General features: G+C 66.5%; 71 protein-coding genes and 5 rRNA genes (2 of these 76 running past the window's edge). 46 read left to right on the top strand and 30 right to left on the bottom strand.

Annotated elements, in window-relative coordinates; all coding sequences use genetic code 11:
• The 6 genes from DX03_RS18040 to DX03_RS18015 form a co-directional block, all read left to right on the top strand.
• Positions 1-1285 (top strand): 23S ribosomal RNA (locus tag DX03_RS18040) (it extends 1594 nt beyond the left edge of the window).
• Positions 1286-1454: 169 nt separating this feature from the next.
• Positions 1455-1569 (top strand): 5S ribosomal RNA (gene rrf / locus DX03_RS18035).
• Between the two features lie 128 nt (positions 1570-1697).
• Positions 1698-1812: ribosomal RNA gene (rrf, locus tag DX03_RS18030) — 5S ribosomal RNA — on the top strand.
• 131 nt (positions 1813-1943) lie between these two features.
• Positions 1944-2058 (top strand): 5S ribosomal RNA (gene rrf / locus DX03_RS18025).
• Between the two features lie 131 nt (positions 2059-2189).
• Positions 2190-2304: ribosomal RNA gene (rrf, locus tag DX03_RS18020) — 5S ribosomal RNA — on the top strand.
• 271 nt (positions 2305-2575) lie between these two features.
• Complete coding sequence (locus DX03_RS18015) at positions 2576-3064, top strand: REP-associated tyrosine transposase (protein ID WP_051598915.1); 489 nt, start codon at positions 2576-2578, stop codon at positions 3062-3064.
• Positions 3065-3778: 714 nt separating this feature from the next.
• On the opposite strand, the gene DX03_RS18010 is transcribed toward DX03_RS18015, so the two are convergent.
• Together DX03_RS18010 and DX03_RS18005 are read right to left on the bottom strand one after the other, a co-directional pair.
• Complete coding sequence (locus DX03_RS18010) at positions 3779-5518, bottom strand: M28 family metallopeptidase (protein ID WP_038692593.1); 1740 nt, start codon at positions 5516-5518, stop codon at positions 3779-3781.
• Between the two features lie 52 nt (positions 5519-5570).
• On the bottom strand, positions 5571-6233 hold the full coding sequence (locus tag DX03_RS18005) for a DUF4097 family beta strand repeat-containing protein (protein WP_038690946.1): 663 nt from the start codon (positions 6231-6233) through the stop codon (positions 5571-5573).
• Positions 6234-6330: 97 nt separating this feature from the next.
• Here DX03_RS18005 and DX03_RS18000 point away from each other — a divergent pair, with 97 nt between their 5' ends.
• Positions 6331-7656, top strand: a complete 1326-nt coding sequence (locus tag DX03_RS18000) for a murein hydrolase activator EnvC family protein (RefSeq protein ID WP_038690944.1) — start codon at positions 6331-6333, stop codon at positions 7654-7656.
• Between the two features lie 124 nt (positions 7657-7780).
• The gene (locus DX03_RS17995) at positions 7781-9229 is read left to right on the top strand and encodes a S41 family peptidase (protein WP_038690942.1); all 1449 of its coding nucleotides are present in this window, start codon (positions 7781-7783) and stop codon (positions 9227-9229) included.
• A 132-nt stretch (positions 9230-9361) separates the two neighbouring features.
• Here DX03_RS17995 and DX03_RS17990 read toward each other — a convergent pair whose 3' ends face one another.
• Positions 9362-10054 carry a rhomboid family intramembrane serine protease gene (locus DX03_RS17990; protein ID WP_038690939.1) on the bottom strand — a complete coding sequence of 231 codons (693 nt, stop codon included), beginning with the start codon at positions 10052-10054 and terminating at the stop codon, positions 9362-9364.
• Between the two features lie 226 nt (positions 10055-10280).
• On the opposite strand from DX03_RS17990, the gene DX03_RS17985 reads away from it, so the two are divergent.
• Complete coding sequence (locus tag DX03_RS17985; RefSeq protein WP_038690937.1) at positions 10281-11639, top strand: outer membrane protein transport protein; 1359 nt, start codon at positions 10281-10283, stop codon at positions 11637-11639.
• 192 nt (positions 11640-11831) lie between these two features.
• Here the strand turns inward: DX03_RS17985 and DX03_RS17980 are convergent, their stop codons facing one another.
• The gene (locus DX03_RS17980) at positions 11832-12563 is read right to left on the bottom strand and encodes a ThuA domain-containing protein (protein WP_038690935.1); all 732 of its coding nucleotides are present in this window, start codon (positions 12561-12563) and stop codon (positions 11832-11834) included.
• Positions 12564-12653: 90 nt separating this feature from the next.
• Positions 12654-15878 carry a bifunctional proline dehydrogenase/L-glutamate gamma-semialdehyde dehydrogenase PutA gene (putA, locus tag DX03_RS17975; RefSeq protein WP_038690933.1) on the bottom strand — a complete coding sequence of 1075 codons (3225 nt, stop codon included), beginning with the start codon at positions 15876-15878 and terminating at the stop codon, positions 12654-12656.
• Positions 15879-16384: 506 nt separating this feature from the next.
• On the opposite strand from putA, the gene coxB reads away from it, so the two are divergent.
• From coxB to DX03_RS17955, 5 genes are all read left to right on the top strand, one after another.
• Positions 16385-17338, top strand: a complete 954-nt coding sequence (gene coxB, locus DX03_RS17970) for a cytochrome c oxidase subunit II (protein ID WP_038690931.1) — start codon at positions 16385-16387, stop codon at positions 17336-17338.
• Positions 17339-17402: 64 nt separating this feature from the next.
• On the top strand, positions 17403-19013 hold the full coding sequence (ctaD, locus tag DX03_RS17965) for a cytochrome c oxidase subunit I (protein ID WP_038690929.1): 1611 nt from the start codon (positions 17403-17405) through the stop codon (positions 19011-19013).
• A 7-nt stretch (positions 19014-19020) separates the two neighbouring features.
• Positions 19021-19155: a hypothetical protein gene (locus DX03_RS21505; protein ID WP_275133788.1), complete on the top strand. Its 135-nt coding sequence runs from the start codon at positions 19021-19023 to the stop codon at positions 19153-19155.
• Entirely contained in the window at positions 19152-19745 is a 594-nt protein-coding gene (locus tag DX03_RS17960) for a cytochrome c oxidase assembly protein (protein ID WP_038690927.1), read from the top strand. The genes DX03_RS21505 and DX03_RS17960 overlap by 4 nt, the downstream gene beginning before the upstream one ends.
• A gap of 22 nt (positions 19746-19767) precedes the next feature.
• Positions 19768-20643, top strand: coding sequence for a cytochrome c oxidase subunit 3 (locus DX03_RS17955; RefSeq protein WP_038690925.1), 876 nt, complete (start codon positions 19768-19770; stop codon positions 20641-20643).
• A 53-nt stretch (positions 20644-20696) separates the two neighbouring features.
• Here the strand turns inward: DX03_RS17955 and DX03_RS17950 are convergent, their stop codons facing one another.
• Positions 20697-20915 carry a twin transmembrane helix small protein gene (locus DX03_RS17950; RefSeq protein ID WP_038690924.1) on the bottom strand — a complete coding sequence of 73 codons (219 nt, stop codon included), beginning with the start codon at positions 20913-20915 and terminating at the stop codon, positions 20697-20699.
• 57 nt (positions 20916-20972) lie between these two features.
• Between DX03_RS17950 and DX03_RS17945 the strand changes: the two genes are divergently transcribed.
• The 7 genes from DX03_RS17945 (at position 20973) to DX03_RS17915 (ending at position 26744) form a co-directional block, all read left to right on the top strand.
• Positions 20973-21707 (top strand): SURF1 family protein, encoded by a 735-nt coding sequence (locus tag DX03_RS17945; protein WP_038690922.1) that lies wholly within the window; start codon positions 20973-20975, stop codon positions 21705-21707.
• 27 nt (positions 21708-21734) lie between these two features.
• Positions 21735-22310, top strand: coding sequence for an SCO family protein (locus DX03_RS17940; protein WP_038690920.1), 576 nt, complete (start codon positions 21735-21737; stop codon positions 22308-22310).
• Positions 22311-22321: 11 nt separating this feature from the next.
• A complete protein-coding gene (locus DX03_RS17935) occupies positions 22322-23530 on the top strand; it encodes a COX15/CtaA family protein (protein ID WP_038690918.1) in 1209 nt (402 codons plus the stop codon).
• A gap of 4 nt (positions 23531-23534) precedes the next feature.
• Positions 23535-24425 (top strand): heme o synthase, encoded by an 891-nt coding sequence (cyoE, locus tag DX03_RS17930; RefSeq protein WP_038690917.1) that lies wholly within the window; start codon positions 23535-23537, stop codon positions 24423-24425.
• Positions 24426-24606: 181 nt separating this feature from the next.
• Complete coding sequence (locus tag DX03_RS17925; protein WP_244880144.1) at positions 24607-25413, top strand: TraB/GumN family protein; 807 nt, start codon at positions 24607-24609, stop codon at positions 25411-25413.
• Positions 25414-25629: 216 nt separating this feature from the next.
• Positions 25630-26004 (top strand): hypothetical protein, encoded by a 375-nt coding sequence (locus tag DX03_RS17920; RefSeq protein ID WP_038690913.1) that lies wholly within the window; start codon positions 25630-25632, stop codon positions 26002-26004.
• Between the two features lie 5 nt (positions 26005-26009).
• Positions 26010-26744, top strand: coding sequence for a hypothetical protein (locus tag DX03_RS17915; RefSeq protein WP_185753391.1), 735 nt, complete (start codon positions 26010-26012; stop codon positions 26742-26744).
• Positions 26745-26795: 51 nt separating this feature from the next.
• Here the strand turns inward: DX03_RS17915 and DX03_RS17910 are convergent, their stop codons facing one another.
• The 6 genes from DX03_RS17910 to rpsU all read right to left on the bottom strand — a co-directional run bounded on the left by DX03_RS17910 (position 26796) and on the right by rpsU (position 32108).
• A complete protein-coding gene (locus DX03_RS17910; RefSeq protein ID WP_038690908.1) occupies positions 26796-27794 on the bottom strand; it encodes a bile acid:sodium symporter family protein in 999 nt (332 codons plus the stop codon).
• A gap of 52 nt (positions 27795-27846) precedes the next feature.
• Positions 27847-28299 carry a protein tyrosine phosphatase family protein gene (locus DX03_RS17905; protein WP_051599013.1) on the bottom strand — a complete coding sequence of 151 codons (453 nt, stop codon included), beginning with the start codon at positions 28297-28299 and terminating at the stop codon, positions 27847-27849.
• 92 nt (positions 28300-28391) lie between these two features.
• Positions 28392-30122: a DNA primase gene (dnaG, locus tag DX03_RS17900; protein WP_038690904.1), complete on the bottom strand. Its 1731-nt coding sequence runs from the start codon at positions 30120-30122 to the stop codon at positions 28392-28394.
• Positions 30123-30187: 65 nt separating this feature from the next.
• Complete coding sequence (locus DX03_RS17895; RefSeq protein WP_051598914.1) at positions 30188-31144, bottom strand: YihY/virulence factor BrkB family protein; 957 nt, start codon at positions 31142-31144, stop codon at positions 30188-30190.
• A 162-nt stretch (positions 31145-31306) separates the two neighbouring features.
• A complete protein-coding gene (locus DX03_RS17890) occupies positions 31307-31753 on the bottom strand; it encodes a GatB/YqeY domain-containing protein (protein ID WP_038690903.1) in 447 nt (148 codons plus the stop codon).
• A gap of 139 nt (positions 31754-31892) precedes the next feature.
• Positions 31893-32108: a 30S ribosomal protein S21 gene (gene rpsU, locus DX03_RS17885; protein ID WP_002808376.1), complete on the bottom strand. Its 216-nt coding sequence runs from the start codon at positions 32106-32108 to the stop codon at positions 31893-31895.
• A gap of 166 nt (positions 32109-32274) precedes the next feature.
• On the opposite strand from rpsU, the gene tsaD reads away from it, so the two are divergent.
• The 5 genes from tsaD to DX03_RS21290 all read left to right on the top strand — a co-directional run bounded on the left by tsaD (position 32275) and on the right by DX03_RS21290 (position 38574).
• A complete protein-coding gene (tsaD, locus tag DX03_RS17880) occupies positions 32275-33300 on the top strand; it encodes a tRNA (adenosine(37)-N6)-threonylcarbamoyltransferase complex transferase subunit TsaD (RefSeq protein ID WP_038690893.1) in 1026 nt (341 codons plus the stop codon).
• A gap of 306 nt (positions 33301-33606) precedes the next feature.
• On the top strand, positions 33607-33960 hold the full coding sequence (gene folB, locus DX03_RS17875; RefSeq protein WP_038690891.1) for a dihydroneopterin aldolase: 354 nt from the start codon (positions 33607-33609) through the stop codon (positions 33958-33960).
• A gap of 101 nt (positions 33961-34061) precedes the next feature.
• Complete coding sequence (locus DX03_RS17870) at positions 34062-35339, top strand: mechanosensitive ion channel family protein (RefSeq protein WP_038690890.1); 1278 nt, start codon at positions 34062-34064, stop codon at positions 35337-35339.
• A gap of 137 nt (positions 35340-35476) precedes the next feature.
• A complete protein-coding gene (gene bglX / locus DX03_RS17865; RefSeq protein ID WP_038690888.1) occupies positions 35477-37651 on the top strand; it encodes a beta-glucosidase BglX in 2175 nt (724 codons plus the stop codon).
• Between the two features lie 314 nt (positions 37652-37965).
• Positions 37966-38574, top strand: coding sequence for a hypothetical protein (locus tag DX03_RS21290; protein ID WP_038690885.1), 609 nt, complete (start codon positions 37966-37968; stop codon positions 38572-38574).
• A gap of 160 nt (positions 38575-38734) precedes the next feature.
• Here DX03_RS21290 and DX03_RS17855 read toward each other — a convergent pair whose 3' ends face one another.
• Positions 38735-39883 (bottom strand): PQQ-dependent sugar dehydrogenase, encoded by a 1149-nt coding sequence (locus DX03_RS17855; RefSeq protein ID WP_038690884.1) that lies wholly within the window; start codon positions 39881-39883, stop codon positions 38735-38737.
• A 177-nt stretch (positions 39884-40060) separates the two neighbouring features.
• Between DX03_RS17855 and yiaA the strand changes: the two genes are divergently transcribed.
• Positions 40061-40498 carry an inner membrane protein YiaA gene (gene yiaA / locus DX03_RS17850; protein WP_038690881.1) on the top strand — a complete coding sequence of 146 codons (438 nt, stop codon included), beginning with the start codon at positions 40061-40063 and terminating at the stop codon, positions 40496-40498.
• Between the two features lie 25 nt (positions 40499-40523).
• On the opposite strand, the gene DX03_RS17845 is transcribed toward yiaA, so the two are convergent.
• The 7 genes from DX03_RS17845 to DX03_RS17815 form a co-directional block, all read right to left on the bottom strand.
• On the bottom strand, positions 40524-40871 hold the full coding sequence (locus tag DX03_RS17845; RefSeq protein WP_038690880.1) for a hypothetical protein: 348 nt from the start codon (positions 40869-40871) through the stop codon (positions 40524-40526).
• A 107-nt stretch (positions 40872-40978) separates the two neighbouring features.
• Positions 40979-42277, bottom strand: coding sequence for an APC family permease (locus DX03_RS17840; protein ID WP_038690877.1), 1299 nt, complete (start codon positions 42275-42277; stop codon positions 40979-40981).
• Positions 42274-43083: a L,D-transpeptidase family protein gene (locus DX03_RS17835; RefSeq protein ID WP_038690875.1), complete on the bottom strand. Its 810-nt coding sequence runs from the start codon at positions 43081-43083 to the stop codon at positions 42274-42276. The genes DX03_RS17840 and DX03_RS17835 overlap by 4 nt, the downstream gene beginning before the upstream one ends.
• Positions 43084-43102: 19 nt before the next feature.
• Positions 43103-43951 carry a MurR/RpiR family transcriptional regulator gene (locus DX03_RS17830; RefSeq protein ID WP_038690872.1) on the bottom strand — a complete coding sequence of 283 codons (849 nt, stop codon included), beginning with the start codon at positions 43949-43951 and terminating at the stop codon, positions 43103-43105.
• 139 nt (positions 43952-44090) lie between these two features.
• Positions 44091-45197: a dipeptide epimerase gene (locus DX03_RS17825; protein WP_038690871.1), complete on the bottom strand. Its 1107-nt coding sequence runs from the start codon at positions 45195-45197 to the stop codon at positions 44091-44093.
• The gene (locus tag DX03_RS17820) at positions 45194-46645 is read right to left on the bottom strand and encodes a C40 family peptidase (protein ID WP_051599012.1); all 1452 of its coding nucleotides are present in this window, start codon (positions 46643-46645) and stop codon (positions 45194-45196) included. Before DX03_RS17820 ends, DX03_RS17825 begins: the two co-directional genes overlap by 4 nt.
• 44 nt (positions 46646-46689) lie before the next feature.
• A complete protein-coding gene (locus DX03_RS17815; RefSeq protein WP_038690868.1) occupies positions 46690-47136 on the bottom strand; it encodes a hypothetical protein in 447 nt (148 codons plus the stop codon).
• A gap of 135 nt (positions 47137-47271) precedes the next feature.
• Here DX03_RS17815 and DX03_RS17810 point away from each other — a divergent pair, with 135 nt between their 5' ends.
• The 10 genes from DX03_RS17810 (at position 47272) to hglS (ending at position 58608) form a co-directional block, all read left to right on the top strand.
• Complete coding sequence (locus tag DX03_RS17810) at positions 47272-48774, top strand: transglutaminase-like domain-containing protein (RefSeq protein WP_038690866.1); 1503 nt, start codon at positions 47272-47274, stop codon at positions 48772-48774.
• Between the two features lie 43 nt (positions 48775-48817).
• On the top strand, positions 48818-51817 hold the full coding sequence (locus DX03_RS17805) for a TonB-dependent receptor (RefSeq protein WP_038690864.1): 3000 nt from the start codon (positions 48818-48820) through the stop codon (positions 51815-51817).
• A gap of 4 nt (positions 51818-51821) precedes the next feature.
• A complete protein-coding gene (locus DX03_RS17800) occupies positions 51822-53378 on the top strand; it encodes a serine hydrolase (protein WP_244880142.1) in 1557 nt (518 codons plus the stop codon).
• Entirely contained in the window at positions 53332-54063 is a 732-nt protein-coding gene (locus DX03_RS17795; RefSeq protein WP_081797278.1) for a M15 family metallopeptidase, read from the top strand. The genes DX03_RS17800 and DX03_RS17795 overlap by 47 nt, the downstream gene beginning before the upstream one ends.
• A gap of 58 nt (positions 54064-54121) precedes the next feature.
• Positions 54122-54499 carry a hypothetical protein gene (locus DX03_RS17790; protein WP_038690862.1) on the top strand — a complete coding sequence of 126 codons (378 nt, stop codon included), beginning with the start codon at positions 54122-54124 and terminating at the stop codon, positions 54497-54499.
• Positions 54500-54722: 223 nt separating this feature from the next.
• Complete coding sequence (locus tag DX03_RS17785) at positions 54723-55139, top strand: EF-hand domain-containing protein (RefSeq protein ID WP_038690861.1); 417 nt, start codon at positions 54723-54725, stop codon at positions 55137-55139.
• A gap of 112 nt (positions 55140-55251) precedes the next feature.
• Positions 55252-55665: a hypothetical protein gene (locus DX03_RS17780; protein WP_185753390.1), complete on the top strand. Its 414-nt coding sequence runs from the start codon at positions 55252-55254 to the stop codon at positions 55663-55665.
• Between the two features lie 48 nt (positions 55666-55713).
• The gene (locus DX03_RS17775; protein ID WP_038690857.1) at positions 55714-56463 is read left to right on the top strand and encodes an HAD family hydrolase; all 750 of its coding nucleotides are present in this window, start codon (positions 55714-55716) and stop codon (positions 56461-56463) included.
• A gap of 31 nt (positions 56464-56494) precedes the next feature.
• Positions 56495-57043 (top strand): hypothetical protein, encoded by a 549-nt coding sequence (locus DX03_RS17770; RefSeq protein WP_038690856.1) that lies wholly within the window; start codon positions 56495-56497, stop codon positions 57041-57043.
• A gap of 197 nt (positions 57044-57240) precedes the next feature.
• Entirely contained in the window at positions 57241-58608 is a 1368-nt protein-coding gene (hglS, locus tag DX03_RS17765; RefSeq protein WP_038690854.1) for a 2-oxoadipate dioxygenase/decarboxylase HglS, read from the top strand.
• Positions 58609-58660: 52 nt separating this feature from the next.
• Here hglS and scpC read toward each other — a convergent pair whose 3' ends face one another.
• Positions 58661-60175, bottom strand: coding sequence for a succinyl-CoA:acetate CoA-transferase ScpC (gene scpC, locus DX03_RS17760; protein WP_038690851.1), 1515 nt, complete (start codon positions 60173-60175; stop codon positions 58661-58663).
• A gap of 581 nt (positions 60176-60756) precedes the next feature.
• Between scpC and glnE the strand changes: the two genes are divergently transcribed.
• Positions 60757-63579, top strand: coding sequence for a bifunctional [glutamate--ammonia ligase]-adenylyl-L-tyrosine phosphorylase/[glutamate--ammonia-ligase] adenylyltransferase (gene glnE / locus DX03_RS17755; RefSeq protein ID WP_038690849.1), 2823 nt, complete (start codon positions 60757-60759; stop codon positions 63577-63579).
• A gap of 134 nt (positions 63580-63713) precedes the next feature.
• On the opposite strand, the gene DX03_RS17750 is transcribed toward glnE, so the two are convergent.
• The 6 genes from DX03_RS17750 to DX03_RS17725 all read right to left on the bottom strand — a co-directional run bounded on the left by DX03_RS17750 (position 63714) and on the right by DX03_RS17725 (position 68039).
• Positions 63714-64340, bottom strand: coding sequence for a hypothetical protein (locus DX03_RS17750; protein WP_038690847.1), 627 nt, complete (start codon positions 64338-64340; stop codon positions 63714-63716).
• Between the two features lie 59 nt (positions 64341-64399).
• Complete coding sequence (locus tag DX03_RS17745) at positions 64400-64954, bottom strand: queuosine precursor transporter (protein ID WP_038690846.1); 555 nt, start codon at positions 64952-64954, stop codon at positions 64400-64402.
• 75 nt (positions 64955-65029) lie between these two features.
• Positions 65030-65545, bottom strand: coding sequence for a hypothetical protein (locus tag DX03_RS17740; RefSeq protein WP_038690844.1), 516 nt, complete (start codon positions 65543-65545; stop codon positions 65030-65032).
• A gap of 37 nt (positions 65546-65582) precedes the next feature.
• Entirely contained in the window at positions 65583-66101 is a 519-nt protein-coding gene (locus DX03_RS17735; protein WP_038690842.1) for a hypothetical protein, read from the bottom strand.
• A gap of 68 nt (positions 66102-66169) precedes the next feature.
• Positions 66170-67033: a DUF2145 domain-containing protein gene (locus DX03_RS17730; protein WP_081797277.1), complete on the bottom strand. Its 864-nt coding sequence runs from the start codon at positions 67031-67033 to the stop codon at positions 66170-66172.
• Between the two features lie 37 nt (positions 67034-67070).
• A complete protein-coding gene (locus tag DX03_RS17725) occupies positions 67071-68039 on the bottom strand; it encodes a mitochondrial fission ELM1 family protein (RefSeq protein WP_038690841.1) in 969 nt (322 codons plus the stop codon).
• Positions 68040-68169: 130 nt separating this feature from the next.
• On the opposite strand from DX03_RS17725, the gene DX03_RS17720 reads away from it, so the two are divergent.
• The 3 genes from DX03_RS17720 to DX03_RS17710 all read left to right on the top strand — a co-directional run bounded on the left by DX03_RS17720 (position 68170) and on the right by DX03_RS17710 (position 70670).
• A complete protein-coding gene (locus tag DX03_RS17720) occupies positions 68170-68760 on the top strand; it encodes a malonic semialdehyde reductase (protein WP_038690839.1) in 591 nt (196 codons plus the stop codon).
• Positions 68761-68849: 89 nt separating this feature from the next.
• On the top strand, positions 68850-69560 hold the full coding sequence (locus DX03_RS17715; protein ID WP_081797276.1) for a YceI family protein: 711 nt from the start codon (positions 68850-68852) through the stop codon (positions 69558-69560).
• A 306-nt stretch (positions 69561-69866) separates the two neighbouring features.
• Positions 69867-70670 carry a hypothetical protein gene (locus tag DX03_RS17710; protein WP_038690837.1) on the top strand — a complete coding sequence of 268 codons (804 nt, stop codon included), beginning with the start codon at positions 69867-69869 and terminating at the stop codon, positions 70668-70670.
• Between the two features lie 153 nt (positions 70671-70823).
• On the opposite strand, the gene DX03_RS17705 is transcribed toward DX03_RS17710, so the two are convergent.
• Complete coding sequence (locus tag DX03_RS17705; RefSeq protein ID WP_051598912.1) at positions 70824-71261, bottom strand: hypothetical protein; 438 nt, start codon at positions 71259-71261, stop codon at positions 70824-70826.
• 353 nt (positions 71262-71614) lie between these two features.
• Here DX03_RS17705 and DX03_RS17700 point away from each other — a divergent pair, with 353 nt between their 5' ends.
• On the top strand, positions 71615-72094 hold the full coding sequence (locus tag DX03_RS17700) for a hypothetical protein (protein WP_185753389.1): 480 nt from the start codon (positions 71615-71617) through the stop codon (positions 72092-72094).
• Positions 72095-72174: 80 nt separating this feature from the next.
• Here DX03_RS17700 and DX03_RS17695 read toward each other — a convergent pair whose 3' ends face one another.
• Positions 72175-72972, bottom strand: a complete 798-nt coding sequence (locus DX03_RS17695; protein WP_038690833.1) for a siderophore-interacting protein — start codon at positions 72970-72972, stop codon at positions 72175-72177.
• Positions 72973-73074: 102 nt separating this feature from the next.
• On the bottom strand, positions 73075-73578 hold the full coding sequence (locus tag DX03_RS17690) for a PadR family transcriptional regulator (RefSeq protein WP_038690831.1): 504 nt from the start codon (positions 73576-73578) through the stop codon (positions 73075-73077).
• A 459-nt stretch (positions 73579-74037) separates the two neighbouring features.
• Between DX03_RS17690 and aceE the strand changes: the two genes are divergently transcribed.
• The 4 genes from aceE to DX03_RS20475 all read left to right on the top strand — a co-directional run.
• Positions 74038-76725, top strand: coding sequence for a pyruvate dehydrogenase (acetyl-transferring), homodimeric type (aceE, locus tag DX03_RS17685; protein WP_038690829.1), 2688 nt, complete (start codon positions 74038-74040; stop codon positions 76723-76725).
• A gap of 54 nt (positions 76726-76779) precedes the next feature.
• Positions 76780-78072, top strand: coding sequence for a DUF262 domain-containing protein (locus DX03_RS17680; protein ID WP_081797275.1), 1293 nt, complete (start codon positions 76780-76782; stop codon positions 78070-78072).
• A 41-nt stretch (positions 78073-78113) separates the two neighbouring features.
• Positions 78114-78791 carry an MAE_28990/MAE_18760 family HEPN-like nuclease gene (locus DX03_RS21285; RefSeq protein ID WP_185753388.1) on the top strand — a complete coding sequence of 226 codons (678 nt, stop codon included), beginning with the start codon at positions 78114-78116 and terminating at the stop codon, positions 78789-78791.
• Positions 78792-79416: 625 nt separating this feature from the next.
• Positions 79417-80979: the 5' portion of an MrcB family domain-containing protein gene (locus DX03_RS20475; protein ID WP_219335234.1), read on the top strand. Its footprint extends 417 nt past the window's final position; the window shows 1563 of its 1980 coding nt (coding positions 1-1563); the start codon lies at positions 79417-79419; its stop codon lies off the right edge, out of view.

The following is an 80979-nucleotide window of genomic DNA, read 5'->3' as shown; positions in this document are numbered from 1 at the left end:
ACAGGTGGGTAGGATGAGAATTCTCAGGCGCTTGAGAGAACTCGGGTGAAGGAACTAGGCAACATGGCACCGTAACTTCGGGAGAAGGTGCGCCCTTTTTGGTGGCTCATGCGAGCTATAGCTGAAGAGGGCCGCAGAAACCAGGCCGCTGCGACTGTTTATCAAAAACACAGCACTCTGCAAACACGAAAGTGGACGTATAGGGTGTGACGCCTGCCCGGTGCTGGAAGGTTAATTGATGGGGTCAGCCGCAAGGCGAAGCTCTTGATCGAAGCCCCAGTAAACGGCGGCCGTAACTATAACGGTCCTAAGGTAGCGAAATTCCTTGTCGGGTAAGTTCCGACCTGCACGAATGGCGTAACGACAGCGGCGCTGTCTCCACCCGAGACTCAGTGAAATTGAAATCGCTGTGAAGATGCAGCGTTCCCGTGGCAAGACGGAAAGACCCCGTGAACCTTTACTATAGCTTTACACTGAACGTTGAGTTCGTCTGTGTAGGATAGGTGGGAGGCTATGAAACTGTGGCGCTAGCTGCAGTGGAGCCATCCTTGAAATACCACCCTGTCGTGCTTGACGTTCTAACCTGGGTCCATAATCTGGATCGGGGACCGTGTATGGTGGGTAGTTTGACTGGGGCGGTCTCCTCCTAAAGAGTAACGGAGGAGCTCGAAGGTACGCTCAGCGCGGTCGGACATCGCGCACTGTGTGCAAAGGCATAAGCGTGCTTGACTGCAAGATCGACGGATCAAGCAGGTAGGAAACTAGGACTTAGTGATCCGGTGGTTCTGTATGGAAGGGCCATCGCTCAACGGATAAAAGGTACTCCGGGGATAACAGGCTGATACCGCCCAAGAGTTCATATCGACGGCGGTGTTTGGCACCTCGATGTCGGCTCATCACATCCTGGGGCTGTAGTCGGTCCCAAGGGTATGGCTGTTCGCCATTTAAAGTGGTACGCGAGCTGGGTTCAGAACGTCGTGAGACAGTTCGGTCCCTATCTGCCATGGGCGTTGGAGATTTGAGAGGGGCTGCTCCTAGTACGAGAGGACCGGAGTGGACGAACCTCTGGTGTTCCGGTTGTCACGCCAGTGGCATTGCCGGGTAGCTATGTTCGGAAGCGATAACCGCTGAAAGCATCTAAGCGGGAAGCGCGCCTCAAGATGAGATCTCCCGGGGCACAAGCCCCCTGAAGGAACCATATAGACTATGTGGTTGATAGGTCAGGTGTGTAAGTACAGCAATGTATTGAGCTAACTGATACTAATGATCCGTGTGGCTTGACCATATAACCTCAAGTTGCCTTGGCCGACATGACATGTCGATAGAGCCCAAGTGCACGCTACGTCACAAGACCAAACGAGAGGCAGGCGCTCAGGCGCGTCTCTTTGTAAAGCCGGCACATCCGTGCCCGCTCCCTGCAAAGACACGCTCTGCGGCGACACTCCAAAAGCCTCCCTGGTGAAATTAGCGCTGTGGAACCACCCGATCCCATCCCGAACTCGGAAGTGAAACGCAGCTGCGCCGATGGTAGTGTGGCTCAAGCCATGCGAGAGTAGGTCATCGCCAGGGTTTATACCCAAAACCCCGCTGCTCACGCAGCGGGGTTTTCTTTTTTGCAGGCACCCGGTTTTCGAAGGTGTCTGTTTCTCGGAAGAGACCCATGCCGAGCTGGCGCAACGCGCTGCTCCAACCGTCTCCCTGGTGAAATTAGCGCTGTGGAACCACCCGATCCCATCCCGAACTCGGAAGTGAAACGCAGCTGCGCCGATGGTAGTGTGGCTCAAGCCATGCGAGAGTAGGTCATCGCCAGGGTTTATACCCAAAAACCCCGCTGCTCACGCAGCGGGGTTTTTCTTTTTTTGCAGGCACCCGGTTTTCGAAGGTGTCTGTTTCTCGGAAGAGACCCATGCCGAGCTGGCGCAACGCGCTGCTCCAACCGTCTCCCTGGTGAAATTAGCGCTGTGGAACCACCCGATCCCATCCCGAACTCGGAAGTGAAACGCAGCTGCGCCGATGGTAGTGTGGCTCAAGCCATGCGAGAGTAGGTCATCGCCAGGGTTTATACCCAAAAACCCCGCTGCTCACGCAGCGGGGTTTTTCTTTTTTTGCAGGCACCCGGTTTTCGAAGGTGTCTGTTTCTCGGAAGAGACCCATGCCGAGCTGGCGCAACGCGCTGCTCCAACCGTCTCCCTGGTGAAATTAGCGCTGTGGAACCACCCGATCCCATCCCGAACTCGGAAGTGAAACGCAGCTGCGCCGATGGTAGTGTGGCTCAAGCCATGCGAGAGTAGGTCATCGCCAGGGTTTACACCCAAAACCCCGCTGCTCACGCAGCGGGGTTTTTTCTTTGCCCCAGAGAAAGGCGAAAGGCAAGGACGACGCCGGTAGGGTCGGTTCCCAAACGAGCGCCGACCTCGCCTGCAATCGCATTGACGCATGGACCCACGCTCAAAGGCTGCTGGCTCTCGGCAGCGTATGGCGGGACTCCCCCTGACACGCCAAATACCCTCCCTCCGACAGGGCCCACATTCAATACCGGATACCAGAGCGACCCCGTCGGCGCGAACCTGACGGCATGTCCAGCCCACGCCTTCTCATCGGTCGCCGCTCTGTCCGAGGCGCCTATTACATGCTCACATCCACCGTTGCAGATCGACGCAAGCTGTTCGTCGATGCCGCACGCGTTGAATGTGTCGTTGAGGCCTTACGTTGCTCCGATCGCGAGGCACGCTCACGAACACTCGCCTGGGTGGTGATGCCAGATCACGTGCACTGGCTGATGCAGCTGCGCGACGGCAACATCAGCCGCTGCATGCAGGCATTCAAATCCCGCGCGTCGCGTGCCTTCAACCTGCACACAGGTGCGCAAGGCAGCGTCTGGCAGCGAGGTTTCTACGATCACTGCGTGCGGTCGGACGAATCCCTGGAAAGGCAGGCGAGATACCTGATCGAGAACCCCGTCCGCGCAGGCTTGGCCGCCAGCGTAGGCGAGTACCCGTATTTCTGGTCACGCTGGCCGATGACGCCAGAAACGTCACCCGCCGCGGATAGCCAACCAAGGTAGGGTCGGTTCCCAAACGACCGCCGACCACCTCTGCGACCGCATTGGCGCATGGACGTCTGATGTCGCGCACCTGCTACCGCACGCGTTTCGCCGATCATTGTCATGCCATCACCGGCCGCGGTGGCCGCACCGGCGGTCGATTGGGATGCGACCCTACCAACATTTCTGCGCATCGCCATACCGGGATGCCTCATCACCGGAACATGCACGCGCCGCCGATACACCGGTAGGGTCGGTTCCCAAACGACCGCCGACCGCGTCTGCGATTGTATTGGCGCATGGACCTTTGATACCGGGCGCCTGCCACCGCACGCGTTTTGCCGATCACGGTCATGCCATCACCGGGCGCGGCGGCCGCAACGGCGGTCGATTGGGATGCGACCCTACCACCCACATTTCTGCGCATCGCCACGCCGGGATGCCTCATCACCGGAACATGCACGCGCCGCCGATACACCGGTAGGGTCGGTTCCCAAACGACCGCCGACCACGTCCGCAATCGCATTGGCGCATGGACGTCTCATGTCGCGCACCTGACACCGCACGCGTTCCGCCGATCATTGTCATGCCATTACCGGGCGCGGCAGCCGCAACGGCAGTCGATCGGGATGCGACCCTACCAGGCCACATTTCCGATGCCCCATTGGCGACATCCATCCACAAAAAAACGGCGCCCCGTAGGGCGCCGTTTCTGGTTCAAGCACTGACTGAGGCTTACTTGCTGGCCGGTGCCGGTGCCGGTGCACCTGCCGCCCCAGCCTTCGGCGCCATCATCGCGTCGCGGGCCGCCTTGAACGGGTTGCCCTCGTACCAGTTCGGCCAACGGTCGCCGCCGGCCAGTTCCTTGCCTACGCCGTACAGCAGCTGCAGGTCTTCCACCGTGCCGTCCAGCTTCCAGGTGGCCGCGTCGAACTCATCCTTCGGCCCGTGATAGCGGTCGCGGCCGTAGGCCTCGGCGGCCTTGCGGCCGGCCTCGACGCCACCGTCGCGCAGGTCTTCGCCGCCGTCGGCATACAGGGCCGGCACGCCGGCCTTGGCGAAGTTGAAGTGGTCCGAACGGAAGTAGAAGCCGCTCTGCACCGCGGTCTCGCCGTGCAGGGTGCGGCCCTGGTTGGCGGCCAGCGGCTTGAGGATGTCTTCCAGCTCCGAGCTGCCGAAGCCGGTCACCGTGAGATCCTTGGCACGGCCAGCCACCGACATCGCGTCGATGTTGATCACCCCGGCAATCTTGTCCAGCGGGAAGGTCGGGTGGCTCACGTAGTACTTGGAGCCCAGCAGGCCCGACTCCTCCAGCGTCACCGCCAGGAACACTACCGAACGCTCCGGCGGCGGCTGCTGGTGTGCCATCGCATCGGCCACTTCCAGGATGCCGGCCACGCCGGTGGCGTTGTCTACCGCACCGTTGTAGATGTTGTCGCCCTGCTCACCCTCGTGCTTGCCCAGGTGGTCCCAATGGGCCATGTACAGCACCGCTTCGTCGGCCCGCTTGCTGCCCGGCAGCACGCCAACCACGTTGCGCGACTTCTTCTCGGCGATGGTGCTCTTCAGGTCGAAGGACACCTTGGCCTTCAGCGACACCGGCTTGAAGCCGCGCTTGCTGGCGTCCTTGTAGGCCTTGTCCAGATCCAGACCGGCATCGGCGAACAGCTGGCGGGCCGCTTCTGCACTCAACCAACCCTGTGCGGGGATGCGGGCTTCCGGGTCATCCTTGGCCGGCAGGTCGTACTGCGGGCCGGCCCAGGAGTTCTTCACCACGTCCCAGCCGTAGGAAGCACCGGCGGTGTCGTGCACGATCAGCGCCGCGGCGGCGCCCTTGCGGGCGGCTTCTTCGAACTTGTAGGTCCAGCGCCCGTAATAGGTCATGCGCTTGCCGTCGAACAGCTTGGCATCGTCGACGTGGAAGCCCGGGTCGTTGACGAACATCACCACCGTCTTGCCCTTCCAGTCCTGCCCGGCGTAGTCGTTCCACTTCTGCTCCGGCGCATCCACGCCGTAGCCGACGAACACCAGCTCACTGTTCTCGACCTTCACTTCGGGCTGGCCGCTGCGGGTGCCGATCACCATGTCGGTGCCGAACGTCAGGTCGCGCTGCTTGCCCGCCTGGACCAGCTTCAGCACCGTCGATTCGTCGGCGCTGGTTTCGGTCATGGCCACGTCCTGGAACCAGCTGTCGCCGTTGCCCGGCTGCAGGCCGATGCGCTGCATCTGGTCGCGGATGTAGTTGACGGTCAGTTCTTCGCCCTTGCTGCCGGGGGCACGCCCCTCGAACGCGTCGGAGGAGAGGGTTTTGACCAGCTCGCCGAAATCGGCGGCGTTGATGTCGGGCGAGAACGCGTGGCCAGTGGCGGCCACCGGCGCCGGCGCGGCGGCCGTGTCGACAGGTGCGGTGGCTTCGCCCTTGCACGCGGTCAACGCGGCGGTGGCAGCAAGGCACAACAGAAGTTTGCGGGGCATCATCGATTCCTGGGTACAAGGGGCCGGTGCCGACAGGCACCGGAAGAGGGTATCAATCCTGGGGCGCGGCGTCGGTATCGAACGTCTGCGGCTGGGCGCCGCTGACCGGACCGATGTGCGCGCTGCGGTGGACATACAGGGTGACGTCACGGTCGAACTGCAGGCTGCCGCTGACACTGGCATTGGGGCCGACGATCACGCGGGGCTTGCGGTTGCCGGTCAACGACAGGCTGAAGTTGGGCTTCTTGACCCGGATGCCGCCCTGGACCTCCGAGCCGACGCCGACGGTGATGTCGCCGTTGACCGTTTCGATGTTGCCGTTCAAGCGCGTCTCCACCAGCCCGATGCCGCCATTGACGGTTTCCATGTTGCCTTCCACCACGCTGCCACGGTCGACGAAAATGCTGCCGTTCACCGTTTCCACGTTGCCGGCGGCGACCACGTCGCGGCCGATCCGCACGTTGCCGTTGACGGTGGACACGCCGGTGGTGCGGGCGCGGTCGTCGATCCGGATGCTGCCGTTGACCGTCTCGATCTCACGGGTGACCACACCCTCTTCGACCGTCACACCGCCATTGACGGTCTCCAGGTCGCCGTAGGTCTGGCCGGCCGACGCACGGATGCTGCCGTTGACCTTGCTGATGTCTTCGCTGGCGAAGGCAGGTGCGCACGGCAGCACCAGGGCCAACAGCAGCGCGAGTGGAATATGTTTCATGGTGACCTCATGTCCGGTGTGCGGCTGGCAGGCCGCCTGTTGGGATGTCACCATGCATCGCTACAATCCGCATCTGCCTGAAGTCACTGGAAAGCCCTTGCGCCACAACGCTTTGTCCTCACGCCGGAATAACAAACCGACGCCCGGTCGCCGCGGGGCCGTCGTCCTGCGCGCGTGGGCGCACGGGCTGGTGCTGGCGCTGGCGGTCCTGGCAATGGGGCCGGTGTCGGCACAGAGTTCAAAGGAAGCCGAGCGCAAGCTGCAGAAGCTGCGGTCGGAGTTGAAGGGCGTGGCGCAGGAGCGCCGCACGCTGGAAGGCCAGCGCGGCCAGGCCTCGCGCCAGTTGCGCGACGCCGACGAGAAAGTGGCCCGAACCGGCCGCGTGCTGGCCCAGACCGAAACCGCCCTGCAGCGCGAAACCCGCGCCATGGAAGAGCTGCAGCGCAAGCGCAGCGACCTGCAGGCCGGCATGACCAAGCAGCGCGAAGAACTGGCCTCGCTGCTGCGGTCGGCCTACCGCATCGGCAACAACGCGCCGTTGAAGCTGCTGCTGTCGCAGGACCGCGTGGCCGACGCCAACCGCAGCCTGGCCTACCACCGCTACCTGCAGCGCGAGCGTGCCCGCCGCATCCAGCTGCTCACCCACGATCTGGCCGAACTGCAGGCCGTGGAAGCGCAGATCGTCGAACGCCGGCAGGCGCTGGAAGGCACCCGCCAGCAGCAGAAGCAGCAGGTGGCGACCCTGGCCGACGACCGCCGCAACCGCGCGGCCACCGTGGCCAGTCTGGACGAGCGCTACAAGGACCGCAGCGAGCGCGAAAAGGCGCTGGGCCAGGATGCCAAGGCGCTGGAAACGCTGCTGGCCAACCTGCGTGCCGCCGCTGCCCGTGCCGAGGCCGAGCGCCGGGCGGCTGCCCGCCGCGCGGCTGCCGAAAAGGCCGCCGCCGAGAAAGCGGAGAAGGCCGCGGCCGCCAACGGCACCCGCCCACCGCCGCGACCGGGCAAGACCCCGCCGGCAGTGGCCTCGGCGCCGCCGCCCAAGGTGGGCGGGCTGGGCTGGCCGTTGTCGGGCAACCTGCTGGCGCGCTATGGCGGCAAGCTGCCCGATGGCCGTACCAGCAGCGGCGTGCTGATCGGTGCCGCGGCCGGCAGCACGGTCACCGCCGTGGCCGATGGCACCGTGGTGTTCTCCGACTGGATGACCGGCTACGGCATGATCCTGATCGTCGACCACGGCAATGGCTACATGAGCCTGTACGCACACAACGACACCCTGCTGCGTGATGCCGGCGCCACGGTCAAAAAGGGCGATGCGGTGGCCAAAGTCGGCAACTCCGGTGGGCAGGGCGTGACCGCGCTGTACTTCGAGCTGCGCCGCAACGGCCAGCCGGTGGATCCGGGCAGCTGGCTGCAGCGTCGCTGACAGCCAGCCCAACGGCAGGCGCCTGTCGCACACCGGGTTCAACGGGAATTTATCGTCGCTTCGCGCATAATCGGGCGACGCACCTGGTGCGTGTTTACCGTCCCCCGCCGACCTGGAGTGCTTCATGCGCGTAGCCCGTACCGCCACCTTGCTGCTGGCCCTGTTGCCCGCCGTGTCATGGGCGCAGCAGACCCGCGAGGCCGCCAGCAGTACCAGCGACGCCGCCAGCAACGAAGAAGCGGTGACATCGCGGGTGCCGCTGGAAGAGATCCGGCGCTATGTGGCGGTCTACAACGCGGTACGCGCCGCCTATGTGGACCCGGTGGACGACAAGAAGCTGATGCAGTCGGCCATCCGTGGCCTGTTGCTGGACCTGGACCCGCACAGCACCTATTTCGACAAGGAAGACGCCGAGGCCTTCGATGAGCAGGCCACCGGCGCCTACGACGGCATCGGCGTGGAGCTGCAGCAGCAGCCCGACAACAGCAGCCTGAAGGTGATCTCGCCGATCGACGACACCCCGGCCGCCAAGGCCGGCATCCTCGCCGGCGACCTGATCATCGCCATCGACGGCAAGCCGATCAGCGCCATCGAAGCCACCGAACCGCTGCGCGGCAAGGCGGGCAGCAAGGTGGTCCTCACCCTGGTGCGCGAGGGCAAGCCCAAGCCGTTCGATGTCACCGTGACCCGCCAGACCATCCGCGTGACCAGCGTGCGCAGTCGCATGCTGGAACCGGGCTACGGGTACATCCGCCTGAGCACGTTCCAGGCCGACACCGGTGCCGATTTCCAGAAGCACGTGGGCCAGTTGCAGCAGCAGGCGGGCGGCAAGCTCAAGGGCCTGGTGCTGGACCTGCGCAGCAACCCGGGCGGCTTGCTCACCGCAGCAGTGCAGGTGGCCGATGACCTGCTTGAGAAGGGCAACATCGTGAGCACGCGCGGCCGCATCTCGATCAGCGATGCCCGCTTCGACGCCACCCCGGGCGACCTGCTCAAGGGCGCGCCGGTTGTGGTGTTGGCCGACGCAGGCTCTGCCAGCGCCTCCGAAGTGCTGGCCGGTGCGCTGCGCGACAACGGCCGCGCCCGCGTGGTGGGCAGCCGCACCTTCGGCAAGGGCTCGGTGCAGACCGTGCTGCCGCTGGACAACGGCGATTCGGTCAAGCTCACCACCGCGCGTTACTTCACCCCCAGTGGCAAGTCGATCCAGGCCACCGGCATCGTGCCCGACGTGGTGCTGCAGCCGGAAAAGCGCGAGGGTGAGGACGACCTGCCGGCCAGCCTGGCCGACTACAGCGAAGCGACCCTGCCGGGCCACCTGCGCGGTGACGAAGAAGGCACCGAGGGCTACAAGGCCGGTGACGTGCTGTCCGGTGATGGCCCGATCAATGATGCGCTGGCCGAGTTGAAGCAGCCCGGTTCGGTAGTGGCCAAGCAGAAGGCGGACGCCGCCAAGGCGGCGGCGCAGAAGAAGCCGGACGCGAAGAAGCCGGCAGAGGTGAAGCCTGCAGAAGCGAAGCCTGCAGAAGCGAAGCCTGCAGAAGCGAAGCCGACGGACGTGCCGACCAAACCCTGACCGGTAGTGCCGGCCGCTGGCCGGCTCTGCAGTCATCCAACTGCGCGGGGAGCCGGCCAGCGGCCGGCACTACCGAATGGATTCAACTGTGCGGGGAGCCGGCCAGCGGCCGGCACCACCGATGCGGTCGCGCTAGAAGCCGTGCCGCTTTCGCAGCCGCCGCGCGATCGCCGCGCGTACGTACACGCCATAGCCCAGCCCGAACGCGAAGCCGGCGATGTGCGCCCACCAGGCCACCATGCCGAAGCTCGGCCCGATGTAGGCAAACACGACCTGCAGCGCCGCCCAGACCCCAATCAGCAGGTACGCCGGGGCGCGCACGAATTCCAGGAACAGGCCGAGCGGGATCACCACACCCAGCCGCGCGCCGGGGAACAGGGCCAGGTAGGCCCCGATCAACGCCGACACCGCGCCGCTGGCACCGATGATGATCTGGTCCGGGCTGCCCATGGTGTAGATCGCGGTCAGGTTGGAAATTGCCCCGCCCACCAGGAACAGCAGCATCAGCCGCCACGGCCCCAGCACGCGCTCGGCCGGCAGCCCGAAGATCAGCAGGAACACCAGGTTGCCCAGCAGGTGCGACCAGTCGGCATGCAGGAACAGGGCGGTGAACAAGCGCAACACGCTGCCGTCCTGCAGGGTGGCCCACCAGTCAAGCGGGCGGGTCAGCCCGGTCGACAGCGCGCCCCAGTCCAGCCACAGGCTGCGCCGGGCGTCCCCCGGCCGCGAGATCGACCACAGGAACGCCACCCACAGCGCCGCGAACAGCAGCGGGGTAGCCCAGCGGAAGGCAGACTTCTTGCGGGAAGGGATCGACACGAACATGGGTGCGCTAGCCTAGCGCGGTGGCGCTTCGGACGGGGGATTGACGGGTTCAGCCTGAATAGCCACCAGGGCGACGCCCGTTATTGTTTCATTAACCGGTCTGGGTATACTCCAATACGGCGTCGTATGTCGGGAGGGGAATCCGGCGCGTTGTTCCCGCCCCAGGGCAGGGAAGAACGCAGGCGCGCGTTGCCCAACATCACCGCAATTCCGGAGAGAACCAAACATGCATACCGCTTCCTCGCTTGCCCGCGTCACCGCCCTGGCCGTCGGCATCGCCGGTGCCCTGGCCGCCGGCCACGTCCACGCCGCCGCCTTCCAGCTGAAGGAAAACAGCGCCAAGGGTCTTGGCCGCGCCTTCGCCGGTTCGGGCAGCGCCCAGGGCGACGCCTCGATCATCGCCGTCAACCCGGCCGGCATGCGCCAGCTGGAAGGCATGCAGATCCAGGGTGACCTGAGCGCCATCAGCTTCTCGGCCGATTTCAAGGGCAGCGGCCGCAACGCCGGCCCGACCGGTGCCGGCACCGGCACCCCGATCTCGGGCGGTGACGGCGGCGACGCCGGCATGATCGCGCCGGTCCCGGCTGCTTATTTCCACATGCCGATCGGCGAAAAGGCCCACTTCGGCGTCTCGCTGACCGCCCCGTTCGGCTTCAAGACCGAATACGACAGCAACTGGGTCGGCCGTTACAGCGGCATCAAGACCGACCTGAAGGCCATCGACCTGGGCTTCGCCGCGTCCTATGACGTCAACCCGTACGTGTCCTTCGGCGCGTCGGTGTTCGTTGAGCACCTGACCATCGAACTGACCAATGCCATCGACTACGGCGCACTGGTCAGCCAGCTGCGCGTGCCGACCTTCGCACCGGGCACCGATGACGGCACCCTGAAGGTCAAGGGCGACAACAACGCCGTCGGCTGGACCGTGGGCGGCCTGTTCAGCCCGGACGAGAACACCCACATCGGTATCAGCTACCGGTCGAAGGTGGAACACAAGATCACCAACGGCGAAGCCACCTTCGACGGCGGTGATCGCGCCCGCGCCATCCTGGGCCGCCCGAACGTGCGCCCGGGCTGGTTCGTGGACACCAGCGGTCGCGCCACGGTCACCATGCCGGCCTCGGCGACCTTCAGCGTCACCCACAACGTCAATGACCGCTGGACCGTCATGGGCGATGTGACCCGCACCGCGTGGTCGACCTCGTTCGACAAGGTGACCATCGATTACGCCTCCAACCAGGCCGACTCGAACCTCAACTTCGCCTACCGCGACACCACCTTCGTGTCGCTGGGTACGGACTTCAAGCTGAGCGACACCGTCACCCTGCGCGGCGGCGTGGCATACGACCAGACCCCGACCACCGACGCGCACCGCGACGTCCGCGTGCCGGACACCACCCGCAAGTGGCTGTCGCTGGGCGTGGGCTGGACCCCGTCGGCCAACATGGAATACAACTTCGGTTACACCCACCTGTTCACCAAGGATCCGAGCGTCAACACGACCGCGGAAACCGGTAACAAGCTGGTGGGCAAGTACGATGTGGGCGGCGACGTGATTGCTGCGTCGTTCAACTACAAGTTCTGATCGCCGTAGCAGTACTGCGTGTCTGAATGCAGAAAGCCCCGCGAAAGCGGGGCTTTTTGTTTGCCTGCCGCGCGGCGATGCCAGGCGGTGATGCACGGGCGTAACTCAGCCATCGGCAGTCGATCGGTATGCGCCGCTACCAGTGGAACGTGGAAGATCCGGTGGGCTGCGGATGCAGGGGCGATCAGCGACTCAACAGATCGGCGAGCGGCCCGCCGCATAACGCATACCCTGCCGCAGCTGCGCCAGGAAATGCGGGTTGCGGTACACCGCTTCGTCATGCCCCAGGCCGGTGTACCAGCTGCGCCCGCCGCCGAAACGATGGCACCAGGTGATGGGATGGTCCGCGCCCATGCTGCCGCCGTCGTAGCGCCGCTCGTCCACGGTAGCCACCACCTGCACGCGCCCGCGGGGATTCTCGCGGTAGTTGTAGAGCTCGTCGCGGACCGGCCACGGCGTGCCGTGCGCGCGGCCATCGCGCTCGGGCTGCACCTGCGTGTCCTGCAGGCCGGGCGGGTGCGCCTTGAACCATGCGCCCACCAGCTGGCCATACCACGGCCAGCCGTACTCGGTATCGGCGGCCGCATGCACGCCGACAAAGCCGCCGCCGTGGCCGATGAAGCCTTCCAGCGCGGCCTGCTGGTTGGCGTCGAGCACATCGCCGGTGGTGCTGGCGAACACCACCACGCGGTAGCGCGCGAGGTTGGCAGCGGTGAACGCACCGGGGTCCTCGCTGTGGTCGGCAACCATGCGCTCGCCGGTGGCCAGCGTCTGCAGCGTGGCCACGGCCGTGGGGATGGAATCGTGCCGGAACCCGGCGGTGTGGGTGAACACCAGCACCCGCTCGGGTGGCGCAGCGGTGGCCTGCGCGATGCCGAGCAGGAGCACGGGAAGCAGCAGGGTTGTCCGAAGGAGGGTGCGCATGTGCGGATGATGGCACAGAGGCAAGGGACCGGGCGCAACAAAAAAAGCCCCGCTTTCGCGGGGCTTTTCAGTGCCGCCTTGCGCCGTGGATCAGTCGCCCAGGGTCAGCAGCGAGGCGTTGCCACCGGCGGCCGTGGTGTTCACGGTGACGGTCTTTTCGGTGGCAAAGCGCAGCAGGTAGTGCGGGCCGCCGGCCTTGGGGCCGGTGCCGGACAGGCCCTGACCGCCGAACGGCTGCACGCCGACCACCGCGCCGATCTGGTTGCGGTTGACGTACACGTTGCCCACGTTGATGCGCGAGGAAATGCGGTCCACGGTTTCATCGATGCGCGAATGCACGCCCAGGGTGAGGCCGTAGCCGGTGGCGTTGATCTGGTCGATCACCGCATCCAGCTGGTCGCCCTTCCAACGGATCACGTGCAGCACCGGCCCGAAGACTTCCTTGTGCAGCTGGTCCAGGTTCTTCAGTTCGTACGCACGCGGCGCGAAGAAGGTGCCATGCGCGGCGGCTTCGTCGAGTTCGGCCGCGGCGATCAGGCGCGCTTCCCTCTCCATGCGCACCGCGTGGTCCTGCAGGATCTGCAGCGCGTCGGCGTCGATAACCGGGCCGACGTCGGTGGACAGCAGGCCCGGGTCGCCGACCTTCAGTTCGGCCATCGCACCGGACAGCATGGTCATCACCTTGTCGGCGATGTCGTCCTGCACGAACAGCACGCGCGCGGCCGAGCAGCGCTGGCCGGCCGAGGTGAACGCCGAACCGATGGCGTCCTTGACCAGCTGTTCCGGCAGCGCCGAGGAGTCGGCGATGAAGGCATTCTGGCCGCCGGTTTCGGCGATCAGCACGCCAATGGCGGCATCGCGTGCGGCCATCGCGCGGTTGATTGCGCGGGCGGTGTCGGTGGAGCCGGTGAAGGCCACGCCGGCCACGCGCGGGTCGGCGGTGAGCGCGGCACCGACGGTGGCGCCGTCGCCCGGCAGGAACTGCACCACGCCTTCGGGCACGCCGGCGTCTAGCAGCAGCTTCACTGCGTAGTAGCCGATCAGGTTGGTCTGTTCGGCCGGCTTGGCGATCACGCTGTTGCCGGCGGCAAGCGCGGCGGCCACCTGGCCCAGGAAGATCGCCAGCGGGAAGTTCCACGGGCTGATGCAGACGAACACGCCGCGGCCATGCAGCTGCAGTTCGTTGGATTCACCGGTGGGGCTGGGCAGCTTTTCGGCGTGGCCGAACTGCTCGCGCGCCTGCTTGGCGTAGTAGCGCAGGAAGTCGACCGCTTCGCGCACTTCGGCGATGCCGTCGGGCAGGCTCTTGCCGGCTTCCTTGACGCACAGCGCCATGAACTCGGGCATGCGCGCTTCCAGCTGCTCGGCAGCGTGTTCCAGGATCGCCGCGCGGCTGGCGGCCGGGGTGCGGTTCCAGGCCGGCTGCGCGGCCACGGCATTGGCCAGCGCCTTCTCGACGGTGGCGCTGTCGGCCGGCTGCCACTGGCCCACCACCTGGCGCGTGTCGGCCGGGTTGGTCACGTTCAACAGCACGCCGGTCGGGGTGGCGCCGGGCACCAGCGGCGCGGCCTTCCACGGCTTCACGGCGGCGTTGAGCTGCTCGGCCAGCGCGCGCAGGTCGTTGTCGTTGGCAAGATTGACGCCCATGGAATTGGTCCTGTCATGGTTCTGGCTGCGCAGCAGGTCGACCGGCAGCGGGATTTTCGGGTGGGGAATGGACGCGAACGAGGACACCGCCTCGACCGGATCGCGGATCAGGTCATCGATGGCCACCGCGTCGTCGGTGATGCGGTTGACGAAGCTGGAGTTGGCGCCGTTTTCCAGCAGGCGGCGCACCAGGTACGGCAGCAGGTCTTCGTGCGAACCGACCGGTGCGTACACGCGGCACGGCACGTTCAACCGATTGGCCGGCACCACTTCGGCGTACAGGTCATCGCCCATGCCGTGCAGCTTCTGGTGCTCGTACTGGCCCCCCTTGGCGATCGCCTTCACCGCGGCAATGGTGTGCGCGTTGTGGGTGGCGAACATCGGGTACAGCGCATCGGCATGCGAGAACAACCGCTTGGTGCACGCCAGGTAGGACACGTCGGTGTTCTGCTTGCGGGTGAACACCGGGTAGGCCGGCAGGCCGTCGATCTGCGCGCGCTTGATTTCCGCGTCCCAGTACGCGCCCTTGACCAGGCGCACCTGCAGGCGGCGACCGATGCGACGGGCCAGGTCGGCCAGGTAGTCGATCGTGTACGGGGTGCGCTTCTGGTAGGCCTGCACGACCACGCCGAAGCCTTCCCAGCCGCTCAGCGACGCATCGCTGACCACCGCTTCGATGATGTCCAGCGACAGCTCCAGGCGGTCGGTTTCCTCGGCATCCACGGTGCAGCCGATGCCGTAGGACTTGGCCAGCTGCGCCAGTTCCAGCACGCCCGGGACCAGGTCGGCCATCACGCGCGCGCGCTTGGCATGCTCGTAGCGCGGGTACAGCGCCGACAGCTTGATCGAGATGCCCGGGGCCGCGTTGACGTCGCCGTCCGGGCGGCCGCCACGGGCCTTGTGGTCGCCGCCGATGGAGTGGATCGCACGGCGGTAGTCTTCCAGGTAGCGCTTGGCGTCCTTCATGGTCAGCGCGCCTTCGCCGAGCATGTCGAACGAATAGCGGTAGCTGGCGTTGTCGCCCTTGTGCGAGCGCGACAGCGCCTCGTCGATGGTGCGGCCCATGACGAACTGGTGGCCCATGATCTTCATTGCCTGGCGCACGGCCAGGCGGATCACCGGCTCACCCACGCGGCCGATCAGGCGCGCGAACGCACCCGGCACGTCGGCGCGGGTGGCGTCGTTGATCTGCACCAGGCGGCCGGTCAGCATCAGGCCCCAGGTGGAGGCGTTGACCAGCACCGAGTCGCTGCCGCCCATGTGCTTCTTCCAGTCGGCATCGCCCAGCTTGTCGCGGATCAGCTTGTCGGCGGTGTCCTGGTCGGGAATGCGCAGCAGCGCCTCGGCCACGCACATCAGCAGCACGCCTTCCTCGCTGCCCAGGTCGTACTGGCGCATGAAGGCTTCGATCGCGCCCTGGTCCTGGGCACGCACGCGCACGCGCTTGACCAGGTCGGCGGCGGTGGCCTGCACCTGCGCCTGTTCGTCGGCCGGCAGGCGCGCCTGCGCCAACAGCTCGCGCACGTGGCTGGCCTCGTCCTTCATCCAGGCATCGGTGATGGCCTGGCGGAACGCAGGGGGAGGCGTGCGCAGCTCAGGCGACAGCAGCGGCGGACGGAGAGCGCCGGACGGGGCCGGGGCAGGAATCGGTGCGGAAGGTGCGGTCATGCCGGTTGGCTCGTGGAGAACTTGACCATTTTAATCGTTTTTTGGCGCTTGGAAGCACTTTCACGGCGCTGCCTGATCACACCCATAGCCTTTCATACAAAGGGATTCGGCGGGAACGAGGTAGCCTGTGAATAGTGTGCTGATTTCGTCAAAAGTACCGCCGGACCTCATGCTGTGTTGCACCATTCCTGAAAATGTGAATGGACCCTTGCTACTGTCGCGAGTGCAGGGCTACCATCGAGACGTTTCCTGCAGCAGGAATTGCGTCCCCCACAGGCGCTCCATGCCCCCGCTGTTCGTCCTGCTGTTTGCTGTGTTGAAGGTCCCGGAGCGCGAGGTCATCCCCGCCGCCGGGTAGTTGCCGGAGTGCGTCACCGCCCTGAATGGGCATGGTGCCGCGCCGGTGGCGAGAAGGACCGCTCGGGGCCAATCCACCGGCCCGGAAAACCAGAAGGCTTGCTCGCGGCCCGCAATGGCTGCAACCGACGACGCTAAGGGTCTAGGCAATGAAGCAACGCAGAAAGTGGGGCAGGACGTTCGCAACAGCAACAATGAGCGGGGCAGCACTGCTGGCGCCCGCATTGGCGTGGGCCCAGGCGGCCGACCCCAAACCGTGGCAGTTGAACATGGGCAAGGGGGTGACCCAGAGCGCGCGGTTGGCGTGGGAATCCAACCTGTTCTCGCTGTGGGTGTGCACCGTGATCGGCGTGATCGTGTTCGGCGCGATGTTCTACGCCATGTTCAAGTTCCGCAAATCCAAGGGCGCGGTCGCGGCCACCTTCAGCCACAACACCAAGGCCGAGGTCATCTGGACGGTGATCCCGGTGATCATCCTGGTGGTGATGGCCTGGCCGGCCACGGCCAACCTGATCAAGTTCTACGACACCCGCGATTCGGAAATGACCGTGAAGGTCACCGGCTACCAGTGGATGTGGAAGTACGAATACCTCGGTGAGGACGTCACCTTCACCAGCCGCCTGGACCGCGAGTCCGACCGCGTGCGGCAGAGCGGCACGGTGCCCACGCTGGCATCGCACCCGCACTACCTGCTGGAAGTGGACAACCGGCTGGTGCTGCCGGTGGATACCAAGGTGCGCTTCGTGATCACCTCCGACGACGTCATCCACGCCTGGTGGGTGCCGGCGCTGGGCTGGAAGCAGGATGCCATTCCCGGCTTCATCAACGAGGCCTGGACCAACATCGAGACGCCCGGCGTCTACCGCGGCCAGTGCGCCGAGCTGTGCGGCAAGGACCATGGCTTCATGCCCATCGTGGTGGAAGCGGTGTCCAAGGAGGACTTCCAGAAATGGCTGGCCTCACGCAAGCCCGCACCGGCACCGGCACCTGCGCCGGCAGCGACGCCTGCAGCACCGGCACCCGCCGATGCCGCGCCTGCCGCCACGCCGGAGGCAACGCCGCCACCGGCACCGGCACCGGCAGCAGCGGGCAGCAACGCCTGAAATCGAGCTGCGCCTGCCACCCGGCAGGCGTGGGTACCACCGGATCCAGTGAGGTGTAGTTGCGATGGCGCATTCCGCAGTTGACCACGATGGGCACCACGGGCATCAGCAGAGCTTCGTGGAGCGTTGGTTGTTCTCGACCAACCACAAGGACATCGGCACGCTCTACCTGCTTTTCAGCTTCATCATGTTCATCATCGGCGCGGCCATGAGCGTGGTCATCCGCGCCGAGCTGATGCAACCGGGCCTGCAGTTCGTCAAGCCCGAGTTCTTCAACCAGATGACCACCGTGCACGCCTTGGTGATGATCTTCGGCGGCGTGATGCCGGCCTTCGTCGGCCTGGCCAACTGGATGATCCCGCTGCAGATCGGCGCGCCGGACATGGCGCTGCCGCGCATGAACAACTGGTCGTTCTGGCTGCTGCCGGTGGCCTTCAGCCTGCTGCTGGTCACCCTGTTCCTGCCCGGTGGCGCGCCTGCCGGTGGCTGGACGCTGTACCCGCCGCTGTCGCTGCAGGGCGGCTACAACGTGGCCTTCAGCGTGTTCGCCATCCACGTGGCCGGCATCAGTTCGATCATGGGCGCGATCAACATCATCGCCACCGTGCTCAACATGCGCGCGCCCGGCATCGACCTGCTGAAAATGCCGATCTTCTGCTGGGCCTGGCTGATCACCGCCTTCCTGCTGATCGCGGTGATGCCGGTGCTGGCCGGTGCGGTGACCATGCTGCTCACCGACAAGTTCTTCGGCACCAGCTTCTTCAACGCGGCCGGCGGCGGCGACCCGGTGATGTTCCAGCACATCTTCTGGTTCTTCGGGCACCCGGAGGTGTACATCATGATCCTGCCGGCGTTCGGCGTGGTCAGCGAGATCATCCCCACCTTCAGCCGCAAACCGCTGTTCGGCTACCAGGCCATGGTCTACGCGGTGGCGGCGATTGCCTTCCTGTCGTTCATCGTCTGGGCCCACCACATGTTCACCGTGGGCATGCCGCTGGGCGGCGAAATCTACTTCATGTTCGCCACCATGCTGATCTCCATCCCGACCGGGGTGAAGGTATTCAACTGGGTGAGCACCATGTGGCGCGGTTCGCTCACCTTCGAAGCCCCGATGCTGTGGGCGGTGGCCTTCGTGATCCTGTTCACCATCGGCGGCTTCTCCGGGCTGATGCTGGCGATTGTGGTGGCCGACTTCCAGTATCACGACACCTACTTCGTGGTGGCGCACTTCCACTACGTGCTGGTCACCGGCGCGGTGTTCGCGCTGATCGCCGCGGTGTACTACTGGTGGCCGAAGTGGACCGGGCGGATGTACAGCGAGAAGTGGGCCAAGTTCCACTTCTGGTGGTCAATCGTATTCGTGAACCTGCTGTTCTTCCCGCAGCACTTCCTGGGCCTGGCCGGCATGCCGCGCCGTATCCCCGATTACAGCGTGGCGTTCGCCGACTGGAACCTGATCAGCTCGATCGGTGCGTTCGGCATGTTCGCCACGCCCTTCATGATGGCCGCGATCCTGCTGCACTCGCTGCGCCACGGCGAAAAGGCCACGGACCGGGTCTGGGAAGGCGCGCGCGGGCTGGAGTGGACGCTGCCGTCGCCGGCACCGGCGCACACCTTCACCACGCCGCCGGTGATCCGCCCGGGCGACCTGGCCCATGACGACATCACCCACTGAGGTGGCCATGACGAACGCTCCCAACAACGTGGACATGCAGGCCCTGCAGCGCCGTCGTGCGCACCGCACCGCGTGGAAGATCGGGCTGGTGGCGGTGGCGGTGTACGTCGGCTTCATCCTGACCGGGGTGATCGGGCGATGAGCGACACCGGCCCGGCCGTTCCCGCACGCACAGCGGGCCTGCCCCGCCTGATCGGGGTGGCGCTGGCCGTGTTCGTGCTGACCTTCTCGCTGGTGCCGCTGTACCGCATCGCCTGCGAAAAGGTATTCGGCGTGCGCCTGGAGCGTGGTCCCGGCGCCGCGGCGGCGGGCGTCAGCGCGCCGGGCAAGCGCACCGTGCGGGTGGAGTTCGACGGCGGGGTCAATTCCAAGCTGCCGTGGGCGTTCCATCCCGAACAGCTGACCATGGACGTAGTGCCGGGCGAGCTCAACGAGGCGCTGTACTACGCCCGCAACGACAGCGACCGCGCGCTGGTGGGCAGCGCGGTGCCGTCGGTGGCACCGGCCAAGGCGTCGGGCTACTTCAGCAAGACCGAATGCTTCTGCTTCACCGCGCAGACCCTGCAGGCCGGCGAAAAGCGCGACATGCCGGTGCGCTTCATCGTCGACCCGGACCTGCCGGCCAACATCAAGACCATCACCCTGTCCTACACCTTCTACAAGAACGACGCGTTGTCGGCGCAGTTGCCTGCCGCCGTGGCGGCAACAGCCAACGCACACGCTGCTCCCTAGATACGCACCGGACCCCAAGACCATGGCCCAGCAAAGCCCCGATGCCAACGTGTACTTCGTGCCCACGCACAGCAAATGGCCGTTCATCGGTTCCATCGCGATGATGGTGACCATGGTGGGCGTGGCCAGCTGGCTCAATGATTCCGGCTGGGGCAAGTGGACCTTCTACGCCGGCATCGCGATGCTGGTGCTCACCCTGTTCTGGTGGTTCAGCGACGTGGTGCGCGAATCGCAGGCCGGCAACTACAACCGCCAGGTGGACGGTTCGTTCCGGATGGGCATGGTGTGGTTCATCTTCTCCGAAGTGATGTTCTTCGGTGCGTTCTTCGGCGCGCTGTTCTACACCCGCAACCTGGGCCTGCCGTGGCTGGGCGGCGAGGGCGACGGGGTGATGACCAACGAACTGCTGTGGGATGGTTATTCCGCCGCGTGGCCCACCAATGGCCCGGGCAGCATCGGCGGCCACTTCCAGACCATTCCGGCCTGGGGCCTGCCGCTGATCAACACGCTGATCCTGCTCACCTCCGGCGTCACCCTCACCATCGCCCACCACGCGCTCAAGGCCGGCAACCGCCGCCAGCTGCTGGTCTGGCTGGGCCTGACCGTGGTGCTGGGCGTGTTCTTCCTGACCCTGCAGGCCGAGGAATACATCCACGCCTACAAGGAACTCAACCTCACCCTGGGCTCGGGCATCTACGGCTCCACGTTCTTCATGCTCACCGGCTTCCACGGTGCGCACGTGCTGCTGGGCACCATCATGCTGGGCGTGATGTGGCTGCGCTCGGCCAAGGGGCACTTCACCCGCGACAACCACTTCGGCTTCGAAGCGGCGGCCTGGTACTGGCACTTCGTCGACGTGGTGTGGCTGATGCTGTTCCTGTTCGTCTACGTGCTGTAGCGTCGGGACGACACCTGCCGCACCTGTCCGGGTGCGGCGTCAGTGGAATGTGGTCAACCGCCGATGCCGTGGGGTTTGATCCAGCCGCTGTAGATGCCGATGGCCACCAGCGCGATCAGCGCCACCGACACCGCGATGCGGCGGGTGAGCGCATTGACGGTGCGCTTGGTCTGGCCGCGATCGACCAGCAGGTAATACAGCCCGGCGCCCAGATTCCAGACGATGACGATCAGAAACGCGATTACCAGCAGGGTCTTCAACGAATCATTCATGCGCGGCTCGATGGCAGGGCGGGTACGCCTATATCACCGCGTTTGGCCGCCGTTGTCATGATGCGAAAGCACACACGCCTGATCGGTTGGGTGGCCGCGGTACTGGTGATCACCGGTTTCTGCCTGCTGGGCCACTGGCAGCTGCAGCGCATGCATGAAAAGCAGGCGCTGCTCGACCAGCAGGTGCCGGCGCATGCGCAGGCGCTGAGCCTGGCCGCCGCGCTGTCGGCGCCGCCAACGTTGCGCTGGGTGGAAGACCGCGGGCAATACCTGCCTGGCACCGTGCTGCTGGACAACCAGACCCGCGAGGGCCGCGCCGGTTTCAAGCTGTACCAGCCTTTCCTGAGCGATGGTGGCGCGCGCGTGCTGGTCGACCTGGGCTGGCAGCCGATGCCGCCCGACCGCGTGCTGCCGCCCCTGCAGCCGCCACACGGCCACGCCCGCATCGCCGGGCTGCTGGCGCCGCCACCGGCCAGCGGCATCGCCCTGGGCCCGGCCTTGGCCACCACCGTGCAGCCCGGGATCTGGCTGGCCAACCGCATGCCCCCGGACGAGGTGGCGCGCGCGCTGGGGCTGCCCGCCGGCAGCCTGCCCACCCGCGTGCTGCGGCTGGACCCTTCGCTGCCCGGCGGCTATGCCCGCGACCTGGACCTGTTGCCCAACACGCTGCCGCCCAGCCGTCACCTGGGCTATGCGGTGCAGTGGTTCGGGCTGGCGTTGACCGTGCTGGTGGTCGCGCTGGTACTGGAGCTGCGTTCACGCCGCCGCGTTTCCCCCGACTCCCGGCGCTGACCGCCCCAACGTGAGAAAATGCCACCCATGAATGCCACTTCCCCGGAACGGCTGTCCCCGCGCTCACGCGGCCGCTGGACGCTGATCGCCCTGTTCGGCCTGTTCTTCGGTGCGATGGCGCTGGCCGGTGTGCTGCGCTTCTCGGGGTGGCAGCCCACCGCACACCGCAACAGCGGCCAGTTGCTGCAGCCCCCCGCCGATCTGCGCGCGCTGCCGCCCACGCTGGCCAATGGCCAGCCGTATGCATGGAATCCGGAAGCGCGCACCTGGCGCATCCTGGTGGCCCCGTCTGCCGGCTGTACAAGCGCGTGCGTCACTTTGTCGCAGGGATTGGGCAAGGTGTGGCAGCTGTTCGGGCATAACGCCGATAATGTCGAGATCCTGTGGCTGGGCACGCCGCCGGCCGAGGTCCAGGGCGTGCCCGCATTGCGCGTGCTGCGCGACCAGCCCGACCTGCGTGCCGCATTGCCCGCCGTGGATGACCCTGCCGGCACGCCGGTGTATGTGATCGATCCCAACGGTTTCGTGATCATGCGCTATGCGCCGGGATTCGATATGGCCGGTCTGCGCAAAGACCTGGCCACGCTGCTGAAACTGAAGTGAGTTCTGTTTAGATGAGCCTCTCCGCACGCCCGGTGCTGCACCGCAATTTCCACCGTCTGGCGTGGTTTGCGCTGATCATGACCGCCAGCACGATCATGTTCGGTTCGTTCGTGCGCCTGTCAGATGCCGGCCTGAGCTGCCCGGACTGGCCCACCTGCTATGGCCGCGTCACCTGGCCGCAGCACGCCGCCGACGTGGTCGGGCACGAAGCGGCCAAGATCCGCCCGCTGGAAACCCACAAGGCGTGGCGCGAGCAGGTGCACCGCTTCCTGGCCGGCGCGCTCGGCATCGAGATCCTCACCCTGGCGCTGCTGGCCACGCGCCGCCGTCGCTGGGGCAGCACTGCCGTGGTCACTGCCTGCGTGCTGGTGGCCACCGGCATACCGCTCTACATGATGGGCATGCACGTGCCGGCCAGCATCCTGGCGATCATCGGCGAGGCCATCCTGCTGGTGGCCGCGCTGCGCTGGAACAACATCGACCTGGCCCGCGCCGCGTTGCTGACCCTGGCGGTGGTGATCTTCCAGGCGTTGCTGGGCATGTGGACGGTGACCTGGCTGCTCAAGCCGATCGTGGTGATGGGCCATCTGCTGGGGGGCATGCTGATGTTCGGCCTGCTGGTGTGGATGGCATGGCGTGCCACGCACATGCCGATCACGCTGGTGGAAGCGCCGAAACTGAAGTGGCTGATCCGCGCCGGCGTGGCCGTGCTGGTGCTGCAGATCGCGCTGGGCGGCTGGGTCAGCGCCAACTACGCCGCGCTCGCCTGCGGCGGCGGCAGTGCATCGCTGGACAACTTCCCGCGCTGCGTCAGCCAGTGGTGGCCGCAGCACGATTTCAAGGAAGGCTTCACCCTGTGGCGCGGCATCGGCGTGGACTACGAAGGCGGCGTGCTCGATGGGGCCTCGCGGATTGCCATCCAGATGGCGCACCGCATGATGGCGATCGTGGTGGCCGTGTACCTGCTGTGGCTGTCGGTGCGCCTGTTCAAGCTGCCGAGCATGCGCGGCTGGGCGAGCGCGCTGGGCCTGCTGGTGGTGGCGCAGATCACCCTGGGCATTCTCAACGTGAAGCTGGCGGTGCCGCTGGAAGTGGCCGTGGCCCACAGTGGCGGCGCGGTGGCGTTGTTGTTCGTGCTGGTCACGCTGCTGGCGCGCCTGCGCGCGCCGGACGCGGACGGCAAGGCCGGTAGTGCCGCTTCTGCCGTGCAGGCAGGCTGACGGCATGGCCAGTTATCGTCAGTACTGGGACCTGACCAAGCCCAAGGTCGTCGCCCTCATCGTCTTTACCGCGCTGGTCGGCATGTTCCTGGCCATCCCCGGGCTGCCCACCGCACAGCAGGCGCTGGACGGCGCGCTCGGTTTCCTCGGCATCTGGCTGGCGGCCTCGGCGGCCGCGGCCATCAACCAGTTGCTGGATGCGCGCATTGACGCGCAGATGGCGCGCACCTCGTGGCGCCCGCTGGTGGTGGGCAAGGTCAAGCCGTGGCAGGTACTGGTGTTTGCCGGGCTGCTGATCGCCCTGTCGATGACCATCCTGGTGGTCTGGGTCAACGTGATCACCGCCGTGCTGACCTTCGCCTCGCTGATTGGTTACGCGGTGATCTACACCGTGTACCTCAAGCGCGCGACCTCGCAGAACATCGTCATCGGCGGCCTGGCCGGCGCCACCCCGCCGATGCTCGGCTGGGCGGCGATCACCGGCATGCAGGGCCCATGGGACTGGGCCTACGCATCGCTGCTGGTGCTGATCATCTTCATCTGGACCCCGCCGCATTTCTGGGCACTGGCGATCTTCCGCCGCGAGGATTACGCCAAGGCCGAGATCCCGATGCTGCCGGTGACCCACGGCGTGGCGTATACCCGCAAGTCGATCATGGTGTACTCGATCGCACTGGCCGTGGTCAGCATCCTGCCGGTGGTGTTCGGCATGAGCGGCATGTTCTACCTCGGCGGTGCGATCGTGCTCAACGCGGTCTTCCTCTGGTATGCGTGGCGCATGCTGAACCCGCCGGATGAAATCTTCTCGATGAAGATGTTCGGCTATTCCATCGTCTACCTGATGGCGCTGTTCGCCTTCCTGATGGTGGACCACTGGATGCTGCCCTGGTTGTAGAGTGCCGTACCGACAACGGTCGGTACCTACCGGGGCGGTGATGGCGCCCGCGCGCTCACCCGCGGTAGGTCACGACCGTTGGTCGTGACGCGCCAACCCGTGCGCCGCGACACGTTGAATTTCCCGCAAACGTCGCCATTGCTTTCATGACCGAACAGGACGTGACGGCATGAAACGATGGATGCGAAGCGCATTACTGGCCATGACACTGCTGTGCAGCACGGCGATGGCCGCGCCCGCACCCGATGAGACGGCCACGCAGATCATGCGGCACGCCGGCGACCACCGCCTGGTCGTGCTCGGCGAGTACCACGGCACCGCCGAAACGCCGCTGCTGGTGGCCGACCTGATGGAGCGCTACAGCCGTGACACGGCCGCCGTGCGGCTGGCACTGGAACTGCCGATGAGCGAGAACGTCGCCCTGGCACGCTACCTGCGCTCGGACGGTGGTACCGACGCGCGCGAGACGCTGCGCACGTCGCCGTTCTGGGCGGTGAAGGACGATCAGCATGACGGCCGGCGCAGCCGCGACATGCTCGCGCTGATCGAGGCCGTCCGTGTGTTGCGGGTCCAGGGCCGCGATGTCGGCGTGGCCGGCTATGACACCGAAACCGGCGCCTCCACCAGCAGTGACCAGCGCGATGCGGCCATGGCCACGCACCTGCGCCAGCAGTTCAACGCGCTGCCCGCCGATGCACGGATGCTGGTGCTGACCGGCAACGTGCATGCCATGCGCACCCGGTCGGCCGATGCGCCCGCAGAGATGCAACAGAAGATGATGGCCGCGCACCTGCTGGACCTGCCGCTGTACAGCGTGCGTCTGGAAGCGCTGCGCGGCCATTTCTGGGCGTGTTTTCAGCCGTGCCGCGCGGTACCGCTGATCGAGCGTCCGCCGCACGCGGCGAAAGAAGATACAGGAGCGGATCGGCAGTACGACCTGTGGATATGGATGCCCGCCTTGAGCGTTGCCACCCTGACCGACCCGTAGTGCCGGATGTCGCGTCAGACCTGTCGCTACCCTGTTGCGATGCCTCTGCGCGGTCTTTGGTGATGGTCTTCATCGGAACATCGTCGGGATATGCCGTGTTGAAGTGTCCGCTACGCCCCAATGCGTGGTGAGTTGGAATGCAGTGCACCGTTTACCCTCACCGTGCGGCGTACATAGGTGGTGCGAGGTGACTCGCCAACATGTGAGGGAGCGGCAATGAAACTAATCAGACGCCTTGGCGCCGGGCTGCTGTTGATGGTCGCATTCGGGAGCGGGGATGCGGCAGCAGAAGTAAAAGCCATCAGCCGAGCGAACTGTCTTGGCTTCGTCAATGAATCGATAACCTACGACAGGCCCCAGTTCAGGAGCATTCAAGGCTCTGCGGCCAGTAGGCACATTCCGTTGGGCGCCATCCAGGCAAAGCATGTCCTCGGTGCGCCAAACAACGGGGGCTTCTCCTGGCGGTTCAGGGCAGGCGATCAATCCGATCCGGAGCGAATGCTCGTGCGCGGGTACCACACCTGGGTACTCAACCGGATCGTGCACACGCGAAATACCGCGACCGCCGACTGCAGCCTGACCGAGTGGTGATGCACATGAAGAAGATCTCAATCGCGCTCGCGCTGTTTGCTTCGTTATCGTCGGCCCATGCCAACGCGGAATCCGGCGATGCGATCGGTCAATGGCTTCAGGAGCGCGTCATGCGGGCCGCTCTCAACGACGATCTGCACGGTGCCCGGCAGAATGATGAAGAGGGAACCTACCGGATAGTGCCGCTTGCCGATCTGGACGCTCCCGACACGGTCAAGAGCGCGTTCCGCACTCAGATCGCGCGCAGTCGGGCAGGTGCCGTACGTGTCCCTGTTGGCGCCATTCCATCTCAGGCCGAACTGCTCACCGCCTTGCCCAAAGTGCAGCGCCCCGATTCGGTTCTTCGCCAGCGGCTGCCCAGTCCGCCGAGTAACCTGCAGGGCACCGTGCTCGGCGTTGCAGAGGTGATCGGCATGGAGCCAAGCGGTGCGCTGGATGGGGTCAAATCGTCCGGGCTGACCCGCTTCTATCGGTTGACCGATGTGGGCATCGTCGCCTTCAACGAGGAGAACTTCCGCATTCCCGGCACCACCATCGAGGTCATTGCCGAAGCCCAGAACACCGCCGTCAACGGCTTGCCCGCACAGATCGACATGAATGTTGACGGACAGGGACGTGGTCGCGTGGTGTTGTCGTGGGCCGCTGGAGACAAGGCGTACACACTTACCGCAACCGGCGACAGTGACGTGGAGGGCAAGGCGCGCGTGTTGCAGGGGATCGCCGCGGCAATCACCGATTGATCTTGAGCAGACGGGGACTGACGTGCAAAAAACGGAGGGAGTCGAGCGAGCTCAACTGCCTCCGTCACCCTTCAGCGGTTCCACCGGATCGCGCGCATACCGCTGCGCGATCATCGCGCAGACGATCAGCTGGATCTGGTGGTAGATCATGATCGGCAGCACGATCGCGCCCAGGCTGCCGCCGGCGAAAAGTACCTTGGCGATCGGGACGCCGGTGGCCAGGCTCTTCTTGGAGCCGCAGAACAGGATGGTGATTTCGTCTTCGCGGTTGAAGCCCAGGCGGCGGGCGATGAAGCGGATCAACGGCATCGCAATGCCGAGCAGAACCGCGGCAACAATGGCCACGGTGAACAGCGACACCAGTGGCGTCTTGCTCCACAGCCCTTCGCTGACCGCTTCGCCGAATGCCGAATACACCACCAGCAGGATGGTGGCCTGGTCGGTGTAGCGCAGCAGCGCGCGCTGGCGTTCCACCCAGCCGGCAATCCACGGACGCAGCAGGTGGCCGGCCACGAACGGCACCAGCAGCTGCAACATGATGCTGACGATGGCCTGCACCGGGTTGTGCATGCCGCCCTCGGTGCCGGCGAGCAGGGCCAGCAGCAACGGGGTGAGGAATACGCCGAGGATGCTCGACAGCGAGGCGCTGCACACCGCCGCCGGCACGTTGCCGCGCGCCATCGAGGTGAAGGCGATGGACGACTGCACCGTGGACGGCAGCGCACACAGGAACAGCACGCCGATGTACAGCTCGGGCGTGAGCAGCCAGCCATCGAGCGGTTTGAACAGCAGCCCCAGCAGCGGGAACAGCACGAAGGTGCACGCCAGGATGGTCAGGTGCAGGCGCCAATGCAGCACCCCGGCCACGATCGACTCACGCGGCAGGCGCGCACCGTGCAGGAAGAACAACGCGGCAATGGCCACGTCGGTGACATCGTCGAGCACCATCGCCGCCGCGCCGTGCATGGGCAGCAGCGAGGCCAGCAGCACGGTGCAGAGCAGGGCGAGGGTGAAGTTGTCCGGCCGCAGGCGCGACCACCAGGGCTTCATGCGCGGCATGCTCCTGTGAGGATGAAAAGAGAGAGGGGAAACACGCGCTGACTCAACGCGCGGCAGCCTGTTCGAGCAGGGCGCGGGTAGGCGCTTCCAGCGAGGTCATGCCGGCATCGCGACCCAGCTGCAGCGCATGCTCCACCGAGGCGCCATCGCGTGCGTCCAACAGCGCCAGCAGCGCACCGGCGCGGTTGCCGGAGGCGCAATGCACCAGCACCGGGCCGCTGCTCTGCGCCAGTGCCGTGCGCAGCGCGTGCGCATTGGCGTCGGTCAGGCCGGCAGCGCCGGCCACCGGTATGCGTACATAGCGCAGGCCCAGGCGTTCGGCGGCGGCGGTTTCATCGAAGCCGCGGTCTTCATCGGGCTGGCGCAGGTCGATCACGGTGGTGACGCCGGCGTCGGCGGCCTGTTGCAGCTGGGCGGCACTGGGCTGGCCGGCGCTGTACAGCCGGGGGCGCGGCTGCGCGAAGGGCAGCGTGTCGGCCACTGCCGGCAGTGCCATGGCCAGCAGGGCGGCGAGGGCGCCAAGGCGGACGTGGCGGGCGAAGGATGCGGCGGGGTTCACTCGGGGAGAGGCCACGGCTGCTCCGTTGGTCAGAAGCGGAGGGTGCTGCGCGCCTTGAGCAGTTCGCGCAGTTCGTACTTGTCAGTATCGTCCAGACCCTGCTGGCTCTGCTTTGCCTGAAGCTCATCCATGCGTTGCCGCATCAGCTGCTTTTCAAGCTGGGCCACCGCATCGTGCAGTTCCTCGGTCCACATCGCCTCGTCGCCTGGCTGGGTGTGGGCGGCCAGTTTCTGCAAGGAGGCCTGTTCCTCGCGCCCCTCGAAATGCTCCAGCAGTGCGCCGGTGGTGATGTCCGGGCGCTGTTCGACCAACCCCAGCAGCTCCAGCAGCAGTTCAATGCCGGGCAGGCGCAGGCCGTTGAAGTGGTGGCCTTCCAGGGTCATGGCCAGCGAGGGCTGCTGCAGCAGGATCGCGATGGCCGCGCGCACCAGGCTGCGGCGCTGGGTGGGTGCCACCGCACGCGGTGATGGGCGCGAGGGCTGCGCCGATGCCGTGGGCCGGGCACCCAGCCCGGTGAGCGTGGTCAGCTGCTGCTTCATCAGGTCGCCGAAGGCGCCGTCGGGAATCTGCGCCAGCATCGGCTTGGCCCGCTCGGCCAGCCGCGCCTTGCCGTCCAGCGTGGCCATGTTGACCTCGCGGGTGAGCTCGTCGAAGAAGAACTGCGACAGCGGCGTGGCCTGCTTGAGGCGTTCGTCGAATGCGGCGCTGCCTTCCTTGCGCACGATGGTGTCGGGATCTTCGCCATCGGGCAGGAACAGGAAGAACGCCTGGCGGCCGTCCTTCATGCGCGGCAGCACCGATTCCAGCGCGCGCCAGCCTGCGCGGCGGCCGGCGGCGTCACCGTCGAAGCAGAAGAACACGTCCGGCGCATTGCGGAACAGCAGCTCGGCGTGGTCCGGCGTGGTGGCCGTGCCCAGCGTGGCCACCGCCTGGGTGACCCCGTACTGGAACAGCGAGACCACGTCCATGTAGCCTTCGACCACGATCAGCCGCTCGATCTTCTGGTTGGCCTGGCGCACCTGCCACAGGCCGTACAGTTCGCGGCCCTTGTGGAACAGCGCGGTCTCGGGCGAGTTGAGGTACTTGGGGCCGTCGTCCTTCTCCATGACCCGGCCGCCGTAGGCGATCACGCGGCCGCGGCGGTCGAAGATCGGGAACATCACCCGGTCGCGGAACTTGTCGTAGACATGGCCGCGATCGTTCTTGGAAAACAGCCCGGCGCGGTCCAGCAGCTTCATGCGCCGCTCGTCCTTGCCCAGTGCGTCCTTCAACGCGCTGTAGCCGTCGGGCGCATAGCCGATCGCGAACCGCGTGCGGTTTTCCTCGTCTACGCCGCGCTGGTCCAGGTAGGCGCGGGCCTTGTCGCTTTCCTCCAGCGATTTCTGGAAGAAGCGCGTGGCCGCATCCAGGGCCGAGTACAGCTCGCGGCTGTCGTCCTGCTGCTGGGCGGTGCGCGGCTGGGTATCGCGCGGCACTTCCATGCCCACGCGCTTGGCCAACTCATCAACCGCGTCGAGGAACTCGAGGCGGTCGTAATTCATCAGGAAGCTGATCGCGGTGCCATGCGCGCCACAGCCGAAGCAGTGATAGAACTGCTTGGTGGGCGAGACCGTGAACGAGGCCGAGCGCTCGTCGTGGAACGGGCAGCGTGCGGCGTATTCCTTGCCTTGGCGCTTCAGCGGCACGCGGCTGCCCACCACCTCGACAATGTCGGAGCGGGCCAGCAGGTCGTCGATGAATGCGTCGGGGATACGGGCCATGGGCAGCAGGCAGGTGGCGCGACCGGTAACGGCCACGCAGGGCAGCGGGGGACACCGCTAGTCTACTAGCTGCCGGTCGCTTCGCCCGGTTTGGGCACGGCGATGCCCGCCTGGGCCAGGTGGAAATGCGCGCGCAGGCGTTCATCGATGACCGCGGTCATCAGCGCGCCCACGAAGAACACCACCGTGGCGTAGTAGATCCACACCAGCGAGATCACCAGCGCGCCCATCGAGCCGTAGGCGCTGCCCGGCGCGACGGTGGCGATGTACAGGCCGATGCCATAGCGGCCCAACGCGAACAGCGCCGAGGTGATGGCCCCGCCGATGAAGGCTTGTCGCCAGGCCACGCGGCGGTCGGGCAGGTAGTGATACAGGAAGGCGAAGCCCACCGTGTACAGCGCCAGGCTGGTCAGGTAGCCGATTGCCGGCAGCACCGAGGGCAGCTGCGCGAAGGCCACCTGCAGCATGGTGGTGGCGGTCATCGACAGGATCAGCAGGAAGCCCAGCGCCAGCACCACGCCGAAGGAGAACACGCGCTTGCGCAGCCACGCCACGATGCCGTCCAGGCGCTCGCCACTGGTGTTGAAGATCAGGTTCAGCGCGTTCTGCAGCTGCGCAAACACCGCCGTGGCGCCGATGAACAGCAGCAGCGTGCTCCAGACCCCGGCCAGCGAACCCACGTCGGGCTGGTTGTCGGCGTTCTTGAGCACGGTGTCGGCCACGGTGGCGGCACTGCTGCCGGCCACGTCGTTGATCTGGGCGATCAGCGCCTGTTGCGCCGGCGGATACAGCGAGGCGGTGAGCCACAACAGCAGCACCAGCAGCGGCGCCATCGACAGCAGGGCGTAGAAGGAGACCGAGGCGGCCTGGGTGAGCACGTCGATCTCGACGAAGCGCTTGCCCACGGCCATCGGGAAGCTGCGTTGCAGCCGGTCGACATACTTGCGCAGGCGCGGCGGCACGCCGGCGTGGGCGGGCGAGGGATCGGCGTCGGGGGTGGGGGCAGGCGGCAGTGAAGACATGCGGCCGATTTTTGCAGGCCCGGGTCGAAGGCGGGGTGAAGCGGACGCGCGGCGGTGCGCGTGCATGCGTGCATGCACCGACCAACGGTCGGTGCCTACCGGGATCCGGATGACGGACATCCGGCGAGGCGGGTAGCGACCGTGGGTCGCTACCTGGCCCGATCAGCCTGCCAGCTGCTGCTTGACCAGCTTGGACACCAGGCCCATGTCGGCCTGGCCGGCGAGCTTGGGCTTCAGTGCGCCCATCAGCTTGCCGATGTCGGCCGGGCTGGCCGCGCCGGTTTCGGCGATGGCGGCCTGGATGGCGGCCACGATCTCGGCCTCGCCCAGCTTGGCCGGCAGGTACTGGTCGATGACCAGGATCTCTTCGCGCTCGATCACGGCGAGGTCTTCACGGTTGGCCGCTTCGAACTGGCTGACCGAATCCTTGCGCTGCTTGACCATCTTTTCCAGCACGGCCAACGCGGTGGCGTCGTCCAGCTCGATGCGCTCGTCCACTTCCTTGCGCTTGATGTCGGCCAGCATCAGGCGGATCACGCCCAGACGGTGCTTCTCGCCGGCCTTCATGGCGGCCTTCATGTCATCGGTAAGCTGCTGTTTCAGGCTCATGGAACACCTCGTATTCGGTCAAAAGGGCGGAAAGAGACGCCAAACGACTGGAACGCAAAAAGCCGGCAACGCTCGCGCGTTCCGGCTTCGGCTCCGCCACGACAGACCAACGGCCTGTCGCATCGAAGTTGCGTCCGACTCAGTACAGGCGCTGACGCTTGGTGACGTCGCGCGACGACCGGCGCAGCTGACGCTTCACAGCAGCAGCAGCTTTACGCTTGCGCTCCTGGGTCGGCTTTTCATAGAACTCGCGCTTGCGGGTTTCGGCCAGCACGCCGGCCTTTTCGCAGGTGCGCTTGAAGCGACGGAGCGCAAACTCGAAGGGCTCGTTCTCGCGGACTTTAACGCTGGGCATGGAATCTCCGGGACACAGTAGAACCGGGTCACGCCCGGTGAGAGCCGCACATTATAGCGGCGACAAAAGAAGTTGCAACCCACCCCGGCAAACTTCTTGGCCACAGGTGGTGTCAGGTGGGCTGGCGGTAACGCTGCCGGGGCCTCAGCGGTCCATAATACCCGGTATGCGAGTCCTTGGTATTGAATCTTCCTGTGATGAGACCGGCGTGGCGGTGTACGACACCGCCCTGGCCGGCCCGGACGCCCTGCGCGCCCATGCGGTCTATAGCCAGATCGCCCTGCACGCCGAGTACGGCGGGGTGGTGCCTGAACTGGCCAGCCGCGACCACGTGCGCAAGCTGCTGCCGCTGATCCGCCAGACCCTGGCCGAGGCCGGGATGGGCGTGGCCGACATCGACGGGGTGGCCTATACGGCCGGCCCGGGGCTGGTTGGTGCGCTGCTGGTGGGGGCGGGCGTGGCCCGCTCGCTGGCCTGGGCACTGGAGGTGCCGGCGGTTGGCGTACACCATATGGAAGGGCATCTGCTGGCCCCGCTGATGGAAGACGACCCGCCGCAGGCCCCGTTCGTGGCGCTGCTGGTGTCCGGCGGGCATACCCAGCTGGTGGCGGTGGACCGGATCGGCCAGTACCGCCTGCTGGGCGAGACCCTGGACGACGCGGCCGGCGAGGCCTTCGACAAGACCGCCAAGCTGATGGGCCTGCCGTACCCGGGCGGCCCGCAGCTGGCGGCGCTGGCCGAGCGCGGTACCCCGGGCAAGTACAAATTCACCCGCCCCATGACCGACCGGCCCGGGCTGGATTTCAGCTTCTCCGGCCTGAAGACCCAAGTGCTGCTGGCCTGGCGCGACAGCGACCAGAGCGAGCAGACCCGCGCCGACATCGCCCGGGGCTTTGAAGATGCCGTGGTGGACACCCTGGCCATCAAGTGCGAGCGCGCGCTGGATGAAGCCGGCACCGATGTGATCGTGGTGGCCGGCGGGGTGGGGGCCAACAAGCGGCTGCGCGCCAAGCTGCAGCAGATGGCGGCCCGCCGCGGCGGCCGGGCCTGCTTCCCGCGCCCATCGCTGTGCACCGACAACGGCGCGATGATCGCCTTCGCCGGCGCACTGCGGCTGGAAGCCGGCCAGCACAACCCGCCGCAGGTGCAGGTCACCCCGCGCTGGGACATGGCGACGCTTCCGGCGGTGTAGGCGGAGTTGGGCGCTTCGTGTTTACTCCGGTGCGCCTGCAAGAGAGCGTACGGTGCGAATCCACTGCGCATTGCAGTTCTGCCACCCCGGGCTTGCCGCTGTCGTTGCCATCACGTAGCGTCATCATGACGTGCCACCGGGACATGCGGATGGGTGATCCCCATCTCCCCCCGGGGACAAGGTGGTAAGCAAAGGGCCCTGCGGGGCCCTTTGTCTTTGGGCGTCTCCGACCGCATTTGCCCCCGGTTCCCGGCACGTTCCGGCCCGCGCCGTTACCATGTTCGGCATCTTCCACGTGGCATGGCTATGGACAAGGTATTCATCGAAGGGCTCGAGATCGATGCCCTGATCGGCATCTACGACTGGGAACGGCGGATCCGCCAGACCCTGCGGTTCGACCTGGAAATGGGCTTCGACAATCGTCGCCCGGCGGCCAGCGACGACATCGCCGATACCCTCAACTACAAGGCCGTGAGCAAGCGCATCGAGCAGTTCGTGCGCGAGTCCGATTTCGGCCTCGTCGAAACCCTGGCTGAGCGCATCGCCGAGATCGTGCTGCGTGAATTCAAGGTGGAATGGCTGCGCCTCAAGCTGAGCAAGCCCGGCGCCGTGCGCGGCGCGCGCGCGGTGGGCGTGATCATCGAACGCAGCGCGTCCTGACCGGGCGCTGCCCACCGTAGTGCCGGGCTCTGCCCGGCAACCCGAACCACCGTAGTGCCGGGCGCTGCCCGGCAACCCCCAAATCTGGAGACTTCAACAAGATGCTGGATGCGGTAGTAGCAACCCGTTGGCTGGACGACCTGCAGCGAACCCTCGAACCCTGGCCGTGGGCCTACACCGCCTCGGTGCTGTGCCTGCTGGCTCTGGCCGCGTGGCTGGCCAATTTCGTCACCAAGAAGATCCTGCTGCGCGGCCTGCGCGGGTTGATCAACCGGCTGCCCGGCGGGACCGCCCATGGCGGGCGCGGCAGCAACGTGATGCGGGTGGTGTCGCGGTTGTCCAACGTGGTGCCCAGCCAGGTGATCGCCGCCGGCATCACCGTGGTGCCCGACCTGCCTGCGCCGCTGGTGGCCTTCGTCATCGGCGCCTGCCAGGCCTGGGCGATCCTGACCGTGGCGCTGGCGATCTCGCACGCGCTGGACGCGGCCAACGACATCTACGAGCGCCGCCCCGACGCGCGCAACAAGCCGATCAAGGGCTACCTCCAGGTTGGCAAGATCGTCATCTTCGTCATCGCCGGGCTGTCGATCGTGGCCACCCTGGCCGGGGTGGACCTGCGCTACCTGGTCACCGGGCTGGGCGCGGCCACCGCCGTGCTGATGCTGATCTTCCAGGACACCATCCTGTCGCTGGTGGCCAGCGTGCAGATCAGCGGCGACGGCCGGGTGCGGCTGGGCGACTGGATCGAGATGCCCAGCCAGAATGCCGACGGCGACGTCATCGACATCGCCCTGCACACCATCACCGTGCAGAACTTCGACAAGACCATCACCACCATCCCGACCAAGAAGCTGGTCACCGAGTCGTTCAAGAACTGGCGCGGCATGCAGGAGGCCGGCGGACGCCGGATCAAGCGCGCGCTGTACCTGGACCAGCACAGCGTGGGCTTCGTCGATGCGCCGATGCTGGCCGAACTGGAACAGTTCGCGGTGCTGGGCGAATACCTGCGCGAGAAGCAGAGCGAACTGCAGCAGTGGAACGCGCAGCTGCAGGCCAAGGGCGTGGCGGCGGTGAATGCGCGGCGGGTGACCAACCTGGGCACGTTCCGCGCGTATGTGGAGCGCTACCTGCGCCAGCATTCGGGTATCCATACGGACATGACGCTGCTGGTACGGCAGCTGCAGCCGACCACCGAAGGCCTGCCGCTGGAGATCTACTGCTTCACCCGCACCACCGCGTGGGGCGAGTACGAGGGCATCCAGTCGGACGTGTTCGACCACCTGCTGGCCACGCTGCCGGCCTTCGGGCTGCGCGTGTTCCAGGCCTCCAGTGATGCGATGTTGATGGCCGGCCAGCAGCGCCTGGCCGCCGCAGAGTAAGCTCCTGTGCCCCCGCCACCGCGCTCACGGTGGCGGGGTTCTTCCCCCGGGGAAGAAAAATGAACGTCAAAATCATTCACAACGGGCCCGGGAACGCTAGAATCCTGGCCTTGTAAACGTTTTCATAAGGACAGCCGGTGGCCGCCGATCGTATCGAAACCCTCATTGCCAAGATGACCGTCGAAGAAAAAGTCGGCCAGCTCGGTGTGTTCGCCGACATGGTTCGGCCGTTCGCCCCGGACGTGAACCCGGAAGCCAACGTGCTCAACGCCGACCAGGTGCTGCAGCAGGTGCGCGAGGGCAAGGTGGGGTCGCTGTTCAATGGCGTGGGCGTGGAAGCCGGCCGCCGCATCCAGCAGGTGGCGCTGGAAGAAAGCCGCCTGGGCATTCCGGTGATCCTGGCCGCCGACGTCATCCACGGCATGCGCACGGTGTTCCCGATCCCGCTGGGCGAAGCCGCCAGCTTCGAGCCGGACCTGGCCGAGCGCACCGCGCGCGCCACTGCGGTGGAAGCCACGGCGGCCGGCCTGCACTGGACCTACGCACCGGCGGTGGACATCGCCCGCGACCAGCGCTGGGGCCGCGGTGCCGAAGGTGCCGGTGAAGACGTGGTGCTGGGCTGTGCGTTCGCCGCCGCCCGCGTGCGCGGCTTCCAGGGCCCGGACCTGCGCGCCGCCGATGCGCTGCTGGCCACGCCGAAGCATTTCGCCGCCTACGGCGCGGTGATGGCCGGCATGGAATACAACATGGTCGACATCTCGCCGCAGACCCTGCGCGACGTGCACCTGCCGCCGTTCCAGGCCGCCTTCGAGGCCGGCGCGCTCACCGTGATGTCCTCGTTCAACGACATCAACGGTGTGCCGGCCAGCGCCAACGCCGAACTGCTCACCGACATCCTGCGCGGCGAATGGAAGTTCCCGGGCGTGGTGATCTCCGATTACACCGCCGACATGGAGCTGGTGGCGCACGGCTATGCCGCCGATGACCGCGACGCCACCGCCAAGGCCTTCACCGCCGGCCTGGACCTGAGCATGCAGAGCGGCTTCTATGCCGAACACCTGCCGGGCCTGATCGAGAGTGGCGAGGTGCCGATGGCCACGTTGGACGAGTCGGTGCGCCGCATCCTGCGCCTGAAGGATGCGATCGGCCTGTTCGACGATCCCTACCGCTCGCTGGATCTGGACCGCGAAGCCTCCACTGCGCACATCGCCGAACACGATGAACTGTCGCGCGACGCTGCGCGCCGTTCGATCGTGCTGCTCAAGAACACCGACGCGGTGCTGCCGCTGAAGAAGACCGGGCAGAAGATCGCGCTGATCGGCCCGTTCGTGCAGGACCGCGAGAACATTGAAGGGTGCTGGACCCTGTTCGGCGACAAGACCCGCTATGTGAGCCTGGAGACCGGCGTGCGCGCGGCGATCAGCGATGAAGCACTGCTTGAAATCGTGCCGGGTTGCGATCTGGAAGCAGCCGTGCAGGACGGCATCGAGCAGGCCGTGGCTGCGGCGCTGCGCGCCGATGTGGTGGTGCTGGCGCTGGGCGAACCGCAGCGTTACAGCGGTGAAGCACAGTCGCGCGTGGAAATTACGCTGCCGCCGGCGCAGCAGGCGCTGGCCGAAGCGGTGGCCATGACCGGCAAGCCGCTGGTGGTGCTGCTGCGCAATGGTCGCGCGCTGGCACTGCAGGGCGCGGTGCGCAATGCGCAGGCCGTGGCGATCACCTGGTACCTGGGCACCCAGACCGGTCATGCCGTGGCCGATGTGCTGTTCGGCGACTACAACCCGTCCGGCCGCCTGCCGGTGAGCTTCCCGCAGGTGTCGGGCCAGCAGCCGTTCTTCTACAACCACCCGCGCACCGGTCGCCCGGAACTGCCTACCATGTCCGAGTTCAAGGCGCGCTGGCGCGAGATCCCGAACGAGGCGCTGTATCCGTTCGGGCATGGCGTGGGCTACACCACCTTCGGTTACGGCGTGCCGCAGTTGAGTGCGGAGACGCTGGGCTGGGACGACACCCTGACCATCACCACCACGCTCACCAACACCGGTGCGGTGGCGGGCGAGGAAGTGGTGCAGCTGTACATCCACGACCGCGTGGCCAGCCGCGTGCGGCCGGTGCGTGAGTTGAAGGCGTTCCGCAAGGTGGCGCTGCAGCCGGGCCAGAGCACCGAGGTGCAGTTCACCCTGGACCGCCACGCGCTGGGCTTCACGGGTCGCGATGGCGTGTTCCGCGCCGAGCCGGGTCAGTTTGAGCTGTGGGTGTGTGCGTCGTCGGCGAGCGGCGAGCCGGTGATCTTCGAGTTGCTGGCGGGTTGATCCTGCGAGGGGCATCGCCGCCGCCCCGGCGGTAGAGCCGACCCTTGGTCGGCTGCCCCGAACGCATCGGTCTCCGCTTGACGGCAGCCGACCAACGGTCGGCTCTACGGTGGGTCGGTCGCCTGTGGCGGTAGCCGACCAACGGTCGGCTCTACGTTGTGGGTTGGTCGCCTGTGGCGGTAGCCGACCAACGGTCGGCTCTACCCCGGTTGTTTTGGGTGTGGCCGTCATCCCCTGTGGTGCGGCTGTGGCCGTCATCGGCGGCTGACGTTTGGGCGGTTAGGCTGGCTGCCTTGCACATCGATGGAGCCAGCATGCGCGCGATCCGAATCCTGCTTCCCACCCTGTTGCTGGCGGCATGCTCGCAGCCGGCACCGCCGGCGGCCGATGCGGCCGCCCCTGCACCCACCTCGCCGCCCACCACGACCACCACGCCCAGCGAGGACGCGCCGACGGCCGGCATGTCGCCCGATGCGGTGGCAACGCCGGCCGAAGCGGCCGCGCAGACCACGCCTGCCACCGCCGCACCGGATCCTACCGCCGACAGCAGCGACGGCGACGTCCGCCAGCGCATCGAACGCCTGCTCGGCGATGCACCCCGTTATGAGGCCGTCTTCACTGCACTGCAGAAGGGCGTGGCCGCGCACGATGCCAAGGCCGTGGCCGCCCTGCCGCTGTACCCGGTGAACGTCAACGTGGGCGGCAAGAAGCGCAAAGTCGCCGATGCCGCGACATTCGAGCGCGAGTACGACCGCATCATCACCGCCGACATCGCCAGGACCATCACCGAACAGAAATTCGACGACGTGTTCGTCAACTGGCAGGGCGTGATGCTGGGCAACGGCCAGATCTGGATCAACGGCATCTGCCCGGCCAACGACTGCACCAAGGCCAAGGTCGGCATCGTCACCGTACAGGATTGACCGGTGCGTACCGACCGTTGGTCGGCACGCCATGACCGGGCATTGCCCCGAACCGGTGGGTACCGACCCGCTGCTCGGCACCCAGTGATGGGGCATTGCTCCCACCTGGTAGGTACCGACCGTTGGTCGGTACGCGCAGATCCCGCGGTACGCCCTCAGCTCACCCCTTCGGGGTGAGCTTCAACAACCGCCCGTTCTTCCCGTCTTCCAGCAGCCAGATAGCGCCATCCGGGCCCTGTTCCACTTCGCGGATGCGCTCGCCCATGTCGAAACGCTCGGCTTCGCGCGCGTTGTCGCCATCGAAGGCCACCCGCACCAGTGACTTGGACGACAGCCCGCCGATGAAGCCGCTGCCCTTCCACTGCGGGAACTGCGTACCGGTGTAGATGATGAAACCGGCCGGCGAAATCACCGGCGTCCAGGTCACCTTGGGCGCGGCGAACTCCGGGCGGGTGCTGTGGTCGGGAATGTCGCGGCCGTCGTAGTGGTTGCCGTTGGACACGATCGGGTAGCCGTAGTTGGCGCCCCGCTCGATCAGGTTGAGCTCATCGCCACCGGCCGGGCCCATTTCATGTACCCACAGCTTGCCGCGCGCATCGAAGGCGATGCCCAGCGCGTTGCGGTGACCCAGCGACCAGACCTGCGCGGCCACGCCGCCCTGCGAGGCGAACGGGTTGTCGGCCGGCACGCTGCCGTCGTCATTCAGGCGCACGATCTTGCCAAGGTTGCCGCCCATGTCCTGGGCCGGATCGAACTTCTGGCGTTCGCTGGAGGTGATCCACAACTTGCCGTCCGGGCCGAACGCCAGGCGGTGGCCGTAATGGCCGCCGCCTTCCACCTTGGGGGTCTGGCGCCAGATCACCTTGAAGTCCTGCAGCGCGCCGCTGCCATCGGCGGCCAGCACCAGGCGGGCGCGGCCCACGGCGGCGCCGCGGGTGTCGCCTTCGCCGGCCTCGGCATAGCTCACATACACCAGCTGGTTCTTGGCAAAGCCCGGGTGCGGCAGCACGTCGCCGAAGCCGCCCTGGCCGGCATAGGCCACCTTGGGCACGCCGCTGATGGCGGCGCGTTTGCCGGTTTTCAGGTCTACATGCTGCAGGGTGCCGGCCTTTTCACTGACCAGCAGGCTGCCATCGGGCAGGAAGCTCATCGCCCACGGTTCGTTGAAGGTGCCGGCGTCGGTGGCGGCGAAGGGCCACTCGGCCTTCTTCAGGACCGGGGCGGCCGCCTTGTCAGCCGCCACGCAGGCGGTGGCGAACAGGGGCAGGGTAAGGGTGACGGCGAGCGAGAGCAGCAGCTTGCGGGTCATGGGGTATCTCCGGGTGGGGATGCGATGGCCAGCCATGGTTGTACAGCATGCCCATCAACGCGGCGTGGACCATACGTCATCCCCCGTAGGCGCGCGGGCCGTGATCGGCTACCGTTGGCGCGGGCTGCCCGTGGGGCGGCGCGTGCGGCTTGCCGCCATCAAATGGAGTTGGATCACATGAAACAACAGGTGCACAAGCCGTCCCCGGCCTTCATTGCCGCCTCGTGGGCAGCGCTGCTGCTGGGCGCGGCGGCCTATCTGGTTGGTCTGTTCAACGCCGAGATGGCGCTCAACGAGAAGGGCTATTACCTCACCCTGCTGTTGTTCGGCCTGTTTGCGGCGGTGTCGCTGCAAAAGAGCGTGCGCGACCGCGTGGAGGACATTCCGGTCAGCGGCCTGTACTACGCGCTGTGCTGGTTCGCGCTGTTGGCCTCGCTGCTGTTGCTGTTGGTGGGCCTGTGGAACGCCACGCTGCTGCTCAGTGAAAAGGGCTTCTACGGCATGGCCTTCGCCTTGAGCCTGTTCGGCGCGGTGGCGGTGCAGAAGAACACCCGCGACCTGATGGCCGCGGGTGGCAATGTGCGCGAGATTCCGCCGCTGCCCAGCGGCGACTAAGCGCTGGCGGGTGCCGCGCGCTGCCTCAGGTGCCGCGCGGCACGCCCTTGTCCAGGTGCGACTGGTGCAGGGCGGTGGATTCATCCCAGCCACGGCGCACGGCATTGCGCGCCTGTTCCCACGTCAGCTTGCTCTTGCCGCGCTCCTGCGCCCAGCGCGTTTCCAGTTCGGCTTCCACCTGCTCGTAGGCGCGGATCATCTCGTCGGCGCGCGAGTAGTGCCCCAGCTGGTACGCCGGCTCGTAATCGTCGTAGAACTGGCTGTTGTCGTAGTACGGCTCGCTCGGGAAGCGTTCGCGCCAATAGTCCGATACCGCCTGGCGCGGCACGCCGTCTTCCGGCACCCGGCCGGGAATCTGGTAGTCAGTAGGCATGTGGTGGCTCCGGTTGGGTGAGGGTCCAACTTACCCAGATGCCGGTTAACGCCGTGGGCCGACGAGGTGAATGACACATCAAGCGTCATCCACCGCGTGGCTGCGGTTCAGGCCGGTCGATCCTTGCGCGGCAGTTGGTAGATCACCGCGCCCACCACGAACGCGATGCCGGCTGCCGCGATGTTCTGCCAGCTGGCACTCACGAACAGCGCCACGCACAGCACCAGTGCCAGCACCGGAATCACCGGGCCGCCGGGCAACTTCAACGCACCGGGGCGGTCGCGGAAACGACGCGCCAGCACCAGCACCGCCGCGGCCGTGCCGATATAGGCGAACAGGCGCGTGGTCATCGACAGCAGCGCCAACTGCACGAACGAACCGGAGAGCGCCAGCGCCAGCGCGATCACGCCCTGGGTCACGATGGCCGCCGCCGGCGTGCGGAAGCGCGGGTGCACGTTGGCCAGCACCTTCGGCCCGTAGCCATCGCGGGCCAGGGCGAACAGGAAGCGCGGGCCCATCATCATGGTGTTGCTGTTGGTGCCCAAGATGGAAATGGTGGCGCCCACGGTGAGGATCAGCGCCAGCGCCTCGCCACCGAAGCGGGAGGCCGCGTCGGCCAGCGGCGTGGGCGACGCGGCCAGGTTGGCCAGCGTGCCCTGCGCCACCAGCTGCACCGCGCCGTAGATGACGGTGACGCTGACGATCATGGTGATCAGTGCGAACGGAATATCGCGGCGTGGGTTCTTGTACTCGCCCGCGGCAGCCGGAATGTTCTCGAAGCCGGCATAGGCGTACAGCAGCAGCAACGCGGCCTCGCCCATGCGCTGCAGGTCGTGCGGGTCCGGGCGGACCCCGGAGAAGGCCAGATCCATGTCGACGTAGAACGCGCCGATCGCCACGAACAGCAGCAGCGGCAGCAGCTTGCCGATCACCAGGATCACCCCGGTGCGCGCAGCCGAACGCACCCCGGCCACGTTGACCGCGGTAAGGAAGCCCAGCGACACCACGATGATCAGCACGCGGCCGAGATCATGCCCGGCCCATGGCCAGAACCGCGCCACCGCGTCGGCCAGCGCGTTGCTGAGCGCGGCGGCCGAGCTGATCCGGGTGAGCCAGATCATCCAGCCGATCTCGAACCCGGCAAACCGGCCGAACGCCTCGCGGGCATACAGGTAGCTGCCACCGGGCTCGTCGAAGTAGCTGGCGGCCTGCGCGTAACACAGCACCAGCAGCGCCACCACGATGCCGGCGGCGACCACGCCCCACAGGCTGAAGGGACCGAGCAGGGCGACGGTGGCGGCGGGCAGCAGGTAGATGCCGCTGCCGATCACATCGTTGATCGACAGCCCGACGATCTGCCAGCGGCTGACCGCGCGTTCCAGTTGGGGATCGGCCGGGGCGCTCATGGCGTGTTTTCCAGTGCCGCCGGCAGGTTCCAGTCGTGCTGCATCTGCTGGTACTGCGCGCGCGGCAGCAGCACGAACAGCGGCCGCTTGGCCGGATCCAGCCAGGCCAGCAGGCGCTGCATGTGTTCGGGCTGCATGGCGGTGCAGCCTGCGGTGGCCTCACCGGGGGTGCGCCACAGGTGGGCGAAGATGCAGCTGCCGCGGCGGGCTTCGCCCTTCGGGTTGTGCTCGATCACAAAGCCCTCGCGATAGCGCACATCCCCCTTGTTGTGCAGGTCCAGGCGCATCGGCTCGGTGGAGCCTTCCACCGCATCGCTACCCACCACCTCGGCATCCACGATGCGGTTGTAGTACGGCGAGTCGGGCACGTCCATGCAGTAACTGCTGGCCAGCATCGGCTGGTACGGCAGGGCGGTGGTGATCGTCGGGGCGTAGCCGAAGGCCGGGCCGATGGTGAAGAAGCCGGCCGGGCTGCGGCCATCGCCTTCCTTCTTTACCGGATCGCCGGGCTTCACCGGGTCACCGGGCTGGTGCGGGGCCACGCCTTGCGTCGGCACCACGCCCACGCCCCAGGCGCTGCCGTTGCGGCCCACGGCCACCTCGAATGCGCCGCCCTGTGGCGCCCATCCCTGCGGGGTGCGCGTATAGGCCTGCAGCCGGCCATGGGTGGCATCCCAGCCGTCGGTGACGACCACGATCATCTGGTGGTGGTCCTGCAAGGGTCCCACCGCCGGGGTGAGCGCGGCGGCGGGCAGGGCGCTGGCGACCAGCACGACGGCGAAGACGGATCGGAACAACGGCAGCATCGTGGCGGACTCCAGAAGATCAGGTGTCGATCAGGTGTTCGATCCGTTCCAGGTTCACCCCGAGCTGGCGGTGGCGGTCCGGGTTGGCATGGCACAGCAGCACGAAGACAAAATCCAGCAGGGACTGCAATGAGGCACGGTACAGCAGCTGGGCCAGGTGCGGCGCCGGGTCGTGCGCGCACAGCACCAGGGACGCATCGGCGTGCGCGCGCAGCGGGTTGGCGCTGTGCCGGGTGATCGACACCACCTTGCCGCCCACGTCCTGGAACTGGCGCGACAGTTGGAACAGCTGCGGCAGTTTGCCGAACTCGGAAAACACCAGCATCACGTCGTTGGCGCGCGCCGCGGACAGGTTGGCCATCATCAGGATCGGGTCGGCGTGGTGCACGGTGAGCATGCCCAGCAGCGACAGCCGCATCGCAAACTCGCGCGCATACAGGCCATCGTCGCCCAGACCGTAGACGAACACCTTGGGCGCGGCGTCGATCAGCTGCACGATGGCCTCGACGTCGGCCTGCGGGTTGGCCACCCGGGTCTCTTCCTCGGCGGCGGCCTTGCTCAGGCGCAGGCGCTCGGCGAGGCTGGTGTAGGCGTTGCTGTCTGCCGCGGCAGGCGCCTGGGCCTGGGTGCCGTTGCCGGCGCGGGCCACCGCTTCGCCGATGGAGTACTTCAGATCCGGGTAGCCCTTGAAGCCCAGCTTCTGGCTGAACTTGACCACGCTGGACTGGCTGATCCCCAGCGCGCTGGCCAGCTGCTGGGACGAGTAGTCGCGCAGCAGGTGGGCGTTGTCGAGGATGAAGTCGGCGATGCGGCGTTCGATCGCCGACATGTGGTCACGCTCGGAGCGGATTTTCACCAGAGGGGGCATGGGTGGGGCATCAGGTCCGGAAAGGAGAGAATACGCAAAGCACCGGGTAGAGCCGACCGTTGGTCGGCTACGCACACCGGAATCGCGCGAACAGCAGCCACCCATGGGGTGGCTCTACCCGCAGGTGGTGCAGGCAGCCTCACCACCGCGGCGGCGTGATCATCTCCAACCCCCGCACCTCGGTGATGCCCAGCCCCGGCGCGTCGCTGATGGTGATCTCCGATTCGTTGAAATTCACCCCGCCGCTGACCGGGTTGAACTGCCCCAGCGACGGTCCGTCCAGGTCCACCTTGGTGATCACATCGCTCTTGGCCACCGCCAGGTGCACGGCCGCCGCCACGCTGATGCTCGACTCGATCATGCAGCCGATCATGCACGGCACCCCGTAGATGGCGGCGATGTCGGCGATGCGGATCGCGTTGGACAGCCCGCCGGTCTTCATCAGCTTGATGTTAATGATGTCTGCGGCGCGCTGCTGGATCAGGTCGACCACCTGGCCGGGGTTGAACACGCTCTCATCGGCCATCACCGGCGTGTTGACCCGGTCGGTGACGTACTTCATCCCGCTGATGTCGGCGGCCTTCACCGGCTGTTCCAGCAGCTCCAGCACGACCCCGGCTTCTTCCAGCGTGCGCATCGCGTGCACCGCCTGCTTGGCGGTCCAGCCCTGGTTGGCGTCCAGGCGCAGCAGCGCACGCCCCTGCACGGCGGCGTGGATCGCCTTGACCCGTTCGATGTCCAGCCCGATGTCCTTGCCCACCTTGATCTTCAGCGATTCGAAACCGCGTTCGATCGCCGACAGCGAATCGGCCACCATCTTGTCGATGTAGTCCACGCTGATGGTGATGTCGGTGGTGATCACCGGGTCGCCGCCGCCCAGCATCTGGTACAGCGGCGCCTTGTGCAGCTGCGCCCACAGGTCGTACACCGCGATCTCCACCGCCGCCTTGGCGCTGGTATTGCGCTCCATCGCGCCCTGGATCAGCGCGCACACATGGTTGAGGTTGGCCACGTCCTGGCCGATCAGGCGCGGCTTGATGAAGCTGTTGATGGCCTCGACGATCGAGCCGTGGGTATCACCGGTGATCACCGCGGTGGCCGGCGCTTCACCGTAGCCGGTATGGCCGCTGTCGGTGCGCACCAGCACCACCACGTCTTCCACCGTATCCACGGTGCGCAGCGCGGTCTTGAACGGGGTCTTCAACGGCACGCGCAGCATGCCAAGTTCGATATCGGTGATCTTCATTCAGGAGTCTGGGCTCGAAGGCGCTGGATGTTGGTGATGCGGTCGATGTAGCGCACGGTGTCGCTGGCCATCATCGGCTCCAGCGGGGTCACCGACACACCGTTGAGGTGCGCCTGCACGCGGGTGCCGTCGGCGCCGAACCAGCTGCCGCCGGCGGTGTCGTGGATCACCCAGGTGCGGCCGTCCACATGGCCGATGGCGACCATGACGTGGCCGGGGATATAGACCAGGTCGCCCACCTGCAGCTGGTTCACCGCGGAGGTGCGCCGGGCGTTGCCGTCCTTGCCGGTGAAGGCGATGCGGTCCAGCGCCGGGCTCACCGCCTGCGCGCTGGTGTTGCGCGGCATCAGCACGCCCACGCTGCGGTAGATCTCCGACACGAAGCCGCTGCAGTCGCGGGTGTCGTAGTCGTGGCCCCAGCCGTAGCGCTCGCCGAGGAACTTGAAGGCCTGGGTGAGCAGGGTCCGCGGGGTCAGCGGCAGGTAATCGGCCGCACTGTCCTGTGAGCGCGGCAGCAGCGCCGGTACCAGCGCCAGGCGGCCATCGTCATTGCGCACCGGCAGCTGCAGTACGTAACCGGCGTGCGCCTGCTGGCCGTTCACCGGCGTGCCCGGCGGCCAGTCGGCCAGCACCGGCAGGCGCACGCCCATGTCCAGTTGCAGGCGCGACACGCGCGGTTCTTCCGGCGTGTAGGCGGTGAAGGCGGTCGCGCCGGTGATCACCCGGTACGGCCCGCGCTGGCCGTAGCCGAGTACCGTGGCCGCATCGCCGATGCCGACGAAGCGTTTCTCGATCCACGCCGCATAGCGCTCGCTGGTGACGAACAGCCATTGGCCATCGGCGCTTTCATGCATCACCGCTACCGCGTCGCCGGGGAACAGCGCCGATTCCTGGAAGCGGTCGATGTCGGTGTCGCCCTGGGTGGTGAACACCCGCAACGAAGTGGGGAAGGCGCGCAGTGCGGCGCGATGGGTGACCAGGCCGTACTGCAGCGCGCGTTGTGCGGGAATGGCCGCCAGCGCCAGGTTGTCCAGGCTGGCGGTGCGCTGCGCAGCACCGAGCGGCTTGCCATCCACACCGTACAGGGTTTTCTCCGGCCACTTCGACAGTGCCTGCACCGCGGCCAGTACCTGTGCACGCGGCAGCTGTGCGGGCAGTGCGCGCAGGTCGTGGATGGAGGCGTCTTCGGCGCGCATGCGCGCGTTCTGCGCGTCGATCTGGGCGCGGTCCAGGATCACCGCATCGGCAGTGGGCAGGCGGGCGGCCCAGTACTGCGGCGTGAGGTAGGCCTCATGCAGGCCCACCACATACGGCAGCGGCGCGCCCGGGTCGGGGGTGCCGGGCGCGCTGCCGTCGGCGGCCCATGCCGGCGCGCCGGCCACCGCCAGCAACAGTGCCAGCACGCGTTTGGCGGCGGCGGGCCAGGGGGCAGGGCGGAAACGGGTCATGGCGGCACTGTCCTCGGTGGGCGCGCAGGTGCGGGCGGCGCGGGTCATGCCGCCCACTCCGTGGCCACATCGGCCGCATAGCGCGCCGGTAGCGAAGGCGCCGCGCGGTAGTGGGTGCCCATGCGAACGTAGGCGTGCGCGCGCCAGGGGAACTGCGCGATGGCGGTCGCAATGCTGGCTTCCAGCGCCGCCAGGTCGGCCCAGGTGGTGCCGCAGCTGCCGCAGCCCCATACCGGCGGGTGCAGCGTATCGACCCAGCAGGCATCGCCGGTGCAGGCGCGTTCCGGGCAGGGCAGGGAGGGCGTGGGGTCGGCCGGGCGCGCGGCACCGGGCTGGGTGGGGTCCACCGCAGTGCCGTGGTAGCAGTGCGGGCAGTCCAGCATCACCAGGCGCATGCCCTTGGCGCGGCAGGTATCGAACAGCACGGCCTGCGCCCCGGTCGGCACGAAACCGGCCTGGCAATGGTCGCAGCGCAGCTCTGGATGATTCATGGGGCACGTCCTCCAGCGGCGGCGGGTGTCATGGAATACTTATTCCTTTCGCTGTGGAATGCAAGAATAAATTATTGACCGGCGTCACGGCCCGTGTTACACAGCCCTTACCACCCGCGCTGGGGAAGTGTCGCTGTGGATCGTGCCGTTCGCAAACCGCTTGTGCCTGTTGCCGCCAGCCTGCTGGTGGCGGCGCTGCTGTCGGTGCCTTCGGCCCAGGCCGGGCGCGCCGACACCGGCACGGCAGACGACGCGGCCGAGCGCGCGCGTGTCGCCGATCTCATCGATGCCGGGTACTTCGCCCGCGCCGAGCAGCGCATCGCCGCGCACGGCAGCACGCCGCCAGCGGCGTACGACGAACACACGCTGGCCTTCCAGCGCGAGCGCATGCGGCGGATCCGGCTGGATTTCAGCCTGGACACCGCCGCGGCCAAAGACGCTGTGCGGCGTTCGATTCCGGACCTGCGCGACGACGAGTTCGAGCGCTGGGACCGGCAGGGGCTGCTGGAGCATTTGGACATCGACGGCACCCGCTTCTACTTCAAGCGCGCGCCGTCCAATCTGTTCCGGCTGAGCGATGAAGCACGTGCGCGCCGCCGTGCCGACGCGCCACTGCCCAGCGACGGTCCGTTCGAACACCTCACCCCGTACCACGCCAACGTGGTGGAGGCGGCCACGGCATCGGGGCAATCGTCGGTGCTGCCGCAGCGGGTGGAGGTGACCCAGTCGCTCACGGTGAAGGCCGATGCGGTGCCCGCCGGCACCACGCTGCGCGCGTGGATTCCGTATCCGCGGGCCATCGTCGGCCAGCAGGAACAGATCCAGTGGCGCGGCAGCACGCCCGGCCAGGCGCGCATTGCCCCGGCCAGTGCGCTGCAACGCACGGCCTACCTGGAAGGCACCGCCGTGGCCGGGCAGCCCACCCGTTTCGAAATCCGCTACGCGCTCACCGTGCAGGCCCGGCACACCCGCATCGACCCGACCGTGGTGCGGCCCACGCCCACCGACGCGGCGCTGGCCCCGTACCTGGCCGAACAGCCACCGCACGTGCGCTTCACCCCGGCCCTGCGGCTGTTCTCCGACCAGGTGCTGCAGGGCGAAACCCGCCCCTACGAGGTGGCCCGCCGGCTGTTCGATGCGGTCGACCGCATTCCGTGGGCCGGCGCGCGCGAGTATTCCACCCTGACCAACATCAGCGACTACGCGCTGCACGCCGGCCACGCCGACTGCGGCCAGCAGACCCTGCTGCTGATCACCCTGCTGCGCATGAATGGCATCCCCGCGCGCTGGCAGTCGGGCATGGTCTACGCCGACGACGCGGTGGGCTACACCAATCTGCACGACTGGGGCGCGCTGTACCTGGCCCCGTATGGCTGGGTGCCGATGGATGTCACCACCGGCCGCCTGGACAGCCCGCAGCCGGCGCTGCGCGACTTCTACTTCGGCGGGCTCGATGCCTACCGCATCGCCTTCAACGACGCCGTCAGCCAGCCGCTGGTCCCGGCCAAGCGCTTCCCGCGCTCGGACACCGTGGATTCGCAGCGCGGCGAGGTCGAGTGGGACGGCGGCAACCTGTACTTCGATCAATGGAACTACGACTTCCAGTCGCACATCGTGCCACTGGCGGTGAAGCGGTAAACGGCACCATCCACGATTCCATATCTGCAGGAGAGAGCAGGGAATGAACACGAACAGGTTGAAGCGGGCGGCGCTGTGCGTCGCGTTGGGGGCGTGCCTGGGCACGTTGGCGCCGGTGGCGATGGCGCAGGACGGCGCGGTGGTGGGCAAGCTGCTCACCGACCCGGGCCAACGCCTGGACAACGCTACGGTGACGGTGCGCAACCCGTCCACCGGCTTTGTGCGCTCGGTACGCGCCGAGGCCAATGGCAGTTACCGCATTCCGCTGTTACCGGTGGGCACGTACGAGCTGGAGGTAGCCGTTGCCGGTGGCGCGCCTACCCGCGTGGGCCAGATCAACGTGGGCCTGGGCAGCGCCACCACGGTCAACGTACCGGTGAGTGGAGTGAGCACGCTGGGGGCGGTGGAAGTGCGCGCGCCGCAGGTCGTGTCGATGGTGGATGTGAAGTCCACCGAGTCGGCCACCAACATCACCCGCGAAGAACTGTCGCGGCTGCCGGTGGACCGTGATATCACCGCCGTCGCGCTGCTTGCGCCCGGCGCGGTCAAGGGCAAGGGTTCGCTGGGCGGGCAGGGCATTTCCTTCGGCGGCTCGTCGGTCGCCGAGAACACCGTCTACATCAACGGCCTGAACGTCACCGACTTCTACAACCGGGTGGGCTTCTCCTCGGTGCCGTTCGGCTTCTACCAGGAATTCCAGGTCAAGACCGGCGGCTACTCGGTGGAGTTCGGGCGCAGCACCGGTGGTGTGATCAACGCGGTGACCCGTTCGGGCAGCAACGACTTCCAGGCCGGTGCGCAGCTGGTGTTCGAACCGCGCGCCTGGCAGTCGCAGGCACGCGACCGCTACACCGCCGATGGCAGCCGCTATATCACCGCCAGCCGCGACGACTACAGCCGCAGCGCACTCAACGTGTTCGCTTCCGGCGCGCTGGTGCAGGACAAGCTGTTCTTCTTCGGCATGTACGAAGCGCGCGACTACACGCCCCATTCCACCAACGACGCCGGCACCGTGTTCAACGCCGGCAAGGCCGACGACCCCTTCTGGGGCGGCAAGCTGGACTGGCAGATCACCGACAACCAGATGCTGTCGCTGTTCGGCTTCTCCGACAAAAGCGACACCATCACCGACGTGTACCGCTACGACTACGCCAGTGGTCGTGCGGTGGGTGACAGCACCAACCAGATCTACAACACCGTGGGCGGCAAGAACTGGTCGGGCACCTACAGCTGGCAGGTCAACAACGACCTGACCATGAAGCTGATGTACGGCGAGAACAAGCGCAACCGCTCGCAAAGCAGCCTCATGGACCAGAATTGCAACCGCGTGTTCGACAACCGCACCGCCAGCCAGGGCGTGCCCACCGCGCTGCAGGGCGACCGCAGCTGCACCAGCAGTTCGCAGCTGGAATCGGCACTGGATACCCGCAAGGCCGCGCGTGCGGATTTTGAATGGTCCATCGGTGACCACCTGCTGCGCTTCGGCCTGGACCGCGAAGAGAACACCTCCGACTACGAACGCGCCTACCCCGGCCCGGGCGGGTTGCGCTACGACGTGTACTACCGCACCCCGGGCAGCTCGCTCAACGGCGGCGTCGTGCCAGCCAGTGGGCTGGTGGCGCGCACCCGCCGCTATGAAGTGGCCGGTTCGTTCGAGACCATCAACTCGGCGTACTACCTGGAAGACAACTGGCAGGTCACCCCGAACTTCCTGCTGAACATCGGCGCGCGCGTGGAAGGCTTCGACAACAAGGGCGGCGACGGCAACAGCTACATCAAGATCGACAACATGATCGCCCCGCGCCTGGGCTTCTCCTGGGACATGCGCGGCGACGGCACTACCAAGCTGTTCGGCAACCTGGGCCGCTACTTCCTGCCCGTGGCCAACGTGATCAACATCAAGCAGGCCGGCGGCTTCCTGGACGAGCGCACCTGGTATGAATTCCTGGGCTACTCCGGCGCGGCCAACAACGTGCCCGGGCTTGGCGGACAGATCGGTCCGGTGGACAACTCGCAGGGCGACGGCAGCGTGCCGGACCTGCGCGCCGAGGTGAACCGCGAGATGGACCCGGTGTACCAGGATGAAGCGATCCTGGGCTTCCAGCACATGCTGAGCGAATCGTGGTCGCTGGCCGCCAGCGTCACCTACCGCCGCCTGCACAACGCCATCGACGACATGAACATCACCGCCACCGGCCAGTGCGGTGCCATTGACGGTGTGTGGATCATGGGCAACCCCGGCCGCACCAACACCGTGTGGGGCGACAGCAACTGCGACGGCAGCAACGATGCCTGGATCGACATCGACACCTCGCGCGAAGGCTGGGCGCTGTACGACGATGACGGCAACTACGTGGGCCAGCGCGGCTGGGTCAAGCCCAAGCGCGACTACAAGGCGTTGGAACTGCAGGTGGACCGCGCCTGGGACGGCACCTGGGGCTTCAATGCGTCCTATACGCTGGCTTATGGGCGCGGCAACGCCGAAGGCCCGGTCAACTCCGACACCGACTTCGCTGATTCCGGGCGTACCGAAAACTTCGACAACCCGTGGGTGAACTACCGCGGCTACGGCTACCTGGCCAACGACCGCCGCCACCAGTTCAAGTTCCGCGGCAGCTACGCGCTGACCGAGAACCTCACCGTGGCCGCCACCCTGGGCATCCAGTCGGGCAGCCCGATCACCCGCTTCGGCGCCGGCAACCCGTTCGACGACACCGACTTCCACAGCTATTACGTGTGCGTGTCCAACTGCCAGGCCACCGTGCCGTCCGAACGGGTGTTCGTGCATTCCCCGCGCGGCGGCGATGGGCGCACGCCATGGACCTACGACCTGGACATGAGCATTGCCTACAAGGTGCCGGTGCCGCAGGACATCAACCTGAAGCTGGCCGTGTACAACGTGCTCAACCAGCAGCGCATCGTGTCGGTGGACCAGGACTACGAACCGCAGGACAGCATCGGTACGCTGAACCCGATGTACGGCTACGGCACCGGGTTCCAGTCGCCGCGCTATGCGCAGCTCACGGTGACCTGGAACTACTGATGGGATGACCGCGATGACGCTGCACCGGTGGCGTGCCCTGGTGGTGGCGCTGGCTGTTTCAGCCAGCGCCACTGCGGCGCCCGCACCGCCCTTCCAGCCGATGTTCGACCAGGCCCGGCAGCACTACGCGCTGCCGGGCCTGGCCATGGCCGTGGTGGAAGACGGGCAGGTGGTCTACCAGCACACCGCCGGCGAGCGCCGCATCGGCACGGGTGAGGCCATCGATGAGAACACGTTGTTCAAGATCGCCTCCAACAGCAAGGCGATGACCGCCGCGCTGCTGGCACGGCTGGTCGACCGCGGTGCGTTGCGCTGGGACGACCCGGTGATTCGAATCCTGCCGCAGTTCCGCATGCACGATCCCTGGGTCACCGAGCACATGCAGGTGCGCGACCTGCTCATCCACAACAGCGGCCTGGGGCTGGGCGCCGGTGACCTGATGCTGTGGCCCGAACCCAATGCCTTCACCCGGCAGGACATCATCGCCGGGCTGGCGCATCTGAAACCGGTCACCAGCTTCCGCAGTGGCTACGCCTACGACAACCTGATGTACGTGGTGGCCGGGGAGGTCGCCGCGCGCGCGGGCGGCAAGCCGTACGACCAGTTGCTGCGCGAAGAGGTATTCGTGCCGTTGGGCATGCAGCGCTGCCAGGTGGGGGCGTGGTCGGTGGCGGCGGTGGGCAACGTGGCCCAGCCGCACGCACGCCGCGATGGCCGCACCGTGGTCACCCAGCCCGATGCCGACACCAGCCCGGACCTGGCGTCCATGGCCGCCGGCGGCATCCGCTGCAGTCTCAAGGACATGACCCGCTGGATGCAGGTGCTGCTGGACCCGTCGCAGGTGCCGGGCTGGCTCAGCGATGCCCAGCGCCGCGCGCTGTGGACGGCGCACATGCCGATGCCGATCGGTGCGCGCCAGCGCCAGTGGGACAACGCGCACTTCGCTGCGTATGGCTACGGCTGGCGCCTGTCGGACCTGGACGGCCAGTGGAAGGTGGCCCATACCGGCACGCTGTCGGGCATGTATTCCTCGCTGGCGCTGCTGCCGGACCGGCGCGTGGGCGTGGTGCTGTTGATCAACGGCGATGCCGAAGACGCCCGAACCGCCTTGATGCAGGCCGCGCTGCGGCACTACACCGCACCCGATGACACCCGGGGCGTGCTGGACTACGCACGCCTGCTACGCGACGAACAGCAGCAACGCCGGGACAGCGGCCACGTGCGCCCGGCCACGCGTGCGCGCACGCCGGCCAGTCTGCAGGCCACGGCCGCCTGGCAGGGCCGCTACCGGGACCCGTGGCTGGGGCCGGCGCGTGTGTGCCCGCACAATGGCCGGCTGCGTTTTCAGGTGGAGAAGTCGCCGCAGCTGCAGGGCACGGTGATGCAGCTGGGCGCGCGCTGGCTGGTGCAGTGGGATACGCTCGGGGCCGATGCCGAGCCCTGGCTGCAGCCGCAGCCGGGCACGCCGCCCACGCTTGCACTGCGCGCCATCGACCCGGATATCGACTTCAGCTATGACTACCAGGACCTGCAGTTCACCCGCATCGGCGATTGCCCGTAGCGCCTTGCTGATGCTGGCCGTCATCGGCGGTGCGCAGGCGCAGCCGGTACAGGTGTCGCCCGCCCGCACGGTCGAGCAGGCCGGGCTGGTCGACCTTGCCCGCCTGGTGCCCGGCATCGCACTGGACATCCGCTACGCCGGCAGCAACAACTTCACCGCCCACCCCGTGCCCGGCTACGACGCGCCCAAGTGCCTGCTGCTGGCCCCGGCGGCCACCGCGTTGGCCGCGGTGGAAGCCGATCTGCGGGCCGATGGTTACCGGCTGCGCGTGTTCGACTGCTACCGCCCGGCGCAGTCGGTCACTGCATTCGTGGCCTGGGCCCACGACCCGGCCGAACAGTCGCGCAAGGCGCTGCAGTACCCCGACCTGGACAAGCCAGCACTGCTGGGCGGCTACATCGCCGAGACCTCCGGCCACAGCCGCGCCGCCACCGTCGACCTGACCCTGCTTGATTGCCGCACAGGCCCCTGCAGCGCGCTGGACATGGGCACCGACTTCGACTTCTTCGGCCCGCGTGCGCATACCGATGCGGCGGACATCAGCGCCCCCCAGCGCGGCAACCGCCAGCGGCTGGTGCAGGCGATGGCCCGGCACGGCTTTGCCAACTATCCGTTGGAGTGGTGGCACTACACCCTCAGTCCCGAGCCGGACCCGCACACCGCCTACGACGTGCCGGTGCGCTGAACGCCGGGGGCGGGGGCCGCGCCGCTACACTGTGGCCTGACCTGCCGCCCGGACCACGATGAACCTGCCGCTGCACTTTGGATTGCTCGGAACCCTGGAAGCAGGGCTGATCGCGCTGCTGGTCGGCCTGCTGGTGTATGCGCTGTGGCACCGCCTGTGCCGCGCGCTGGGCTGGACCGCCGGGCACGCCATCGGCTGGGCCTGCGTGATGGCGGTGGTGGTATCGGCCGGCATCGATGCGTGGAAGCTGTTCTACATGGGCATGATGCGGTTGGAGTCGCCGCTGTACGCGCGATTGTTCCTGGCCGGCATCCACGATCCCAACGAACTGGGCTCACGGGTGGTACTGGAAGTGGCCGGCGCCCTCGGCGGCGTTGCACTGGGCTGGATGATATTCAGTTCGCGCTCAGGCGAAAAAAGCGCCAGCGAAGGCTGACTTTCCGTTTGCATCCGGTTAAATCCGCGCCGGTTGAATGCTCTGCTTACTACCTGCTCACCTGCACATAACCTGTGCGGTAAACGACGCACGTGGGCACGTGGTTAAGACCGCGTGCGCAGACCGGTTGCGACGCAAAGTCGATTCACAAACGGGGTGGCAGTGTGGGGCCGTGCGGAAAAACACCGAACCGTGCAACACCCCAATAGCAGGAGACCACCCAATGACTATTCGCAACCGCAAGCCCCTGATCGCCCTGATCGTCGCCGCAGGCAGTGTGCTGGCCATTCCGGCGATGGCCCAGTCCGCGCAGCAGAGCGCCGCGCAGGCACAGAACCAGGCCGCGCAGGCCCAGCAGGCAGCGGCGCAGGCCGGCCAGGCGGCAGATTCGGCCGCCGGTGCCGCCGCGCAGGCGTCGCAGCAGGCCAGTGGTGGTGGCCAGACGTGGGCCAGTGTGGATACCGACGGCAACGGCACCATCAGCAAGACCGAAGCACAGGTCAATGCGGGTCTGGCCCAGGTGTTCGACCAGGCCGACAGCAGCAAGGACGGCGAGCTTTCGCCGGACGAGTACAAGGCGTACGTGGCGGCCCAGCAGGGCAAGGCCGCCAGTGGCAGCGGCGCACAGCCGGGCAACTGATCCACGTGCAGCATGCAGTGCACTGAGCGCAAGGGCTGAACACCGCTGGACACCGGTGAACGGCAGTGAGGGGTTGGGCGGCTTCGGCCGCCCTTCTTTTATGATGGACAGCATGGATCATCCCGGCCGCCGGCCTCCCTTCGACGTCTACCTGCCCGTTCCGGGCGAACCGCCGCCGCAGCGGGTGTCGCACCTGGCACCCGGCGAAGTGGTGGTGGTGACCGGTGCCTCCCCGGGCGGCTGCGCCGAATCGATCGCCTTCGACGACCACGGCCCGCGCTGGGCCAACGCGGCCCTGCAACAGGTGCTGGGCGAGCTCAACACCCGCGGCCTGCCGTTCCAGTACCAGCCGCATGACCCCGAAGGCCCGGCCGCGCTCATGGCGTGGTGGCAGGAGACCGGGCAGCTGGCCAGCAGCTACCGCCAATTCAGCTGGCAGGGCCCGGGCCAGTGGCTGCTCACCCGCATCGAGCTGCCGCAGCTTGGCGTGCTGGGCTGGGACGGCCCGCGGCCGTTCGGCCAGTGAGCCGATGATGTCATTGGGCTGGCGCGGCGCTGTTGCTATCCTTGCCCGATGATGACCTCCTCGCCCGCGCCCACCGGCGCCATCGGCCTGGTCGGTTTTGACGGTGACGACACGCTGTGGAAGAGCGAAGACTATTACCGCAAGGCCGAGCAGGATTACCTCGACATCCTGTCGCGCTACATCGACGTGCACGACACCCAGACCGCACGCCACCTGCTGGAAGTGCAGCAGCGCAATCTCGGCGTGTTCGGCTACGGGGTGAAGGGCATGACCCTGTCGATGGTCGAAGCGGCCATCGAGATCACCCAGCAGATGATCACCGCACGCGACCTGCAGCAGATCCTGGACATCGGCCATGACACCCTGCGCCACCCGGTCGAGCTGATCGATGGCGTGCGTGAGTCGGTGACCGAGATCGCGCGGGACTACCCGGTGGTGCTGATCACCAAGGGCGACCTGTTCCACCAGGAGGCCAAGATCAAGCTGGCCAACCTGCGCGACCTGTTCCCGCGCATCGAGATCGTGTCCGAGAAAGACCCGGAAACCTACGCGCGCGTGCTGGAAGAATTCGACCTGCCGATCCACCGCTTCTGCATGGTCGGCAACTCGCTGCGCTCGGACATCGAGCCGGTGATCACCCTGGGCGGCTGGGGCATCCACACCCCGTACGCGGTGACCTGGGCGCATGAAACCCAGCACGGCGTGGCCGACGACGAGCCGCGCATGGTCGACGCCCCGACCGCCTTCGACTGGCCGCAGGCCCTGCGCGCCATCGAAGCCAAGGCAACGCAGGCCTGACCGGCATGCAGCGCTGCGGCGGTGTCGTCCCATGACCCTGCGCACGGTGCTGGTGCTGCTGGTGCTGATGCTGCCGTGGGCGGCATCGGCGCAGCAGACCGCGGAGAAGTCCGAAGCCTATGTCGTCGATACCGGCGATGCCTGGGTGGACGCCCAGCTACAGGACATCAACCACTACGCCGAACGCTACCCGGACAGTTTCCTGGACGAGGTGGCGCGTTATGCCGGCGTATCGCGCGGCTACATCGCCGCGCTGATGTACACCCACGGCTGGCAGGCCGGTGACATCTACTTCGCCTGTTTCTGGGCACATGCCATCGAGCGCGGGTGCCGCGACAGCGTGCAGGCCTGGAGCCGTGCGGTGCCGGAAGAGGGCCAGCCCAAGCGCTGGGAGGACGTGGTGGCCGCGCTGCCGGTCACGCCGACCAACCTGCACTGGCGCGCGCTGCGCCACGCCATCGTGGCCAGCCACGACCATTGGGACCGCCCGATCAAGCTTGACGCCACCCTGCAGCGCCAGCTCGGCGACCGCGCCCAGCGCCAGCGTGCGGCGAGCAATCCCACGCCGCCCACGCGCTAGATTTCTGCGCACGCCCGCACGGGGTAGAGCCACCCCATGGGTGGCTGCACGGAATGCCATGGTCGCGAAGGGCAGCCACCCATGGGGTGGCTCTACCCGGTGACCCCTTTGTTGCTGTGCAGATCGCGGTAACCCCCGCGCTCGGCGACAATGCGCGATTGCTGCACCTTCCCCCGTGATCCGTTGCCGAGTACGTAATGAGCGCCGACCGTTTCGTTTCACCCGACGATATCCGCAGCCTGTTCGCCCAGGCCATGTCCACCATGTACCGCACCGAGGTGCCGTTGTACGGCACGCTGGTGGACCTGGTGGCCGAGATCAACGATGCCGTGCTCACCGCCAACCCGGCACTGGCCGAGCAGCTGGACCGCACCGACGAACGCACCCGCCTGGACCAGGAGCGCCACGGCGCCATCCGCGTGGGCACCGCCGAGGAACTGGCCACGCTGGGCCGCCTGTTCGCGGTGATGGGCATGCACCCGGTGGGTTATTACGACCTGTCGGTGGCCGGCGTGCCGGTGCACTCCACTGCGTTCCGCCCGCGCACCGCCAAGGCGCTGGCGCACAACCCGTTCCGGGTGTTCACCTCGCTGCTGCGGCTGGAGTTGATCGAAGACGCCGCGTTGCGTGACGAATCGGCGCGCATCCTGGCCCGGCGCCGCATCTTCACCGACACCGCGCTGGCCCTGATCGACCAGGCCGAGCGCGACGGTGGTCTCCGCCAGGAAGACGCCCGCCGCTTCGTCATCGAATCGCTGGAGACGTTCCGCTGGCACGGCGATGCCACCGTGTCGCTGGCCACCTACCACGCGCTGCACGACGCGCACCGCCTGATTGCCGACGTGGTCAGCTTCCGTGGCCCGCACATCAACCACCTCACCCCGCGCACGCTGGACATCGACGCCGCCCAGGCCGCCATGCTCGCGCGCGGCATCGACGCCAAGGCCGTGGTTGAAGGTCCGCCGCCGCGCCGCTGCCCGATCCTGCTGCGCCAGACCAGCTTCAAGGCGCTGCAGGAAACGGTGCACTTCCCGTCTGGTGAGGCGGCCGACGCCGGCACCCACACCGCGCGGTTCGGCGAGATCGAACAGCGTGGCCTGGCACTGACGCCCAAGGGCCGCGCGCTGTACGACCAGCTGCTCGCCCAGGCACGCGACAGTGGCGGTGCCGGCAGCACCGGGCAGGACTACCCGACCCGCCTGGCCGCCGCGTTCACCGCGTTCCCGGACGACCACGCCACCCTGCGCCGCGAGGGCCTGGGCTACTACCGCTACGCCCTCACCGACGCCGGCCGCGCCGATTCGGCCGCCATCGGCGACCTGCCGGCCGAGGCCCTGATCGCCGCCGGTCTGGCCAGCGCCGACCCGATCGTCTACGAGGATTTCCTGCCGGTCAGTGCCGCGGGCATCTTCCAGTCGAACCTGGGCGGTGAAGAGCAACGCGCGTATGCCGCGCACGCCAACCGTGAGGCCTTCGAGCAGGCGCTGGGCATGCAGGTCGAAGACGAATTTGCGATCTACGAACGCCTGCAGGCCGAATCGCTGGCGACGCTGCGCAACGCGTAATAGCCGGGTTCCGTGCGCCACGACCAACGGTCGTGGCCCTACCGCCGGTGGATCACGCCTTCATCGTGCCCGTATCCAACCACCGCTGGTGCCACGACAACGCTTCGGGCAACAGATGCGGGGTGTGCTTGCCGTAACTGTCGCGGCTGGCGCGGTCGAAGTAATCGTTCAACTGATCGCGGAAATCAGGATGCGCGCAGTTGTCGATCACCACCCGCGCGCGCTTGCGCGGGGTCAGCCCGCGCAGGTCGGCCAGGCCCTGTTCGGTCACGATCACCGACACGTCGTGCTCGGTGTGGTCCACGTGGCTCACCATCGGCACGATTGCCGAGATGCTGCCGTTCTTGGCCGTGGACGGGCTCAGGAACGCCGACAGGAACCCGTTGCGCGCGAAGTCGCCCGAGCCGCCAATGCCGTTCATGATCCGCGTGCCCATCACATGGGTGGAATTGACGTTGCCGTACAGGTCCGCTTCGATCATCCCGTTCATGCCGATGCAGCCCAGGCGGCGCACCAGTTCGGGATGGTTCGAGATTTCCTGCGTGCGCATGATGATGCGCTCGCGGTAGAAATCGATGTTCGCCTTGAAGGTCTCATTGGCCTGCGGGCTCAGCGCGAACCCGGTGCACGAGGCATAGCTCAGCACCCCGTCGCGCAGCAGGTCCAGCATGCCGTCCTGGATCACCTCGGTGAACGCGGCCAGGTCGCGGAAGCCGCTCTTGGCCAGCCCGGCCAGCACCGCGTTGGGAATGTTGCCCACGCCGCTCTGCAGCGGCAGCAGGTTGGCCGGCAGCCGGCCCTTGGCCACTTCGTGCTTCAGGAAGTCGATCAGGTGCGCGGCGATCTGCTCGCTGGTGGTGTCGATCGGGCTGAACGGGCTGTTGCGGTCCGGGCCGTTGGTGCGCACCACCGCCACGATCTTGTCCGGGTCGCAGCGCAGCGAGGTCTCGCCGATGCGGTCGTTGGCGTGCACCAGCGGAATCGGCTTGCGGTGCGGCGGCAGCGCCGTGCCGTAGTAGATGTCATGCATGCCGTCCACGCCGGCCGGCTGCCATTCGTTGACCTCGATGATCACCTTCTTGGCCAGGTCCAGCCAGGTCTTGTTGTTGCCCACCGACGTGGACGGCACGAGCGAGCCGTCCTCGCGGATTGCCGACACTTCCACCACGGCCGTGTCGATGTCGCCATAGAACCCGAACCACACATGCTGGGCCACGTGGCTGAGGTGGATGTCGATGTAATCCAGCTTGCCCTCGTTGATGCGGTTGCGCGCATCCGGGTCGCTCTGGAACGGCATGCGCATGGCGATGCCGTCGGCCTTGGCCAGTGCGCCGTCCAGCTCCGGGGCGGTGGACGCGCCGGTCATCAGACTGATCTGGAAGGGCAGCCCCTGGGCATGCACCGCCTCGATGCGCTGGGCCAGCGCCACCGGCACCGCCTTGGGATAACCTGAACCGGTAAAGCCGCTCATGGCGACGGTTTCACCCGGTTGGATCAGGGCGGCGGCAGCTTCAGCGGATACAACGCGGTCACGCAGACGCGCGTTGGCAATGCGATCGACAGACATGACGACAACGTTTCTGGGGGGATCTGCATTATCGGCGATCCACGCCGCAGGGGGTGTGCGACCAAGGTGGGATGGCGCTTCGGGCTATCGGCACTCCCTGTTCAGTTTTGCAATGACTTCTGTACCCGCAAGTATTGTTTTGCAGTGCAGCGTGCAACTTTTCCGAGGACCCTAGAAGATCGACCTGCATCCCGACGTGGGGGAGGGAGCAGAGCCCGCTGGCAGTTCGCTGCAAGCGGGCTTTTTATTGCCTGAAATTCGGCAACCGCCCCGTAGAGCCGGGCTCTGCCCGGCTGCTCTGCGCTCCAACGTAGCGTCATGAACGCCCGATCCAAGCCGGGCAGAGCCCGGCTCTACGCAGCATCTCGCGCTGGCGGGGCGGACGCTCCACGGCCGCAGACAAGTCAGGGGGCCCACAAACCCACCCGGTAGGGTCGGATCCCCATCGACCGCCGACCCAGCCCATCACCGCGGCGAACGCATGACCTCGGCCGAAGAACGCCGGACGCAGGTATCGCCACCGTCCCGTTTCGCGCACCCGGCAATACGTAGGCGCCCCCAGCGCCCTGCATAATCCCTGCATGCCGATTCCCGCCGACGCTGTCCCCGCCGCCCTCGTTCCCCTCGTCGACCGCGCCCTGGCGCGCCTGGCCCTGTCGCTGGCCGACAGCGGCAGCTGGCCACCGCCGGCCGAGGTTCTGGACCAGGTACGCCTGCTGGCCATCACCAGCGATTTCGCCATCGACACCCTGTGCCGCCAACCGGCGCTGCTGGCCCACCTCATCCAGCCCGGCTGCCCGCCGCTGGCGCGCCCCGAGCTCGACCCCCAGCACCCCAGCGACTGGCCGCAGCGCCTGCGCCGCTACCGCACTGCCGCCTCCACCCGGCTGATCTGGCGCGACCTGGCCGGGCTCGACGACGTGCCCGCCACCCTGGCCGGCGCCACCGCCCTGGCCGAAGACTGCCTGGGCATCGGCCTGGCCGCGCTCGAGCAGGAATTTGCCACCCGCCACGGCGTGGTCCGCGCCGCCGACGGCAGCGCCCAGCAGCTGGTGGTGTTCGGGCTGGGCAAGCTGGGCGGCGGCGAACTCAATTTCAGCTCCGACGTCGACTTGGTCTACGCCTACCCGCAAGGCGGTGAATCCGACGGCGCGCGCCCGCTGGCCGCCGAGGAATACTTCGCCCGACTCGGCCAGCGCCTGGCGCGGCTGCTGGACGAAACCACCGTGGACGGCTTCAGCCACCGCGTCGACCTGCGCCTGCGCCCGTTCGGCAGTGCCGGCCGGGTAGCGCTGTCGTTCGCCGGCATGGACCAGTACTTCCAGCGCGAAGGCCGCGACTGGGAACGCTACGCCTGGCTCAAGGCGCGCGCGGTGGCCGGCGACATCGCCGCCGGTGAAGCGTGGCTGCAGACCCTGCGCCCGTTCGTGTACCGCCGCTACCTCGATTTCACCGCGCTCGATGGCCTGCGCGAGATGAAGGCGGCGATCACCGCCGAAGTCTCGCGCCGGGAAATGTTCGACGACATCAAACGCGGCCCCGGTGGCATCCGCGAAATTGAATTCCTGTGCCAGGCCCTGCAGCTGATCCGCGGCGGCCGCGAAGCCAGCCTGCGCGAACGCCGCCTGCTGCATGCGCTGCCCGCGCTGGTGGCCTGTGGGCAGATGGCCGCGCAGGACGGTGAAGACCTGCTGCACGCGTACGGCTTCCTGCGTCGGCTGGAAAACCGCCTGCAGATGCTGCGCGATGCCCAGACCCACGCGCTGCCTACCGACCCCACCGACCGCCTGCGCATCGCCACCGGCCTGGGCTACCCCGACTGGGACGCGCTGATCGCCGCGCTCGACGCGCAACGCACCCGGGTCAGCACCGAATTCGGCGCGCTGCTGGCCCCGCGCAAGGGCCAGGCCGCGCCCGATGCGCTGTCCAACTACTGGCGCGGCCTGCCCGACAACGGCAGCGCCGAGATCCTCGCCGATGCCGGCTTCCACGACCCGCACAGCGCCGACCAGTCGCTGCGCGATTTCGCCCAGTCGCTGGGCGTGAAGTCGCTGTCCGACAGCGCCCGCGCGCGCCTGGACCGCGTGCTGCCGGCGCTGCTGCACGCCGCCACCCGTTCGCCCCAGCCCGACGCCGCGCTCAAGCGCGTGCTCGGCCTGCTGCAGGCCATCCTGCGTCGCACCAGCTACCTGGCGCTGCTGGACGAACAGCCCAGCGCGCTGGCGCGGCTGGTGGACGTACTGGCCCGCAGCGCGTTGCTGGCCGAACGGCTGGCCGCCTACCCGCTGCTGCTGGATGAGCTGTTGGACGTGCGCGTGTCCGGGCCGATGCCCGACGCCGACGCGATGCAGGCCGAGTGCGATGCCGCGCTGGCCGTGGACGACCCCGAAGCCGCGCTGCGCCTGCTCAACGAAACCCGCCTTGCCCTGAGTTTCCGCATGGCGCTGGCCACCCTCGACGGTCGCCAGCGCGCCGTGGACAGCACCCGCCAGCTGGCCGAGCTGGCCCAGGCGGTGGTGGTGACCGTGCATGCCATGGCCGCTGCCGACATGCACGCCGCCCACGGCGGTATTCCCGGTGGGCGGTTTGCGATCATCGGCTACGGCAGCCTGGGGGGGCTGGAACTGGGCTTTGGTTCGGACCTGGACCTGGTGTTCCTGCACGACCACCCGGCTGACCAGGACAGCAGCGACGGCAAGCGGCCGCTCGATCCGGGCCGCTGGTATGCACGGCTGGCACAGAAGGTGATGGCTCTGCTGGGCGCGGTCACCGCCGCGGGTCGGCTCTACGACATCGACGTGCGCCTGCGCCCGGACGGCGGCAAGGGCGCGCTGGTGTCCTCGCTGGCCAGCTACACCGAGTACCAGCGCGAGCGCGCGTGGACCTGGGAACACCAGGCCTTGGTACGCGCACGCGGCATCGCCGGCGACGCCACCCTGCTGGCCGATTTCGAACGCGTGCGCGCGCAGACACTCGCCCGCCCCCGCGATGCCGACGTGCTCTACGCCGACGTCATAAAAATGCGCGCACGCATGCGCACCGAACTGGACCGCAGCGACGCCGCGCGGCTGGACCTGAAGCAGGGCGCCGGTGGCATTGTCGACCTCGAATTCCTGCTGCAGACCGGCGTCCTCGACAGCGCCGGCGCGCACCCGCAGGTACTGGAACCGCGCGACACCCCGCGCCTGATCGACGCCCTGGCCAGCATCGCCTGGCTACCCGGCGGCACCCGCCAGGGCCTGCATGACGCGCACGCCGCGTTGCTGGACGTCGGCCTGGCCTGCACCCTCGACCGCCGCCCGCGCCTGGCCGCGCCCACACCCGCACTCGAAGAAGCCCGCGCGGTCATCAGCGCCGCCTGCGACGCAGCCGGCCTCCCGTTCCAGACCCCGCACCCCGCGTAGCGCCGGGCGCTGCCCGGCCGGCATCAGGTCCCCGCGTAGAGCCGGGCTCTGCCCGGCTGCTCTTCGCCCGGCACCGCGCAGCCACCCATGGGGTGGCTCTACCTCGGCACTGCGCAGCCACCCATGGGGTGGCTCTACCTCGGCAACACGCGCTGCACCAGGGCCCGGTCGCGTTCGCCACGGCGCAGGATCGCGCGGCGTTGCAGCGCGTCGCGCAGCTGGGGGTCGTCGGCCGCCAGGCCATTGCGCTGGGCGATGTACAGCACCGTCTGCAGCGGCCACGCGTAGAACGCGCTGTGCGCCACCACGTCGTCGATCAGTGCCACTGGCACCGTGCGCCACGCCAACGCGCGCGTCAGCGCGGCATCGGCCAGGCGGTCGACCAGCTGCTGGGCCAGCGCATCGGCATCGTGGGTGCCGGCCCGCACGATCACGCCACTGTGGCCGGCAAAGCCGGGCATGCCGCCGGCCGTGGACATCACCGCCATCAGCATGTCCGGGTTGGGCAACGCCGAAGCGGTGCCGTCGGCCCACGTCCTGCAGAACGCCAATGCCGTGGGGCAGTGCACCGTCAACGTTGCCGCCCAGCCCCCTGCCGCACGCAGCGGGTACAGCCCGGCGCTGGCCAGTTCGGTCTTCCCCTCACGCACCACCCAGTCCAGCCCGCGCGTACGCACGCCGGTGCAGGTGGCAGCACGCTCGGCCATGCGTTCGCGCACCTGGCGCTCCACGGCACTCTTGTAGGTGGCATCGGTTTCCATCGCCACAGCCTGCTGCACCCACCTGCGCACTGTCCAGCCAGTGCACGGCCGCCGCGGGGTTACGCCGCGCGCGGCGCCATCTTCCACAGCAACGCGCGGAACGGCGCCAGCAGGAACACACCGATGGTCAGCTTCACCGCCAGGTCGCCCGCGGCCCAGCTCACCCACGGCAAGCTGGAGCCGGCAAACGCGATGCTCCAGAAGATCGTCGTGTCCAGCGTGGCGCTGCAGGTGGTGGCCACCATCGGCGCGCGCCACCAGTGCCCGCGGCGCAGCCGGTCGAACACGGTGATGTCCAGCAGCTGCGCGGCAATGAAGGCCAGGCACGAGGCCACCGCGATGCGCGGCGTGGCGATCCAGATCGACAACACCACCGCCAGCGCGAACCCGGCCCACGCCACCTTGCGCGCGGCCTGCGGCCCGAAGCGCCGGTTGATCAGGTTGCTCACCAGGAACGCCACCGGGTAGCTGAAGGCGCCCCAGGTCAGCCAGTCGTTGATCGGGTACTGCACCAGCACGTTGCTGCCCAGCACCACCGCGCCCATGGCCAGCACCGCCAGCAACAGCGCGCGCGGGGTCAACGGGGCAAAGGTGATCGAAGGACGCACAGACATGGCGCACCGGGGAAGTCAGGGAAGCGGCGGATTATCCGGGCTTGGGCGGCGCGGGGCCACCCCGGGCCGGTTCATCTAGAAGCGTTCGCTCATGCTGGTGGCCGCCGCGGTGGTCGTCGGCAGGAACGCCAGCGCCGCGCCGTTGGCGTTGGCAACGGTCCAGCCGGCACCGGCCGGGGTCGGTTTGAAGTCCAGCACATCGCCCACCTTCACGCCGGCGGCGGGGTTGTCGGCACGGGCCGGCCATTCCACCACCGCCAGGTCCTGCGGCGCCTCCGGGTTGCGCAGGTCCACCCGGTAGCCGCCATCGGGCTGCTGGGCCACGCGTTCCACGGTGAGCGGCGGCAGCGGGCCGGCCTTCTTCGCGGCGGCCCGGGCGGCCCGGTTGTGCGGCATCGAGGCGTCGTGCAGCTCACTGGCCCCCAGCGCGCTCAACCACACCGGCGCGGTGATCACCGCCAGGCTCACCACCGAGGTGGCCAGCACGCTGCTGGTCACCGGCGAGGCGCGGCTCAGGTCCTGCGCCGACGCGGGCAGGCCGGTGGCCAGCAGTGCCACCGCCAGCAAAGAGAGTGCAACCGTTCGTTTCATGCCGCCATTCCTCAGGTGAACAACCCGCGCACTGCGCTTACCAGCGCGCACTCGGCTGCGCCGCGTCGGGGTCGGTGGGCAGGAACGCCAGCGTGGTGCCCTGCGCGTTGGCCACGTTCCAGCCGGCGCCGCCCTCGGTGGGGGTGAAGGCCAGCACGTCGCCCACGGCCACGGCGGTTACCGGGCTGTCGGCCTGGTTCGGCCACTGCAGCACGGCCAGGTCGTCGGGCGCCTGCGGGTTCTGCAGGGCCAGCTGGATGCCGCCATCGGCGGTGTGCTCCACTTTTTCCACGGTCAGCGGCGGCAACGGCTGGGCCTTGCGGGCCTTGGCAGCGCGGCTGCGCCGGGCCGACCCGTCGCTGGCCTTGCTCACCCCGGCCGAGACCATCCAGATCGGCGCGGTGATCACGACCACGCTCACGATCGAGGTCACGATGACGCTGCTGGCCACCGGGTGCTTGTTACCGGTCAACATCTGCGCCGAGGCGGGCAGGCTGGTGGCGCACAGCGCAACGGCCAGCAGTGGCGAAACGGCAAGGCGGGCAATCCGTGTCATCAGCGGTTCCTTGGGGGCATCCCTGTAAGGCCGGCAGTATGCCTGCAATCGTGCTGCCCGCAGCTGACTCACGGCTTGGGCGCGGTGATGCCGTCCACCGCCACGTGCGCGATCGGCAGTTCCATCTGCAGCGCCTTCTGCTGCTGCACGAAGTCGAACACCGACTCCACCGTCACCACCGAGTAGTTGCCCGAGATGCGCTCGCTGGCCGGGTGGTCGGTGACCGCCGCATTGGGTACGAAGAAGCGTGCGCCCAAGCGCTTGGCCACGCCGATGTGCAGCGTGCTGGGCCGGTAGCGGTGCTGCTTCAGCCAGTCCTGCACCTGGGTGCGGTTGACGATGAGCGTGCCGTCTTCGTTCTGCGCCAATGCAGCCGCCAGCACTTCCAGAATCCATTGGTTGGAGTTCTGGTACTCGGTACTGAACGGGTAGGCCACCACGCTGTAGCGTGCCTCGTGCAGCGCGCGCGCCTGGATGGCCGGCTGGGTCAGCATCGTCTTCAACGTCGCACGCAGCGCCGGCGTGGGCACGCCGATGCGCAGGTCGGTATGCGCGGACGTTTCACCAATGAAGGTGGCCACGCCTTCGCGGAACAGATGCGACTGCGCGGTCTTGCACGGGTTGAGCAGGTGCACCGCGCGCCACTGGCCGTCGTCTTCGCGCAGCAGGAACGCCACGTGGCTGTGGCGCAACCCGTACTTGCTCAGGTCCTGGCCGCCGCGTGCCACCAGCACCACGTCCACGCCCTCCAGCGCATCCAACGCGTCGGTGGTGGCCAGCGCCACATCGAACATCGATGCCAGCGCAGCCGGCGTGGGATAGCGTTCCACGCACTGCGGTTCGGCCTGGGCGATGGCGGCGGTGCCCAGCAGCAGCCCGCACAGCACCGCCTGGCGCAGGCGCGTGATCATCGCAGGACGGCGGTCTTCCATGAGGCGTGTTCTCCCACGGCACGGTGCCGCCGGCGCATCATACCGGCAGCAGGCGTGCCTGTACTTCAGCGGCAATGCGCGTGGTTTCGCGCAGCGGCGTGACGCGCCCGTCGGTGTGCCAGTCGAGCCAGCGCGGTTGCAACCGACCGCGTTCGCGCAGTGCCTGTTGGAACTGCGCCAGCCGTGCCTGCGCCTGGTCGGCCAGCGCCACCGCCACCGGCATGCGCGTGGCGCACGCCTCGGACAGCAGGTTCACCGAATCGGGCGACACCACCACGCGGTTGGCCCAGCCCAGCAGCCCCGCATACGGATTGACGCCGTCGCCGCCATCGCCCCAGATCACATGCGGAACATCGGCGAAGGCACTGCGCAGCGCGCCCACCAGCGCGGGCGGCGTGCGCCGCGACGTGGTGGCCAGCAGGCTGCCGCCTTCGGCACGCAGCTGCGCGGCCAACTGCTGGAACACCTGCACCATGTGCGGCTCGTGCCACGGCGCGTGCGGGGTAGGGCCACCCACCAGCAATGCGGTGCGTGGGCCGGGCAACGTGCCGAAGGCGGCGAACGCGGCGCGCCCGCAGGCCAGCCAGTCATCGTTGACCGGGTTCAGGCTGCCCAGCAGGGTCAGGACGTTGCTGCCGCGCAGGCGGTCGTGTTCGGGTACCACCAGCAGGTCCCAGTGCCGCGCGCTGATCCGCGGGTCCAGGATCTGCACCACCGTGGTGCCGCCCCGGCGCAGTTCGCGCAGCGCCCCGGCCGCCTGGCGGCCACAGCCAATGGCCAGCTGCGGGTGCGCGGCAGCCAGCTGCTGGAAGGCCGGGCCGAAGCCGCGTGCCGCGCCCGGCAGCCAGCGTGGCGCCAGCCAGCGCCACGGCGCGCGCGGGCTCAGCACCAGCGGTTGATGCGCCCCCAGTTTCAGTGCCGACGCCAGCGCCACCGCCTGCCGCACATTGCCGGCACGGCCGTCAGTGATCGTCCAGGGCGGACTCCATCGTTTCACGTATGGCATTAATTCGTTTCAGTCAGGCTGGGTGTTGCAACTGTCACGACACTCTACACTGCCAGCCTTCGCCCCTCCCATGGTCACCCCGACCGGCCGGCAGGCGACGCCAAGGTTTTCCCCCTTTTCTGGAGGCTCCATGTCCCACGTGCTCAACGATGCTGCGCTTGACCAGCTGTTCCGTACCGCCCGCACCCAGAACGCCTTCCTCGACACGCCCGTCGACGACAGCCAGCTGCAGGCCCTGTACGAACTGCTGAAGTGGGGCCCCACTGCGGCCAACGGCAGCCCGGCGCGCTTCGTGTTCGTGAAAAGCCCGGAAGCCAAGGCCAAGCTCGCCCCGGCGCTGTCCGAAGGCAATCACGACAAGACCCTGGCCGCGCCGGTCACGGTGATCGTCGCCTTCGACGAAGACTTCCACGAAAAGCTGCCCTACCTGTTCCCGCACACCGACGCCAAGGCGTGGTTCGACGGCCCGCGTGAAGCCCGTACCGAAGGCGCATTCCGCAACGGCAGCCTGCAGGGCGCCTACCTGATCCTGGCCGCCCGCGCGCTGGGTCTGGATGCCGGCCCGATGTCCGGCTTCGACAATGCCAAGGTCGACGAAGCCTTCTTCAAGGGCACCGCGATCAAGTCGAATTTCCTGGTCAACTTGGGGTACGGTGATTCTTCGGGCCTGTTCCCGCGGCTGCCCCGCCTGAGCTTCGACGAAGCAGCGCGCATCGCATAAGCGTTTCCGCCAGACCCCGGCCCGTCTGAGCGGACGGGCTGTTTGTCTCACCTTTGTATTTTTCCCTTCGCATTCGAGAGAGACCTGACATGACCATGACCCGCAAACTGCTGTTGCCGCTGGCCCTCACCCTGGCCATCGCCGCCTGCTCCAAGCCGGCCGACGAAGCGGCTGCCCCGGCCGCCGACGCTGCGCCGGCCGCTGCCGCCACCACCCCGGCTGCCGACGCCGCTGCTGCTACCCCGGCCGCCCCGGCTGCTGAAGCCATCCAGATCGCCTCGGGCACCTACAAGCTCGACCCGACCCACACCGACGTGCTGGTCCAGTGGAGCCACTTCGGCTTCTCGCACCCGACCGCCCACTTCGGCGCGGCCGAAGGCACCCTGGTGTATGACGCGGCCGACGTGACCAAGTCCACCGTGGAAGTGAAGCTGCCGCTGACCGGCCTCAACAGCTTCACCGCCAAGTTCGACGAGCACCTGAAGAGCGCCGACTTCTTCGACGCTGCCAAGTTCCCGGCTGCTTCGTTCAAGAGCACCAAGGTGGAAGCCAACGGCACCAACAAGCTCACCGTGACCGGCGACCTGACCATCAAGGACATCACCAAGCCGGTGACCCTGGATGTGACGATCAATGGCGGTGGCGAGCACCCGATGGCCAAGGTGCCGGCCGCCGGCTTCGACGCCACCACCACCATCAAGCGCAGCGATTTCGGCGTGGGCGCGTATGCCCCGAACGTCAGCGATGAAGTGAACATCCGCATCACCACCGAAGCCACCGGCGAAAAGCCGGCTGCTTGATCGGTTGCTGATGTAGAACTGCAGAAAGCCCGCCGAAAGGCGGGCTTTCTGTTTGGGTGGGGGGCGTGGTCCCGCAGTTGTTTGCGCGGCCCAACCCGGGTAGAGCCGACCGTTGGTCGGCTGCCGTTGCATGACATCGATGGGCCCATTGCCGCGACAGCCGACCAACGGTCGGCTCTACCCTGGGCCCATTGCCGCGACAGCCGACCAACGGTCGGCTCTACCCCGGTCGTGTCGCAATGCCCCCGGCGGGGCTGATCCGCATCGCCTACACTCCCCCGCTTCACGCGCAAAGGGAGCACACCCGTGCAAGACGCACAATTCTGGATGATGGAATTCTGGACCGGCCTGAGCCTGCTCGACCTGATCGGCGGCAGCCTCATCGGCACGCTGGTTGGCCTGGGCCTGGGTATCGCCACCTGGCTGGCCATGCACCGCCGCCGCTGGTTCGCCCGCCGCAACCGCTGGCACCATTACACCCTGGCCACCTACGTGGTGCTGCTGCCGCTGCTGTTCGCCTTCACCGGCCTGCAGCTGGGCTTTGCCGCCGGCGCGCAGCGCGCGCTGTACAAGCAGATCGACCATTTCCAGCCGCACCTGCAGACCCTGGTGGCCAGCTGGATGGTGGATTTCGAACAGTCGCTCGACGATCCCGCCCTCGCCACGTTGATGCGCAGCGACGCCACCGTGCACGACGCCACCCGCCAGGTGGTGGACGCCTACCTGGCCGAACACCCGTTGCCCGGGGCCAGCTACCTGCAGGGCGAAGGCACGCTCACGCGCTGGACCCGCAGCGGCATCGAACACGTGCGCAGCGCGCTGATGTCGCAATGGGTGGAAGACAGCGTGTCCAAGGAAGTAGCCGGCTACAGCGGCGTGGACAAGAAGGTCTTCCGCGAAGCGCTGGGCATGCGCATGAACGAGTTGCTGCACACCAAGGGCGTCATCCGGCTGCTCAAGGCGCAGCTCACCAGCATGATGCCCGGCATCTATTTCGGCCTGCTGCTGCCGCTGCTGATCATCATGGCGTTGGTGCTGATCGAGGTCGGCCTGGCCAAGCGCTACGGCTGGCGCCGCGTGGCCGCGTCACCACCCTCGGCAACTACGTAAGCAGACTGGCGCCAACCACGGAATCCGACTGTCGCCAACCACGTAACCGGACTGTCGCCAACCACGTAACCGGTAGTGCCGGCCGCTGGCCGGCTCCCCAGCCAACCGGCATCACCAGGAGCCGGCCAGCGGCCGGCACTACCGCGGCGCCCTTCAGCCCGCCTCTACCGCCGTGACCACCTTGCCCAGCCAGGCCGTGGCAAAGTCGGTGGGCAGCCGGCGCGCCGGCGCGGTCAAGCCGCCGTCGCGCAGGAAGGCGTGCGTGGCCTGGGCGAAATTCTGCCGGGCAATCAGCGCAGCCTGCTTCACCGTGGCCTGCTGCTTGCGCAGCTGCACGATCTGCAGGCTCGGCTTACCGGGCGCGGCAAACTTCTGATAGCGGCGCAGCTCATCGGCCACCAGGCCGATATCCGCGTTGGCCTGCACCAGCGCCGCCTGCGCCAGGGCCAGCGGCACCAACGCCGCCCGCAGCGGGGCCACGTTGCCGCCCACCGACGGCGCCAGCGCGGTCAGCGCGGCATCCAGGGCGGGGTCGGCGCGCTCGGCGCGGGCGATCAGGTCGGCCAGCGCCGAATAAGAAACTGCTTGCATGGAAAAGCACCGGCCCAAAACGCGATTGTCGCATTCGCAGCCGGTGCCCGTCGCGGGCGCATTCCAGTCGAGGACCCTCCGGTGCCCTCCGCCGGGTTGCCATCGCCGTGCAGGCGCAGCCGCGGGCGCCGCGCCGCCCCTTGAACGGCCCCCGGCGGCTGACTGGACAGGCGGTTGTGTATTGCCGGCCGCTGGGCCACTCTCGCCCGGTGCCTGGTCCTGGCCAACAGGGGCATTGCCACGATGAACAACACGGATGAAGGCCGCAATCGTTGGTTGGAACTCGTCCAGCGAGGGCACATTCGGCAACATTTCCCAGCGACAGTTCCTGGCCGACGCGGGGTACTACTACTATGAAAAGTACGGTGGCGACTAAGTGTTTCGGCGCATTCTGGCTGCCACTAGCCCGCCTTTTGCTGGGGATGGGGGCAGTTGTTGGGCTGTCCAGTTGCAACTACCTCAGCTGCGGCGAGTACTACAAGTTTGTGAATGACAAGGGCGATGCCGCCGAGGTAGTTGCGTGGGCGGACAGCCAGATACTCGGTCGCAACTCGGCCACATTCAAAGTGACCAGCGGGCTATTGGTGGGGCCTGGCGAAAAGCGCGTAGTGGGGCTGCAACAGCCTCCAGGCGGGCTGGCGGGCAGCGAGGTGCGCATTCTGCACGAGCGCCAAGACGGTGTGTCGGCCATCTTCGTCGGCAGGCGCACCCTCAAGGGGCTGCTTGTTACCCGCGGCGCGATGCCCGGCGCCCTACAGGGTATCCCGCTGTCAGGCGCTTCCATTTACGAACGTGGCGGGCGAACGGCCGTCATGTGCTTCCACCAGCGATAGTATCCGGGGCAACGGCCACCAGGCGCTGCCCAGGCGTTCTCCGCTGACCTTGCCTGCGTCAGAAGCCGCCCCGGCCTGGCTCAGTCCCCGTCGTGCTCGTCGGCGTGGGCCTTCCAGTAGCCGGTCGAGCGGATCCAGTCCTTGGGCACGCCCAGGTGGCCTTCGATGTACTTGCGCATCATCCGCGCCCGGCGCGACTCGGTGGCGATCCAGTAGAACGTATCGCCGTCGGGCTCCTCGAAATCGGTCAGCACGTCTTCCAGCAACGTGCTGCTGGCCGCATCGAAACCGTTGCGCTCCAGCCACGACACCCGGATGCGGTCATCGTCCGGCAGTTCCTGGCGGTCGCCCGACTCGGGAATCTCGATATACACATCGGCCTGCGCGCCTTCCGGCAGCGTCTCCAGCCAGCGGCCAATCGCCGGCAGCGCGGTTTCATCGCCAATCAGCACGTAGGTGTCGTAGTCCGGTGCGGTCATGTGCGACCCGCGCGGGCCGCCCACCGCGATCGCGTCGCCCGGCTGCGCGTTGGCGGCCCAGCTCGACGCCACGCCGTGCCCATGCATGACGAAATCCAGCGCCAGCTCACCGGCCTCCAGGTCCCACCAGCGCGGGGTGTAGTCGCGGGCGGGCGAGGGCTGCTGGCCTTCCGGGTAGCGCGGGCCTTCCGGGGTCATCGTGGGCACCACGAACTGGCCCTCGGCATTGGGGAAGAACAGCTTCACGTGGTCGTCGGGCGAGGGCGAATCAAACCCTTCCAGCGCCGGCCCGCCCACGATCACCCGGCGCATGCACGGGCTGATCTCTTCGGTGCGCAGCACCTGCAGCGGGCGGAACGTCACGGTATGACGCAGCAGTTTGTTTTCATGCACAGCCATGGGGAACACCTGTAATCAAATGCGCCGCAGCGCGGCGTAGGGGGAAGACCTGGCTGGCGGGGGCTGGCTGGGTCGAATACGTGGAAGGGGGCAACGGCATGCTCAGCGTCCTTGCCCGCGGATATGGGCGGCGGCGTCACGCAGGGCCTGCGCCACGCTGCTGGCGTTGGTCTCGTTCCAGCGGCCGTGGCACAGGCCCAACGCGGTTTTGAGCTCGCGCAGGGCATCGCGCACGCTGGGCGGCAGGTTGGCCTTGGTGATCGTGCGGGCGCTGTCGCGCACCCGGCGCAGCGCCGCGTCCACCTCTTCGCGCTGCGCGGCCAGCTCGGCCGCCCCCACCGCGCTCAGCTGGTAGCGCTTGCGCCCGCCGTCTTCAATGGCGCCCACCCAGCCGGCCGCCTCGAACTGCGCCAGCACCGGGTAGATCGAGCCCGCGCTGGGCGTGTACACCCGCACGAACATGTCGCTGATCAGCTGGATCAACTCGTAGCCGTGGCGCGGCTGCTCGCCCAGCAGCGCCAGCATCAGCAGGCGCAGGTCGCCGCGGCTGAGCGGGCGTGCGGTCAGCGGGCGGGCAGGGCGGTCGAGGTCACGCGGAGCGGTCATTTCGATATATCGAATGCGATGCCGGAACGATATATCGAAATCTCGCCCGCCGCCAGCAACGGCGCGCGCACGGCAGGCATGCGTTCAGGTGCATCCCGGCTGCGACGGTGCGTGCCTGTGGTGGAACAATTCGCCTCCTCGCGGACACCGGACAGCCCTGCCCGAAGCGCGCACCAGCGCCGCACTTGGCAGCGCCAACCGCCCGCAGCGCCCGCGCCACCTGCATCGGCTTGTCCAGCGCTGTCCTTCTGACCTGCCGGCGTCATCGCGCCCGGCCATGCTTAACACGCGCGTGGAACCGTAGCGGCGGGCCAAAACCGTGGCCCAAGCTGTCCCCAGGGACACCGCCCCATCGTCCATACGCACCCGTAGCGAAGTAAGCAAACCCTAGGGTGCGCTACACTTTGCGGCTAGAAATCTAAAACAGTCGCGCGCGTGCGTGCGGTCATGGGAGCGCAAATGAACTGGTTGAACGAGGTGCTGAACAACGACCCGAATCCTGTGGAAACCCAGGAATGGATCGAGTCGCTGAAGGCCGTAATTGATGTCGAGGGCCCCGAGCGCGCGCATCAACTGTTGGAAGGCATGGTTGAACTCACCCGTCGTTCGGGCGCGTACCTGCCGTTCTCTCCCACCACCGAATACGTGAACACCATCGCGCCGACCCTGGAGGCCAAGAGCCCGGGCAACGCCGAACTGGAATGGCGCATTCGTTCCATCATCCGCTGGAACGCGATGGCCACCGTGGTGCGCGCCAACCGCAAGCCCGGCGACCTGGGCGGCCACATCGCCTCCTTCGCCTCCGGCGCCACGCTGTATGACGTGGGCTTCAACCACTTCTGGCGCGCCCCCAGCGAAGACCACCCCGGCGACCTGCTCTTCATCCAGGGTCACAGCGCCCCGGGCATCTATGCGCGTTCCTTCCTGGAAGGCCGCATCGACGAAGCCCAGCTGGACAAGTTCCGCATGGAAGTGGACGGCGGTGGCCTCTCCAGCTACCCGCACCCGTGGCTGATGCCCGATTACTGGCAGACCCCCACCGTGTCGATGGGCCTGGGCCCGCTGGCCGCCATCTACCAGGCGCAGTTCCTGCGTTACCTGGAAAACCGTGGCCTGATCGAGAAGTCCGACCGCAAGGTGTGGTGCTTCATCGGCGACGGCGAGAGCGACGAGCCGGAAACCCTGGGCGCCATCGCGCTGGCCGGCCGCGAAGGCCTGGACAACCTGATCTTCGTGGTCAACTGCAACCTGCAGCGCCTTGACGGCCCGGTGCGTGGCAACGGCAAGATCATCCAGGAACTGGAAGGTGTCTTCCGTGGCGGCGGCTGGAATGTCATCAAGCTGCTGTGGGGCGGTTACTGGGATGCCCTGCTGGCCAAGGACACCAACGGCGTCCTGCGCAAGCTGATGATGGAAACCGTCGACGGCGAATACCAGAACTGCAAGGCCTTCGGCGGCGCGTATACCCGCGAGCATTTCTTCGGCAAGTACCCGGAGACCGCAGCCATGGTCGCCGGCCTGTCCGACGACGACATCTGGCGCCTCAACCGTGGCGGCCACGATCCGCACAAGGTGTATGCCGCGTACCACGAAGCGGTGAACACCAAGGGCATGCCCACCGTGATCCTGGCCAAGACAGTCAAGGGCTACGGCATGGGCAGCGCGGGTGAAGCACTCAACCCGACCCACCAGACCAAGAAGCTGGACGACGACGCCGTTCGCCACTTCCGCGACCGCTTCAACATCCCGGTGACCGACGCCCAGCTGGCCGACGGCCAGGTGCCGTTCTACCACCCGGGCCCGGATTCGCCGGAAGTGAAGTACCTGCAGGAACGCCGCGCCGCCCTGGGGGGTTACCTGCCGCAGCGCCGTCGCAAGGCCGAAAAGAGCTTCGTGGCGCCCAAGCTGGAAAGCTACGAGCGCCTGCTCAAGAGCAGCGGCGAGCGCAGCTACTCCACCACCATGGCCTTCGTGCAGAGCCTGAACATCACCCTGCGCGACAAGGAACTGGGCCCGCACATCGTGCCGATCGTGGCGGACGAAGCCCGTACCTTCGGTATGGAAGGCCTGTTCCGCCAGATCGGCATCTACGCGCCGTTCGGCCAGAAGTACAAGCCTGTCGATGCCGACCAGCTCATGTTCTACCGCGAAGACCAGAGCGGCCAGGTGCTGCAGCAGGGCATCAGCGAGCCGGGCGCCATTGCCTCGTGGATGGCCGCCGGTACCAGCTACTCGGTAAGCAACGTGCCGATGCTGCCGTTCTACATCTACTACAGCATGTTCGGCTTCCAGCGCGTGGGCGACCTTGCCTGGCAGGCCGCCGACATGCGTACCCGTGGCTTCCTGCTGGGCGGCACCGCCGGCCGCACCACGCTGAACGGCGAAGGCCTGCAGCACGAAGATGGCTTCAGCCATATCGTGGCCGGTGGCATCCCGAACGTGCGCAGCTATGACCCGACCTTCGGCTTCGAAGTGACGGTGATCCTGCAGCACGGCACCAAGGCCATGATGGAAGATCAGATTGATGAGTACTACTACATCACCCTGATGAACGAAAACTACACCCACCCGGAAATGCCGGAAGGCGCGGCCGACGGCATCGTCAAGGGCATGTATCTGCTCACCGACGCCGGCAAGCCGAAGAAGGGCGAGCTGCGCGTGCAGCTGCTGGGTTCGGGCACCATCCTGCGCGAAGCCATTGCCGCAGCCGAGCTGCTGGACAAGGACTTCGGCGTGACCGCCGACATCTGGAGCTGCCCGAGCTTCAACGAACTGCGCCGCGACGGCTTCGACGTGGAGCGTTACAACCGCTTCCACCCGGAAGGCGAGCAGCGCAAGGCGTTCGTGACCGAGCTGCTGGAAGGCCGCCAGGGCCCGGCCATTGCCGCCACCGACTACGTGCGTGCGTACGCGGACCAGATCCGCTCGTTCGTGCCGATGTCGTACACGGTGCTGGGTACCGATGGGTTTGGTCGTTCGGATACGCGTGCCAACCTGCGTCGCTTCTTCGAGGTTGACCGGTACTACATCGCGCATGCCGCGATTGCGGCGCTGGCGAAGGAAGGGAAGATGACGGCCAAGGATGTGGCGCGGGCGATCAAGCAGTACAAGATTGATCCTGAGAAGGCTAATCCGGTTGGGGTTTGATTTTGAAAAGGGGCGGCGCAGTCCGCCCCTTTCTCTGACAGCTAAGGAGTTGGGATGTCGATCAAGAGTGAAGTGGACTCTAAGCGCCGCGAGATATCATCTGAGAATCTATCGATGTCCGTTGGTGAGGTGCTTAACCTCTATAAGGACAATGAGCTTGACATTCACCCTGAATTTCAGCGTGTGTTTCGCTGGATTCCGCAGCAAAAATCACGCCTAATTGAGTCCCTGCTCTTGGGCATACCGTTGCCTCCGATCTATGTGGCGTCGAATGAGAACGGAATCTGGGAAGTGATTGATGGTGTTCAGCGCCTTTCCACAATATTTGAATTCATGGGGGAGTTGTCGGGCCCAAAATCAGATACTGATGATGAAGTTGTGCAGAAGCCGGCCTTTATTCTCGAGGCGACGAAGCACCTGCCTTCTCTCAAGGGCGCTACCTACGCTGGCTTGGATCAAACTCTGAAGCTTGAGTTTAAGCGTACAAGGCTCGACGTAAAGATACTCGAGCGAGAGAAGGGTTCTGCTTCGACGGGCAAGTTCGATCTGTTCGAGCGTCTGAACACTTATGGCGCCTCTCTTTCTCCTCAGGAGATTAGAAACTGCATATTGGTTAGTTTGAATTCGCCGATGTACAGGAAGCTAAAGGCGTTAGCTGAGAATGATGCGTTCATTTCCTGCACCCTTCTGAGTGATACTCAGCGTAATGAGCGATATGACATGGATTTGGCCCTGAGATTCATGACCCTCAGGGATGTTGGCCCCAAGGAGATCGGTGATGTGCATGATTTTCTTAGGGATCGCATGGAAGTGATTGCATTAGACAAGCGCTTTGATATTGATGCCGAAGTTCTTTTGTTTGAGGAGGTCTTTTCCTACTTGGACAACGAGGTTGGAGGGGACTCCTTCCGTCCTTGGAACTCTAAATTGGGAATGTTTAGGGGGGCCTTCTCCCTGGCTGCGTTTGAGGGAATTGGTCTTTCAATCGGTCGTCATTGGGACCGGATTAAGAAAGTAAAGTCGAATTTTGACTTGGAAGATGTAATTAAGAGTGTTTGGGAAACAGACGCGTACAAGAAGAGTTTTTCGGGGCTTCGGGCGCGCGAAAGAATGCTCCGTGTCAAGCCTGTGGCGGATGGCTTGGTAGTCGCCGCACTGGAAAAGGCTGAGAATAAGAGTAAGTCCGCCGCGAAGAAGGTAGGGGCAAAGAAGGCTGCGAAGAAGGTCGTTGCCAAGCGAGGGGTTGAAGGTTTGGGTGTCCCATCACGTTCAAAGGATAAGGTTTCAGGAAGTTCCGCTGCTTCTAAAGTCACGAAGAAAACCTCCAAGCGTTCAGTAAAATCCTGAAATGGATGGCGCGGTCGTCATGAATTCAGGGAGTTGAGATAATGCCGCCCCAGACGATAGTGCAACTTCAGGAAAAGATAGACAGGGATCTGGCGTGGAGGAAGAAGGAAATAGTGGCGATCTTGCGCGCTACAGCCAGAGTGTCGGCTTCCAAGCAGTATTACTGCAGAGCTGGCGTCGTTATGCTCTGTGCACATTGGGAGGGATTCTTAAAAAAGGCTGTTGGCCTGTATGTAAAATTCGTATTTTCCCAAGAGCTTAAGTACACCGAAATGAGCGATCATTTCGTGGCCATCTCCTTCTATGATGATGTCGTGGAGGCTGCAAAGGCAAATTATCCCGGCGCGCGGCAGCATCACCTAAAACTCTCAAAGAAGATTCGCGATGCAACTACGGGCCCGGCCCGGTGGAAGGTCGGAACTCATGGGAATCCAAGTTCGGAAGTTTTGAGTTGCCTGATGGAATCCATAGGGATTGATGGCCAGTTGAACATGAGCGCTGCCGAGTGGGTCGCGGCGAAGACATTCGTCGATTCACTTCTGCTAGCAGAGCGACATAAAATCGCCCACGGCGAAGGCCTTCAGGTGGATAGTGATGTATTCAGAGAGCGGGTTACGATTGTGCTTTCACTTTGCCAGGCAATCTCTGACGCAATACTTGCGGCTGCCCAAAGTGAGAGTTATCGAGTTGCTTGCCAGGAGCCAGGCGTTGCGGCGTGAGTGAGATGATCCGCTGGTTTCTTCTTGGGTAATGCCGTTAACGTAGCGCTATACGCTGCATACGGGATCCTCCTCCTCAACGCCTGATGACGGCGCTGTTGGTTGTAGAAGGCGATCATGCGCAAGGTATGCACCTGGCTTTCAAAGCGATACTGGCGCAGTATTGCTCCCTGAGCGGGCGCCGCAGGTCAATGGCTAAGTTACCGAGATGCTGGTCAAGGATTTCGTGCGGGTCACGCGTTCCACCATTCCGTTCTGTTGCGGGCAATGAGGCGGGATGGACTTCTGCTTCCGACCGTAGCTGCGTGCAAGGCGCGTAGAGTCGCGGCTGGTAAACACCAGACCATTGTCTTAGCGCAGCAAGAACAGTCTCGGTACCCGGGCCCAGTATTCCTAGCCGGATAATCAGCGCTTGCTCCAGCGTCGCTGCGGAAGTGGATGTCTCGCCGGCCCGGATAGGTGCCGGGGGAGCTAGTGCCACTACCCAAGAAGCCATTGATGAGGGCTATGGCGTTCCGATACTGTTGTCGCAATTGGCCTGATTTCAGCATGGCCACCAGACAGCGGCTAGGAGCTTCATATGACAGATCAATTGCCAGGCCAAAAAGCCCAGGACCTAAGGGGCATGCTTGGCACGATCCTGCGCACGTACCAGCAAGCGCGATCTGAAGTCAGCTTTGGCGGGGAGAATGAAGTCTCAGAAGTCTTTCGGGAGCTAAGAGAGGCAGTTGAGCGCATTCCGACTATTGCCGGCAACCAGCATCTAAAAGTGGTGGCGAGCTACGGCAAGGGCAACTGGGCAACAATCCCTTGGCTATCTATCCTGGATCGACGAGAGACCACCACCACTCAACGTGGCGTCTATGTGGTCTACCTCTTCAGCGAGGCAGGGGACGGGGTCTACCTCACTCTCGCCCAAGGAGTCACCGAGCTCGAGTCACTTCATCGCAAGGAGGCCGTTAGGAAGCTCAATGACCGCGCAGATGGGGTGAGGGCTCTCATTCCCGGCCTTGCTGGAGCGGGCTTCGACTTCTCCGCGGGCATAGATCTCCGTTCCAAGGGCAGCAAGGCCCGTATGTATGAGGCGTCCACGATCGCGTCCAAGTACTACGGCGTGGATGAACTCCCCTCCGATGAATCGCTGATCGCCGATCTCCACGCTGCTCTGCGGGCTTACGGCGCAGTCGTCGATGCTCACAAAGGCCGGGTGGCGCCAGGGCTGGAACGACGCGTTGCCCTCGTGGGGACATGGGGGACAATCTCTCGGGACTTTAGCTCTGTACGAGAGAGCATAGACAGCAATGGTGGATGGGCGAGCGGCTGGACATTCAGGCTCCGAGAGGGCGTTCGTGACGAGCTCTCCAGAGGTTTCACGCTTTACATCAATGGCGGCAGGCGGCAGATCGTCGCCAAGGCGCGCGTGGGCGCGCTCCGCTGCGCGCCGTCTGCGGATGGAATGGCCAATCCATGGCCCGCGCTACCGGGGACCCACGACGAAGGAAGTCGATTCAACGATAGCGCCAACGGCGCTTACAAGACGTGGTTCAAAGTCGAGGCTATCGAGTTCATTGACCCCTTTCCCGTGGAGGAATTGGAACTGGTAGACGGGTTCTCCACATCTCTCAGCGTGGTGAATCAAAATGCATTCGGCTACGTGTACGAGAGACTCGAAGACTCATACCCCGGCGGCGATGACGGCCAAGATGCCGCTGGCGCGGACGGATCGCCCATTTCAGCCGAGCCCGAACCGGATCTGGACATGTCATGGTTGGCGGCTGAGACGCTCCTCACCGAAGAAGCACTCGGCAGCATGATCGATTGTCTGCGCGGGAGTCAGCCACAGCTGATTCTGGCGGGCCCACCCGGCACCAGTAAAACCTGGGTGGCCCAGAAGCTTGCAACCTACCTAACCAACGGTCGTAAGGGTGCAGTGCGACTGGTGCAGTTCCATCCCAGCTACACGTACGAGGCATTCATCGAAGGGTTGCGACCAGTAGCAGGTCCTTCAGGCGTTTCGTTCGATGTGACAGCTGGTGTAGTGCTGCAGGTAGTGCGTGATATGCGCCAGGCGGGACATCTCAACGATCCAGACCATCCCTACGTCATCATCATGGATGAGGCAAATCGGGCAAATCTCCCTCGGGTGATGGGCGAGCTTCTGTATCTTCTTGAGTATCGGGATCAGGCA

It is taken from the genome of Stenotrophomonas rhizophila, from assembly GCF_000661955.1.
Lineage (GTDB): Bacteria > Pseudomonadota > Gammaproteobacteria > Xanthomonadales > Xanthomonadaceae > Stenotrophomonas > Stenotrophomonas rhizophila.
Note: the sequence above shows the minus strand (reverse complement) of the source record. Positions and strands in the feature narration are given on the sequence as shown.

Coding starts and splice junctions, on each gene's coding strand:
- DX03_RS18015 (WP_051598915.1), top strand. CDS start 2,576: ATGTCCAGCCCACGCCTTCTCATCGGTCGCCGCTCTGTCCGAGGCGCC.
- DX03_RS18010 (WP_038692593.1), bottom strand. CDS start 5,518: ATGCCCCGCAAACTTCTGTTGTGCCTTGCTGCCACCGCCGCGTTGACC.
- DX03_RS18005 (WP_038690946.1), bottom strand. CDS start 6,233: ATGAAACATATTCCACTCGCGCTGCTGTTGGCCCTGGTGCTGCCGTGC.
- DX03_RS17995 (WP_038690942.1), top strand. CDS start 7,781: ATGCGCGTAGCCCGTACCGCCACCTTGCTGCTGGCCCTGTTGCCCGCC.
- DX03_RS17990 (WP_038690939.1), bottom strand. CDS start 10,054: ATGTTCGTGTCGATCCCTTCCCGCAAGAAGTCTGCCTTCCGCTGGGCT.
- DX03_RS17985 (WP_038690937.1), top strand. CDS start 10,281: ATGCATACCGCTTCCTCGCTTGCCCGCGTCACCGCCCTGGCCGTCGGC.
- DX03_RS17980 (WP_038690935.1), bottom strand. CDS start 12,563: ATGCGCACCCTCCTTCGGACAACCCTGCTGCTTCCCGTGCTCCTGCTC.
- putA (WP_038690933.1), bottom strand. CDS start 15,878: ATGACCGCACCTTCCGCACCGATTCCTGCCCCGGCCCCGTCCGGCGCT.
- coxB (WP_038690931.1), top strand. CDS start 16,385: ATGAAGCAACGCAGAAAGTGGGGCAGGACGTTCGCAACAGCAACAATG.
- ctaD (WP_038690929.1), top strand. CDS start 17,403: ATGGCGCATTCCGCAGTTGACCACGATGGGCACCACGGGCATCAGCAG.
- DX03_RS21505 (WP_275133788.1), top strand. CDS start 19,021: ATGACGAACGCTCCCAACAACGTGGACATGCAGGCCCTGCAGCGCCGT.
- DX03_RS17960 (WP_038690927.1), top strand. CDS start 19,152: ATGAGCGACACCGGCCCGGCCGTTCCCGCACGCACAGCGGGCCTGCCC.
- DX03_RS17955 (WP_038690925.1), top strand. CDS start 19,768: ATGGCCCAGCAAAGCCCCGATGCCAACGTGTACTTCGTGCCCACGCAC.
- DX03_RS17950 (WP_038690924.1), bottom strand. CDS start 20,915: ATGAATGATTCGTTGAAGACCCTGCTGGTAATCGCGTTTCTGATCGTC.
- DX03_RS17945 (WP_038690922.1), top strand. CDS start 20,973: ATGATGCGAAAGCACACACGCCTGATCGGTTGGGTGGCCGCGGTACTG.
- DX03_RS17940 (WP_038690920.1), top strand. CDS start 21,735: ATGAATGCCACTTCCCCGGAACGGCTGTCCCCGCGCTCACGCGGCCGC.
- DX03_RS17935 (WP_038690918.1), top strand. CDS start 22,322: ATGAGCCTCTCCGCACGCCCGGTGCTGCACCGCAATTTCCACCGTCTG.
- cyoE (WP_038690917.1), top strand. CDS start 23,535: ATGGCCAGTTATCGTCAGTACTGGGACCTGACCAAGCCCAAGGTCGTC.
- DX03_RS17925 (WP_244880144.1), top strand. CDS start 24,607: ATGCGAAGCGCATTACTGGCCATGACACTGCTGTGCAGCACGGCGATG.
- DX03_RS17920 (WP_038690913.1), top strand. CDS start 25,630: ATGAAACTAATCAGACGCCTTGGCGCCGGGCTGCTGTTGATGGTCGCA.
- DX03_RS17915 (WP_185753391.1), top strand. CDS start 26,010: ATGAAGAAGATCTCAATCGCGCTCGCGCTGTTTGCTTCGTTATCGTCG.
- DX03_RS17910 (WP_038690908.1), bottom strand. CDS start 27,794: ATGAAGCCCTGGTGGTCGCGCCTGCGGCCGGACAACTTCACCCTCGCC.
- DX03_RS17905 (WP_051599013.1), bottom strand. CDS start 28,299: ATGGCACTGCCGGCAGTGGCCGACACGCTGCCCTTCGCGCAGCCGCGC.
- dnaG (WP_038690904.1), bottom strand. CDS start 30,122: ATGGCCCGTATCCCCGACGCATTCATCGACGACCTGCTGGCCCGCTCC.
- DX03_RS17895 (WP_051598914.1), bottom strand. CDS start 31,144: ATGTCTTCACTGCCGCCTGCCCCCACCCCCGACGCCGATCCCTCGCCC.
- DX03_RS17890 (WP_038690903.1), bottom strand. CDS start 31,753: ATGAGCCTGAAACAGCAGCTTACCGATGACATGAAGGCCGCCATGAAG.
- rpsU (WP_002808376.1), bottom strand. CDS start 32,108: ATGCCCAGCGTTAAAGTCCGCGAGAACGAGCCCTTCGAGTTTGCGCTC.
- tsaD (WP_038690893.1), top strand. CDS start 32,275: ATGCGAGTCCTTGGTATTGAATCTTCCTGTGATGAGACCGGCGTGGCG.
- folB (WP_038690891.1), top strand. CDS start 33,607: ATGGACAAGGTATTCATCGAAGGGCTCGAGATCGATGCCCTGATCGGC.
- DX03_RS17870 (WP_038690890.1), top strand. CDS start 34,062: ATGCTGGATGCGGTAGTAGCAACCCGTTGGCTGGACGACCTGCAGCGA.
- DX03_RS21290 (WP_038690885.1), top strand. CDS start 37,966: ATGCGCGCGATCCGAATCCTGCTTCCCACCCTGTTGCTGGCGGCATGC.
- DX03_RS17855 (WP_038690884.1), bottom strand. CDS start 39,883: ATGACCCGCAAGCTGCTGCTCTCGCTCGCCGTCACCCTTACCCTGCCC.
- yiaA (WP_038690881.1), top strand. CDS start 40,061: ATGAAACAACAGGTGCACAAGCCGTCCCCGGCCTTCATTGCCGCCTCG.
- DX03_RS17845 (WP_038690880.1), bottom strand. CDS start 40,871: ATGCCTACTGACTACCAGATTCCCGGCCGGGTGCCGGAAGACGGCGTG.
- DX03_RS17840 (WP_038690877.1), bottom strand. CDS start 42,277: ATGAGCGCCCCGGCCGATCCCCAACTGGAACGCGCGGTCAGCCGCTGG.
- DX03_RS17835 (WP_038690875.1), bottom strand. CDS start 43,083: ATGCTGCCGTTGTTCCGATCCGTCTTCGCCGTCGTGCTGGTCGCCAGC.
- DX03_RS17830 (WP_038690872.1), bottom strand. CDS start 43,951: ATGCCCCCTCTGGTGAAAATCCGCTCCGAGCGTGACCACATGTCGGCG.
- DX03_RS17825 (WP_038690871.1), bottom strand. CDS start 45,197: ATGAAGATCACCGATATCGAACTTGGCATGCTGCGCGTGCCGTTGAAG.
- DX03_RS17820 (WP_051599012.1), bottom strand. CDS start 46,645: ATGACCCGTTTCCGCCCTGCCCCCTGGCCCGCCGCCGCCAAACGCGTG.
- DX03_RS17815 (WP_038690868.1), bottom strand. CDS start 47,136: ATGAATCATCCAGAGCTGCGCTGCGACCATTGCCAGGCCGGTTTCGTG.
- DX03_RS17805 (WP_038690864.1), top strand. CDS start 48,818: ATGAACACGAACAGGTTGAAGCGGGCGGCGCTGTGCGTCGCGTTGGGG.
- DX03_RS17800 (WP_244880142.1), top strand. CDS start 51,822: ATGACCGCGATGACGCTGCACCGGTGGCGTGCCCTGGTGGTGGCGCTG.
- DX03_RS17795 (WP_081797278.1), top strand. CDS start 53,332: ATGACTACCAGGACCTGCAGTTCACCCGCATCGGCGATTGCCCGTAGC.
- DX03_RS17790 (WP_038690862.1), top strand. CDS start 54,122: ATGAACCTGCCGCTGCACTTTGGATTGCTCGGAACCCTGGAAGCAGGG.
- DX03_RS17785 (WP_038690861.1), top strand. CDS start 54,723: ATGACTATTCGCAACCGCAAGCCCCTGATCGCCCTGATCGTCGCCGCA.
- DX03_RS17780 (WP_185753390.1), top strand. CDS start 55,252: ATGGATCATCCCGGCCGCCGGCCTCCCTTCGACGTCTACCTGCCCGTT.
- DX03_RS17775 (WP_038690857.1), top strand. CDS start 55,714: ATGATGACCTCCTCGCCCGCGCCCACCGGCGCCATCGGCCTGGTCGGT.
- DX03_RS17770 (WP_038690856.1), top strand. CDS start 56,495: ATGACCCTGCGCACGGTGCTGGTGCTGCTGGTGCTGATGCTGCCGTGG.
- hglS (WP_038690854.1), top strand. CDS start 57,241: ATGAGCGCCGACCGTTTCGTTTCACCCGACGATATCCGCAGCCTGTTC.
- scpC (WP_038690851.1), bottom strand. CDS start 60,175: ATGTCTGTCGATCGCATTGCCAACGCGCGTCTGCGTGACCGCGTTGTA.
- glnE (WP_038690849.1), top strand. CDS start 60,757: ATGCCGATTCCCGCCGACGCTGTCCCCGCCGCCCTCGTTCCCCTCGTC.
- DX03_RS17750 (WP_038690847.1), bottom strand. CDS start 64,340: ATGGAAACCGATGCCACCTACAAGAGTGCCGTGGAGCGCCAGGTGCGC.
- DX03_RS17745 (WP_038690846.1), bottom strand. CDS start 64,954: ATGTCTGTGCGTCCTTCGATCACCTTTGCCCCGTTGACCCCGCGCGCG.
- DX03_RS17740 (WP_038690844.1), bottom strand. CDS start 65,545: ATGAAACGAACGGTTGCACTCTCTTTGCTGGCGGTGGCACTGCTGGCC.
- DX03_RS17735 (WP_038690842.1), bottom strand. CDS start 66,101: ATGACACGGATTGCCCGCCTTGCCGTTTCGCCACTGCTGGCCGTTGCG.
- DX03_RS17730 (WP_081797277.1), bottom strand. CDS start 67,033: ATGGAAGACCGCCGTCCTGCGATGATCACGCGCCTGCGCCAGGCGGTG.
- DX03_RS17725 (WP_038690841.1), bottom strand. CDS start 68,039: ATGCCATACGTGAAACGATGGAGTCCGCCCTGGACGATCACTGACGGC.
- DX03_RS17720 (WP_038690839.1), top strand. CDS start 68,170: ATGTCCCACGTGCTCAACGATGCTGCGCTTGACCAGCTGTTCCGTACC.
- DX03_RS17715 (WP_081797276.1), top strand. CDS start 68,850: ATGACCATGACCCGCAAACTGCTGTTGCCGCTGGCCCTCACCCTGGCC.
- DX03_RS17705 (WP_051598912.1), bottom strand. CDS start 71,261: ATGCAAGCAGTTTCTTATTCGGCGCTGGCCGACCTGATCGCCCGCGCC.
- DX03_RS17700 (WP_185753389.1), top strand. CDS start 71,615: ATGAAAAGTACGGTGGCGACTAAGTGTTTCGGCGCATTCTGGCTGCCA.
- DX03_RS17695 (WP_038690833.1), bottom strand. CDS start 72,972: ATGGCTGTGCATGAAAACAAACTGCTGCGTCATACCGTGACGTTCCGC.
- DX03_RS17690 (WP_038690831.1), bottom strand. CDS start 73,578: ATGACCGCTCCGCGTGACCTCGACCGCCCTGCCCGCCCGCTGACCGCA.
- aceE (WP_038690829.1), top strand. CDS start 74,038: ATGAACTGGTTGAACGAGGTGCTGAACAACGACCCGAATCCTGTGGAA.
- DX03_RS17680 (WP_081797275.1), top strand. CDS start 76,780: ATGTCGATCAAGAGTGAAGTGGACTCTAAGCGCCGCGAGATATCATCT.
- DX03_RS21285 (WP_185753388.1), top strand. CDS start 78,114: ATGCCGCCCCAGACGATAGTGCAACTTCAGGAAAAGATAGACAGGGAT.